The organism is Ruminococcus sp. (assembly GCF_016283395.1).
This window is the reverse complement of record NZ_JAEEMU010000035.1, coordinates 57672-173014: the sequence shown is the minus strand read 5'-3', so window position 1 is coordinate 173014 and position 115343 is coordinate 57672. Positions and strand designations below refer to the sequence as shown.

Genomic DNA, 115343 nt, shown 5'->3' with positions numbered 1-115343 from the left:
GCACTTATTTTGATGCAGTAAAAGCCATGCTCCCGCCTGCAATGAGCGTGAGCGCGAAAGAAACGTTCAGGCTTGTTAAGAATTTCACGGATATATCTTCTCTCAGTAATGAGGCAGCCGAGCTTCTGGAAATACTTTCGGGTACGGCAGGGAGCAAAGAGCTGAATGAGCTGATAGAGAAGCATATAATAGATAAGGGCAGACATCTTCCCGACGAGCTGTGCGATGCAGGTGCTCTGGACTCGGACAACGTTTTCAGGCAGGCTGTGGGCGATGCAGCAGTGAGAATGGTGCGCCTTACAGAAAAGTATATGAGTGCTCCCGAGGGCTTCGAGCTTACTACAAAGCAGAAGAAAGTCGCTGATTTCCTTGAGGAATTCGGCTCTGCTGCCGTAAGGGAAGCTGCGTATATGTGCGGAGTTACCGAAGCGGTAGTGAAGCGTCTTTGCGCAAACGGAGCAGCTGAGGAATACGAAGCTGAGGTGCTGAGAAGGGTAGAGGGCGATACTGACGAGAAAAGAAGTCCGCAGGATATAGTCCTTTCAGATGAACAGCAGAAGGCTCACGATACCGTACTGGCTCAGCTTTTTGAGAGAAAGCCTGCGGTATTCCTGCTTCACGGTGTAACGGGAAGCGGCAAGACCTCGGTATTTGAGAAGCTCATAGACGATACTGTAAAAATGGGAAGGCAGGCAATGCTGCTCATTCCCGAAATAGGTCTCACTCCGCAGATATTGAAGCGGTTTCGTTCGCTTTTCGGTGAGAGGGTAGCTGTTATACACAGCGGACTGTCACTGGGGCAGAGACTTGACGAATACAAAAGAATAAAACGGGGCGATGCGGATATCGTAATTGGTACGAGAAGTGCTGTATTTGCTCCGCTCAGTGATATCGGACTCATTATTATAGATGAGGAGGGCGAGCGTTCCTATAAGTCGGACAGTTCGCCAAGATATTCCACACATGATATCGCCAAGCAGCGATGTGCTTACCATAAGTCCGCACTTCTGCTTGCTTCGGCAACACCTTCAATTGAGAGCTATTACCTTGCCGAAAGGGGCGTATACAAGCTTCTCGAAATGAAGGAGCGATACCAGAATTCGCCGCTTCCTGAGGTGAGTATCATTGATATGAACCTTGAGCGTGAGGCTGGCAACCGCACGGAGTTCAGCCGCAGACTTGCGGAGGAGATAAGCCTTAATCTGAAAAACGGCGAGCAGTCCATACTGCTTCTCAACAGACGAGGCTATCACACTATCATAAGCTGCTGCGACTGCTATCAGCCGCTGTACTGCCCGAATTGCTCGGTACCGCTGACATACCACAAGAAAAACAACAAGCTGATGTGCCACTACTGCGGCTACGTCAGTGACCCTGTGGAGGAGTGCCCCTCATGCGGCTCGAAGCACCTTAAAAATATGGGCTTCGGTACGCAGAAGCTTGAAGAGGAGCTTTCCACATTCTTCCCGACTGCGCGTATACTGCGCATGGACGCGGATACAACATTCTCACGGTATTCCTACGAGAAAAGCTTCAAGGAATTCCGCGAGGGGAAATATGACATAATGATAGGTACTCAGATGATAGGCAAGGGACTGGATTTCCCCGATGTTACGCTTGTAGGTGTACTGTCGGTGGATAAGGCTCTTTATGCAGGGGATTTCAGAAGCTATGAGCGCACCTTCTCGCTTATCACTCAGGTGGTTGGACGAGGCGGACGCGGGCAGCGTAAAGGCAGAGCCATATTGCAGACCTTCATTCCCGAGCACTATATCATGAATCTTGCTGCCGCGCAGGACTACAAAGGCTTTTACAATGAGGAGATAGCCATACGCCGCGCAATGATATTTCCGCCGCTGTGCGATATGTGCATTTTCTGCTTTGCAGGCGGTGAGGACTTTTCAGTCAAGGTGGGCGCGGACGCTGTTCTGGGACTTATGAATCATAAGCTCAGGGAGCTTCAGCCGAAAACTCCCGTGCGTGTTCTCGGTCCTGTCAGATGTTCTTACGGCAGGATAAACGGCAAGTACCGCTACAGGATAATAATGAAATGCAAGAACAACGCCGAAATGAGGGGCTATATAAGAGGAGTCCTTACAGAGTCGGCAAAGCTGAAAGAGATGAAAGGAATCACCCTGTATGCCGATATGAACGGCGATGTGGGCGTATGAGAAAAGGATAGGATAAAATGGCACTTAGAAGAATTTTAACCGATAAGGACGAGGTGCTCCACAAGGTTTGCAAGCCTGTGGAGAAGTTTGACGAAAAGCTTGCGCAGCTTCTTGACGATATGCACGAGACTCTCGACAAAGCTGAGGGCGTTGGTCTGGCTGCTCCGCAGATAGGCTTATGCCGCAGGATATTCATTATGCACCTTGACGAAAATGATATAGTTGAGGCTATAAACCCCGAAGTTACCAAAAAAGAGGGTAAACAGCGTGTGCAGGAGGGCTGCCTTTCATGCCCTAATGTATGGGGCTATGTTACAAGACCTCTGAGCTGTCACCTCAAAGCACAGGACAGGAACGGAAACTGGTTCGAGCGTGATTTCACAGATCTCGGCGCACAGTGTACCTGCCATGAGAACGACCACCTTGACGGTCATATATTCACAGAAATAGTCGAAGAATTCTTTGTACCAGAGGAGCCTAAAAAATGAAAATAGTATTTATGGGAACACCTGATTTTGCTGTACCTTGTCTGCGTACTCTTGCAGAGAGCGGACATGAGATCGCAGCAGTGTTCACTCAGCCCGATAAACCAAAGGGAAGAGGATATAAGCTCATACCTACGCCTGTAAAGGCTGCTGCCGAGGAGTACGGCATACCTGTATATCAGCCGCTTTCGCTGAGAAAGGGCGATGACGCAGAGGAAGCTATGAAAACTCTCCGCGATATATCACCAGAGCTTATAGTCGTTACAGCTTACGGACAGATACTTCCTAAGGAAGTCCTTGAGCTGCCGAAGCATGGCTGTGTGAATATACACGCTTCACTTCTGCCGAAATACAGGGGCGCAGCTCCTATAAACTGGGTAATACTCAATGGCGAGAAGGAGACAGGTGTTACTTCCATGCAGATGAGCGAGGGACTTGATACAGGTGATATGCTCATCAAGAAAAGCACCGAAATAGGCGCAAATGAGACCTATGAGGAGCTTTATGCGAGACTTTCCGACATGGGCGGTGAAGTCCTTGCAGAAACTTTAAAAGCTATCGAAAGCGGCGATCTTCATCCCGAAGTACAGGACGACAGTCTTAGCTGTTACTCTCCAATGATACGCAAGGAAATGAGTGCGCTGGACTTTTCAAAGTCTGCTGCGGATATACACAATACTATCCGCGGAGTTACGGGTTTTGCAATGCTTGAGGGCAAACGCCTGAAGGTATTCAGATCGGAGCTTTCAGATAAAAAGTATCCGAATGCTGAAAACGGAGCTGTTGTCGATACAAAGAGCTTTGCAGTAAAGTGCGGCGACGGCGGTGCGGTAATATTCCGCGAAGTTCAGCCTGAGGGCAAAAAACGCATGAACACAGAGGACTTCCTCATGGGCAAGAAGCTGACTGAGGGAGAGATACTCGGATAAGGAGGAAAATATGGCTATATTTTTGGTTTTAGTAATGCTTCTTCTGCCTCTTATTGCGCAGATAAACGTAAAGTGTACTTTCAGTAAGTACAGCAGTGTAAGTAATTCAAGAGGACTTACTGCTGATGAAGTTGCAAGAAGGATACTCGATGCAAACGGTCTTTCTTATGTTGGTATCGAGCATATCAAGGGCAATCTCAGCGACCACTATGATCCTAAGGCAAATGTTGTAAGACTTTCAGACTCATGTTACGGCAATACATCTGTTGCTGCTATCGGCGTAGCTGCTCATGAATGCGGTCATGCCTGCCAGCACGCTGAGAACTATACTCCTATAGTAATAAGAAGCAAGATAGTTCCTGCTGTAAGTATCTGTTCAAATTTATGGTATTTTTTATTCATCATCGGTCTTTTATTCAGCCAGATGACTATCGGAACGAACCTGATCTATATTTCCATCGCAATGTTTGCAGCAGTAGTTCTTTTCCAGCTTGTTACTCTTCCTTGCGAGTTTAATGCAAGTGACAGAGCTTTAAAGACTCTTGAGAGAGATGGTATCCTTGAGATGGATGAGGTACCGAAGGCAAAGAAGGTTCTCACAGCAGCTGCTCTGACTTACGTTGCAGCTCTTATCTCATCAATTATCCAGCTTCTCAGACTTCTTGCTGCTGCAAGAAGAAGATAATGACAGACCCGCGATATCTTGCTGTAAAGCTTCTCGATAAGACTTTCAGCGGAGGAAGCTACTCAAATCTGCAGCTGGACAGCGGTCTCAAAGCCTCTGACCTTGATGACAGAGGAAAGAAGCTGTGCTCTGCTGTTTACTACGGAGTAATAGAGCGTAAGCTGACTCTCGACCATATAATCGGCGGACTCAGCTCCCGTCCCATTGCGAAGCTTGACAGTATTATCCTTAATATACTGCGCTGCGGCATCTATCAGATAATGTATATGGACAGTGTTCCCGATAACGCAGCCGTAAACGAAAGCGTTGCACTTGCGAAGAAATTCCGCAAGACAAGTGCTTCGGGTATGGTAAATGCAGTATTGCGTAATTTTATTCGCAGCGGCAAGGAGATAAAGCTGCCTAAAAACGCCGCGGAAGCAATGTCCGTGAAGTATTCCGCACCTGCCGAACTGGTGAAAAGTCTTACCGATGATTACGGTTCAGAAAAGGCAGAGGGATTTCTTGAAAATTCTCTTGAAAAAAGTGTCACATATATACGCAGAAATGCGTTAATATGTAATGAAAAAGAATTTAATGAGGCACTTGGCGATATCAAGGCTGAAAAGCTGAGAGAGTGCTGCTACACCGTTGAAAGCGGTGACTTAACAGCAACGGAAGCTTTCAGAAAAGGGTATTTTCATGTTCAGGGACTTGCCTCACAGTTCTGCTGCGAAGCCCTTGCTCCTACTGAGCAGGACAGAGTCCTTGATATATGTGCAGCTCCCGGCGGCAAGACCTTTACTATGGCGGAGCTTATGAACAGTAAAGGCGAGATATACGCCTTTGACCTGCACGAAAAACGTGCCGAGCTCATACGCAAGGGTGCGGAAAGGCTTGGCCTCACCAATATAAAAGCAGCGGCAGGGGACGCGACAGTATTTAACCCCGACCTGCCGAAATTTACTAAGATACTCTGCGATGTCCCGTGTTCGGGACTGGGAGTCATTGGCAGCAAGCCCGAGATAAAGTACAAGAATATCTCAGACTTTGCAGGGCTCCCCGATATACAATATAAAATAGTGTGCAACGCGCTGAACTATCTGGAAGCAGGAGGTACTCTCGTTTATTCTACCTGTACAGTGCGCAGAGCCGAGAATGAAGAGGTCTGTGAACGACTTCTCCGCGAACACCCTGAGCTGGAGGCAGTTGAGCTTCCCGAGATGCTTGGAGAAAAATTCGGCACTATGGCTACACTTATGCCGCCAAAATTCGGCAGCGGTTTCTTTATTGCAAAATTCAGGAAAAAGTAAGGTGATAAATTGGAAAAGATCGATATTCTCAGTCTTGATCTTGACGAGCTCACAGAGATACTGACGAGCATCGGCGAGAAGAAATTCCGTGCAAAGCAGATATTTCAGTGGCTGCACGTGAAAAGAGTCCTTGATTTCGACAAAATGACTGATATATCTGTCCAATTACGCCGCAGCCTGAACGAAATTTTTTGTATAAATGGACTATTTGTGCAGAAAAGGCTTGAATCTGCTATAGATAATACGGTAAAATATCTTTATAGGCTTTCTGACGGCAATTTCGTCGAGACTGTTCTCATGGAATACAGCTATGGTTACAGCATCTGCGTGTCGACTCAGGTGGGCTGTAAAATGGGGTGCAACTTCTGTGCTTCAACTATAGCAGGCTATGTCAGAAGTCTTACTGCCTCGGAGATTTTATTGCAGATCTACGAGGCTGAACGTGATTCAGGCAAACGTGTCTCGGGAGTGGTGCTCATGGGCATCGGTGAACCCCTTGACAATTTTGACAACGTTATGAAGTTCCTGCATCTGCTGTCCCATAAGGACGGCAATGATATGAGCCTTCGTCACGTATCGCTTTCTACCTGCGGTATCGTACCGCGTATATATGAGCTGGCGGACAAGAAATTGCAGCTTACTCTTTCGGTATCCCTCCACTGTGCGGATAACGAGGGACGAAGCGAGATAATGCCCGTCAATAAAAAGTATGATCTTCCGAGCCTCATCGAGGCTTGCAGATATTATATCGATAAGACGGGACGGCGTGTCACATTTGAATATGCCGTTATCGATGATGTTAATTCCTCGCCCGCAGATGCTGATAAGCTGGCAAAGCTGCTGAGGGGAATGAATTGCCATGTTAACCTTATACCCGTTAATAAGGTAAGGGAACGAAATTATCATACAGCCCGTTCAGGCGTTGCGGAATTCGCAAAACTGCTTGGCAGGCGGGGAATAAACGCTACCGTAAGAAGAACTCTCGGCAGCGATATCGAAGCAGCGTGCGGTCAGCTTAGACGCGATGCTGCACAGCAGAATGAAAAGAATGGGGGTGCGGATACTTGAGATTTCGCTTTGGCACGGATATCGGTCTCATGCGCGAAGAAAACCAGGACGCAGTGAGATGCGAATATTTCGGCCATAATGTTCTCGCCGTGGTATGTGACGGTATGGGAGGCGAGCGCGCAGGCAAGGAAGCCAGCGAGCTTGCAATAGAAGAATTCTTCCAGCGTTTTTCGGCGGATTACAAAGAGAGTCTGAGCGATGAAGAGATCCGTAAACTCCTTATCTCCTCGATCTCGGCAGCTAATTCCGTGATATATACACGGGCAAGGTTCGATTTCAAGAATTTTGGCATGGGAACGACCTGTGTTGCTGCCTTTGTCAACAAGAAAACAGCTTTCATAGCCAATGTCGGTGACAGCAGAGCGTATCTTATAACGGATACGGGGCTCGTAAGGATCACTACCGATCATAACGTAGCCGCTCTCCTCTTTGAACAGGGCAAGATCACCGAGGAGGAAATGGAAGTTCACCCTCAGAAGCATATGCTCGTCCGAGCGGTAGGCGTAGAAAAAACAGTGCTTACAGATACATTTATGCTTGATTATGAGGATAATAAAATAAGCCTGCTGCTTTGCTCTGACGGACTTTCAGGTTATTGCAGCGACGATGAGATATACAGCGTCATACTAAACTCAGATTTTGATGATGTTGCAGACGAACTTATTAAATTAGCTCTCGCAAAGGGCGGCCGTGACAATGTAACTGTTGCGGTAATTTCTGACTAACGCAGGAGGAAAGGAAATGGATAAAAACATTGGCAAAAAGCTCGACGGAAGATATGAGATAACCGAGCTTATCGGCGTCGGAGGTATGGCGGAAGTATACAAGGGCGTTGATGTTATCGACAACAAAACGGTAGCAATAAAAATACTGAAAAAGGAATTTGCAGAAAATGAAGAGTTCCTGCGTCGTTTCAGAAACGAGTCAAAAGCGATAGCAGTACTTTCTCACCCGAACATCGTAAAGATATACGATGTTGGCTTCTCTGAAAAGATACAGTATATCGTTATGGAGTATATCGACGGTATCACACTTAAAGAGTATATCGAAGAGGAAAAGGTACTTTCATGGAAGGACACAGTTCATTTCGTTATACAGATACTCCGTGCTCTTCAGCACGCTCATGACAAGGGTATAGTCCACCGCGATATAAAGCCGCAGAACATTATGATGTTCACTGACGGCACTATAAAGGTCATGGACTTCGGTATTGCCAAGTTTGCCCGTGAAGAGGGCAAGACTGCTACAGATCAGGCAATAGGAAGCGTTCATTATATCAGCCCCGAGCAGGCAAGCGGCAACGTAACAGATGCTAAGAGCGATATCTACTCGGTAGGCGCAATGATGTACGAGATGCTCACAGGCAGAAAGCCGTTCGACAGCGATAACCCCGTTGCTATCGCAGTAATGCATATGCATGATATCCCAGAGCGTCCAAAGCAGATAAATCCCGATATCCCTGACGGTCTCGAAGAGATCGTACTCAGAGCTATGGAAAAAGCTCCTGAGGACAGATATCAGACAACTGCCGAAATGATAAGCGATATCGAAGCTTTCAAGGCAGATCCCCATATCTCCTTCGGTTACTATGCTGAGGAGGACGACGAGAGCGAGCAGGAGATGCTCGATCCTTCAGTTGAAAACAATGTACAGTCAGAGAGCAGACAGGAGGTAGCAAGTGCCTACGCTGCAAAGGCTGCAGCTTCATCAGTCGGAGCACCTGCTTATGCAGGAGCAGCAGCTGCAATGTCAGCAGGCGGCAGAAACGCAGGCGCAAACGGCGGTGGTACTTCTGTTTCTCAGAGATACAATGACGCATACACAAATAACTATAACAATAACGGCGGTTACGACGATGACGAGGACGATGAGGAGGAAGAGCGTTCTTCACTGGTAGTCCCAGTTCTTACAGCAGTAGTTGTCGTTGTTATCATCGTTGCAGTGTTCTTCGTTGTAACAATGCTCAGAAACCTTATCACAAACAACTCCATGAAGGGTGGCAATAAGATGCCTGAGCTTTATGGTATGGACTACTATGAGGCAGAACAGAAATGGGGCAACAGCATCAAGTTCCAGATCGAAGGCTCTGAGTATAACGAAAAAGATGAAAACTGCATTATCAAGCAGAGTATCGAAGCAGGCTCAGTATTCAAGAAGGGTGATGTCTGCAAGGTAACTATCAGTAAGGGTATGGAGACTGTTGATGTTCCTCATGTTGCAGGAATAAACGCAGACCTTGCAAAGCTCCAGCTCAAGGACAGAGGTCTTGAATGTAAGATAATCAAACGTTCGGACGCTAATGTAAATCCAAACTATGTAATCAAATCCGAGCCTGAAGAGGGTACGGAAGTATATAAGGGCTCTACAGTCGTTCTCTACGTAAGCATGGGCGCAAATGCAGAGCAGTTCGAGCTTGAGGACTATACACACATGAGCATTGATGACGCTGTTATCAAGGCAGGATATAAGAACCTCAAGGTAGAGACAGTTTCAGAGCCTTCATACGAAAAGAAGGATACAGTATTCAAGCAGGATCCTGAAAAGGGCACAAAGGTAGAGGGCGGTTCTACAATTACTCTCTATGTCAGCGATGGTACTATCCCTGACGGTAAGGTAAGCATTGATATACCGCTTCCTGGTGATGCAGACGGACGTTTCAGCATCGACTTTATCCTTACAGACGAAAAGGGACACTCAAAGGCTGAGACAACAGGTCTTATCGTTTGCCCTGGTATGTCAACAGCATCAGTATCTATCGACGGTTCAGGCAAGGGCGTTGAAGTTAAGGCTTACCTTTACAATATGACAACTTCACAGAGAGCTCTTCTCGGAACATACAGCTTCGACTTCTCAACAAATTCTTACTCAACTATATCTGAGGATATCGGAGGAGCATTCAGCGCAGTAGGCGGATACAAGCAGCCTGAGACAGAGGCTCCAACGGAAGCTCCTAAGCCGACTGAACAGCAGCCGACACAGGCACCTCAGAACGATCATCAGGAAGGCATAAACGGATTTACTCTCCCTGACGGAACATGGTGGTACTATGACGCTGCCGATCATGTACTCGGTGAGTGGATAAACGGCGTATGGACATTATACGCTCCCGGAGTAAACGGATATTGGGAGTCAAATGACAGCGGCCCGAATATCTGGCACTGGAACAGCTGATGAAGAATAGTACCAGCGGAATTATTATAAAATGCTTAGGGGGACTCTACAGTGTAGAGTCCCCTGACGGTATATATGAGTGTAAGGCGAGAGGAGTTTTCCGCAACAGGGGTATCAGTCCCTGTGTCGGCGACAGAGTTAACGTCGAGGACGATGTTATAACCGAGATAGCCGACCGAAAAAACTGTATCATAAGACCTCCCCTTGCAAACCTTGACCAGCTTATATTCATAGTCTCCACCTGTGAGCCTGCACCTAATTATCTCATACTGGACAAGTTCATCGCTATAGCAGAGTATAAGGGCATAACTCCCGTTGTGGTCATCACAAAGACCGATCTGGGCGACAGCAGTCCCATACATGAGATATACGGCGGCATCGGCATTGATGTAGTCGAAGTCAAGTATGATGACGAAGCATCAGTAGAAGCTGTAAGGAAGCTTCTTGCAGGAAAGATAAGCGCATTTACGGGCAATTCGGGTGCAGGTAAGTCAACACTGCTCAATGCAGTCGACCCTACGCTGAATATAGCAACAGGCGAGATAAGCAAAAAGCTGGGCAGAGGCAGACATACTACACGCCATGCGGAGCTTTATAAGCTCAGCGGCGGCGGATATATAGCTGATACTCCGGGATTTTCAACTTTTGAGACAAACAGATACGATATAATCCGCAAGGAAGAGCTTGCAGGCTGTTTCCGTGAATTTGAGGGGCTTACCGATAAGTGCCGTTTCAGAGACTGCGCACACGTATGTGAAAAGGGCTGTGCGGTAGTAGAAGCGGTGGAGCGCGGCGAGATATCGAAAAGCCGCCATGAAAGCTATAAAACTATGTATGAAGAGGCTAAACAGCTGAAGGAGTGGGAATTGAAATGAAAAAATGCGCTATATTCGCAGGCGGAGATGTGCCTGAAAAGAGTACTGAAAGGCTTCTTAAAAGGCTGAAGGAAACAGACCTTGTGATATGTGCTGACTGCGGCTATAATCATGCCAAAAGGCTTGGTGTAGTACCAAATATAATCGTAGGCGATTTCGATTCCTATACGGAAGAGCTGCCGTCAGGTATCGAGATATTGCAGAGCGTCCCCGACAAGGACGACACGGATACTCTTATGGCTGTCAAACACGCAATAGAGCTTGGCTACTCAAATATCGACCTGTACGGCGGTCTTGGCGGCAGCAGATTCGAGCACAGCTTTGCAAATATCCAGACTATGATATATGCCTATCAGCAGGGCTGTACACTTAATATGTACGGTGACAGCGACCTTACGATACAGGGAGCAGATGACGGCGAGGTCGTTTACCGCAACAGAGATAACGGCATTTATTTATCTGTATTTGCACTTTCGGAAAGTCTTGGCATAGACTATTTCCGCGGAGTCAAGTATCCTCTTGAGGATTACTGCATGGTGCAGTCCTTCCCCATAGGAGTAAGCAACGAGATAACCGAAGGCAAGGCAAGACTTCGTATCAATAACGGACTTGCACTTATTATAATCACAGACAAGTAACAAAAACGCCTTTGATGAATATAATAGAGTATATCATCAAAGGAGGGATAACATCTTGAAGATAGTTGTCATAAAAAGCCCGAAATTCGTATCAGGTTTTCTGCGTATGATATTCGGTATCAAAAAAGAAGAGCAATAAAAAAGGCTGACTCATGCGAGTCAGCCTTTTTCCTGATATTGCGTAATTTTATATCACTGCAATATATTTTTATTTTTTAATTATTGAATAATCAATGCTTTTTCGTTGAAAAACACTGGTTTTATGCCCCTTTACAGGAGACGTTTTTTATGACTTATCCTTGTGGAAATACTGTCCTACAGCTTCGCTTCCGCAGAGTATGAAGAAAACAACGACTGTGAGTATGAGCGATACCGCATAGAGCAGGATAGCAAGACCTGAGCTGCCCTTATGCTGGTTTATCATAAACAGTCCGGGGAACAGCTGTATAACTCCGAAGATCAGGAATACAAAGGAAGTCAATGACTTGATACCGCCAATTCCTGTCATGAGAAGAAGTGAGAGCAGACCTGCTGCGCCTGCAATATATACTGCTGAATTCTCGATTGTTTTGCTTATGCCGCTGAGACCGTCCTTGTATTCAAGTCCGAGCTGACCTGAGTAGAGCAGGAAAAATACAACAGCTGCAATAACGCCTAAAATAGCGATTACGATCGTAATTTTGAAGCCTTTCTGTGCTTCTCTCTGGCGGGCTTCTTCCTTGAGGGCAAGCATCATCTGGAGACTTGCCTTTGAGTCTTTCTGCTCATATGAGAGATTAGTGGAAGTCCTTGCCTGCGACTTAGCGCGCTGAAGATCCTCGTCAACATACTTAGGCTGATACTTTGGCGGCTCAGGCTCGTCATCAAGTATAGGAGCAGATACGGGAGCCTGCGGCTGTGGCTGTTTAGGCTCTTCCTGTTTCGGAGGAGGAGTGTAATTGTCCTCATCGAGTACAGGTGCGCTGACCTGTACGGGAGGAGCAACTGCGCCCAGCTGAGTTCTTCTCATGTCGATTATCTGCTGCTGTTTATCAGCAGGAAGAGCATCAAAACGAGCTTTCAGGTCAGGTGTAAGACCTGCGATTATGTCATCGTCTGAAAGTACGAGCTTTTCATGAGTATAGGGTGCGCTGTTATCGTCAAGTACAGGAGCAGAAACTCCTGTAGGAGCACCTTTCTTCTCATACGTCTGACCGTACGCTGTATTATCATCGAGCACAGGAGCGGATACGCCTGTAGGAGCACCCTTTTTCTCGTATGACTGACCGTATCCCATATTATCATCGAGTACGGGGGCTGATATTCCCGAAGGAGCACCTCTTCTGTCGTCTGCCTGACCGTAACCCATACTGTCATCAAGCACAGGAGCTGATATGCCTGTTGGTGCGCCTTTTTTCGCGCTGTCTGAAACAAAGTTGTCCATATCATCGAGCACAGGAGCGGATACTCCTGTAGGACCGTCTTTCTTTGGTACGGGAGCTGCATATCCGAAATCATCGAGGACAGGGGCAGTAACGCCTGTAGGTCCTTCTTTTCTGGAAGCCTCGGGAGTATAGGTTATCTCCTCGGGGAGTCCTCCAATAGGATTGTTTTCATCGTACATAATCAACACCTCGTTTAATGAGAATTAATAAAATCCGTAATGCTTATCTCTTTGCCGTTAGATACTGTGGAATAGTAAGACAGGACAAGAGAAGCGTCAACAGAGTCTATAAGATCATCGCCGTTTACGTCGGCATACTTTGTCTGTTCAGAGTTGAATGAGCGTGTACCGTTTCCTGATGAGATACGCGCATATTCAGCAAGTATCATGGAAGCATCGACAGAGTCCACGAACTTGTCGCCGTTAAGGTCGCCGAGCGAATATGTTGGCGGTTTATATTCGTACTGAGAAATGGGATAAGACTTTTTGAACTCCTCTGAATTGTAGTCGGGGAACGAGAGTCCGTTGTCATTGCGGGGGATATGGGTTATATTAGGGCTTACAGAGTCGAAATCGTCCGAGCCTTTCAGAAAATACAGGAAATAATGTCCGTTGTATCTCAGATCCCATGTAGGATCGAGGAGATAGTACTTTTCGCCAAGCTTAACTATGAGCCATACATGGTTGCCGTCGGGGTTCGCACCGCTGATATCGTGGGATATACCTGCGATAACACGGCAGGGTATGCCCGAATCGTTATACATCTTATAAAGAAGCTGCGCAACACCTTGACAAACGGCATTTCCGTTTATTACAGCATTGTAGGCTGAGTATATGTATTGATCCTCTAAATCAGTGGAGTAAGAGACTTTTTCCGTGACGTATTTATATATGGCACGTATTTTTTCGTAGTCGGATTTCTGATTGAGAGAAAGAGCACCGAGTATACGGTCGACTTTATCATCGAGCATGGCTTCTTCCTCGGGAGTTGTATAATACAGGACTCTATAGGTGAGTTTTCCCGGATTTTTAAAGTTTACCAGACATTCGTATTTTTTTACAGCAAAGCGGAGATAATCACCTTCATCACCGTTGCCTGTTTCTTCAAAAGCTTTGAAAATAAGCGACTGAGATAAGGTTTCTGCTTCTTCTTTTGCCTTGCTTTCATCGCCTGAGAATTTTACATTATCCACGAATATGGTGAATTCGGCAGAACGTGCTTTGAGATATTCGCGTATCTGTGCAGCTGCGTCATTTGTCGGCAAAGAAACATTCTCTGATGCTATATCAGGAACAGAAGATCGTGCAGCAAAAGCTGATGTTGGCATTATACTGCCTGTAAGAACGATAAGTGAAGAAAGCGCAGCCAGTATTTTTAACGAGTATTTCATTTTATGCCTCCTTTGCAAAGGAAGTTCACTTCTTGCTTATGAATTCGCTCAGAGTCGTATTGTCCGAAGAAGTTGATTTATATGCGTAATAAGAAAGGATAGTGGAAGTATCCACAGAGTCGATATGACCGTTTTTATCAATGTCAGCGGCAGTTTTCTGACCTGCCGAGAAAATGCCAAACTTATCCGATGATGAAAGTCTTGCGTATTCCGCGAGTATAGCGGAAGCGTCAACGGAGTCTATAAGACCGTCGCCGCTGACATCGCCGAATTCAAACTTCTTGTCGTATGAATAGAGGGAAAAGCCGTTAGTTTCGGCTATTTGCTGTGCAGTGATACCAAGTATATCAGCGTGTATATGCTTATATTCCGCAGAAGAACCGATATCGCTGTCAATATCGTTCATGCCTTTCAGCAGGAACTTATACTTTCCCGAATCCGAGCCCGATAAATAGTCCCAGACAGGGTCGCAGAGATAATATGTATCATCAAGGGGGACAGCTGCAAGGTAATGAGCGTTGGTGAGAGTTGAGTCAAGATTTGTACAATAAGGCTCTGCGTAGATGCCCATCTCAGCAAGTGCGCGGACAAACAGCTGTAAAAAGCCTATTTCATTTGCCTCACCTTTAATAAGAGCTGAATAAGCGGAAGAGAGCTCATTATCATCTTTATTTTCAGAATATGAAAAGCTTTTCATAAGCTTTAAGAAATATTCATAAACAGTTGATATCTTTTCCGAATCGGGCAGCTCCATATAATCTGCGCCCATAACTAAAGGCACCCCTTTTGCCAGCTTTTGGACTTGTGATTCAAATTTTTCATCCTGCTCTGCCGTGGTCATATACTTAGCGGAGATCTCTATCATCAGTCCGCCGTCTGTACTGTGTACCCATGAGGACAGACCGTATACACCGAGACGCAGGAAGCAGCCTTCTGTAGGATCGCCTGTAGGCTTGAAAACACCGCTCAGTGTCATACTCGAGTAATCGCTCATTTCGTCGTCCGAAGCACCGCTTCTGATGACTTTGATGTTCTCGTTTTTCTTCTTCATCTGAGTGCGGATGTATTTCAGCATTTCCTCATCGGAATTGAATGAAAGTGCAAAAGGTGTATCTTCAATTGGTATAAGAATGTCGTAATTTACATCAGTATCTGCTGCATTGACGGGTGCGGTTGAACATACAGCAAGAGAAGCTGTCAGAACAGCAGCCACCAATTTTGTGAAAGTCTTCATAAACTATCTCCCCCTATATCTTATTATGAGAACAGCCGCCGAAGCGGCTGAACTGTGTATTTTCTTATCTTTCCAGTATCTGTGATCTGTCAGGACCGATACCTACCATGCTTACGTGGCAGCCTACCAGCTCTTCGAGACGAGCGATGTAGCTCTTGCAGTTTGCAGGAAGCTCATCAAAGCTTGCACACTTTGAGATATCCTCGTTAAATCCAGGGAATTCCTCATATATAGGCTGGCAGCCTTCAAGCTCTTCAAGTGTTGGCGGGAACTCCTTGATAATGCTTCCGTCGGGCTTCTTGTAAGCTACGCACATTTTGAGTGTGTCGATATTTGCAAGAGTATCGAGCTTGTTGATAGCAAGGCTGTCAAGACCGTTAACTCTTACAGAGTGGCGAACGATAACTGCATCGAACCAGCCTGTTCTTCTTGGTCTGCCTGTGGTTGTACCGAACTCGCCACCTACGTTTCTAATCTGATCGCCTGTAGCGTCGTCAAGCTCTGTGGGGAATGGTCCTTTACCTACACGGGTTGTATAAGCCTTTGCAACACCGATGATGTTTGTGATGACCTTAGGACCTACACCTGTACCTACGCACACACCTGCTGAAAGTGGGTGTGATGAAGTAACGTAAGGATATGTACCGAAGTCGATGTCGAGGAGAGTAGCCTGTGCGCCCTCGAACATGATTGTCTTTCCTGCCTTGTGAGCCTCGAATGTGAGAACAGAAACATCGTCCATGTAGGGGAGAAGTCTCTTTCCGTATTCTGTATATTCCTTTGTAACAGCGTCAAGGTCGAAAGCCTCACCGCCGTATACTTTAGTGATTATCTCATTTTTGAGCTTGCCTGTTGACTGTATTTTTTCAGCAAGTACTTCAGGGTGAACGAGATCGTACATACGGATACCGCATCTCTCGTATTTATCCATATATGTAGGGCCGATACCTCTCTTTGTAGTACCGATGTCCTTGCCGCCGCGGAATGCTTCGGAAAGACCGTCAAGAGCGATATGCCAAGGCATAACGATCTGAGCACGAGGGTCAACTTTGAGGTGACCTACAGTTTTTATACCTCTCGACTCAAGGTTGTCGAGTTCACCGATGAAGTCCTTAGGATCAAGAACTACACCTGCACCGATAAGGTTGAGGGCATTTGGGTAAAGGATACCCGATGGTACAAGGTGAAGCTTATATACTTCGCCGTTATTTACAACAGTGTGTCCTGCGTTGTTTCCGCCCTGTGAGCGAACTACAACATCTGCGCGGGAAGCAAGGATATCTATGATCTTGCCCTTTCCTTCGTCTCCCCATTGTGTTCCGACTACGATATTTGCAGGCATTTGTTTTCCTCTTTTCATAATATTTATTTGTGCAGACAGTTCTGCTTCTGTCTAAATGCACGCTTACAATTAATTATATCACATTCTTTTGCAAAAAGCAACAGTGCAAGTGAAAGATTTGTCAATACCGCAAAAAATGACAGCTGTGCATAAAAAGGCGCATTTATCGTGGTAATGATATAGAGGCTTTATACGGACATATCGGGGGAAACCTTTCTGAGGAAAGGTTCTCCCCCGTACCCCCTTCCAAAGACTTTTATCTGGTTTTTCCCTTTATAGGGCGCGTACATAATAAAAAAGACCTGCAAATATACAGGTCGCGCCCTATAGAGGGAAAAACAAAAACGAAAGTTTTAGGAAAGGAGTTTGAGGAAGAACCCTTTTTCAAAAGGGTTTTCCTCAATAACTCATGTAAAGTTTCTGTATTAGTACCGAAACTAAGTGCGCCTTTTATTACAGACTGTTTTTTCTCTGGTAATAGAGTTCTTTGTCTTTTTTCATATTTTTTCTTGCTTCGATGAATACATGACGGTAATTCTCGTGCTCGTCTGGAGTATAGGAAGAAGTGCCCTTTGCGATACCGAGGATATGCTCCGACTTCTTTGAATTATTGAATGTATTCAGTTCCTCCTCGAACTGCTCAAAAAGCATGACCATCTGGATATGGTTCTTTTCTTCCATTATAGCGATGAATTCATCACCTGCAACACGGAATACATTTTCTTTTCCGAATACATTTTTGAGTATCCTTGCAGAATGGAACATGAGCACATCGCCTGCTTCAAAGCCGTAATGCGCATTTATGCTTTCAAGACCGTTTAAATCGAAGAAAGCAACGGAAAAAGATATCTCTTCTGTCTTGATCCTTTCATCAAGAGCCCTGATAGTATTTTTGTATGCGGCTTTGTTGTATGTATTGGTAAGCTCGTCCTTATACATATTTGCATCTACATAGCTTACGTATTTATCCAGCTTTTTGTATACTGATCGGAGATTTGTGGTCACTTCATCATAATCGTCACGCAGCAACTTATCGCCGCTTTCACCGTGTGCCAGAGTCTTTATCGCTTCGCTCTCGCTGTCAGGCAGGAAATCCAGCTTTTTTATGCAGGTATTCATAAGCTGCTCATTTATTCTGTGAGTAGCCAGATCAAGCTGATCGACCTCTTTGAGCATTGCTGTGAAACGCTTTCTGTTCTGCGACATGATTATGAATGAGAGTATTATACCTACTGTAAGGGCGCACATAGTGATAATAATGGAGATCACCCTGTTATTGCTGAGCTTTCCGTCATACCACTCGGCATCGAAATCAACTCCGACGATGCCTGCTACCTTGCCCTCAGAATTGAAAACAGGGCTGTATGCCGAATAGAATGTGCCCCATACATCGGTATGAGCTTCCTTATCAACAGAAGAATTACCTTTTGCAGCACTTATCATGCCGTCTGTTGCTACAAGATTTTCGCCGAATTCGCCCGGATCTTCTGTGTCAGGGTCGATAATAAAAGTAAAGGAACCATTGTCTTCGGCACGTAAGCTGTATATATAGTCAAGCTCTATGTTTTCCTGAAAGGCTCTGAGGATATCAAGTGCTTTATTGTAGCTTTCAGTGCCTTTATCGGCGGCTTTCAGTTCTTCAAGCTCATCGCCGTTGAGCATATATGCCGCAGTATTGGAGATATCCAGCATTCTTTGCTTTATCTGTTCGCGCAGATTTTTCTTGGCAAGCATGGAAAGTATCATAGCCATAAGGATATTTGTGGTCAGAAGCAAGGCAAGTGCCAGAATGAAATTACGTTTACTTGATCTGAATCTTTTTTCTTTCATAAAACTCTCCCCCTAAACAAATTATATAAAAAATATTATCTGTCTATATAATTATTATATCATCTAAATAGTATACTGTCAACAAATGATAAATATATAACTTGCACAAAAAAATCGTTGATTATTCTACGTTTGCGCAATCGCTGTATAAAAAGAAAAGGCAGCTGATGCTGCCTTTATATTTCGTACCTAAACGATATTATTAAGTTGACTGCAATTAGCAGCAGGCGGATATTTAACTTCGCTTTTTGATGCAGTATTCTGCATCTTTTGATTTCCAGCTGATATCATTATTGTCGAGCTTGGTTTTAAGCTTTTTGATATTTTTTGAGCATACCGTATAGTAGCGTTCGTCTTTATCGTGCCCCGTGTATGTATACTCTACGAACTCATCCTTTATGATGAGCACGTCCTTGACAGTGCCGTTGTCAAGACATTTTTCAAATGATTCGTATGTAGTTTTGGGATACTCAAGGTAATAGGTGTTTTTATTGATGTCGTAGATCTTTAATATTGAACTGCCTATGTAAAATATAGCTACACAGTAGAGCAGAATGCAAATTATCAGCATTATTGAGGACTTTTTCCTGTATTTTTTCTGCTTTTCTTCGGGAACTATATTCCTTATAAAATTCAACTGCTCCTCAGTACACAGGCTTTTTTCAACGGATATATGTCTGTTCAGCGCAAAGATAAGTGCCAGACGTCTGGAGTCTTCCATATAACGTTCAGCCTTGCTGTAATCGTAGGTCGTGTTAAGTGTGGGAGATTTTATATTTACACTGTCGGAATAAAACGTATACGTAACAAGGTCTTCGTTTTCAGCGTGAATCTTCTTGTAGCCTTTTTTCACAAGAAGCGGTGTGATAATGCGGTCTTTCACAGTGTATGCAAGTAAAAGGACCGGAATGACGAGTGCTGAATAAAAAGTAGAAACAGGATTGAATATCAGCATCAATATGAATACGATAACCACTATAACGCAGATGATACTCAGTATTTTATAGATCAGAAAATGTATTTTCAAATGGTCGCTGTACAGCGGCTTTGTGTAAAAATATTCGGGTTTGCGAAAATCAAACTGGCAGATTATCTCTTTTTCGTTGTTATCTGGCATTTTTATTTCCCCTTCTGAATTTTTCTGTGTTTGATATATTTATCTTTCGGTCTCAAAGGTTATTTCCGCACCGTTGCTTGTGGCGGTGATATCGCCGTTATAGCAGGTCGCATAGGACTTTATCTTCATATTATCAAGTGCATTCTGAGTCTTGTTTGAAAACTCTGAAGTTGAAGTGCAGGTAACGGCGCATTTAGGCTTTACTTTTTTCAGAAAAGCTTCGAGATTGTCAAGCTTTCTGCCGTGATAAGGTACTTTCAGCAGCGTACACTGACCTATATCCATTATCTCGTCAAGTCTCTCCTCCATAGCATCGCCTGTGAAGAGCAGGGTGTTCTTGTGGTGGACTGCCTTTGTGACGAGAGAGAAGTTGTTCTCGGCACTTTCGTCTTCACCATAGAAGTCTTTTTCGGGAGCATAAATAGTGTATTTTACATCGTCAAGAGTAAATGACATATTATCGGTGATCTTCTGCGGCTGAACGTTAAGCTCGTTCAAGGTCTTGACGAATTTCTTGTATTCATCGTTGTTGCCCTCATAGTTGGGGGTTATGAGGTTCTTGACCTCCAAGTTGTTGAGTACTTTCGGTGCTCCGCCTATATGATCCTGATCGAAATGAGTGATTATCAGGTAATCAATAGATGTCCTGCCGTTTTCTTCAAGAAGATTTACTATTTTCTTGCCGTCGCCCTTTTCACCGCAGTCTATGACAACAGTGCCTGTTTCCGACTGTAAGACCATAGCATCAGCCTTGCCTGCTTCGAGGAAAGTTACCTTGAATTCCTTTGCATCGGCAGGAGGTCCGTCATCTGAACATGAAAACAGCGATACGGCTGTGATTATTGAGGCAGCAAATGCGGCTGCGAGTTTTTTTATCCTGAACATATTTCAATTTCCCCTTTCTTTGGGAGAATATACTCCTACAGCTTATATTATATTTCCCGAAACTTAAAATAATCTTAAAATGAGCAGTAAGTATAATGAGCTTTTTGATTTATTATGGCAAATCACTACTTGAAATATACTATATTATATGGTATAATTATTTATTACAGGATTTTTACAGAAGGCGAGGTACTGCAATTGAACGACAATACCGCAGCGATAAAAGAGATAAATGAACTCCTCGGAGACAGGGAGCGAAAGGCTTATGTCAGGAGCTTTGGCTGTCAGCTCAATGTTTCCGACGGTGAAAAAATAAAGGGACTCCTTAAAAAAATGGGCTATGTCTTTACTGAGGACGAGCATGAAGCCGACCTTATCATACTCAACACCTGTGCGGTGCGCGAGAGTGCTGAGGACAGAGTTTTCGGCATAGTCGGCAGCATGAAGAAGCTCAAGGAGCTCAAACCGTCACTTATTATCGGTATAGCAGGCTGTATGACTGCACAGAGCCATATTGCGGAGAAGATAAAAAAGTCATATCCGCAGGTGGATATAGTTCTGGGAACTTCCGCCATAAACGCTCTGCCGAAGCTTCTTAAAGATGCTCTTCACGGAGCTCGCTTTTCGGCTGATATCAGTGAATATGACGATTTTTCGGAAGCTGCGGAGCAGGTGCGCGACAGCAGTTTCAAGGCTTCTGTGCCTATAATGTTCGGCTGCAACAATTTCTGTACCTACTGCATAGTGCCATATGTCCGCGGACGGGAGCGCAGCCGCCGTGCCGAGGATATAATCGAAGAGGTGCGCGGACTTGCAGCAAGCGGCTACAAGGAGATAATGCTTCTGGGACAGAATGTAAATTCCTACGGCAAAGATCTTGAAAACGGCATGAGCTTCCCGCAGCTCCTCCGTGAGCTCGACAGCATAGAGGGGGATTTCATAATAAGATTTATGTCATCTCACCCCAAGGACGCTTCAAAGGAGCTTATCGACACTATCTTTGAGTGTGAAAAAGTCGCAAAGCATCTGCACCTTCCAGTTCAGAGCGGAAGCAGCGATGTGCTCCGCAGAATGAACAGGCATTACGATATAGAAAAGTATCTGGGCGTAGTGGACTATATCTACAGCCGCGATCCTGATTTTTCGCTGACTACCGATCTTATCGTGGGATTTCCCGACGAGAGCGATGAGGAATTCAGAGAGACTCTGGAACTGATAAAAAAGGTGAGATATGACAATATCTACTCCTTTATCTATTCAAAGCGTTCGGGAACTAAGGCTGCGGACATGCCTGACGGTATATCCGATGAGGAAAAGGGACAGCGCATGAGAGAGCTTCTCAGCGTTCAGCGTGATGTGTCATCAGAGCATTACAAGCGTTTTATCGGAAAGACTATGAGAGTACTTGTTGACGATGTGTCAAAGAAAAAGCAGGGATATCTCACAGGCAAGAGCAATGAATTCATAATAGTGGAATTTGAAGGAGACAGCTCACTTATCGGTCAGTTCGTTGACGTTGAGATAACGGACGCTATGAACTGGGCTGTTTCGGGAAGAATAAAGAAAGGACAGTAATAAATGAAAAAAGCGATAGCAGTATCATGCCTGGCAGCATTGCTTCTTGCAGGCTGTACGCCCGGTAATAACAACAATGACAATAATAACAGCACTACAGAAAATACGACAGCGGCAGTGACCACAGAGGCAGCTGAAACAACTACCGAAGCCGAGACGACTACAACGGTCAGAAAAACAGAGCCCCCTACTACAGCAGCTCACCCCGAGACTGAAACTACAACTTTTGAAGAGTCAGAGGAGAGCTTCAGGATGAGGTATGACGGTTTCTTTGCTGATGTAAGTCCTATGCTGAGATCATATTTCGATCACCTGCTTGAGAAAAACGGCGGTCATGCATATATGGAGTATGCTATCTATGATGTTGACAAGTGCGGTGTTCCCGAGGTCATCATCAAGAGTGGAAACAGCGAAGCTGATTTCACCACATATGTATACAAAGAGGACGGCTTTGACGGAATGTATCAGATTGGTGAACTCGGCGGTAGCCACACAGCTTACTACCATGATGAAACTGACGGATTTGTTATCGTATGGGCTCAGATGAGCACAATGAGTATCAATTATACGGGAATTGAGGACTATAAGCTGAAAGAAACAGAAATAGTTCAGGAGATAATCTCAGACGATCACGGTTACGATGATATCGTAAAGGAGAATGGTCTGACAAAGCTCCCGTATGTGTCGGTATACAAGGCTGATGAGGAATCAGCAGGCTATTCCTATATTTATTCTGCCGACGGTACAGAGGAAAGAAAAGAAGAATTGTATTTTGAATACAAGGACTTGATCGAAAGGAAGAATTGAATATGAAAAGAATTATTGCATTGTCATGCTTTGCGGCAGTCGTTCTTACAGGCTGCGGCTTGACAGGACAGAAGGACGGCAAAGCAGATAATGAAGCTGCCACAGCGGCTACAGAAGCTTCAACGACAGCCGCTGAGGAAACAACTGCAGAGGCTGAGACAACTGCTGAGGCAACTACAAAAGAAGCAGTTACAGACCCTGCTGCAACGACTACAGAGCCTGACGGCAATGTGTCCGCAGGCGGATTGATGGATATGTATCCTGCTATCTATCAGAGCGTTATAAAGACTGTTTTCGAGGAAACAGCTGCCGAGCACGACGGTATGGCAAGTATCGAATTCGGATTCCGTGATCTCGATGCAGACGGTATCCCTGAGCTTCTGCTGAAATACGGCAGCTGCGAGGCTGATTTCCAGATACATTTATACAAAATAAATCCCGAGGACGGTGCAGATGATCTTGGTCTCATCGGCGGAGGTCATACGTCTTTCGCATATGACGAGAATACAGGTGATTTCGTTATCGTATGGGGACACATGGGTGCTGCAAGTATAAATTACTTTAAATGGGAGAATGATAATTTAAAGTCAACAGGCAGCTATGATTTCAATATTGATGAAAATACACCGTCTTACGATGTGGTGCTTGAAGAAAAGGGCATCAGGAACATGGATGTTGTATATGCTACAGGATACCCTGACGGAAGCGTGAAATCATATTTCTATCACGCCAACGGCGAAACTGAGGAATTTGACGAGCTTTATCTCGATTATATGGGTTAATTCTGAAATAAAATATATTTAAGGAGAATGTTTAAAATGGATATTATGGAAATGACAAGAGAGCTTGGAAAGGCTATTCAGCAGGACGACAGATACACAGCTTATATGCTTGCAAAGCAGGCTAACGATGAGGACAAGGAGCTTCAGGAGGACATCGCTCACTTTGAGGAGCTCCGTATGAATTTAGGTACTGCTATGAGTGCGGAAGAGCCTGATTCTGACAATATCAAGGCACTTGACACAGAGCTCAAGACAGTATACAACAAGATCATGAAGAACCCGAAGATGATAGTTTTCTCAGGCGCACAGCAGGCACTTGAAAAGCTCGTTTCAAACGTACAGCAGATAATCAGCCTCTGCGCAAACGGTGAGGACCCTGAGACTTGCCAGATACCTGAGACAGGCTGCACAGGAAGCTGTGCATCATGCGCAGGCTGCCACTGATAAAAAAGCTATGGCTGACAGTAACAATATCAATAACAGGCTGCTCGAAAAGATCTCAGCCGTAAATGAGATCATAAACTCTTCGAGCGCAGGTGAACCGCCTTACAGCTTTAAGCTGAGGTACTGCGATGAGACTGTAAAGCAGACGAGACAGATAGGCTATTGTACAATAGCTGGTAGTGCTCTTATACTTACCCGTTCTATGATCCGTTCAGCAAGCTATCAGACAGCAGGACTTATATTTGCGTTTGTTGCCATATTTTTTGCCATATACTGCATGGTATATGCTTCAAAGATAGAAAAGACCGAAATAGCTGAAGTAAGCGGCGACAGTATCATCGTCAAGGGCAGGACCTACAGCTACAGCGAGATATCGGAGATTAGCGGTGTTGCTTTCAATGGTCTTAAAATAATGTCGAACGGCACTAAGGTAGCAAGTCTCAACAAGGCTTGTGACGGCTGCGGCGATCTTGTAAGGTGGGCTAAGCTGCACAATATCCCTGTAAACGATAGCAATACGAGGGATTTGCAGTCGATACAGAAAAGAAATTCGGTAATTGTAGCAGTTATGGTAATATTAGCTTTGGTCATAGGTTTTTTGATGGCATTTCTGAAAAGAATGTGACGGTGCGCGAGGTAACAGTAATTAAATTAGGGAAGTATTATCTATGACTCAGCCTTTATAAGTTAGCTATCAGCCAATGTGCCGCTTTCGGCGAACGCTTTTGGCTAAGGGTTAAAGGCTAATATCATTCTTTCCTATTTCAATTTACAGTAATAGTATTTTTAATAAAGGAGCAGAACCAATGGAAATCGACAGAAGTAAAATATCTCCCATGATGCAGCAGTACTTCGAGGTCAAGGACAAGTACACGGATTGTATACTTTTCTTTCGTCTCGGCGACTTCTACGAGATGTTCTTTGATGATGCCGTAACGGTCTCAAAGGCTCTGGAGCTTACGCTCACAGGCAGGGACTGCGGTCTTGAAGAACGTGCGCCTATGTGCGGAGTACCTTATCATGCGGCGGATATGTACATAAAGAAGCTCATAGATCTGGGCTTCAAGGTGGCTGTCTGCGAGCAGCTCACAGACCCTGCCGAGACCAAGGGCATAGTAGTGCGTGATGTTATCCGCGTGGTAACTCCCGGTACGCTCACAGAGAGCAGTATGCTGGACGACGGCAGCAACAACTACATATGCAGTATCTTCTACGATAAGGATACGGATTCCTGCGGTGTTGCTTCTGCGGATATTTCCACAGGTGATGCGGCTCTCAGCTTCTTTGAGGGCAAGGACCTGGAAGCAGGTGTTATCAACGAGCTTTCACGTTGCAGACCTGCGGAGATAATATTCCCCGAGAATTTCCTTTCGCTGAAAAACGCAGCGGATTTCGTAAAGGTTCGCCTTTCGTGCGCGGTGACGCTGAGAGATACAATATGCTTTACTCCGTCAGCCAGACGAGATACGGTAACAGCCGTTTTCGGCGTAAAGTCCGTGACAGAGCTGGGCATAAGCGAGGACGGGGCAGACTGCGCGGCAGTGTGCGGACTTTTCGATTACATAAACGATACACAGAAAACTTCGGTATCCCGTTTTACTGCCATAGATATACTCAGCGGAGATCAGTTCATGGGACTTGACCTCAATGCAAGGCGAAATCTTGAGCTTACGGAGACTCTCCGCAGCAAGGAGAAAAAAGGCTCGCTGCTGTGGGTGCTGGACTCCACAAAGACTTCAATGGGACGCAGACTTCTCAAAAACTGGATAGAGCAGCCATTGAAAAGCCCTGCAAGGATAATCGAGCGTCTTGACGCTGTTGAAGCTCTTTACCGCAAGAGCATAGTGCTTGCAGACCTTACAGACCTGCTTGACAGAGTTTACGACCTTGAACGTCTTATGACTAAGGTCATGTACAAGAGCGCAAATCCGCGCGACCTGAAATCACTTTCTGCTACGGCTATGCAGCTGCCCCTCATAAAGCAGGAGCTTGCAAAGCTGTCGGACTCAAAGCTCCTTGTGCGATATAACGATGAGATATCCACACTTGACGAGCTTGTTAACCTTGTGGAGAATGCTATCATGGACGAGCCGCCTATATCCGTAAAGGACGGCGGTGTCATCAAGGAGGGCTTCAACAAGGAGCTTGACAGCCTTCGTCATATTATGAACAACGGACGCAGCATCATAGACGAGATAGAACAGCGCGAAAAGGAAGCAACAGGCATCAAGAACCTGAAAATAGGCTTCAACCGCGTGTTCGGATACTATCTTGAGGTTACACGTTCCTACTACGACCTTATCCCCGAGGGGTGGATACGCAAGCAGACTCTTGCAAATGCGGAGCGTTTCATCACCGAGGAGCTGAAAAATGCGGAGAATGCTATACTGGGCGCAAAGGACAAGGCTCTTGCTCTCGAAGCTGATATATTCTCGGAGGTGCGCGATTTCCTTGCTACAAAGCTTGAAGCTGTACAGAAAACAGCCTCTGCTGTAGCTTCTGTCGATGTACTCTGTTCATTTGCAGATGTGGCTCTGCGAAATCAGTACGTAAAGCCTGATATCGTTCTTGACGGAGCAATAGACATCAAGGCAGGCAGACACCCTGTTGTTGAGCTCATGCTCACAGATGAGGTGTTCGTGCCGAACGATCTTCATATCGACAACAAGTCCGACAGAATGTCCATAATCACAGGACCTAATATGTCGGGTAAATCAACATATATGCGTCAGAACGCGCTTATCGTCCTCATGGCGCAGATAGGAAGCTTTGTTCCTGCCGACTCCGCAAGAATATCAGTAGTTGACAAGATCTTCACCCGTGTTGGAGCTTCCGACGACCTAACAGCAGGACAGTCCACATTCATGGTGGAAATGAGCGAGGTATCGGACATACTCAAAAATGCCACAAAGGACAGCCTTGTCATACTTGACGAGGTGGGAAGAGGTACTTCCACATTTGACGGCGTGAGCATTGCCCGTGCAGTTGCCGAGCATATATGCACATCAAAAAAGCTGGGCTGCAAGACCCTTTTTGCTACCCACTATCATGAGCTTATCGGGCTTGAAAACGAGCTTGAAGGGGTTAAGAACTACAGTATCGCCGTAAACAAGCACGGCGGCACTATACGATTCCTGCGAAAGATAGTCCGCGGCGGAGTTGACGAGAGCTACGGTGTTGACGTTGCTAAGCTTGCAGGACTTCCTGCAAAGGTAGTGAGCCGAGCGAGAGAGCTTCTTGAAGAAATGGAAAAGGCTCACGAGAATGAGCGTCCCGTAGTAAAGAATGACGACTTTGGACAGATAAGCTTCGGAAGTCTGGGCAGGGAAGCTGCGCTGGATATGCTTGAAAAGACCAATGTTGACGAGCTTTCTGACAGCGAATGCCGTGAGCTTCTGAAAGATATGCTCAAGGCTTTGCAGTAGCCCTTAGCCTTTAGCCGTTAGCCATTAGCGCGGAACGCCTGCGGCGTTCCGCGTATAACATTAAAAATGCAGGGGCGGATATTATCCGCCCGTGTATGACTTTCAACTCTCAACTCTCAACTCTCAACTCTAAATGCAGGGAGTGGCTCTGCATTTCATAAATAAATAAACGGAGGTAAAAATATGCCTGCATATTTTTCTGTGATAATGGAATTCAGCCGTGCAGAGCTGGATTTTGACAATATGAAGGAGCTCAATGCTTACATCAAGCACGCCGGGCTCGAATTCAAGGGCGGCGCATGGCACGCCGAGGGTATGTCTCTTGAAGAGATAACCGACTGGAACCAGAAGAAGCTGGAAGAGGACTTCGTTCTCGGCTATGAGGAGAACTGCGAGAACGACTACAAGCAGATGGATCTCAGCTACGGCGGCTTCTCGGAGGTTCGCGGCTTCATTATGAACGAGGAGCCTGTCCGCGGCGAGTATATCTTTTCTATCATCATTCCCGAGGACGAGGTTGTCATTGACGCTCACACCTACAAAAAGGAAGCTGTTGACAAGTTAAAGGCTATGGCTTCAAAGCTTTGGATACTGCCCAAAACGAGAACTATCCAGACACAGCTGGAGCTCAGCGAGGGCATAGTAAACGAAATGGATATAAAGGAGGGCGCAGAGCCTGCTGCCTGTCCATTTGCCATAGTATCCGAAAAGCAGTTCGGACGCATGGACACAGCAAATTATACTGCCGAGCATATCGAATACGGCGGAGTTATCCTCATACCAAAGGATATAAAGCTGGTCTGAACCGCGTTCCATATCAGAAAGGAAGTAAGCAATGCCTCCAATAAACGTCCTAAGCAAGGAAATATCCGAACTCATCGCCGCAGGTGAGGTCATCGAGCGTCCCTCATCGGTCATAAAGGAGCTTGTTGAGAACTCCATAGACTCAGGGGCGACTCATATAACCGTGGAGATAAAAAACGGCGGAACTACATATATGCGCGTCACAGATGACGGCTGCGGAATGTCCTTTGACGATGTACCAAAGGCTTTTCTTCGTCATGCCACAAGCAAGATAAGTGCCAAGGAGGATCTGGAAAATATCCTTACTCTTGGCTTCCGCGGTGAAGCTCTTGCATCTGTAGCGGCAGTTGCCCGTGTGGAGATAATGACAAAGCAGAAAGATGAGCTTTACGGCACTCTCTACACTATCGAGGGAAGTGTTGAGACTTCTCACGAGCAGAGCGGCTGTCCTGACGGCACTACCATAATTATCCGCGATCTTTTCTACAATGTGCCTGCAAGACGAAAGTTCATGAAAAAGGACGTTACCGAGGCAAATGCGGTGAGCAGTATACTCCAGAAGATAACTATGTCACACCCTGACATAGCTTTTCGCTTTATACGCGACAACCGCACAGAGTTCAATTCAAGCGGTGACGGAGAACTTTTTTCTGCTGTATACGCAGTTTACGGCAGGGATTTCGCCCGTGACCTCATGCCTGTGGACTATGAATATGAGGGAGTCCATGTTGGCGGATACGTTATAAAGCCCCTGTATTCCAAGAACAACCGCGCTTTCCAGAACTTCTTCGTAAACGGAAGATATGTCCGTTCAAGGCTTTGCTCGGCGGCTCTGGAAAATGCCTACACAAACATGATAATGACGGGCAAATTCCCTGCCTGCGTACTTCTCATAGACCTGCCGCCAAGTACTATGGACGTAAATATCCACCCCACAAAGGCGGAGGTGCGCTTCACCAACGAAAAATCCGTATCGGACGCGGTCTATTTCGCTGTGAAGAACGCCATGATGAAGGACGGTCTTATATATGAGTTTGAGCTGAAACCTCATGCTGACTGGACAAAGCCTGTTCCCGAGCAGGAGGAGATGATACAGCAGGAATTCCTGTTCACTCCCGTTGACAAGATCGAGGAGACAGAGAAAAAGCTTGCGGAAGCTCCTGCGGCTGTATCTGCTCCTGTTCAGCCTGTGCGCAGAGAGGTCGAGGAAAAGCCTTATACTGCGGATATAAAGCCAAGTACAGCATATGACGAGCCAAAGTCCGTGCAGGCAGCAGCTCCCGTATATACAAAGCCCGAGCCTGTACGCGAAGCCGAAGAAGCTCCGAAAGCGGAGCAGGTGACCGAGAGCGTAGAAGCTCCCGAGCCTGTAGCAGTCAGCGAACCCGAGCCTGCACCTGTTGAGGGATTCAGCTATATCACTCAGCAGGCATTTACCGCCGCACAGCCTGTAAGTCAGCAGCCTGCCGAGGAGAAGAAAGAGGAGTCTGTATGGACTGAAAAGCCTAAGATACGTGTTATCGGTGAAGCTTTCGGACTTTACGTCATTGCTGAGGTTGGTGACGATACAATGATAATGATAGACAAACACGCTGCCCATGAGCGAATAATATTTGAGCGTCTGAAAAGCCGCAACTGCAGGCAGTACAGCCAGCAGCTCCTTACGGGAGTCCGTGTACTGCTCACAGGTGACGAGATAAGCGCACTTGAATCAAATCAGGAGCTTCTTGCGGACCTGGGCTTCACATTCGATTTTTCGGAGAAGCCCTGTGTGATAGCAACGGCTGTCCCTACATTTATAATGGAGCTTGACATGGAGGATATCATCTCAGAGATAGCAAATAATCTCCGTATGTACAGTCACGATCCACAGTCTCATATGCTGGACGATATGCTTCACACAGTTGCCTGCAAATCGGCGATAAAGGGCAATGACAAGAACGATATCACCGAGCTCCAATCTCTTGCGGAGCAGGTGTACTTCGATGAGAGGATACGACACTGTCCTCACGGCAGACCTGTTATGTTCACCATGACCAAGAGCAATATCTCACATCAGTTCAAAAGGACGTAAGGAGTAACTATGAAACGAGCAGTTAAAGCATTCATCGCAGTATATTTCACAGTAATAATGTGCTTTATGGGCGGTATGACCGCCTTTGCATGGAACGTTGATACACTTCGTCAGAGCATTACATTGAAAAACGCTCCCGATGGCACAGCCTTTGCGGATATTCTCGTAAAGGACAAGAAAAATGACAAGTACGCTGTTGACTTCAATGAGGAGAACGGAAAGCTTCTCGGAGTTGACAAAGACTGCGGACTTGCAAAATATGAAGAGGGCGGTTATACAAGTATGCTGCTGCGCCATAACTGTGCCGTCTTTGAAAAGTCGGATATGGAAAATATGTATGTGGTGTTCGGGCTGAAAGAAGAAAACGATGAGATCTTCAATCATTTCAGTCAGGTGAAAGTTGCTTACTGCGATAAGGACGGCAATATCCTCGGAGTTACCAATGCGTCTGCGTTTGAAACAGTGCATTTTTTCAATACTCCTGCCGCATATACCATTGAGACTAACGGCGAGGGGATATACTGCCGTGTAAGTACAGGACCTCCGTATTTTATGATGATAGTAGTGCCCGTGCTTGTTTTAGTGCCTTCTTTGGGAATAGCAGCAGGCATAATAGCAAGAAGAGTGTTTAAAAAAAGGCAGACAGCAAAAATGATAAAGCGTATACAGTCGGGAGAAGTTGATAATGAACGAAAAGAACAATAAGCCCTTCGTGCTTGCTGTGGTCGGTCCTACGGCATCGGGCAAGACATGGCTGGGCGTTGAGCTTGCAAAGATTTACGGCGGAGAGGTCATCTCCGCCGATTCCATGCAGATATACAAGGGTATGGACATTGCTTCGGCAAAGCCCACGGAAGAGGAAAAACAGGGGATACCTCATCATCTTATGGATTTCCTTGACAGAGATATCAGTTTCAGTGCTGCGGACTATGTTCAGCTGGCAAATGAGAAGATACAGGAGATACTCTCACGGGGAAAGCTTCCTATTATAGTAGGCGGTACGGGACTTTACATAGACTCGCTGCTTGAAAATGTGAAGTTCTCTGAGGGCGGCAGCGATGAGGCTTACCGTCAGGAGCTTTACGACTTTGCAAAGGAACACGGCAATGAGGCTCTCCATGCAAGGCTTGCGGAGCTTGACTCAGAAGCCGCAGAGGGTATACACCCGAATAATCTGGTGAGAGTAGTCCGCGCATTAGAGGTCTGCCATGTTACGGGCAGGAAGTTCAGCGAGCTGAAACGTGAGAGCAAAATGGTGGAAAGTCCGTATGATTCCCTTATTATAGGGCTGAACTATGAGGACAGGCAGACTCTATACGAACGCATAGACCTGCGTGTTGACGAAATGGTAAAGACCGGGCTTGTCGAAGAAGCACGGCAGCTCTGGCTTGAAAGCGGCATGAAAACTGCTGCGAATGCCATAGGCTATAAGGAGCTTATCCCCTATTTCAAGGGCGAAAGAGGGCTTGAGGAATGCATTGCAGATATCAAGCAGGAGACAAGACATTACGCCAAGCGTCAGCTCACATGGTTCAGAAGGAACCCTCGCATAGAGTGGATAATGCCCGATACATTTAATAAAAAAATTGAAATATTAGAAAAATGCAAAAAAACTATAGCCAAACACTTTGAAGTGTGATATAATGTAGTGTGTGTATTTCTACGCGAGTTATTTGGAAAATAATTTTACCCGTTCAGATGTACACGTAAACAAATAAATCAGATAGGAGAATGTGTATGAACAAAACTATCAATCTGCAGGATGTTTTCCTTAATCAGTGCAGAAAAGACAAGATCATGGTAACTATTATCCTTACTAACGGATTCCAGTTCAAGGGTATGGTAAGAGGCTTTGACAGCTATGTAGCTATCTTCGACTGCGAAGGCAAGCAGCAGCTGGTTTACAAGCACGCTATATCAACGATCATCCCGGCAAGAGCAGTTTCTATTCTTGACGCTTCGGAAAAGAACGACTAAGGGTGATCTGAATGCGATTTGCCAGATCGGAAGGCAGCTTCATGGTCAAGCTCCTGAGGAACATTGTCCTTGTGCTGCTTCTGATAATTTTTATCAGCATAGTCTATAACTTCCGCAACAGGGAGAGCAATACTGTCTCGGCTCTGATGGCTTCTGCTGTATCCTCAAAGGAATACAAGGGAGTATTCATCAGGGACGAGGAGATAATCCTCTACAGCGGAAACGGTGTTCTCAGCTATAATGTGTCTGACGGCGGAAGAGTCGGCAACGGCACTGTCATCGCAGAGGCTTACCCCTCTGATGAACAGCTGAGCATAAAGCATGAAAAGGCTAAGCTGGAAAAGGAACTCGCTGTCCTTCAGAAGATACAGAACCCCGGTACTCTTGAATCCGCACAGCCTGCAAATCTGTCGGAAAGTATCGCAGAGAATTACCGCAGGCTCATATGCAGCAGGGATACGGGTGATTTTGAGACTCTTGACGAGGTCAGTGAGGAGCTTCTCGTAAAGCTCAGTACCTATCAGATAATAACTGAAGAGGTACAGGGCTTCAGCCAGAAGATCTCAGACATAAAGGCTGAGATAGCAAGGCTCGATGCAAAGGCTGTAGCATCGCAGGAAACTATATCCGCGAAACGCTCTGCTTACTTTGCAAGCTATATCGACGGCTATGAGGACAAGCTCACTACAAAGAACCTTGACAGTCTTACAGTCTCTATGCTTGACGGGATAACCGACAGGAAATCCACAGCACCCAACGTGGTCGGAAAGCTTATAGACGGTTACGGCTGGTATCTTGCACTGGTTGCCGATAACTCAAAGAAAGAGTACGCTATCGGCGATGAAGTAAAGCTGAGATTTGATTCGTCAGCAGAATCTTATCCTGCTCAGATCACGGATATCCGTGACGAAAGCAAAAATAAAAGTATCATCATAATATCATGTGATAAGTTCAATTACGAGCTCGTACAGCACAGAGCCGAGATCGTGGAGCTTATCAAGGGTGAGCACAATGGTCTTAAAGTTCCACGTGAGGCTATACGTTTTGCCGATGTAAAGACAACGTATACCGATGAAAACGGAAACGAAGCCGAAAAGACGCTCACAAGCAAGGGTGTATATATCCGTAAGGGCGAGCAGATACTGTTCAAAAAGATAAAGGTAGTCTATGAGGGAAGCGATTATATCCTCTCAGAGGTAAATGACGATCCCGAGTATCTTGCGCTTTACGATGATATTATGATCGAGGAGGTCGAGAAAGAGAATGAAAAGTAACGATCTCGCTTATATCGACGAGAATTTGCACATAATAAGAGAGAGATGCGCAGAAGCTAAGGCAAAATACCGAAAGCCTGAGGACACTGTCCGCATCATGGCTGTAACGAAAACTGTTGCTCCCGAAGCCATTAACCACGCAATAGAGCTTGGTATTGACCTTCTCGGTGAAAACAGGGTACAGGAGTATCTCTCAAAGGCTGACTTTTATGACAAGTCGGCTGAGGTGCAGATCATTGGTCATTTACAGACAAACAAGGTAAAATATATCATAAATTCGGTAAGTATGATACAGTCTGTTGACAGTCTTAAACTGGGACAGGAGATAAGCCGTCTTGCTGTGAAGAACGGCAGGACAATGGATATCCTGTGCGAAGTCAATATCGGCGGTGAGGACTCCAAGAGCGGAGTCGCTCCCAATGAGCTGAATGAGCTGATCGAAGGACTGAAAGAGCTTGACGGAATAAGGATAAGGGGGCTTATGACTATCCCGCCGCCGGGCGAAAGCGATATCTTCCTCGGACGTATGAAGGAGCTTTACGACAGCGTAAAGGCTCAGTACCCCGATATGGATACGCTCTCTATGGGTATGACTCATGATTATGCCGAAGCCATAAAGTACGGCTCTACGCTGGTGCGTATAGGTACGGGACTTTTCGGCGCAAGAGACTACTCAAAGTAACTCACAGCGGAATGCTGGATATCAACACGGGATGCTCCGCATTGATCCTGTGAAGAGAAATATATATAAACAAATAATGCGGAGAAGGAGTATTAAGATGAAACTTTTTGACGGTATTAAAGATTTTTTCTTTGCTGCAGATGATGATGATTTTGAAGCTGATGTACCAGTACGTCATGAGCGTGAAAGAGGCGGTTTCCAGCCTTCCGATCAGGACGATGCTCCTGTAAACGAGACAAGTGCTCCGGGAACAGGCAGAAGAAACAAGGTGGTTAATATCCAGACTACTGCACAGCTCCAGGTGGTTCTCGTAAAGCCTTCTGCTTTCACAGACGCTAAGCAGATCGCAGATCACCTTATCGCAAAGAAGACAGTAGTTCTTAATCTTGAAACAGCTTCTCCTGAAAATAAGAGAAGAATAATCGACTTCCTTGTAGGTGTTGCTTATGCAAACGGCGGAAGCCTCAAGCCTGTTGCTAATCTGACATATATCATTACTCCATATAATGTCGGCTTTATCGGCGAAGACCTTGTTGGCGAGCTGGAGAATAACGGCGTATTCATCTGATGAACGATCAGTCGGATAAGCTATTTGCTGCAAGGCTGGGGGATATGGTCTCGCTCTGTGAAAGAGACGGGACAGCTCAGTTCTCATCATTTCTCGACGAGCGTCAGTGTGCCGTGGCTGAGATGTGGTGCAGGAAAAACACTGGTGGGCTAAGGTATATGCTGTGGGGCGGATATGAGAATGCCAAAAGAAAGATACTTGCTGTATACCCCGATTACTGTGAGGAGTATATCAAAGATGACTTCCCTATGAAATGCCTTACCTTCAGCTATCGCAAGGAGGACAAGCTTACGCACAGAGACTTCCTCGGCTCTTTTATGGCTCAGCAATTGAAGCGCGAAGCCATTGGCGATATCGCCGCAGAGGAGGGAACTGCACAGACCTTTGTCACTGATGTGGCGGCAAAGCTTATCATGTCTGCGGTCTCTAAGATAGGCAGGGTCGGAGTTAAAATATCCGATGACAAGCCCTTTGAGCTGAAAAACGCTCAGAAATTTCAGGATATCAGCGGAACTGTCGCATCGCTGCGCCTTGACTGCGTAGTAGGGGCTGCGGCAAATGTCAGCCGTGAAAAGGCTGCTGCTCTTATCCGTTCGGACAAGGTGGATGTAAACCACTTTCCCGTTTCTTCCGTATCCCATGAAGTCAGGGAGGGAGATATCCTCTCGGTTAGAGGCTGCGGAAGGTTTATTCTTTCGGGTATTAACGGCTCGACCAGAAAGGGCCGCATACACATAAATCTGAGAAAATATATTTAGAGGTGAATTGAAATGATAACTTCAAAGGACGTTAGAAATAAGAGATTTGAAAAAGCTGCTTTTGGTTATAAGCAGGAGGAAATAGACGAATTTCTCACACAGCTCGAGGCTGAACTTGATGAAATGGAGCGCGAGCGCGCTGAGGCTAACAGCAAGATTCAGGTGCTTGCTGACAAGGTAAGAGAATACATGAGAGACGAGGACGCTCTCAAGGACGCACTTCTCGGTGCTCAGAAGCAGGGCCATCAGGTGCTCAACGAAGCTAACGAAAAGGCTGAGCAGATACTTGCTGAGGCTAAGGAAAAGGCTGCTGCTCTCGAGGACGAGGCTGTACGTCAGCACGCAGAGGCTATGGAGAAGAACCGCGCTGAGATCGCTAAGGAGAAGGAAGCTCTCATCGAAGCTCAGCAGCAGGTAGCTGACTTCAAGAAGAGCCTCTTTGATATGTATAAGAGCCACCTTGAGCTCATCTCTTCTATGCCTGAGACATTCGATGATGCCGAGGCAGAAGAGGAAGAGCCGCAGACAGCTGAAGAGATAGCTGCTGCTGTAGCTGCTGAGACAGAAGAATAATAATATCAAAAAAGATCGAAAGGAGGATCTCTCAGAGCTTTTAAATGAGAGATCAGATAGTATGGCACAGGATTATAACAGTACCCTTAATTTACCGCAGACAGAATTCCCTATGCGCGGAAATCTGCCTAAGAGAGAACCCGAAACTCTCAAAAAATGGGAAGATGAAAGACTCTATTACAAGATGATAGACAAGAACAAGGGCAAGCCTTCATATGTTCTCCATGACGGACCTCCATATGCAAACGGCGAGATCCACCTGGGACACGCTCTTAACAAGTCTCTCAAGGATTTCATCGTAAAGTATAAGAATATGAGCGGATTCTGTGCTCCTTACGTTCCGGGCTGGGATACTCACGGACTTCCTATCGAGCTGAAAGCTATGAAAGCTATCGGCGTAGAGAACGGTGCTATCCCTGCGGTAGACCTGAGAAAGCACTGCCGTGAATACGCTATGACACAGGTCGCTAACCAGATGAAGGGCTTTAAGAGAATAGGTTCACTGGGCGACTATGACTATCCTTACCTTACACTTCGCCCCGAGTACGAGGCAAAGCAGGTGGAAGTATTCGGCTCAATGGTAAAGAAGGGCTATATGTACAAGGGCTTAAAGCCTGTTTACTGGTGCCCTGACTGTAATACCGCTCTTGCTGAGGCTGAGATAGAGTATTCAAACGATCCTTGCTATTCGATCTATGTCAAGTTCAACGTAACTGATGATAAGGGTATCTTCAAGGGACTTGGACTCGACCTTTCAAAGATATATTTCGTTATCTGGACAACTACTACATGGACTATCCCTGGCAACCTGGCTATATGCCTTGGTCCAGAGTATAACTATACCCTCGTTCACGTAGGCGATGAGTACTACGTAATGGCTGAGGAGCTTGTAAAGACAACTATGGAGACTGCTGGTATCACAGAGTATACCACAGAGCATATCTTTACAGGTGCCGAGCTTGAGGGGATGAAAACAAAGCATCCGCTCTACGACCGTCTTTCACCTATCATCGTAGGTGACCACGTTACTCTTGAAAGCGGTACAGGATGCGTACATACAGCTCCCGGCTACGGTGTAGAGGACTTTGAGGTTTGCAAGAAGTACGACGATATCGGTATCATCGTATGCGTTGACTCAAAGGGTAAGCAGACTGCCGAAGCAGGCGAATTCGAGGGCATGGACACAGATCAGGCTAACAAGGCTATCGCTGCAAAGCTCACAGAGCTGGGCGCAATGCTGGCTACACAGAAGATCGTCCACCAGTACCCACACTGCTGGAGATGTAACAGCCCTATCATATACAGAGCAACAGAGCAGTGGTTCTGCTCAGTAAACGGCTTCAAGGACGATGCTATCAAGGCTATCGAGTCTGTTCAGTGGATCCCTGAGTGGGGCGAGGACAGAATAAAGGGCATGGTACGCGACAGAAGTGACTGGTGTATCTCACGTCAGAGAACATGGGGCGTTCCGATACCTGTTGTTTACTGTAAGGACTGCGGCAAGCCTATATGCAATGACGAGACTATCAATGCTATCTCTGAACTTTTCCGCAAGGAAGGCAGCGATGCATGGTGGACTAAGGATACAAGCGAGTTTATCCCTGCAAGCGTTAAGTGCGAGTGCGGCTGCGGTGAATTCACTAAGGAATACGATATCATGGACGTATGGTTCGACAGCGGTGTATCTCATACCTCTGTTATGGAAGGAAAGGACTTCCCGAGCCTTACATGGCCTGCTGACCTTTATCTCGAAGGTGCAGACCAGTACAGAGGCTGGTTCCAGTCATCGCTCCTTACATCTGTAGTATACAAGGGACAGTCTCCTTACAAGGCTGTTTGCACCCACGGCTGGGTCGTTGACGGCGAAGGCAAGGCAATGCACAAGTCACTGGGCAACGGTATCGATCCAAGTGAGATAACAGACCAGTACGGTGCTGATATCCTCAGACTCTGGGCAGCTTCTTCGGATTATCACAGCGATATCCGTATCTCGAAGCCTATCCTCGGTCAGCTTTCAGATGCTTACAAGAAAATAAGAAATACTGCTCGTTTCATTTTGGGTAACCTGGGTAACGGTGCAGGATTTGATCCCGATAAGGACAGCGTGTCCGACGATCAGCTCACAGAGCTTGATAAATGGGCACTTATGAAGCTTGACAATCTTATCGACACTATGAAGAAGGGCTACGATGCATTCGATTTCCATATCGCACTGCACGCTCTTCACAACTTCTGTGTAATAGATATGTCCAACTTCTATCTTGACATCATCAAGGACAGACTATACTGTGAGAAGGAAGATTCTGTTCTCAGAAGAGCAGCTCAGACAGCTATGTATCGCATAATCAGTGCTATGACAAGACTGGCTGCACCTATCATTTCATACACAGCCGAGGAGATATGGCAGTTCATGCCTCATTCGGCAGCAGACGACAAGGAAAGCGTATTCCTCAATCAGATGCCTGAAAAGAGCGGCATCGAGTTTACAGCTGAGTTTACCGAGAAGTGGGATTTCATCTACAATACCCGTCTTGCAGTAAACAAGGCCCTTGAGGACGCTCGTAACGAAAAGACTATCGGTAAGTCACTTGAAGCTAAGATCATCATCAAGAGCAGCGATGCTGACTATGACAGATATGCTTCACTGGCTGACCAGCTCAAGGATATCCTCATCGTATCAGGCGTTGAGGTTGAAAAGAGCGGTGCTGAGACTTCATTCGTTGTTGCTAAGGCAGAGGGCGAAAAGTGCGAACGCTGCTGGTGCTTCAGCAAGTACGTAGGCACAAACCACAACCACCCGACACTCTGCGAGAGATGTGCAGTGGCTGTAGAAGCTTAACTAATTAGTATTATATTGCCTGTCGGCTGAAAAAGTCGGCAGGCTGTCTTATTGAAAGGATAAAACAACGTGGCTATACTTCTTGTACTGATGGCAGCGGCTCTTGTAGGAGCTGACCAGCTTGTGAAATACTGGGCAATACATGATCTGAAACCTGTGGGCACTAAGGAATTCATACACTTCGGTGACTTTAAGATAATAGACCTTACCTATCTGGAGAATGACGGTGCTATCTTCGGAAGTATGTCGGGACAGAGGTGGTTCCTCGTAGGTTTTACGAGCCTTGTGGTAATAGGCGGAATTATCCTGCTTTTTAAGGTGTACAAACGCTCAAAGTTACTGAATATCGCGCTCACACTGTTCATAGCAGGCGGTATCGGCAACCTTATAGACCGTTTCCGCTTCTCATATGTTGTGGATATGTTCGAGGTAAAGCTCTTCCACTTTGCAATATTCAACGTGGCTGATATCTGCGTAACAGTGGCTTTTGTGCTGCTTCTCATCTACGGTATCTTCATTGATCCCAAGATAGAAAAGGCAAAGAAGGCTGAGACAGAAAAGGCGGCTGAAAATGAATGAGCAGGTAGTCCTTACAGCTTCTGCCGAGGACGCAGGAAGCCGTATCGACAAGTATATTTCGGACAATATTGCTGAGCTGACACGTTCAGCAGTACAGGGACTTATCGAAAAAGGCATGGTCACATCGGGCGGCAAAGCCGTAAGCAAGAACATGAAGCTCAAAGGCGGCGAGGAGATAGTCGTTGAGATACCCGAGCCCGAGCCGATGGACGCTGTACCTGAAGATATACCGCTGGATATCGTCTATGAGGACGATGACCTGCTGGTAGTAAACAAGCCAAAGGGCATGGTGGTACACCCTGCTCACGGCAATTACACGGGCACACTTGTCAACGCTCTCCTGTATCACTGCGGAGACAGCCTTTCGGGCATAAACGGCGTGATACGTCCCGGTATCGTACATCGTATCGACAAGAACACAAGCGGACTGCTTATCGTTGCAAAGAATGACGCTTCTCACTTAAAGCTGGCGGAGCAGATAAAGGTCCACAGCTTTACAAGAGAATATGAGGCGGTTGCCTGCGGATACTTCAAGGAGACTGAAGGCACCGTAGATGCTCCTATCGGACGGCATAAGACCGACAGGAAGAAAATGTGCGTGACTACTGAAAATTCACGCAATGCCGTTACACATTATAGTGTGATAAAGCAGTACGGCGGCTATGCACACGTAAGGCTAAGACTTGAAACGGGCAGGACTCACCAGATAAGAGTCCACCTCAGCTATATCGGACACCCCGTACTGGGCGATGATGTTTACGGAAAGCCCTACAAGGGACTGGAAGGACAGTGCCTTCATGCACGTAAAATAGGCTTTATCCACCCGTCAACAGGTGAGTATATGGAGTTTCAGAGCGAGCTTCCCGAATACTTCAATGCTGTCCTGAGAAAGCTTGAGAAAATGTAGGAGTGATACCTTTGTTTGAAGATATATCGAAAGTCGTACTGCTCAGCGATATGGACGGAACTCTCCTCAACTCGCAGAAGGAGATAACCGCTGCTGACAGAGCTGCAATTGAGTATTTCACGCAGCTGGGCGGACGCTTTACTGTGGCTACGGGACGTACAATACAGTCTTTCACGCAGTTCCGCAGCACACTCGGACTTAAATACCCTATCATAATGTATAACGGAGCGGCTATCTATGATTATGTCAGCGGAGAAACGCTCTATACCAAGCCTCTTACCCTTGCGGCTAAGGACTATACCCGCAAGCTCCTTGAGCTTATGCCGCAGGCTGGCGGAGAGGTGCTGAAAACAGACGGCACTTACGTTTTCAGTAATACGGATTATCAGCAGCTTCATACAAAGCTGTGCAATATCGTGCCGAATTATGCCGAGCTTGATGAAATATCCGACGGCGGCTGGCTGAAAGTGCTTTTCTCCCTTGCTCCCGAAGATGTTGACTATATGCAGATACTTACAGGGAAGCTTGACTTTGAGGACGTTGATTTCGTAAAGTCATCGGATATATTCCTTGAAATGCTCCCAAGCGGAGTAAGCAAGGGCTCGGCACTTAAAGAATACAGAAAGCTCAGGGGAATGGAGGGCTGCACCTTCGTTTCTGTCGGAGATTTCGACAACGATATAGAGATGATAGTCGAAGCCGATGTGGGAGCTTGCCCTGCAAATGCACAGGACAGCGTAAAGGAGAAGGCAGACCTCGTTTTAAAATGCACCAATGAAAACGGTGCGGTAGCTGAGCTTATAGACTACATAATCGAAAGGTGCAGCAAGTAGAACAATGAAAAAAAAGGCGGCAATAACAACATACATAATAATGATACTATTCATGGTCGGACTTCTGGCTATGCTGGTATACGGCACGCTCTACGGAAGAAGCTCGTCATCAACGGCTGACTTCACTATGAGCGATGTGGCAACTCTGGGACTGGCGATATGGGCGATACCTATGTGGATATCATCGCTCCTGCTTATGAAAGCATTAAGGCTCAGAGGTACTTTACATGAGAAGCAGAACAAGATGCTGATTGCATTTCCTGCCATAGCCTGTACGGGATTTCTCATATTTTATCTCATCGTACTTGTGATGATGATATTCTGATGAATATAAACCGCAAGAAAAGTCTTGCAATGATACAATTTTTGCGGTATAATAAATACATAGCTTTTATTGCAGGGGCGGGCGGCTGTCTGAATAATTAATAATTATTGCTATTGCTTTTTGTACCTGCGACAATAATATGAGCCAATGAAAAGTTAGGTACATGAGCAATATTAGGGGGCGACCGAGTCACCCGCCTTCTGCTGTCAAACAAATCACGGCGTATGCCGTTAAATAAAGATCATGGAGGTCAATATGGACGCAAATATCAAAAAAGAATTGCAGAAAACAGCCTGCAAGGTTAGAATGGGCGTTATCGAAGGCACATATAACGCTAAATCAGGTCATCCGGGCGGCTCGCTCTCGATAAGCGATACCCTGACTTACCTCTACTTCAACAAGATGAACAACGATCCTAAAAATCCTGACGCTCCCGACAGAGACCGTCTCGTACTCTCAAAGGGTCATACAGCTCCTGCTCTTTACTCTGTACTTGCACAGAAGGGCTATTTTTCTGTAGAAGAGCTCAAGTCTCTCCGCCACATCGGTGCGCTCTTACAGGGACATCCATGTATCCATATCCCAGGTGTTGATATGTCAAGCGGCTCACTCGGACAGGGAATCTCCGCTGCTTGCGGTATGGCTCTTGCCGGCAAGATCGATGGCAAGTCATATAAGGTATACACTATCCTCGGCGACGGCGAGATCGAAGAGGGTCAGGTATGGGAAGCAGCTATGTTTGCAGCTCACAAGAAGCTCACAAACCTCGTTGCTATAGTAGACAACAACGGACTTCAGATCGACGGTCCTATAACTGAGGTATGCTCACCTGAGCCTATCACAGATAAATTTGCAGCTTTCGGCTGGCACGTTATCACTATGGACGCTCACGACTTTGACGATATCGACAGAGCTTTCACAGAAGCTGAGTCAGTAAAGGACAAGCCTGTTGCTATCATTCAGAAGTCTGTAAAGGGCAAGGGCGTTTCATTCATGGAAAATCAGGTAGGCTGGCACGGTACAGCTCCTAACAAGGAACAGTACGATCAGGCAATGTCAGAGCTGAATGCGCAGTTAAAGGAATTGGAGGACTAATTATCATGGCAGATGTAATCAAAAAGGCTACCAGAGAAAGCTACGGCGAGGCTCTCAAGGAGTATGCCGAGGAATATAAGGATTTAGTAGTTCTCGATGCAGACCTTGCTGCTGCAACAAAGACAGGTATCTTCAAGAAGGCTTATCCCGATCGTTTCTTCGACTGCGGTATCGCAGAGGCTAACATGATGGGCGTTGCAGCAGGTCTTGCAGCATGCGGTAAAATACCTTTCGCAAGCACATTCGCAATGTTCGCAGCAGGAAGAGCTTTTGAAATAGTAAGAAACTCTATCGGTTATCCACACCTCAACGTAAAGATCGGCGCTACACACGCAGGTATATCTGTTGGTGAGGACGGTGCTACACATCAGTGCAACGAGGATATCGCTCTTATGAGAACTATCCCCGGCATGACTATCATCAATCCTTGTGATGATGTTGAAGCTAAGGCTGCTGTAAAGGCTGCTCTCGACTTCAACGGTCCTGTATATATGCGTTTCGGCAGACTTGCTGTTCCTGTTATAAATGACGCTGCAACTTACAAGTTTGAGCTTGGCAAGGGCGTTGTTATGAAGGACGGTAAGGACGTTACTATCGTTGCTACAGGTCTTATGGTAAATGAGGCTGTTGAAGCTGCAAAGACTCTCGAAGCTGAGGGTATCTCTGCAAGAGTAGTAAATATCCACACTATCAAGCCTCTTGATAAGGAGCTTATCTGCAAGTGCGCTAAGGAAACAGGTCTTATCGTAACTGCTGAAGAGCACAGCATCATCGGCGGTCTTGGTTCAGCAGTAGCTGAGGCAGTAACTTGCTGCTGTCCTGTTCCTGTTGTTAAGATCGGTGTAAACGACGAGTTCGGACATTCAGGTCCTGCTGTTGATCTTCTCAAGGAGTTCGGTCTTTCAGCTGAGAACATCGTTAAGACAGTAAAGGCTGCTCTTAAAAAGTAATATAACATTCATGATATGAAGAGCTCGCAAAGGCAATTACCTTTGCGGGCTTTTTTTGTATAAAAACGCCGTTTACTCCTGCTTTGTATTTCTTCACTCCTTTTTTATTGAGAAAAAGCTGATGTTGGATATAATAATAACTGTAAGATGAATACGGCAAAAGCCGCAGAGAATTAAAAACATATAATGAAAGGAAAAATTTAAAATGGACACAAAGTATAACGCAGCAGCACTTGCATTCGCACTTTTAGCAACTTCATCAGTTGCAATGAACGCAAGCACCACATCATCCACAGTTTTTACAGCTAAGGCAGTCGCAGCAGAAGAAAACGTCAATGCAGTAAATCCTGTTAAGAATGAATTTTACAGATTATTCCGTGTAAGAAAGACCTTTATAGCAACAAAGAACGGTATTGTATTAAAGCAGAATGCAGCAGCTCTTCCCAACCTCCCTAATAAGGTGTTCAAGGTATACAAGGTAGGCGAGACTGTAGCACTTAATAGTAAGGGCTATGACAAGTACGGATTTTACATCAAGCCACACCTCGATTGCCTTATTGCACTGAAAGCAGCAAAGTGATCTTAGTATTGAAAGGAGTATATAAAATGAAAAAGAATGTTATCGGTGCAGTTGCAGCACTTTCACTTTTAGCATCATCATATGCAGCAATGGTAAACACCCCATCAGATACAGCATTTACTGCCAAGGCAGCAAATGAAAACGTCATGCATGCAAATCTTCAGCTTTACGAGAAAGAAAAAGAAAAAGACTTCGTTGTATGGAACGGACAGTTTAAATTGAAGTTTTTTGGCGAAGGCAGAAGATTTGTCGGAAACGGAAAAACATTAGTCAAGGGCGATAAATTAAAAGTATACTATGCAAATCTTGACGGACTTGCACACGCTAACCCTAATTATATAGATAGAGAGAACATCTTCCTTGTTGTAAATGAAAAGACAAACCAGAAGAAAATATTCTTTAATGTGAAAGATCCAAAAGTTTACCAAGTATGATCTGAACTGATGTTACAGGATACCCCCCTTTTTGAATAAAATAGTAATAAGAAAAAGAGCATTGCAAGGTGCTCTTTTTTCTTTGATTTTTTTGAAGAAAATGCTTGACAAACGGAGAAATATATGATATAATAATCAAGCTGTGAAATAACAGTATCGTATTCTAAAGACAGCTGGCAGAGCGAAAGCTCAGTAAGTCCCGCCGAGGAATAGCAATTGATAGAATTATCATTGTCCATTCTGCGCTGTCGGAATGGGCTTTTTTATTGCTCTCTGAATACGATGAATTTCATTCGGAGGTGAATACAAACTATGCCAAGCAATGCTGTACTCGAAGCAAAGAAGGCTAAGGTCGAGAAACTCACCGAGGTCATCAAGAATTCCGTATCAGGCGTTCTCGTTGACTATAAGGGTATCACTGTTGAAGAGGATACTAAGCTCAGAAAAGAGCTCCGTGAGGCTGGCGTTAACTACTTTGTAGAAAAGAACACAATGCTTCTCCGTGCTTTCAAGGAATGCGGTATCGAGGGATTTGAAGAAGCTCTCAACGGTACAACTGCTCTTGCCGTTTCTAACGACGACCAGACAGCTCCTGCAAGAATCCTTGGTAAGTTCGCTGAGAAGGCCGGCGATGAGAAGTTCAATCTCAAGGCTGGCTACGTTGAAGGTGAGGTCTACGATCAGGCTGGAGTTGTTGCTCTTTCCAAGATCCCTTCAAAGGACACTCTTCTCGCACAGCTCGTTGGCTCTCTGCAGGGTCCCCTTCAGAAGCTGGCAGCTACACTCAACGCTGTTGCAGACAAGAAGAAGGAAGAAGAGGCTGCATAATAGCAGTAACATTCTTCATCACACATTTGCGGAGATATGCTCCGCAGCTTAACTCAGCCCAATAAGGGCAAATATAATTAAAGGAGATTATTATCATGGCTTCTGAGAAGATCACAAAATTTGTTGAAGATATCAAGACTCTTTCAGTTCTCGAGCTTTCTGAGCTTGTAGACGCAATCCAGGAAGAATTCGGCGTAACAGCTGCTATCGCTGCTGCTCCTGCTGCTGGCGGTGCTGCAGGCGGCGCTGCTGCTGCAAAGACAGAGTTCGACGTAATTCTTGCTTCATTCGGTGACGCTAAGATGGCTGTTATCAAGGTTGCTAAGGAAGTTCTCGGTCTTGGCCTTAAGGAGGCTAAGGAAGTAGTTGAGGCTGCTCCTAAGGCTCTCAAGGAAGGCGTTTCTGAGGCTGAGGCTAACGAGCTCAAGGCTAAGTTTGAAGAGGCTGGCGCTACAATCGAGATCAAGTAATTTATATTACTATCGAGCATCAAGGCTGTACCAATTGGTACAGCCTTTTGTTTATTGTGATGTTTTAAAAACTTCCAAATTATGCATAATGTATATTTTAAAACCAATTTGTTGACTTACACAGTAAAATATGCTATAATTACCTTGGGATATGTTTTCGCTTTCGTTTTGATAACGTTCGGCAATTGTGTTATTATGGAGGTATCATTATGAAAAAAACAGCTGCGATCCTGACTTCTTTAGTAATTGCAGGTCTATCATGTAATTCAACTGCTGCATCGGCAGCTACTTCTGAATTTATCGTGTCACCTGTATCGGACGAAACAGTAACCGCCTCGAATATGAGTACTTTTCCTTACGAGGTATTGAAAATTGTAAACAAAGAACGTGCAAGCAGAGGACTGCCTGCTTATAGAGTTATACCTGAGCTTATGAGGGCGGCAGATATACGCGCCAAGGAGACTGTAAAGTTATGGGATCATACTCGTCCTGACGGCAGAAACGGCCTTTCCGTAGTCGATGATCTTGGAATTGACTGGAACTATCTGGGCGAGAATATAGCTCAGGGTCAGACGACTCCTGAATCGGTAATGAACGGCTGGATGAATTCCAACGACCACAGAGCAAGTATACTGAGCACGAATTTCCAGTATATAGGCGTTGGCGTTGCTTATTCGGGCGGCAGATACTACTGGACACAGGTTTTCCTCGGCAGCTCGGCTAATTTCCCTGTGGCTTATTATCCAGAGCGCTTCGGCGATACAAATAATGACGGAAGAATCGACTCCGTTGACGCATCACTTGTGTTAAAGGAGTACGCTGCAACATCAGTAGGTAAGCCGTATACACTGAAATCCAGCGAAAGAGCACGTTCTATGGTGAACGGTGATAATATCGTTGACTCGGTAGATGCGTCCATAATACTTCGTATCTACGCTAAAAACTCAACATGATAAAAAGGCTGTACCATTATGGTACAGCCTTTTGTAATATCAAAGTGAAGAATGGAAAGTTCTTGAAATAACATCGTCCTGCTGCTCCTTTGTGAGCTTGACGAAGTTAACTGCGTAGCCCGAAACTCTTACGGTGAGCTGTGGGTACTTCTCAGGGTGAGCCTGAGCGTCAAGGAGTGTTTCCCGTGTGAAAACGTTTACATTGAGGTGATGTCCGCCCTTTTCAACGTAGCCGTCAAGTAATTCAATGAGGTTATCGACCTGTTTCTGGTTATCCATATATATCCTCCTTTTTTTAATTCGTAATTCTTAATTCATAATGCATAATTGTGGAGTTCGCTTTCACTCAAATATTCAAATATTATTCCGATCTGTCCCCGATAGGGGACACAATAATTATGAATTATGCATTCTGCATTATGAGTTGATCAATATTCGTCGTCTTCGTCAATGGCGTTCTCGGTGGGCTGACAGCAAGCACCCTTTGTGCCGCATATGTCGGTACTCTTTACGGTGTTGACTTTCAGTTCCGAGCCGTTTTCCGAGACTATATTCACATGACCGCTGCCCTGTTCCATGAGCTGATCAATAAGGTCTGCAAGCTCTGACGGATCATCGGTCTTGCCAAGCATATCGGGAGTTATCATTTTTCCTCTCCTCTGAGCTTATCAAGGTCAAGTTCTCCTGCGAATACCTCCATATCCTTGCCGAGGGCATTTGGCACTATGGAGAAGGTATTGGAGATACCGTCCTGTGCGTGTCTGAACGGAAGCTTTGCAACAGATGAAAGTGAAGCTACTGCACCGTGAGTATCTCTTCCGTGCATCGGGTTAGCTCCCGGAGCAAGCGGCACTCCCTGTTTACGTCCGTCAGGAGTATTACCGGTCTTTTTGCCGTATACAACGTTTGATGTGATTGTGAGGATAGACATTGTAGGTACGCCGTCACGGTAGGTGTGGTGCTTTCTTACACAGTCCATAAATCTGCGGACTACTTCAACAGCAAGCTTGTCTACACGGTCGTCATTATTGCCGTATTTCGGGAAGTCTCCCTCGATCTCGTAGTCAACGACAACGTTCTTTGCAACGCTTGTGACATTGCCTGCCTTGTCTTTTATTTCGATATCCTTGCGAATTGGCTTTACTTTAGCGTACTTAATAGCCGAAAGCGAGTCTGCAACGACTGAAAGTCCTGCGATACCTGTTGCGAAGTAACGCTTAACGTCTCTGTCGTGGAGAGCCATTTGCAGTCTCTCATAGCTGTACTTGTCGTGCATATAGTGGATAACGTTGAGGGTGTTGACGTAAAGTCCTGCCAGCCACTCCATCATATCCATGTACTTTTCCCATACGTCATCGAAGTTGAGGTACTCAGTGTCAACAGGTCTGAACTTAGGACCTACCTGGAGTCCGAGACGCTCGTCCACGCCGCCGTTTATTGCGTAGAGCAGACACTTTGCAAGGTTTGCTCTTGCGCCGAAGAACTGCATTTCCTTGCCCACTACCATTGATGATACGCAGCAGGCGATAGCGTAGTCGTCGCCGTGAATTACACGCATCATGTCGTCGTTCTCGTACTGTATAGATGATGTCTTGATTGACATTTTTGCGCAGTATTCCTTGAACTTTCTCGGCAGCTTTGTTGACCAGAGAATAGTCATGTTCGGCTCAGGAGCTGTTCCAAGGTTTTCAAGAGTGTGGAGATAACGGAAGCTGTTCTTTGTTACCATGTGGTTACCATCAACGCTTACGCCGCCGATAGACTCCGTTATCCATGTAGGATCGCCTGAGAAAAGTGAATTATACTCAGGAGTACGTGCGAACTTGACGATACGGAGCTTCATGATGAAGTGGTCGATGAGCTCCTGTGCCTGTTCCTCTGTGAGTATGCCTTTTTCAAGGTCACGCTGTATATAGATGTCAAGGAATGTGGAAGTACGTCCGAGAGACATTGCTGCACCGTTCTGCTCCTTGACTGCTGCAAGGTAGCCGAAGTAAAGCCACTGTACAGCCTCCTGCGCATTTGATGCAGGTCTTGAGATATCGAAGCCGTATATCTTGCCAAGCTCCTTGAGTTCGCCGAGAGCACGTACCTGTTCGGAAAGCTCCTCGCGGAGACGGATATTCTTGGAAGTCATTCTCACTAACGATGTCTCTATCTGGTGCTTCTTGTCCTCGATAAGGAGGTCGATACCGTAGAGTGCGACTCTTCTGTAATCGCCGATGATACGACCTCTGCCGTAAGCATCGGGAAGTCCTGTGAGGATAGCGGAATGACGTGCCAGTCTCATCTCGGGAGTATATGCATCAAATACCCCCTGATTGTGAGTCTTTCTGTACTTTGTGAAGATCTCAACTACCTCGGGATCTACTTCGTATCCGTATTCCTTGCAAGCCTGCTGAGCCATACGGATACCGCCGAAAGGCTGCAACGAACGCTTGAAAGGCTTGTCAGTCTGGATACCGACTATCTTTTCAAGATCCTTGTTGAGATATCCTGCTTTATGTGATGTAATTGTGGAAACGATCTTGGTGTCCATATCCAGAACACCTCCGGCTTCTCTTTCCTGTCGGGAAAGATCCATGACCTGCTCCCAGAGCTTTTTTGTTGCCTCTGTAGGTGGTGCGAGGAAGCTCTCGTCGCCATCGTAAGGAGTGTAGTTCTTCTTGATGAAGTCTCTAACGTTTACGGAAGTGGTGCTCCAGCGGCCTTCTTTGAAGCCGTCCCATTCCTTTGGCCATGTATTGATCATAACACATTACTCCTTTTAACATAAATATTATCCACTGATATATTATCACATTGATTAATTTTTGTCAATCTCTGTATATGTCCGTATGGGCTAAAAAACGGCGTTTTTGGTTTTATCAGATTACAAAACATCTTTCCGATGTGAAAACCGCCTTTTGACTTCATCGGTTTATTGAAGTGTTTGGGCGGTCGGGGCTTTTGGAATATAAAAATGTTGTGAACTTGTTAGGGCAATTTGTGCATTTGACAGATTTTGCAGTAAGAAACAGAGTTCCTTACGATATTACTTTTTCTTTTTAGCTTTTACAGCTTTTTGAGGCTTATTTTTCGGCTTCTTCACGGGCTTTTCATCAACGGGAGCTATACCGCGCTCGGCTTCTGCGCTTTCAAGCTTTTCAAAGGAGAGCTTATAAAGCGTTCCTGCAAGGGGAACACCTAAAAGCATTCCAAGGATACCGAAAAGTCCTCCGCCGATAGTAACTGCGGCAAGAGTCCAGATGCTGGGAAGTCCGACTGTTCCACCGACAACTTTTGGGTAGATGATGTTTCCCTCAAACTGCTGTAAGATCAGCAGGAAGATGATGAATATAAGTGCCTGCATGGGATTTTCCGTAAGGATAATGAACGCGCTCAGTCCTGCGCCTATGAATGCACCAACGATAGGGATAAATGCGGTAACTCCAACAAGAGTTCCCGACATAGCGGCGTATGGCAGCTTCAGGATCTTCATGCCGATGAAGCAGAGCGTTCCGAGGATTATAGCTTCTATGAACTGTCCCACAAAGAAGCTCTGGAAAGTCTCGTTTGCTGTCTGCATGAAGTGAGATGTTTTACGGTTTACACTCTCGCTGAACCATAAGCGTCTAAGACGGTTTATGTCGCGTATGAGCTTATCCTTGCGGAGAAGCATATATATTGCAAAGATTATACCAAGTACAAGGTTCGTCAAAGTTGAGGTCACTCCGCCTATTATTCCCCATGCTGAGGATAATATGCCTGCAACTCCCGAAGTAAGGACTTTCGACAGCTTACCTGCTATACTTGCCCAGTCGAATTCGAGATTTTCTATTTTTTTCTGTATTTCGGGGTATTCATTCAGCTTATCTGTAACATAGTCCTTTGCTTTGGTAAAAGCTGGCGGTATCTCATCGTAAAGTACGCCGAATGCCTTGACTATCTCGGGGACTATTATATAGCTTATGAGTATTATTGCCGCCACAGCTATCGTGAACGAAAGCACAAGGCAGATCGGACGGCGCGTTTTGACGACGAAAGGCGAATTGCTCTTGGGGAGATAATGCTTTTCAAAGGCTTTCATTACGATATTGAAGATATATGCTATGAAGAAGCCTATGAGCAATGGTTTGAGTGCTCCTAAAAGTATGGAAAGGAGCTTTGTAAATACGTAAAAATTCTGTACGATGACGCATACCATTACAGCAAGAAAAGCTATGAAGATATAGCGTCTGATCTCTTGTTTATTCATATCCGGCTGTAAAAAAGCCATATCCCTCCGATCTTATCTCTATAATCTCATTATACATTATATGCAGGCATATGTCACGGGGATAAATGTTAAATTTGTGTGAACATTTGCAGTACTTGACCGCAGGCATATTTCATGGTATAATATAATGTATAGATGTAAAACTGTTAATTATTTTATGTTATTATAATGAACGGAGGTATATATCATGCCAGGTTTAGACGACTACGCTCCTGCTGTCAGAAAGGTCATGACACTTTTCTATGTCATCGACACTTCGGGAAGTATGCAGGGCAGCAAGATAGGACAGGTAGAATCTGCTCTCGAAGAGGTAATGCAGACTTTACAGGAGATAAGCGATGAAAGCGATGACGCTGAGATAAAGATTGCGATCCTTGAATTTTCAACAGGTGCTTCATGGGTGACTCCCGAGCCTGTATCACCCGAGGGATACCGCTTCAAGACATTTGAAGCCTGCGGTGTTACAGACTTTGGTGCTGCCTGCAAGGAGCTTGATAAAAAGCTTTCAAGAAATGAGTTCCTGCAGACTGCCGCAGGTGCATATCCGCCTGTAATACTCCTTTTCAGTGACGGCGGTCCTACTGATAACTGGGAGAGCGGACTTGACGCACTCAAGAAGAACAACTGGTATAAGCGTTCAATAAAGATAGCATTTGCTATCGGCGATGATGCAGATAAGGACGTTCTTGCACGTTTTTCGGGAAGCTCTGAGACAGTCCTCGATGTAAAGAACAAGGATCAGCTCAGACTTATGATAGAAAAGGCAAGCGTTATCACAAGTGTTTTCGCAAGCCATTCAAGTACTGTTGACAGCGATACAGACCCTGTTGAGATATCAAAGAAACTGGCTGAGGACGTTCAGACTCAGACAAATGATGCTCTCAGCGATGCTAATACTGCCGACTGGGACGAATCCGACTGGTAAGGTGAGATTATGGAGAGATTTTCTTCCTTTGCTCAGACAAGTATCGGTGCATCGCACCTGAGCCGTGAGCTTATATGTCAGGACAGCTCTCTCTGCGGTGACTTTGAGAAATATTCATTTGCAGCAGCTGCTGACGGTCACGGAAGTCTCTGCTATCTGCGTACAGACAGGGGTTCGCGCTTTGCTGTTGACTGCGCTGCGGAATGTGTAAAGGAGTTCCTTGAAGGGATCGAAGATGCTGATGAGATACTGAAAGATGAACGTCAGCGCGAGCAGCTGTTCAATCAGCTCTGGCGCAGTATAATTGCACGCTGGCATGACCTTACGGAAAAGGATTTTCTTGATAATCCTTTCACCGAGGAGGAGCTTGACCGTATACCCGAAAAGTTCGCAGGTTATCGTACAAGATACGAGGCTGGCGACTACATAGGTGCTTACGGTACTACTCTTGTGTTTGCGGCAGTTACCGAGAATTATGCTTTCGGTGCGCAGATAGGCGACGGAAAGTGCGTGATAATCGACGGCGACAGCAATGTTTATGCTCCTATCCCCGAGGATCCGCGCTGTTATGATAACGTTACAACTTCTATGTGTCAGGACGATGCTGCACTTTCGGCAAGATTTTTCTATCTTCCAAAGGGGCTTATGCCTGCGGCTGTATTCCTCTGCACAGACGGAGTTGAGAATTCATACTGGAACGAGGAACAGCTTTTCGGCTTCTTCCGCGGACTTGCTCTTACTCTGGTGGAGAACGGCATGGAAGAGGGCATACGTCAGCTTGGCGAATTCCTGCCTGCTATGACACGCAAGGGCAGCGGTGACGATGTCAGCTGTTCTGGCATAATTGATATGAGAAGGCTTTGTGCCTGCTCGGACGGTATACGCGAGGACCTTGCGGCGGCAGTTCCTGTTGTTGATGAGAATGTCAACGATGAGGATATCGTCTATGTTGACGAGTCTCAGCCGCAGGTAGTTACAGATGCGGCGGCTGGTGATAATGCAGAAGCTGTTGAAGAACCGACAGATGAGCCTGCTAATGAGCAGTAAAATAGTTAGGATACAGGGACGACCTATGGTCGTCCTTTTTTATTTGTTAAAGTTAATGCGAAATGAATTAAATGCCTTTCTGTAATAGGGATGAAAAACACGATTTTTCAACGAAAAACCATTGATTATTGAAAAAGATACACTTTGAGAGGATAAAACGCAGAGGCTTATAAAGAAAAAAATAGTGACAAATGTCACTATGTTAGTGACAATTATCATCTTGTTATATTTAAATAATAATGTTAATATAAATACAGATTATTGGTGCGGTTTAATTTTGGGGTGGAAAAACGTTCAGCGCGCGGAATGTTTTATTTGATCTTATATTTTTTTAGGAGGTTTTTTGATATGAGAGAATTTATGAAAAAAGCAGCGTGTTTTCTTTCTGCCGCAGTTATCATGTGTGGAACAACAGCTATCTCTGCAAGTGCGGCAAGAAACTATGAATTTGGTCAGAGCATAACTCTGGATCACAGTTTTGAGTTGTCTAATCCTTCAACCATCACGCCTATATATGTATACAAAGACTTTGAGGTGAATAAAACATACGATGAGATAACTACAAAAGAAAAAGTTGTTCTTGAAGTTGTTCAATACAAGACCTTGACCGGCTATGATCTTAGCTATCAGTGGTTCAAGGACGGTGTAGCTCTCAACGCTCAGACAAAAAGCACCTATGAAGTAGTAGGTACTGCGGGCGAATTCTTCTGCAAGATAACGGCAACACCAAGGTTTGTTCAAAAGGCAAAAAATGTCGGCACTATTGCTACAGCTTCCAGTGGAGGGGCAAAAGCTGTTACAGTTGGGGGAAAAACTATTGTAGGCGGGGTAAAAGCAAAAACTACAACAGCTGCTCAGATATCCCAGGTGCTGACTTATGAGACAAACAAGGCTACAATAAAGACAGTTCCTGAGCTTACTATATGGTCTCAGCCAAAGAGCGGAACTATCAATAAATCAGGCGGTTATTATAACCTTTCTATAGGTGTGAGCGGCGGTTCGTCTTCATACAGCTATGAGTGGAAGAAAAGGGGCTCATCGACTGTATTGTCCACCGATAAGACTTACAAAGCATACAATACAGGTGATTACTACTGCGTTGTTACCGACAGCAAGGGCAGAACAAAGACAAGTAACTATGCAACTGTAAAGACAGGTTATCTCAATATCACTCAGCAGCCCAAGGACGGTATCTTCTGCGGCTATCAGGATGACCATTGCTACCTTACTTTCGGAGTAAACGGCGGAAACGGCAACTACACATACAAGTGGACCTGCGACGGCGTTGAGGTCGGTGACAATACAGCTACTTTAGATGCCAAGAAGGCTGGTACATATGTATGTACAGCTACAGACTCCGAGGGCAGAAAGGCTGTAAGCCGCGGTGCTGTAGTTACCTTGAAGTCATTCGCTGCAAACGGCTGTTACATAGATTATATGGGATATCACATAAAAGGGGAGCACCTCTATCTGGATATGAATGACAGGTCATACAATGTATATGCAAGTGCCGCTGGCGGTACAGGAAGGTATTCATACAGCTGGGAGTGGGAATACAGCTTTAATAATGATGGTACTTATTATTACGACTGGCTCGGTATGAATAAGTTTGGTTCAACAGGTTCATTTACATGGGACGATATAATCCATAGACAGTATTATTATTATGTTTACGGCGGCAGCGGTTCTTACAAGAGATATGAGAAGAGGGTACGCTGTGCAGTTCAGTGCCTTGACGATAACGGCAGAGTAGTAGCTGTAAGATATACTTCACCTATAGTCGTTCATGCACATGCTGACTGCGTAAATCCGTACGATCCTGACCTGGCATGGGCTTTTGGGGACTGATAAATATATGAAAAAAGGAACTGCAATTGCAGTTCCTTTTTTTGTCGTATACTGTCGAAAAATACTTTTTTGAAAAAAGCTCTTGACAAATAAGAACAGATGTTCTATAATATGATTGCAAGGAATAGAACGTTAGTTCGCAAGCTATCTTATCAAGGGTGCAGCAATATGCTGCTCGTGCGCTCTTTTATTTACTATTAGGGGGCGAATACTATGACTAAGCTTATCAACGATTACACCAAGAGCTGTTTTATGGTAAAACAGCGTATCTCCGAGCTTACCAAAATGCGAAATACTCTCATTGAAAGCGGTGACGAACTGAAAGTCAGGGAGCTTGACCTTGACCGCCGCATACATCTGCTCTATATCGAGCACGGAGAGATGCAGGAGGTGATCTCTCATCTTACCGCGTATAAGAGGAGGCGTGAAGGCTTTGTCGAAACGTAACTCTTATACCGATACTTTCACGGGCGAGGCTGATAAGGGCATAAGAATGATACTGGGCAGCAATAATGATGAGGAGGGAAATGCACAGAGACTGCGGCGAGTACTGTTAAAAGTTATTAATAATGAGCTTACCCCGAGACAAAAAGAGATAATTATGCTATACTATTTTAAGGACACTGATATCGTTTCTATCAGCAAAAGGCTGGGAGTGTCGCCGCAGGCTGTTTCCGCGGTGATGTCAAGAGCCAGAATGAGAATGTTCAGGATACTGCAATACTACATCTGAGGAGGGGACTATGGATACACCTTTGTATGACTTTCTTGTGAGGTATGCTTCGTCGGGGACTCTTCGCGCTCATATGCCGGGGCATAAGGGAAAAGCTCCGGTAAAGGAGCTTGAGGAACTGTATTCACTTGATATAACCGAGATAAAAGGAGCTGACAGCCTTTTTGAGGCTGAGGGCATAATTGCCGAGAGCGAGAGAAATACCGCTAAACTGTACGGAAGTGAGGCGACTGCTTTTTCGGCTGGCGGTTCGACTCTTTGTATACAGGCTATGCTTGCTATAATGAAAATCGAGGGGCGGAGAGTTATCGCCGCAAGGAACGTTCATCGCGCTTTTCTCAATGCGGCTGCCCTTCTTGGACTTAATGTAACGTGGATTATGCCGCAGTACAGCGGCGGTATACTTTCGGGGGAGCTTGCTATTTCTGATGTTGAAAGGGCGCTTTCTGCGAGCCGTGAGCCTGCCTGTCTTTACGTAACATCTCCCGATTATACAGGCAAAACTGCCGATATAGCTGCACTTGCGGGGCTTTGTCACCGTTACGGAGCGCGGCTTCTTGCTGACAATGCTCACGGTGCGCATCTTGCGTTTTTTAAGAAAAATCTACACCCCATAGCTCTGGGAGCTGACCTGTGCTGTGACTCTGCCCATAAGATGCTGCCTGCGCTGACTGGAGCGGCTTTTCTGCACACCTCATGCAGGGAATATGTTCCTGTTTTGAAGCAGGCTATGAGCTTTTTCGGTTCGACCAGTCCGTCATATCTTATAATGGCTTCTCTTGACCTGTGCAACCGTTACATTGCAGACAGCATACGTGATGATATCGCTGCGGCTTTGCCGCAGATAATCTCGCTGAGGGAGAGCTTCGGCGGAAGGCTGGTATTTGCCGAGGGAGAGCCCTTTCACATAACTGTTAAAGCCGCTGAAAGCGGCTTCTGCGGCACAGAGCTTGCGGAGCTTCTTCGCGGTGAGGGAGTGGAGTGCGAATATGCCGACAGTGAGCTTGTGGTGCTTCTTATGTCGCCTTTATCTTCTGACCTTGACTTTGTGCGGCTTCGCGCCGCGCTTGAGAGCGCGGTGGCGGGAGCTTCACTGAAAGACTGCGTGAGATCGATAATTGAGCCGAAGCTCCCGCAGATGGCTCTCGCCATCCGCGAAGCCGCATTCGCACCGTCTGAGGAGATACCCGTTGAAGAGGCTGAGGGACGTATTTGCGCGTCGGTGAAAGTACCCTGTCCGCCTGCGATACCAATAGCTGCAAGCGGAGAGATAATAGACAGGGATTGTATAGAGCTTTTTAAAGCCTACGGTATTAATACGGTGCTTGTAGTGAAAAAATAGGCAGAGCTATTGCAATTTTGAATGATATATGTTAAAATGAGGTATATTATTTATGCGGAGGTGTCTGTATGAGCGACATGAACGAAAAAGAACTCGATGAGCTTGAAGAAGAGGAATCAGCAGAAAACTATATCACGCTCACTGATGATGACGGTAACGAGGTATCATTTGAGATAATCGGCACTGTTGAATATAAAGAGCATCTTTATGCTGTACTTCTTCCTTTCGATGATGAGGACGATGAAGTAGTAATTCTTGAGGTTATCCCAGGAGAGACTCCCGAAGAGGACGACTTTGTATCAGTTGATGATGACAAGCTTCTCGGAGAGGTATTTGAGGAATTCAAGAAAAACTACGACGGCGAATACGAATTTGAATAAGCTCGGCGCGGAGCCCGCTCTGCCTGACCACGTTGACGCTCGGCGCGGATTCCGCGCTGCCTAACCACGTTGACGCTTGTAAACTCGCTCACTCTTAATAGTGCTGTTAATTGTACATCGCTTACGGGAGTTTTTTGCCATTATTCTTTTATAGGAAAATAAGAAAGGACGGATATACTCCGTCCTTTTTGTTTCGGGCGGATAATATCCGCCCCTACAGTTTATTTTATAGTACCTGCTTTATATGCTTCAAGGAGCTGACGCAGGTCGTTTATTTTGTCAACTATCTCCTCGCCCTTGTCGGTATCGGAGATGTTAGCGCGTCTGTCCAGTTTCTCAACAAGGTGTATCGTAGGAGTATTGCCGCTTTCGCCTGCTACAAAGGGCTTATGCTCGGCAAGATTGAGACTGTGAGAGTCGTATATCAGCGTATATCCTGCAATACCCGTGGTTGACTGGTATGCCTTTGATATGCCGCCGTCTATGACAAAGAGCTTTCCGTCAGCCTTTACGGGACTTTCTCCGTTCTTTATCTTTACGGGGACATGACCGTTGATGATATGACCTTTCTCGGGATCAAGTCCGAATAATTCCAGAAGAGTCATGCATACCTCTGCATTTTCCGAGAAAGTATAGTAAGCGTTGTAATTCTCGGTGTGAAGCGACTTGTCCGCAAGGAGTCCGCGCTCAAAGAATGCCATTTTGTCCTTTCCGTAGAGAGGGGACTTTGCTCCGCACCAGAGATACCACATATAATCACTGGCGAAATCCTTATCTGCGCCGCTGCCGAAATATGCCTGATTTACAAGTTCTCCAAGCTTGTCAAGGAGAGACTTGCCCGAATACTTCTGACCGCTTATATTTACGCTTTGAAGCTCGCCGTTTTCGTCCATTGGTATACAGCCATGGAAGAGAAGATTATTGTTGCAGGTCTTGTACATTGCGCCCTTTGCGTAAATGAAGCGGATATGCCGCTGGAGCTTTTCACTGTGTCGGAATGAAGCTCCGAGGACTTTCATAAGCTCGGCTTCACCATCGGAAAGCTCAAGAGGTGACTCAGGATCAACAGTAGGGAAGCTCTTGTCAAGAAGCTCATGCACCTTTCCGTTTATGGTAACAGTGCCGTTTCTGAAATCCGTTCTGCCGAAGATATCACGATCCTGCATTTCCCATTCGGGGTGCTTGGCAATGAGCTGACCTTCAAGCTTCATCTGTATAACAGTTATAGCCTTGTGCATTTTTGCAGCAAGGTCAAGGTCAACGGGGTCGTAGATATTGTCATCGAGAGTGCTTGGAGTATAGCGTTTGCAGTCGTCATGTGCGTAGGTCTCGCCTGCAAATACGGCAAGTGCTCGGAGATTGAGTCCGTAGCCGTCCTCAAGCACATCGAAGTTATTATATCGCATGGCTATGCGGATAACATTTGCGATAAGGGCAGGATTTCCTGCGGCTGCACCCATCCATGAGATATCATGGTTGCCCCACTGTATGTCAACATCGTGCATCTTCATAAGCTCATCGAGGATAATATCCGCACGGGGACCTCTGTCGAAGATATCGCCTATGATATGGAGTCTGTCTATACTTACGGACTGTATGAGCCTGCAAAGGGAGATTATGAAAGTCTCGGCAATGCCTGTGCTTATGATAGCACTGATTATCTCATCGTAATAGTAGTCCTTGTTTACATCGTCGGTAACGTTGAGAAGCTCGTCAAGTATGTACACCATATCGCTTGGTATGCGCTTTCTGATACGTGATCGTGTATACTTTGCGGAAACAGCTTCGCATACAAGTATGAGTCTGTATATGCTGAGTCTTTTCCATTCGTCGGACATCTCGCCGCTGTTGGTAAGACGTGATATCTCCTTTTCAGGGTAGTATATAAGCTCCGCAAGCTGTTCGCGGTCACGGGCAGAAACGGTCTTGCCGAGTACAAGGTCTATTTTTATCTTTATCATTCCCGAAGCACTTCTGAGCATATGCAGGAAGGCTTCGTATTCGCCGTGCATATCGCTGAAAAAGTACTCAGTCCCCTTCGGGAGACTTCGTATAGCCGACAGGTTTATTATCTCACTGGCAGCACTTTCGATAGTGGGGTATTCCTTGGCAAGAAGTCTGAGATATTTTATATCCATAGATGCCCTCCCTTCAGAGCTGTTCCATAAGCTTGTCTATGAGTTCTTTCTTTGCAAGTCCGTCGGAGAAAGCTGTTGCACCTCCGCAGGCTGTGCCGAGTTTAAGTGCATAGTCGTAATTTTCACCGTCAAAGCCTGCGATAAAGCCTGCAAGCATTGAGTCGCCTGCACCTACGGAGTTCTTTACTGTACCTGTGCAGGCACCGCATTTATAGAGCTTTCCTCTCTCGTCAAGAAGTACAGCTCCTTTTTCAGCCATTGATACGAGCACATTTCCTGCACCCATAGCCTGAAGCTTTACTGCGTGTTCGACTATCTCATCGTATGTTGTGATATTTACACCGAATATCTCGCTGAGCTCGAAATTGTTGGGTTTTATGAGAAAAGGACGGTATTTGAGTATGCTTGTAAGGAGTCCTTTTGCTGTGTCGGCAACTACTCTGATATCACGGTCAGAAAGCTTTGAAAGTATCCTTTCGTATATATCGTCGGGGAGACTGTTGGGGATACTTCCTGCAAGTACAAGAGTATCGCCGTCTTTTATTTCGTCAAGCTTGTCCATGAGCTGGTCTATGTATTCGCTGTCGATATGAGGACCTTGTCCGTTTATCTCAGTCTCTTCATCAGCTTTCAGCTTTACATTTATACGGGAATTGCCGCTTTTCAGCTTTACGAAATCAGCATCTATGCCCATTCCCTTTACGCCCTGCTCTATAGCTTCGCCTGTAAAGCCTGCTATAAATCCAAGTGCCTTGCTCTTTACACCAAGCTCGGCAAGTACGGCAGAAACGTTTATGCCTTTTCCGCCGAAGAATATCTCCTCAGACTCGGAACGGTTGACACAGCCCGTCTGTATTCGGTCGGTGTGCAATACGTAGTCTATTGCGGGATTGAATGTGACCGTGTATATCATTTATAAGACTCCTTTTTAATTTCAGATCAGTGTTCAGATTAAAAAGAAAGAAGCGTTTACCATTGGTAAACGCTTCTTTGGTGCGAGTAATGGGACTTGAACCCATACGTCTCTCGACACACGCCCCTCAAACGTGCCTGTCTGCCTATTCCAGCACACTCGCATTGCCCGTCTCTCGACTGCTTTAATATTATACCAGATAAAAAACGGTTTGTCAATACCTTTTTTCAAAAAAATCGAAAAAATTTTTTGAGGTAAAAAATAGTGGGCTTTAGTTAATATAAAAAATAAAATATCCGCCTATTGACTTTTGTCTGCTGTTGCTGTATAATATTATCTGTTGATGCTGATGTGGCACAGTCGGTAGCGCAACGCCTTGGTAAGGCGTAGGTCGTCGGTTCAAGTCCGATCATCAGCTCCACGCTAAACGGCGTGAAACAGGCGTTTCTTCTTTTTGAGGAAACGCTTTTTTATTTTACTAAAAGCAAAAGTGTCATAAATCTGTCATAGTGCTGGTTGTGATATTATGTTTGTAAATCAGAACACTCTATTTACACTGTAACGAACTAAAGAAACTTCTTACGATGAATACACCAAATAGAAAACAGCTTGTAAACACCTATAAATAGCTGAATTGGAGCAGGCGACTATTTGCCCATGTTTCGCTGTTTGTAGATTGTTCACCTGTTTGGCGGCTATATTTAGCTGTTTATTTGATGCTTGTGTTAAAGTGAAACCCAAAACAGCCATCATATTGTTATTTCGTTTTTTTGATGACTCAACGTTTTTTATACAAAACTAAAAGAGCCTGCCATTATAGCAAGCTCTTTTTTGCATAGAAGAACAAATTGATGTTGTGTTTTATATATTTATAGACCATGATAAAACTTTCTGTTTCAATGGTGTGATATATCAAGTGTAATGGATTTATTACATATGGCATCATACACAATTACTCTTTTTATATTCATTAAAAAGAATATTTGATCATGTAAGGAAAAATATTTTCTAGTTTTCCGCTTAATCTATAATAAATATATATTATGCAACCTACAATTAAGGTTGTCAAACCTCCATAAACTACTCTGTTTTCATACATTCTCGCCAAATAGCCTTCTTCTTTATAATAAAAAAACCTTTTTCTCTTAATTTGCGATTTTTTATAATCATTTATTATACGCTTAACCAAAAAATAGACTGAAATAATTATTAATAATACAGCTATTATTATATCATAGTCCATAGATAATCTCCTGTTTTTTAGCTTTTAAAATATTATATCATAAATCAAGTCAATAGTCAAGAAATATAATTATAGATGTGTTGATAAATTCATCAATTACCTTTTTATACATATGACATTTGCTCAATATTAGGGAGTGCTTATTTATTTAATCAAATACGCTCAGGGCACTATTGTGTAAAATAATCAGGGACTCTCCGAAAACGGGAAGTCCCTTTTGTTTGTATAATTATTACGAAGCACCGTTGCCTTTGAATACAACAATGATAGTTTTGAGTATGATCTTTATATCGAGCATCAGGTTCCAGTTTTCGATATACTCGCGGTCAAGGCGTACGACCTCCTCAAAATCGGTGATGCCGCTTCTGCCGCTTACCTGCCAAAGACCTGTAAGTCCTGGCTTTATGCTCATTCTTATCCTGTGACCTAAGTCGTACTTTTCCCACTCGTCTATTGTAGGGGGGCGAGTGCCCACGAGGCTCATATTGCCTTTCAGTATGTTATAGAACTGGGGCAGCTCGTCAATGGAGTATTTGCGTATAAAGTTTCCGATACCCTTTGGTCTGCCGTGCTTGTCTTTTTTCTCACTGCCGATTATACGGGGATCATCGTCCATTTTGAACATCATATCGCTGTCTATCTTGTTTTTAGCCATAAGCTCCTGCTTGCGCTTTTCTGCGTCCATATACATACTTCTGAATTTGTACATTCGGAAGGTCTTTCCGTTCTGACCGACTCTGTTCTGCGAGAAGAAAATAGGTCCGGGAGACTTTATGTATATTATGGGGGCAAGGAATATAAAGACTATCATTGTTATGATACAGCCTATGAGTCCGCCTATGATATCGGCAAGACGTTTCAGAGCCATTTCACCTGCGGAAGCAGGAGATACACTGCTTGACAGTACTCTGTACGGTCCTAAGTTTTTCATCTCTGTAATAGGCCACCTGCCGTCAGAGATAGAAGTTATGGAGTAATTGACTGTGATACCCATACGGAATAGGCTTTCCATAAGCTTTGAGGGGAGCTCCATATTTTCTGCCTGAAGCAGGAAAACTTCGTCTACCCAGCCGTGAGTCAGCTTTGCGATAGTATCATCGTTGAGAGAATAAAAGGGGACTTCGCCTTCCTTTTCGCCCTCGCTGCACTGCCTGTCAGTGACCACAACGCCAGAAATGAAGTAATTGCGGTGTTCCTGTTCACTTATGAGAGCGGACAGAGTCTTTTTTGCAATACTTCCCGATGTTATAAGGACTATCGACCTGCGGTTCTCTTTGTATTTGCTCGAATTGAATACCCTTACTTTGTTGAGTTGTCTGACCAGGTAATCAACAAGAGTGAACGTTACCGAGGTAAGACCGAACTGCAGTCGTGAAGCAGTGGTAGAATGTTTTACAGAAAACAGGTAAACCAGTGAGATAACGATGATACACGAAATGTATTTGACAATGGAAATTATCTCTTCCAGTCGCCCTCGTCTGAGGATATCTCTGTAATTATTTGAAAAAACTATAACAAGGAGCTGGCACGTTGTAAGGATAACTGCCTGATACTGGTAGTCATCAGTGCGGTACGGATTAGAAAAGCTGATATGCATCCAGTAGCTTATAGTAAAGCAGAATTGCAGGCATATCATGTCGAGTATGATGAAATCTCCGTGCTTCAACCCTTCCTTTAGACCTTTATTACCCACGAAGCACCTCCGTGATTTTTTGTCCTGCTATTTTCGGGACATTTTATATTATAATTATAAACCATAACGGCAAATGTGTCAAGGCTGATATCTGTTGCAGCTGCAAGGAAAATCCGCAAGTTATGTGTTGACATATTGGCTGATATGGGCTAAAATGAAACTATAAAACGAATATGCCAGAACTACTGTAAATTGAAATAGGGAAGACAAACTGTGTAATACAGCCGTTAGCCGTTAGGCATTAGCCATTAGCCGAAAGAGTTCGCTGACGCTCACATCATTTAAATAATTCGCCGAAGGCGACACATTGGCTGATAGCTAAAGGCAAAAGGCTAAGGGCTGAGTTACATGATAAGTAAGAATGAAGATAATACTTCCCTGATTCAATCATTATTATCAGAAAGGAATGAGTTTATGAAAATATTGAAAAGAGTATCTGCTCTTGCTTTTGCGGCTGTTATGGCACTGACGGCTTCTGCGGCAGGCAGTACTGCTGTGGCGGCAACTACTCCAGATGTTGTGGACTATGCAGAGACCGAGAACAACTGGGCAAAGCTTTTGCAGTACACACTTTATTTCTATGACGCGAATATGTGCGGTACGGGAGTATCTGATAACAACCGCCTTTCATGGCGCGGAAACTGTCATGTATATGATTCAAAGGTACCTATGCACCCTATTGATGATGACCATACGGGAACGAATTTGTCAGAGAGCTTCATGGAAAAGTACAAGGATATCCTTGACCCCGACGGTGACGGATTTATTGATGTATCGGGCGGTTTCCACGATGCAGGCGACCACGTAAAATTCGGACTTCCCGAGGCTTATGCGGCTTCTGTTGTATCATGGGGCTATTACGAGTTCCGCGAGGCTTATGAGGAAACAGGACAGGCAGCTCACGCTGAGACTATCTGCCGCTATTTCTGTGATTACTTCATGCGCAGTACTTTCCGTGACAAGAACGGCGACGTTATCGCTTTCTGCTATCAGGTAGGCGATGGAGCAGTTGACCACAGCTACTGGCAGTCACCTGAGATAGACGCTATGGGCAGACCTGCTTTTTTCGCTACTTCTGAAATTCCTACAACTGACGATGTTTCTGAAAGTGCAGCAGCTCTTGCAATAAACTATTACAATTTCAAGGAAACAGATCCGGAGTATGCGGAAAAGTGTCTTGACTACTCAAAGGCACTGTTCGACTTCGCCAATAAGAACGAGAAAAAAGTGGGACAAGGCAAGGACGGTCCTGCAAGCTTCTATACATCGAGCAAATGGGAGGACGATTTCTGCTTCGCGGCAGGCTGGCTCTATCTCATAACTCGTGACCATGATTACCTTGAAGCCTGCGAGAAGTACATCGACTATTATGCGCCTCCGGGATATGTTCTCTGCTGGAACGATATGTGGAACGGAGTTGGACTTATCTTCGGACGCATACAGGATATCTATCCTGAGGTATGCGAGGAGACTCGTGTGGCTATCGGCAGAGGTCAGTATGAAGTTCTGGATTTCTGGGAAATGGAAGCAAAGGCTTTGAATACTGTCATGACAAAGAAGCTTACTCCTGCAGGCTACTTCCACCTTGATACATGGGGAAGTGCAAGATACAATACGGCGGTGCAGTTCACGGCTCTGGTGTACGATAAGTACAACAAGGGCAAGGATAAGTATAACGAGAAAAATCCCGATTACACCTTTACAGAGTGGGCTCTGGGACAAATGGAATACATAATCGGCGACAACCCTCTCGGCAGAAGCTATGTAGTCGGCTACGGTGAGAATTCTGTAAAATTCCCTCATCACCGTGCGGCTTCGGGACTTACAATGGCTGAGGATCCTGCCGAGCATAAGCACGTACTTTACGGTGCTCTTGCAGGTGGTCCTGATGAAAACGATGAGCACAACGATATAACCAAAGACTGGGTATACAACGAGGTAACTATCGACTACAATGCGGCTATCGTAGGTGCAGCGGCAGGACTTTACCTTTACAAAGGCGATAAGACCATGAAGCCAGAGGAGAACTTCCCACCTGCTGAAAAGACTGACGATACACAGCTTTTCTCGGGGGATGATTTCTGGGCAGCTGGCTATTGCTCGGATGCTCCCGAAAAGACAGGCTCAGGCGTTACAAAGCTCACATTCTTTGTCAACACAGACTCTCTCGAACCCCATGACGATATATCAATACGTTACTATTTCAGCATAGAGGAATTCGAGAACAAGACTATCCCAGGAAGCTTTGTACTGCAAAAGACCTACGATCAGGTAGAGACTGAGGTCACTGGCAAGGCTGCTGTGCTTTCTCAGCCAAAGCAGTACAAGGACGATATCTATTACATCGAGATATCCTGGCCTGATTATGCTATTGCTAATTCCAATAAGAAGTATCAGCTCATTATCGGCAACTACTACGGCGAGAAGTGGGACTCCTCCAACGACTGGAGCAAAAAAGGCATGATAGACCTTACAGAAGAGGGCGAGGACTACGATAACATCGTAAGCGGAGTTGAGTTCGCAAAACGCTGCGAAAACGTGTGCGTATACGCTGACGGAAAGCTTATCGGCGGCACTGAGCCTGACGGCACAAAGCCTGCAAAGGTGTATAAAGTAGCTCAGCTTGTAAGACTTCGCAGAATGCTGCTTGGTCTTGAAGCTTTCAGCTCGGAAGATGCAGCTAAGCAGTTTGACTTCAACGGCGACGGAGAAGTTGATATCCATGATGAGGTAGAGCTGAGAAAGCTCCTTATCGCACAGAACGCATAAAAATGAAGATCCCCGAGGCACTGCTTCGGGGATCTTTTGATATGAGCCTTTAGTTTTTAGCTCTTAGCCATTAGGAAGCGGCTTCGCCGCTTTATTATCGGGCGGCGGAACGCTGCCCCTACACGGAACGCCGAGGGCGGCGTTCCCTATAAATATAAATTATGATTTAGTCGCTTACATCTGTATCAAGGGTTATACTTACATGGTAATCGGGGTACAGTTCCTGAGTTTCGTTAAGGATATGCTGATATATCTCGTCAATATCGGGAGCTGAAAAGTCGATGATGATATCGAAGTGTATGGTCTTATGCTCCTCGTCAAGGTAAAATCCGTGTATCTGGAGAAGATGTTCGTGTGACATTACGTTCCTGCGTATCTCCGAATACATCTGTGCAGCCTTGTCGTTTTGGGTATTAGCGGCGTATACGCTTATACCTGCAAGTATTACCCTGTGCTCTTTCAGCACTTTTTCGGTGATGCGGTGTTCAAGCTTGTCAAGCATCGCAACTGTGAGCGTATCGGGGACTTCTATATGCACAGAGCCTATAAGTGAATCAGGTCCGTAGTTGTGGAGTACAAGGTCATATGCGCCCTGTACTTCGGGGAATGAGCAGACTGTCTTTTTTATATCCTTTGAAAGCTCGCTGCTTATGCGTTTGCCAATGATATTTGACAGACTGTCGCCAAGCATGCCAAGTCCTGATTTTATGATGACAAGGGCGATAACTGCACCCAGCCATGCTTCTGTGCGTATATCAAAAAGAATATAGATAAATGCGGCAAGGAGCGTAGATGCTGAGATAACAGAGTCCAGCAGAGCATCGCTTCCCGAAGCTATAAGCGAGTCGGAATTTACTTTGATACCTGTCTTTTTTACGTATGTGCCAAGGAGAATCTTTATCACTACTGCCGATGCAACTATGATAAGTGCGGCAGTCGAATAATCAGGTACAACGGGGTGTATTATCTTTTTTATGGACTCTACAAGGGCAGTCACACCTGCATAGAGTACGATTACCGCGATAAGGGTAGTACTCAGATTTTCTATGCGTCCGTAGCCGTAGGGGTGGTTCTTGTCGGGACGCTTTTTTGCAAGCTTAGTGCCTATGATAGTTATGACTGAGGACATTACGTCACTCAGGTTGTTTACTGCATCAAGGACGATAGCGATAGACGAACTAAGAACTCCTACTATCGCCTTGAATGATGCAAGGAAAATATTGGCAAGTATGCCGATGATACTTGTTTTAATGATGACTTTATCTCTGTTCACGGAAAAGTTCACCTCGATTTTTTAATTGTGCATGGAAAGGGTGCAGCGTCACGCGGAGAAAGATCAATAGCCGCCGCCCTTGACGTTTATCTGTTCCTCTGTAGCGGTAACATTTCCCGAACGTCCGCACCAGCCGCAGGTGACGCGCTCCTCATTGTTCCAGCAGCTGAGCTTGCCGCATCTGTCGCACTGCACGAATTTTATAGTCTTGCAGTAAGGACAGCCGTTGAATTCGTCTGCGGGGTAGAGATTGCCCTTTATTTTAACTTTGTCGAAGCCCTCGTGTGAAGCTCTTTTTTCGTCGATAGGGAATGCCCATGTTCTGAACCAGTCGCCTTCCCATTCCTCAACTCTTACGCCGTAGATGCGGCGAGCTTCGGGGCATTTCATAAGTATGACTTCAGCTTTCATTTTCCTCAGCCTTTCTTTTTTGTTTTTCGCGGTATTCAGATGGTGAGTATCCCTCGCACATTCTGAACTGGCGCACGAAATAATTATACGATGAATAGCCGCACTCACGGGATATTTCCGTAACAGTCATATCCGTCTGAGTCAGCAGAGTTTTTGCACTGTCTATGCGGAACTGTATCATTTCTTCGATGATGCTCTTGCCAAAGTAGGATTTGTATATCTTTTGCAGGTAGCTCTTGCTGAGATAGAGACTTTCCGCTATCTCACTGATATTCCACGGCAGTTCGGGATTTTTCATTATCCTGTTGCGGAGCAGGCACAGCTTTTCAAACTGCGGATTTGATGTGGGCTCTGATATAGTATATGAGAATACCCTGTTCATTGTAGCCTTGTACATCGCATCGGAAAGGTCGGATGCTTCCGTAAGCTCAAAGCTGCACACACCGACTGAAAAGTCGATATTGCAGTTTTCCTCGCCGCTGCTGAACTGCGTTTCCTTGATCTTGCTGCAAAGCTCGTTGTATATAGGCTCGGCGCGGGCACTGTCGGGACTTATGACACACAGAGTCTGTGAAGCCCATGCACCGCATATCTCCTTATTGTGTATACATGAGCGGAGCTTCTTTGCAAAAGCTGCCATGATGCTGTTGGATTTCTCCTCGCCGCTCTGATAGTAGGCTTTTTTCAGTCCGTGAAGCTCGAATATGATACATTCCACGGAGCTGCCGCCGTTGTCGGGTGAGAATTTCTTTGCAAATTCCTGTTCAATGCCGCTTCTGTTGAGCAGTCCCGTAAGGTGGTCGTAAAGCAGGGCTTTGCTGGTATTGAGGATAGTGCGGTTCATTATTGCCTTGATACGTACCTGTTCAAGTGCAACATTGACGTAGTTTATCCACTTCATATACAGCGAACTGAACGAACGGGGCTCTTTTCCGAAAGAGACTGCGCAGTAACCGAAGAAGTTATTATTATAATGTAAGGGTGAGATGAAAAACGCGGACGGGTAACTGCGGTCCTCATTGTAATCGGGGAGTATCTCCGATGAACTGAAAACGAGATTAGTCTCGGCTTCGCGCCATATGGCGGATTTTGCAAGGACGACCTTCATTTTGTCGCCGATATTGAAGCCGAGCTCCTCGGCATTCTTGTCAACGGTAGCATCGACATAGCTTTTTGTAAGACAGATGCGCACTCTTCTCATTTTATGCAGGAAGTAGGTGTAATTATCCAGCCTGTCGGCAAAAGTTGCAATATTGTCTGCATTTGTGATATCGAAAAGCATATCGCCGTAGAGCAGCTCGGACTCAAATCTGGCGTTTATGCTGATATTTCGGAGTATATTGTGTCTGAGACTTGGATTTTCGGCACAGCCGCAGCTCTCTCCGAGACGGAGCTCGCCGTTTTCGTTGGGAACTTTGCCGCATATCTTTCCTGTGATTATGCGGTAAAGCCTACGTATAGCCTCAGCTCCCAGCTGAAAGTTAGGGCGGCTGTAGCTGGTAATGGACGGGCTTGACTGATAGCCCTCGATAGACGCATCATAGCCTGTTATAGCTATGTCCTCGGGAACTCTTACTCCTGCGTCGATGAACAGCTTTGAAAGCGTTATAGCCATTACATCGTTACCGCAGACTATAGCCTCGGGGCGTTCAAGCTCGCCGCTTAGTATGCGCTTTGCGTACTTTTTCGGAGCTTCTGTCCAGAAGTCACCGTATTCGTACCAGTCCTTTTCGATATGTATTCCATGCCTTTTCATTGAAGTCCTGTAGCCTGCAAGGCGTTCCTCGCCGCTGAAAGTGTTCTTCGGACCTGTAAGGCAGTATATTTTCCTGTAGCCGTGAACGTTTATAAGGTGGTCGGTTATAGTCTCAAAAGCGTCACGGTCGTCAACGGAGGTGGTCTCAAAGCTTTTGTGACCGTTGTAATCAAGGAGCATAACGGGCTTTTCGGTGCGCTTGCACAGCTCGTCTATCTGACGGCAGATATCTTCGTTTTGCAGGGAATTTCTGTCGTAGATTATGCCGTCGATGTTTTCGGACATTATAAGATCAAAAATACTTTTTTCAGCGTCCTTGTGTAGGGAAGACAGAGAGAAATTATGGAGAGGTGAGATAACTGCCACGTCGCAGTTGCTCTTGAAAGCCTGAGTTATGATGCCGCGGAGTATCTCGCTCTGGAATGCTATATGACAATCGGCTATGATAACGCCGATAAGTATTCGCTTACTCATTATATCCCTCCGTTCATTTCAGCTGTTGACCAGCGTTTTCTATAACCACTTCTATATGTACTATTGTATCATATAAAAGTGATGATTGCAAGATGATTTTATATATTTAATGTTGTAATTTCAAAAAATCTCCTTAAAAAGATAGTATTTTTCATTGCAAATGATAATAAAAAGTGTATAATATACTTACAGGCATAATTCAGAGCTAAAGAGGATAAGGGATCATCCTCCGCATTGTGCCTGTCAGGGGATCAGCGCAGAACTGACATCGGGCAGTAGGCAGCCTTTTGTACAGTGCGCACCGACAGCTATCAGAGCTTTTTGTACAGGACGGTTTTTCAGAGTACCCTCTCTGATCAATAATTCTAATATTCCCTCAGAAGAAAGTCTCCATAAGGAGACTTTTTTCACTGTAATGAGGAAAAGTGCGGAAAATAGGCGTTTTTTAATATAGAATGTATAAAATCGCACAAAAATCGTCCCTTATTTATATTTACCGTGCCCATTGACTTTTTGCCTTTAAATGTGTTATGATGTAGGTATTAGTTGCAGTCTGCACAAAAATGGTCAATTTCATTTGTGCACACTGGCAGAAAACAAAGGAAATTCGATATGCTTGCAAGCCTAACAAATATAAATAAGTTTTATAACGGCAATCAGGTGCTGTGCAATGTTTCCCTTACTATCGACGAAAGTGACAAGATAGGGCTCGTGGGAAACAACGGCTGCGGAAAGTCAACACTGCTGAAGATACTCACAGGTTCTGTTGAGCCTGACCGCTTCACCGAAAAGGACGGCATCATATCTATGGCTGCCAAGACTACCGTGGGATACCTCGAACAGATGGGTGGTCTCAATACCGAAAATACCGTCATCGAGGAGATGCGAAGCGTCTTTGAGCCAATACATCGCGCTATCGACAGACTCCGCGAGATAGAGCTTGAGATAGAAATGGGCGATAATTCCGCCGCAGACGAGTATCAGCAGCTTTCATCGTGGATAGAAGCAAATGACGGCTACAACACCGATGTGAAGATACGCATGGTGCTCAACGGTATGGGCTTTTCGGGTGAAGAGCTGGAACGTACTGTTTCGGGATTCAGCGGCGGCGAAAAGACACGTCTGTGCATTGCAAGGCTTCTCCTTGAAGAGCCTAATCTGCTCATTCTCGATGAGCCTACAAACCACCTTGACTTCAAGACTATCATGTGGCTTGAGGACTATCTCCGTACTTACAAGGGCGCGGTTCTGATAGTTTCACATGACAGATACTTCCTTGACAGGCTCTGTACATCTATCTGCGAGATAGAAAGGGGAGTCCTTACACGATACAGAGGCAATTATACTGCCTTTGTCCGTCAGCGTGAGGAAAACGATGCAAGGCGCGAAAAGGAATACGAGATGCAGCAGAAACAGATAGCTCAGCTTGAGGACTATGTTGCGAAAAATCTCGTCCGCGCTTCTACTACAAAAATGGCGCAGAGCCGCAGAAAACAGCTTGAAAAAATGGAACGCGTTGAGCGTCCCGTACATGATACAAAACACGCGAAGATACGCTTTACCTACGCTGTCGAGCCGCCTATAGACGTACTCAAAGTCAAGGGCATCGACATTTCGGTAGGTGAGGGAATCAGAAGAAAAACTCTCGTTGATACCATTGATTTTGAAGTTCGCAGAGGCGAAAAAGTCGGTATCATCGGTGATAACGGCATCGGAAAATCAACTCTTCTGCGTATAATACAGGATCAGCTCCCTCATAAGGGCGTTGTCCGCTGGAACAGCAATATAAAGATATCCTACTTCGAGCAGGAAAGTACCAATCTTAACAAGGAGCTAACCGTAATGGAAGAGCTCCACAGCCGCTATCCGCTTCTTTCAGACCTTGAAGTCCGCAGTCTCCTTGCACAGGTACGGCTTGTGGGAGAGAATGTATTCAAGGAAACGGGAGTTATCAGCGGCGGTGAGCGTGCAAAGCTGTGCTTCGCTATAATGATGCAGGAGCACGGAAACGTTCTTATACTTGACGAGCCTACCAACCACCTCGACCTCAGTTCAAAAGAGGCTATTGAGGAGGCGTTGGCTGAATATACAGGAACGGTCATATTTGTCAGCCATGACCGATATCTCCTGAGCAAGATCGCTGACAGGCTTATTGAGCTTACTGACGGACAGTACAGACTTCATAACTATGGCTTCGAGAAATACCTCGATGTACTGAGAGATGAGCAGGCTGCCGAAAGAAGAGCCATTGAAGTTGAAAAACAGCAGAAAGCTGCGGAAGCAGCCAAGGAAAAGTCTGCTAAGAATTATCGCAGCAAGCAGCAGAGAAGTGCCGACGCTGCGAGAAAAAACGAAATGAGACGCCTTGAAAAGGAAATCGACGACCTACAGGCACAGATAGACGCTCTTACCGAGGAGATCGGCAATGAGGAGGTCTACAGTGATTACGAGCTTATGAACCGTAAATGTGCCGAGATCGAAGAGCTCAAACAGAAGATAGACGAGGATTTCGAGCTTCTGATCGAGCTTGACCAGTAAAAAGGAGTATTATTATGAAGATCAAAACGCTTATGAGCATAGCCGCTACGGCTGCGCTTGCTGCTTCATCTGTTGGCATTACTGCACACGGCGAAGCAGGTCTGTATCTTATCGGCGATATCAACGGCGATGGTATAGTAGACTCAGCAGACGCTTGTTCTGCACTTGCTGCATATGCGTATACTTCTTCGGGCAAGGAAAGCCCGTTATTTACCTATCAGGAGTCAGCTGCTGACCTTAACGGCGACAGTCAGGTGGACGCAGTTGATGCTTCGCTCATACTTTCTTACTATGCATGGGCTTCTGTAAGTGATGAAAATCCAATAATGACCGACTTCCTCGAAAAGAACGGCTTCAAACAGAAAGCCGATGAAGAGGAAAAGCCTGCTGAGCAGACTGATAACGGCGGAGCACCTGCAAATGAAGCTGCTCCTGCTGCACCGGCTCCTGTTGCGGAATATGTTCCGCAGAGGATAGACAGCGAGTATGAGGAATGGTTCTGGATAGGCGATTCACGTACAGTGGGAATGGCAAGAAGCATAGCTATCGACTATATCGCTAAGGTCGGCGCAGGCATAAAGCTGTTCAGGGACAATGCACAGAGCATATATCAGATACGCAATAAGACGGTCATCATCAACCTCGGCGTAAACGACCTTGACAGCGGAGCTTATCTCAGACTTTACAACAGTATGCCTGACGAATTCCTGGATAATAATACTGTTATATTTATGTCCGTAAATCCTTGTGATGGTAATCGCTCTGACCTCAACGGCAGGATTGATGCTTTCAATAATGCCATGAGAGATGGTCTCGACAGCAGGATACAGTTCCTTGACAGTAATGCGTACCTGAGATATTACGGCTTCGGAACGACTGATGGACTGCATTATACAGATGCTACCTACGCTGATATCTACAACTTTGTATTCGACAGCCTTATAGGTGAAGAATAAATAAAAAATATGAAATTATTAAAATAACACTTGCAATAGTAATTGATTTATGCTATAATATTATAAAGTATTTTGCGGCTAAAACCGCATGATCTTATGGAGGTTTAAAAATGAAACACATTAAGACTATCAATAAGGCTAATCTCAAAGAGTCTGCTCAGAAGGGCGGCTGCGGCAAGTGCCAGGCTTCATGTCAGTCTGCTTGCAAGACCTCATGCACAGTTGCAAACCAGAAGTGCGAGAGATAAGCTAACGCTATGATCGGTCGAGGCAGTATGAAAATGCTGCCTCATATTTTTTGAATAGAGGGTAAATAAATGATACATAAGTATAAGCTTAACGGCTTGAATATTGTTCTCGATGTAAACAGCGGCGGAGTTCACCTCGTTGACGAGCTCACATATGATCTCCTTGACAATGTTGAGCCGCCTTTTGAAGCAGAATGTCCTCAGAAGGTCGTGGACAAGCTTTCAAAGTCATATGCCGAGCAGGATATCCGCGACTGCTATGACGAGATAGTGGAGCTTTACAACGACAAGATACTCTTCTCAGAGGACGATTATGAGAAGTACGCTCAGTATTCCGTAGCTTCTCCTGTAAAGGCTATGTGCCTTAATATCGCACATGACTGCCAGCTCAGATGCAAGTACTGCTTTGCGTCCACAGGCGATTTCGGCAAGGGCAGAAAGCTCATGTCATTTGAGACAGGCAAACACGCTATCGACTTCCTTCTTGAGAATTCGGGCGACCGTCCTAACCTTGAACTGGACTTCTTCGGCGGTGAGCCGCTTATGAACTTCAATGTAGTAAAGCAGGTAGTTGAATACGCAAGAAGCCGCGAAAAGGAATACAACAAGAAGTTCCGCTTCACTATTACTACAAACGGACTTCTTCTTGATGATGAGAAGATAGACTTCATCAACCGCGAGATGTCAAACGTTGTTCTTTCTATTGACGGACGTAAGGAAGTAAATGACTTTTTCCGCGTACTGCCAAACGGTCAGGGCTGCTATGACATGATACTGCCAAAGTATCAGAAGCTTGTTGCAGGCAGAGGCGATAAGGAGTACTACGTAAGAGGTACTTTCACAAACAAGAACCTTGACTTCTCCAACGACGTTTTTGCTCTTAACGAAGCAGGCTTCGACCAGATATCCGTAGAGCCTGTTGTGGGCGATGACGATATCTATGCACTTACAGAAAAGGATCTCCCTGCTGTATTTGCAGAGTATGAAAAGCTCGCACTGAAGCTCCTCGAAAACGAGAAGAACGGCAAGAAGTTCAATTTCTTCCACTTCATGCTCGATTTAGACCAGGGACCGTGCGCTATCAAGCGTCTGAGAGGCTGCGGCTGCGGAAACGACTATGTGGCTATCACTCCAGACGGAGATATCTTCCCATGTCATCAGTTCGTAGGTATTGACGAGTACAAAATGGGAAATATCGACGAGGGTACTTTCAATCAGGAAATGAAGGCTGATTTCGCAAAGGCTCACGTTTATTCAAAGCCCGACTGCCGCGAGTGCTGGGCAAAGTTCTATTGCAGCGGCGGCTGTAATGCCAATAATTACCAGTATATGGGCGATATCAGAACTGCTCATAAGATATCATGTCAGCTTGAAAAGAAGCGTCTTGAGTGCGCTATAATGATGAAAGCTGTCAAAATGGCGGATACAGCTGAGTGATCGAAGAGTTATTAGTTGTTAGTGCATAGTGATCAGTAGGGGCGGATATTATCCGCCCTTTGTATTTACTGTACCGGTGCAACTTGCTTTTGTATGACTTATATGTTATAATCATAATATAATAACAACAGGGGGGAGAGCTATGAAAATAAACCGTATACAGCTGAATTGCCGCCGTGAAACAGCGTTCAGCGGCGAGTTGGGTGCAGACCCTGTTCTGCTTTTTTTCAGGACGCCTGTCATGTATATGGACGGTGGAAAGGCTCTTCACACCTCGGGCAGCTGCGCAGCTTTGCTGACAAGCGGCTATAAGTCCACGTTCCGACCTATAAAGGGCAAGAATATGCGATATGATCTCGTTAGCTTCAAGACTTCGGCTGCCGACAGACAGTACATCGCGTCAATGAACCTTCCGCAGGATACGCCTATCGAGCTTGCGGACAATTACGCAGTAGCAGGTATACTGAGAGCTATGCAGTCGCAGTCCATGCACAGAGGAAGACATTTCAGCGAGTTTATGGAGCTTTCCATGCGTATGATTTTTATAGCACTCAGTGATGCAGCCGATTGCCCCGAGCCTACAGAGGAGGAAAAGATTCCGCGGTACAACGAACTTAAAAAGTACCGCGAACTCATATACGACGACCCTATGAATATGTGGTCTGTTGAGGATATATGCGACGAGATGCAGATAAGCCGCTCATATTTTCACCGCCTGTACTTCATGGCGTTCGGAGTCACATTCCGTCAGGACGTTATCGAGAGCAGGCTCGTCAGAGCAGCGGAGCTTCTTAAAAATACGGCTATGTCCGTTACGGCTATCTCCGAGACCTGCGGCTATGACAGTGAGTCGTACTTCATGAGACAGTTCAAAAAGCACAAAGGCTGTACCCCGTCAGAGTACAGAAGAAGGAAGGAAAATTCAGAAAAATAGCCGACCTTTGTGTATTTTGTATATCGGTCAATGAATTATGTGGGAATTTATATGGCCCTTTAGTGCAAAAAATCAAAAAAACACTTTACAAGTACAAAGATTTGTGATATAATACTGAGTATGAGCAATTTTTGCGTGAAAATCAATCGGGGAAGCAATTTTTGGAGAATACCGCATTTGTATGCGGTCAATGGACAGGCAGCAAGCATATCACCCTCAAAAAGCATTGCAGCTGTCTGATAATAACCGAATATTCTTTAAGGAGCGATTTCGTTTTATGACTAACGGAGATAAGCGAAGAAACCGCAAAAGAGATAAAGTATCAAAACGCTATAAGGTTAGATACGACAGACTCGTTGCGGTAGTCCTTGTTCTTGTGGTTCTCATCGTGGTGCTTGCATCATGCTGTAAGAGCTGTTCAAATAAGGAAAAGAAACCCAACTCCGCAGCATCGACCCAGGCATCGAATACTGATAATACACAGCAGTCGTCAATTATTGACGGTCTTATTACAAGTAATGAGACAAGTTCACTTATAACAGGTACTCCCGACGGACAGAAGCCGTCAGAGTCAATGTATACAACAGAAGTACATAATGCAGCTGATATCAACAGAGGTAACCTTATCCTTGTAAATTCAGACCATGAGTATAAGTTCTCTGAGGACGATATCGAGCTCGTATCAATTTACGACAGTATAGACGGCGTAGCCTTCCACGTAAGCGATATGGTCACAAAGCTTGACACAGAGGCTCTCGATCAGGTTAAGGCACTTATGCAGGCTTTCTATGAGGCTGAAGATAATTCCGATATTTATGTTATCGGCGGCTACCGTACACTTGAGGAACAGAATGACAAGTACTACAACGGTAATTCTCAGTTCCAGGGCGGTTTTTCGGACTACCATACGGGCAGAAGCTTTGATATGGCTATAGTTCCGAAGGATTCCACATCGGGATACTATTCGCCTACAGGTGTTTACAGCTGGATATACGAAAATGCCGCAGATTACGGCTTTGTAGTACGTTTCCCAGAGGGCAAGGAAGGCTCAACAGGAGAGCGTGCAAGAGATTATACATACAGATATGTAGGAGCTCCTCATGCTGTATATATGAAGCAGAACAATTTATCCTTAGAGGAGTATATAAACGGGCTTAAATCACATACTAAGGACGAACCTGTCGAGGTAACTGTGGGAAATAAGCTTTACCAGATATACTATGCTCCTGCTAACGCAACAGGAAATACAGATGTTCCTGTACCCGCAAACAAGACCTATACTGTTTCGGGAAATAATGTTGACGGATTTATCGTTACTGTAAGCATGAATTAAAGCAAAAATGTCCCCCGATCAAGGGGGACTATTTTGGTTGTTGGAGTATTTGAAAAAGAATGGAGACAAATGTGAAAGAAAAAGAGAGAAAGATAATAAGTCTTGCAGCCTGCGCGGTCATGTGCCTTACTGGTATGACAGGCTGCGGTCACGGAGATAAAAAAGGCAGCGGAGCAGGTCATATGTACAGTGCGGCTCTTGCATACAATCCAAAAAGCCTTGATCCGCAGTATGCTACAGATCCAGCTTCCGCTACTGTAATAAAAAACCTTTACAGCGGACTTGTGATGAAGGACGAAAAAGGCGGCATAACCTGCTGCAACGCAAAGGACTACAGCGTTTCCGCGGACGGCTGCGTTTATACTTTCCACCTGCGTGAGGAAAATTACTGGTTCTTTGATGAGAATAATGACGATGTTATAGACGATGACGAGTATTTCCCCGTTACGGCAGATGATTACGTATTCGCGCTCAGGAGAATACTTGACCCGAATATGCATTCGCCCTATGCCAGTGAATTCATGTGTCTGAGCGGCAGCAGACTTGCAAGAGACAACGCTCATTCTATGGAAGCTCTTGAGGTCGTGGCAAAGGACGACTATACACTTGAGATAACTCTTGACTATCCCTGTGCTGAGTTCCTCAGCCTGCTGGCAACACCTGCGGCTTATCCCTGCAATGAGGAGTTCTTCCTGTCAACAAAGGGACGCTACGGACTTGATGACAGGTCGGTGATGTCAAACGGTCCGTTCTATGTCAGACAGTGGTATTATGATCCCTACGGAAACGCAAATATACTCTATATGCGCAAGAATTCAGTCAACGAGAATGAAAACTATGAGATACTGCCGACATTTGTAAGCTTTTCCATTGAGAAAAGCGAGGCTGATGTGAAGCAGTGCTTCAAGGACGATACTGCCGAGTGCTTCTCATCGACGAAGGTTGGCGGCTACAACCCGAAAAAGTACCATATATCAGGCTATAAGGCAATGACGCTGGGACTTGTTTTCAATCCTGCGGATAAGTATTACTCTAACGAGAACCTTCGCAGAGCCGTTGCACTTGCCGCTGACAGGGAAGCTCTGAAAGGCGAGACAAGCAGCGATATACAGCCTGCTTATGGTATAATACCGCCTGCTGTTGACATTGTTGGAAGAAGCTATCGTGAGCTCTCGTCTGAGAAGCAGTTTGATATCTATGATACAAAAGCTGCTGCTGACGCACTTGCAAAGGCAAAGAGCGAGCTGAAAATAAGCTCGGTGGAGAGCGTAAAGATAATCGTTGATTCGAGTACTGTTGACTCACGCTATCTCCATGTGCTGTCACAGCACTGGCAGGACAGTCTCGGCATTTATATAGGTATCGAGGACCTTACTACAGAGGAGTTCAACGAGAGGATAGAAAGCGGCAATTACAGTATCGCGCTTTATCCTGTTAAGGGCGACTTCAACAGCGGACTTGCCGTGCTTGATAAGTTCAGAACTACAGACTGCCTGAAAAAGGCGGCAGGTGACGATTTCAATACCGAAAACGTGATGAAGAGCTCATCTGTTACGGAGCTTGTAAACAGCTATACAGCTGCCGAAAAGAGCATACTTGACAAGCTGTGGTTCGTGCCGCTTTTCTATAAGAGCACATATCTCGTTGCAAAAGAGGATAACGAGGATATCATCTATGACCCGTTCACAGGCTCTATAGATTACAGAATAGCAAAGAATTACAGTTAAATTACAGTAAAAAGTCCGTGAAGGGGGAGCCCCCTCTGGCGAGATCGTGGCATAAAAATATCGAGTCCATAATTTCAGGCTCGGTAACCCACTTTCCCGTTAAGAGAAGCTTCCTGACGATCACGGACTTTTTTGCTCGGCATACTGTTTGCAAAAAAATTAAATTAAGTAAAAGCCTTGATTTTACCGCGAACATACAGTATAATTAAAGTGGAAAGTAGTACGTGAAAAGGCGCGATGCATCAGCATATTATTACGTCTTATCAGCAAAGAATATAGCAACGCCTGTTTATTAGTTGAAAAGGAGTTGATATTATGAAAAAGATTATAAGTATATTGCTTACTACATCAATGTTGGCAGGCAGTGCTGCAATGCCATTTACAGCTATTGCTGCCGAAACGGCAACCACGGCATCGCAGGCAAGTGAAGCCGCAAAAACTGGTACACTCACTGTAACCGCCTATCATGAGACTTCTGGCGGCGAAAATGATACAGGCGAGACAAATGAAAACACAAATCTGAGAACATTCACGGTTCAGTATATATACGACACTTATGTAATAGTAAGTGTTGATGGTTCGCGTTTTATTAGAGAGCTGATGTTCCTGTATAAAAAAGATATAGACAGTAATATTGATCCTGTTCTGGGAATGAAGCTTACATTTGGTTATACCGAAACTCTTGACACATATCCAGGACAATTCGGCGGAGTGCATGATGTTAAAGTAGTTTCGGAAGATGGCGGATTGATAAAAGGCGATTCAAACTGCGATGGACAGGTGGATATGGCAGATGTTGTATTCATTATGCAGGCTCTTGCGAATCCTGATAGGTACGGCGAAAAAGCAGAGGAATACCAAGGTATCACTGCATTGGGCAAGCTCAACGGCGATATGAACGGCGACGGTCTGACTGTCAATGATGCATTGGCTATACAGAAGAAGCTCCTCGGCTTGGACGAAGCTGAGACAGAACTCGACATCACAAGAAAGAAGATATCGGACTTTGTTGACGAAAACAAGATAAACTGCATGGTCATTCCCAAAGACAGAATACCTGAGAATTACGCCGATAAGTACATATTCATAAACAATAACTACAGCACCAGCGATGAAAAAGAAGCTCTCAATAAGTTCATACTGCAAAACGATATCGACAGAAACCTTTTGAAGTATATCCCCTATGATCTCGATGATGACCATGAGGTCAATAAGATAGTGGAAAAGCTGTACTGGTACATTCTCGATAATGATATCAAGGCATCTGTGAGTAGGTTCGCAGGCAGCAATGATCCTAAATTCGAGGATAAAGTCGTTATTTCTTACAGGTGGCAGGATGAAGGCGTTGAGGAAAAGATAAATGCTTTTCTTGAAGAAAACAATGTTGCCCCTGAGCTTGTGATAGCTCCTGTGCTTGAATAATGCAACACAAAAGCTCCGCATTTGCGGAGCTTTCTTTTATCTTTACATTTCAGAGTTTATTCTTCGCGCGGAGTTCGTTGAGATTTTTCTCTTTTTCAAAGAATGCCCTGTTAATTACTGCGTATTCATCATCGGTACAGATCTGACGGCATTTCGGCTCAAATGAGCTTGTTACCGTAAAGCATTCTCTCATATTGTCGCAGGGGTATTCTGCGCACTGTGAGCAGTTTTCGATGTTTTTCTCATTGCAGCAGCCGATAACACGATATCTGCACCAGTTTTCGGGACTACAGCTCATGCAGGCTATCTCGTCATTTGATACCACATGGTCGCGGTAGCCTATTTTGTACCAGAGCTCGGCGGTGTGATGCAGCTCGGCTTCTGTCTTTTCATATGGCGGCGCATTATACCGCGGACAGGCTGAACAATCATTTCCGCAGGCAGCTATTATCCTGTTCATTATCATCACCTGTTTTCGTTGAGGTACTGGCTTGCAAGGTAAAGAGAACCGCATATAACGGCGATACCGTTGTTTTCAAGTGCAAGGGCTTTTGCCTTTTCTGCACATTCCTCAAGGGTACCTGCTTCGGCTTCCGTTCGGAAGCTTGCTATGTCAGCGATAGTTTCCGAGGGGACTGCATTGGGTGCAAAGCCGTCAACTGCAAAAAGCTTGTCCGAAAGGGAAGATATCTTCTTGACACATTCAACGTAGTCCTTAGAGTCCACCATGCCCATTACAGTGTATATCTTCTTGCCGCGTGTGCTGAGATACATGAGCATAAGCGACAGCATTGCAACTCCTGCGGGGTTATGACCGCCGTCCACGATAACAGGGGGCTCACCGTCTATATACTGCACACGGGCGCGTACCTGCGTAGTCTCCACCGATCTTATGATAGCACTTTCACTTATCTCGAAGCCCTTGCTTCTGAGGTAAATGCAGACAGTTATAGCAGTCTGTGCGTTGTACTTCTGGTGTATGCCTGCCATTGCAGGTGTGAGCTTGATGCCGCGGTACATGAAAGGGGAGAAGAGTCCGCCGTCAGCGTTTGGCGGACATGGTTCACATGGGATAAGCTCCGCACCGACTTTTTCTGCTGTATTACGTACTATCTCACGTACACTGTCGGGATTGTCCTCAGAGAGGACTACCGCAGAGCCGCTTTTGATGATACCTGCTTTGTGGGCAGCTATCTCCTCTACGGTCTCGCCGAGAAGTGCGGTGTGGTCGAGAGAAATTGAAGTAATAACGGAGATGAGCGGCGGCGGTATAACGTTTGTGCAGTCAAGGAGTCCGCCTATGCCTGTTTCAAGGACAACGATATCGCATTTTTCACGCTCATACCACAGCAGAGCTATTGCCATAGTTATCTCGAACTGCGAGTAAGCCATATCGCCAACACGCTCCTTGACGAATTCGGCGATACTGCAAAGGGACTCCTCGTCTATCTCGTCATCGTTTATGCGTATCCTGTCGTTGTATCTGAGGATAAAAGGCGAGGTGAATTTGCCTGTCTTGTAGCCTGAAAGCTGCAAGGCATTTGCGATGTATTCAAGGGTAGAGCCCTTGCCGTTAGTACCTGCAATATGTACGAATTTGAGCCTTTTCTGCGGATCTCCTATACGTTCCATAAGATCGGCTGCACGGGAAAGATCGGTTATCCTGCCGCCTGATTTTGTGTAGGAATTTATGAAGCTCATACATTCTTCAATGTTCATGGTTTCTCCTTAAAATTTATAGACGACTGACTTTAACGCTCTTATGAAAATATACGTTTGACTGTCGGGGAAAACCTTTCTGAGGAAAGGTTCTTCCCCGAACCCCTTTCCAAAGACTTTTTAGCTGATTTTTTCTCAGATAGGGCACACACCATATTATTACAAGACTTGCATATTTACGGTGTGCCCTATCTGAGAAAAAATAAAACCAGAAGTTTTAGGGAGGGAGTTTGAGGGAGGACCCTTTTTCAAAAGGGTCTCCCTCAATAATCAACATATATATTCCATGTGAGTATTATAGTCAGCCGCCATTGAGATTTTTAGTATACTCCAGCCTGCTTTTCTGCTTTAGCAACAGCGTCCTCAAGAGTCATGCCCGTGAACTCCTGTGCCGAGAATATACGTCCGTTTTTCTTATCGTCGATGAAAGCCCCCACCAGTATGCCGGGAAGTGCGCTTTCGGGCGAATTAGGTGCTTTAGGACCGCCCAGGTCTGTTCTGCACCAGCCGGGATCTGTAAGGCTGAGAGTAACATCTGTACCCTCGTAGTTCTTGCCGAGGTCGCGTGTTACCTTGTTGAGGGCAGCTTTAGCTGCGGAGTAGCCTGCCTGCTCGGGTTCAAGGTCGATACCGCTTGTAGTGTTGACGATACGTCCGAAGCCGCGCTCCTTCATCTGAGGAAGGAAGTGGTAGCATATCATCATTGGTGCTGTGGTATTGATCTTAAAGCTTATGTCATAGTCTGAAGCGGGGGTTGTGAGGTATTCAATTCTGTATGCGATCTGAAGACCTGCATTGTTGAGAATTATGTCCAGCTTTGTGCCGTTTTCGTCTATTTTTCTGCACATAGCTTCTACCTGATCCATGTCTGATAACTCTGCTGTCACAATGTAAGCGTCAACGCCAAGAGCTTTTACTTCATCGAGGACTTTTTTACAGTGCTCTTCTGTCCTGCTGTGAAGTACGAGGTTGCAGCCGAGCTTAGCCATATATATAGCTGCAAGATAGCCGAGACCTCTGCTGGCACCTGTTATAAGTGCCCATCTGCCTTTCACGTTTACCATGTTTTCTACCTCCGTTTACGTATATATACAATTCTCACGCCTTTCGGACGTGAGAAAAGTTATCAGTATTCGTAGTCGATGCAGGCTCTGTCGGTTTTCACGCTGCCGATGAATTTACCGAATTCAAGGTGAGCAGGGTGTACCTGATATGCGTTCAGGTCGTCAATGCTGTCAAAATCGCAGAGAAGAGAGATAGTGTAGTTGCTCTCGGGAGCGTCCTTTGAGTTGATAACTACCTCGCCTTTTTTCAGTTCCTTGACATTAGCGATAACGTTGTCGAAACGCTTCTGTGCTTCGAGAGCGTTTTCGTATTCGCTTCTGCCGTCTGCTTCCTTTAATTTAAACATAACGATATGCTTTATCATAAAATTACCTGCTTTCCTGTAAGTTGTTAGTATCAAAGCTTAAAAATCTTTGCTTTGAAAGTTTTTAAGCCGTCATAGCTTTGGTATTCACCAAAGCCTGAAAAGTGCAGTCCGCACTTTTCTATTACATGAGCGGAGGCTGCATTCTCAGCCGCACACTCAGCCTTTAGCTTTACATCGCCGTATCTGCTGCGTACAAGCTCTATCATAGCCTTTGAAGCTTCTGTAGCGTAGCCCATGCCCCAGCAGTCGTAGCGGAAATTATATCCGAACTCCCAGAAGCCGTCGTCATGGAGTTTTATTCCGCCCGAGCCGATAAGCTTATTATCGCTTTTGCGGACAAATCCGAATTCAAATGCGGTATCCGAGGTCTTGATGCTTCTGAGCCATTCCTTAGTGACCTCTACGCTTTCGTGAGTGGAGTATATCATATACTTTGCCACACGTTCATCGCCTGTCCATTCAAAGGCGGCTTCCGCATCGTCAAGTGTAAGGGGGCGAAGGATAAGTCGCTCAGTCGTTATCGTCATCGTTTTCCTCCGCGTCTGAGTATTCTTCAGCTTCTTCGTCATCGTTCCTGAATAATACAGCGTCAAGCTTTTTTATCACGCTGACACTTTCGGAAGGTTCTTCCTTGAATTCTCCAACCTGTCTTTCAAACAGGAGAAGAGGCATGAGGAGAGCTATTATTCTTGCAGTCCACTGTAAGAGGGATTGAACACTAAAGTGGCGAAGATCGATGGCAGGATTTGTGCCAAAGAAGAAATTATAGAACGCCTCGTTTTCGGGGTCATAGATCGTATTGATAAGCCAGCGAATGATGTAATACGACAGCGTACTGAATATCACTGCTATCTCACCTATGATGCCTTTGATGCTGCGTTTGCTTGCATATGGCTGAACGAAGCAAGGTATCAGGAAAATGAGCATAGAAACTGAAGCATTATATGTTATGGCTGATATGATAATACTTGCAGTTATTCCTGCTAAAGTGTATAGTAGAAGCTTTTTTCTTGATTTCCAGACTATTTTCTTTTTTATAGTCAGAAATGCCATAACAATGCCTATAATTTCGATCAATGGTGCAATGATTAAGCATATAAATCGTTTGTCGGCAATGTATTGTGAATAGTCACTGAATTTGATGTCGCCGGTTATTTGTCCGATGATCAGCCATACGATATACGAAGAGAGTATACGTGCCGCAGCTGTTATGACAAATGGTATCCGAAGCCATGATTTACTGTATTTTCTTGTTATCAGCATTAAACCTATCACTATCTGAAACAGCATAGCAATAAGTTCAAACGTTTTCATCAGTGAATATTTTCCTGAGCTGAAAAAATCTTTGATACGCTCCCATGTGATATGATCTGCATACCCGAAATATATCCAAATGAATGTTTTTATTGATTGTATTGAAAGTGCAATTAAGATTATACCTACGATTATTTCAAATATTCTTATTCGCTTTTGCGTAGTCATTATTATTTACCGCCTGTTTTTATTCTTCATCATCATTTATCCTGATATGAAAATCGTCGGGATCCTTGTCAAGCTCATAAGCAGCTTCTTTTTCCATCGCGCACTGTCGGTCAAATGCCATTAAAGGTGAAAGCATAAGTGCAATCGTACATACAACTCTGAGCATAGATGAAAGCGAACTATGATCGTAGATGTTGGTAAGAGAGTTAATTGAAAAAGGATCAAATATAATGCGCAGTGTGTTGCTAAAGTCTATATTTTTAAAAGAACACAGAAGTGGTATAATAAGAGCAAGTGAAAATGATATCTCTCCTGTAAGGCCAAGCATGCTGTTATACTTTACTTCTGTTTTAACTAAGCATGGTATTATCAGATAAACGAATAATAAAAGACTGATATCGCAAAAGCTGTTGAACGAGAAAAGTAATTGCAATCCTGCCATGATATATGTGTATTTCAGCAGATTTCCACGACACTCCCAAGTAATGGAATTGTTCATAGTCATAAGTGCAACAATAGCAGCTATTACCAATAATACAGAAGAGCCTATAGCGGAAAGATAATCTGTGGTTTTATACCAGCCAGAAAAATTTTCATTAAAGAAAAATTTTATCATTGTCCAACCGTTTGAAGTATATACAGCAAAAGCAGTTGTAATGACAAAAGCTGTTTTAAGAATTATAGAATCGTATTTTCTGAGTAATATGATAATGCCTGTAACAAGTCCTGTTGCACATGCCAAGACACATGAGAACAGATCAGTTATGTAACTTAAAAGTGAACAAAGATCTAGTGTGCTGAGTAATATAAGTGCTATTGCGAAGATGTATTCAAAATATCTTATCCTGATTTGTGTGCTCATAATTATTTACCGCCTATTTTCTCAACTTTCATAAGGTTTGTGGTACCCGAAACGCCGAGAGGTACGCCTGCGGTAATAGCTACAAGGTCGCCGTCCTCAACAAGTCTGTGGGACTCAGCGGCTTCGACAGCTGCAGCGAACAGGTCGTCGGTATTTGTCTTTTCGTCAATAATGAACGGGATAACGCCCCAGCTCATATTCATCTGTCGGCATACAACCTCGCTCATGGTACAGCTTATGATAGGACAGCTCGGACGGTATTTTGATATGAGTCTTGCGGTCTGTCCACCGAGAGATACTGTGATTATAGCTCTTGCATTAAGGTCATGTGCAGTAGTAACAGTAGCGTGAGCGATAGCCTCAGCAACTGTACCGTTCTGATCTGCACGGCGCGACGAGAAGCGAGCTTTGTAGTTGATATTGTTTTCGGTGGTCTCAGCAATAAGAGCCATAGTCTTTACGGCTTCAACAGGGTAAGCACCTGCGGCTGTCTCACCTGAGAGCATGATAGCACTTGTGCCGTCATAGAGAGCGTTTGCAACGTCGGTTATCTCAGCACGGGTAGGACGCGGATTTGTTATCATAGACTCCAGCATCTGTGTGGCTGTGATGACCTGCTTGCCTGCATTATAGCCCTTCTTGATAAGGGATTTCTGTATTGCGGGTATCTGCTCGAAAGGTATCTCAACGCCCATGTCTCCGCGGGCTACCATGATACCGTCAGCGGCTTCGAGTATCTCGTCGATATTCTCAACACCGTCTGTATTCTCTATCTTTGCGATTATTCTTACATCAAACCAGCCGAGACTTTGTGTGAATTTTCTCAGGTAATTGATATCTGCGGCTGTGCGCACGAAGCTTGCGGCGATGAAATCAAAGCCCATTTTTGAACCGAATTCAAGGTCGTCCATATCTCTTTCGCTGAGGTATGGCATAGACAGCTTTACTCCGGGGACGTTGATACCCTTGTTGTTGGAAAGAGTACCGCCGTGGATAACCTTGCATATTATCTCGGTGGTAGTTACCTTTTCTGCAAGAAGCTCGATAACACCGTCATTGATGAGTATCCTTGTACCCATGCTCACATCACGGGGCAGCTTCTTGAAGCTTATGCTTCCCACCTTATCCGTACAGAGGACATCGTCTGTAGTAAGTGTGTAGGTGTCGCCGTCGTGTATCTCTACAGGCTTGTCGTCAACGAATTTGCCGAGACGTATCTCAGGACCTTTTGTGTCAAGGAGAGTAGCGATAGGCAGGTCAAGCTCCTTACGGAGTTTTTCTATAACGCGGAAACGCTTTTCGTGTGTTTCGTAATCTCCGTGAGAGAAGTTGAAACGTGCAACGTTCATGCCTGCCAGCATAAGCTCACGCATGATGTTTTCGTCATCAGTTGCAGGACCAATGGTGCATACTATCTTTGTTTTTCTCATATTTCATCACCTTATATCATTGTAAATTAAAGTAGGATCAGAGCTTTTTCAGCTTTGCGTAGTTTGCCATTATTTTCTTAGTGCCAACCTTATCGAAGGCAATTTCCAGCATAGAATCACTTGCCATAGGCTTTACGGAAACTATAACTCCTTCACCGAATATACTGTGAGATACCTTTTCGCCTGCGGTATATGTAACAGCTTCCTTTGGCGCACTGCCTGCGGCTTTTTTATTTCTTGCAAGCTGCTGCTGCAAGGTTGCCGAGCGAACTTCCGTAACGGCGTTGCTCTCGGACTCAAGCTGCTGCTTCATAGCTGCTGCATTGTCGTGCTTTTCAACAAGCTCGCTGCCTATCTCTTTCATAAAGCGTGAAGTTATATTGTGCTGAGTCTGACCGAAGAGCATACGCTGTCTTGCGTTTGCAAGGTAAAGACGCTTCTTTGCACGGGTTATGGCAACATATGCAAGTCGTCTTTCCTCTTCCATATCGTCCTCACTGTCGAATGAACGTGCGCTTGGGAAGATACCGTCATCAAGACCTACAACGAAAACGTTTTCGTATTCCAGTCCCTTTGCGGAATGTACAGTCATAAGAGTTACCTTGTCATCGCTTCCGTCATCGCGGTCAGCTTCCGTATAGAGAGCTACTTCCTCAAGGAAACCGCTGAGAGTAGGCTCTTCAGCCTGTTCCATGTACTGAACCATAGATGTGCGGAGCTCCTGTACGTTTTCTATTTTTACATCTGCATTTTCAAGAGTTTTAAGGCTGTCGAGATAGCCTGTCTTGTCAAGGAGAACATCAAGGAATTCATCAAGAGGGAGCTCCTCGGACTTTTCTGTAAGGAACTCGAAAAGGGTATACGCATTTTTCAGAGCTGATGTTTTCTTTGAAAGGGGAGCGTACTCCTCGCAATTTTTCATTACCTCGAAAGGAGATATTTTAAGGTCGCGGCTGATATCCTCGATGATAGCAAGTGTTGAATCGCCGATACCGCGCTTGGGTTCATTTATGATACGTCTGAAACGAAGTACATCGTTGTGGTTGTTGATGAATGCAAGGTATGAAGTAACGTCCTTTATTTCCTTGCGGTCATAGAATCGCATACCGCCGTAAACACGGTAGGGGATACCGCATTTAACAAGCATACGCTCGATAGAGTTGGACTGCGCGTTCATACGGTAGAGAACGGCATTGTCGGAATACTTTCCTGTTTCCTTGTATCTTTCAAGGATAGTATCTGCAACGAACTGAGCCTCGTCTGTTTCGTCAACAGCCTTGTACCAGTAGACCTTATCGCCCTTTTCACCTGATGTCCAGAGAGTCTTTGGCTTACGGCTGGTGTTGTTGCTTATGACGGAGTTGGCTGCGTCAAGGATAGTCTGTGTGGAACGGTAATTCTGTTCAAGGCGAACTACCTTTGCACCTGCGAACTGCTCCTCAAAGCCCAGGATATTTTCTATATTGGCACCGCGGAACTTGTATATGCTCTGGTCGTCATCACCTACGACGCAGAGGTTTTTGTGACCTTCCGAGAGGAGGGATACAAGTCTGAACTGTACATGGTTTGTATCCTGATACTCGTCCACCATTATGTACTTATAACGGTTTCTGTATTTTTCGAGGACTTCGGGGAACTGCTCGAAAAGCTCGACAGTACGCACAAGTATGTCATCAAAGTCAAGAGCATTTGCAGTTCTCATGCGTTCCTGATATATAGCATAGAGCTTAGATATCATCTTCTTGCGGTAGTCCTGACCTGCATCGGCAAGCATATCCGCAGGAGATATCATCTTGTCCTTGGCAAAGCTTATCTCGCTGAGTACAGCCTTGGGAGCAAGCTGCTTCTCGGAAACATCAAGCTCTGTCATAACGTTCTTTATCATTCTCTGACTGTCGTCGGAGTCGTATATAGTGAAGTCTCTGCCATAGCCGAGAGCTTCGATCTCGCTTCTGAGTATCCTTACGCAGGCAGAGTGGAAGGTAGAGGCATTTATGTTTAGAGCCTCTTCGCCCATCATTGCAGAAAGACGTTCTTTGAGCTCGCCTGCTGCCTTGTTTGTAAAGGTAATGGCAAGGATATTCCACGGACGCACAGGATCAACTGCGACGATATCTCTGAGAGTGTCGAAATCATCGGTCTTTCCGTCTGCGTAGTCCTTGAGAAAAGCAATGTCGTCGTCACTGCCTTCACGAGAGGTATCAAAATAGGCGTTTCCGAAATTTATCATATTAGCAATACGGTTAACGATAACAGTGGTCTTGCCGCTGCCTGCGCCTGCAAGCACAAGAACAGGACCGTTGACAGTGAATACTGCCTCCTGCTGCATATCGTTCATACGACTGAAGTACTTTTTCAGTGCATTCTGTTTTGCTGAAATGTAAGAATTAATGTCCATAAAAAAGATCTCCATTATACGCTGATTTATCTTTTTAATAGTATATCCCGATGTACTATTAAAGTGAGGGGGATATAGTTTCCCCGCGATCTCAAAAATTGATACTCTAATTATAGCACATTTGTAAATATTTGAAAAGACCTGCAAGGGAATTTTTTTGAATTTTAGAAAAAAATGCAAGAAAGCTGTAATATTTTCAATAAATTGTAAGGAAATGAAACCTGATATTAAGGAAATATACTTCAAATCGTCTTTGGATTGGCATTTTTCTGTTGTTGTAAACGGCTTGCTGACGGGGTATAATTAAAGCATAGAAAAGGTACGGCGGCAGTCGTATTACGAATTCAAATTTGTCCGCAAGGACAATAAAGGAGGAAATTTTATGAGTACCAAGCTATCAAGAACTACAGCATTAGCCGCTGCGTGTGCAGTGATGATGTCAGCAATGTGCAGCTGCGCAGACGGAAAATACGACGGACAGGCAGATTATTCACCCAACAGCGGACACAGCAATAATAATGTTATAGTAACTCCTGATACGGAAGATTATTGTGAAGCCCCTGCAAGTGCAGATGAATGTGAAACATGGAAGCCTGCGGAGAGTGTTTCACCAAATGAGGAATATAAAGGTTTTATTGAATCGGGCTTCAAGGATCCAAAAGCCGAGCCTCTCTCAACTTTCTCGGTAGATGTGGATACTGCTTCATACTCAAATGTCAGAAGAATGCTGGAGAACGGAAATATAGTTCCCGAGGACGCTGTACGTGCAGAGGAATTTATCAACTACTTCGACTATGAGTACCCCGATCCCGAAGCAGGACGAGTTTTCGGTGACTATGTTGAAATTGCGGACTGCCCTTGGAATTCGGCAAATAAGCTTATGATGATAGGAATACAGGGCAAGCGTCTTGAACAGAAGGAGACTCCGCCTTCAAATCTGGTATTTCTTATCGACTCATCAGGCTCCATGTCTGATTATGACAAGCTCCCACTGGTCCAGAACGCGTTTTCAATGCTTGCTGAAAAGCTTGGCGAGAATGACAGAATCTCCATCGTTACATATGCAGGTGATGCTTCAACACGCTTGAAAGGCGCAAGCGGAAAGGATAAGGGCAAGATCGTTAAAGCCCTTTATGATATAACTGCATCGGGCGGAACAAACGGTGAGGGCGGTATAAACAAGGCTTACGAGCTTGCTGAGGAATACTTCATCGAAGGCGGCAACAACCGTGTTATCCTCGCTACAGACGGCGATCTGAACATAGGTGCAAGCTCTGAGGACGAGCTTGTGAAGCTTATAAAAACAAAGCGCGATAAGGGTATATATCTTTCAGTTTTAGGCTTCGGCACAGGCAATTATAAGGACGACAGACTTGAAGCAGTTGCTGATAACGGAAACGGCAACTACAGCTACATCGACTCTGTAGATGAGGCGTACAGGGTTCTCGTTCAGGAAATGGCAGGCACATTATATACAATAGCTAAGGACGTAAAGATACAGGTAGAGTTCAATCCTTCAAGGATAAAGAGCTACAGACTTATCGGCTACGATAACAGACTCATGAATGCTGAGGAATTCTACGACAATACAAAGGATGCAGGCGAAGTCGGAGCAGGTCACAGCGTAACTGCACTTTACGAAGTAGAGCTTGCTGAAACAGGGGATACTTACCGCGGAGTTCAGCTCGAATTTGCTTCCGAGCACGAAACACAGCCTGTTGAGGATAACGGAAGAAGCGAGCTGTGCAAGCTTTCAGTTACATATAAGCCTGTGGATACCGATAAGGACGTATACGAAAGTCAGCTTTTCGGTATGGAGAAATATAACAAAGAACCGTCAGCGTCTATAAAACTCGCTTCAGCGGCAGCAGAATTTGCAATGCTTCTTAAAGATTCCGAGTATAAGGGCAATTCGAGCTTTGATCATGTTATTGATACAGTTGGAGAGTTGGAGGAAAGCGATAAAACATCAGAGCTTTTGGGAATTGCAATGTCTGCTAAAGGATTATATCGCTGAAATAAGAGTTTATATAGAGTAGTTCAAAAGAAAGAAGAATGTATTTATATGCGAAGCACAGCTCCCGGGTTCGGTCATTTCAGCCCGGGAGCTGCTGCTTTATACTGAATAAAAGTTAAAACATAAAAATATATAATTTCCTATTGACAAATGCTTGCATGGGTGGTATAATAATAAAGCTGAATAAATCAGTACATACACTGGGGTGTCGCCAAGTGGTAAGGCAGCGGACTCTGACTCCGTTATTTCGAGGGTTCAAATCCTTCCACCCCAACCAATATATCAGTGAGAACGGTTCACTGTTCAGTGAACCGTTTTTTCTTACTGAACTATAGTTTGATTTGACAGCTGTTGTTTGTTCTCGAATAAGTGTCACCGAGCTGGTATGGTACTGTCCGCCTATTCGCTTTCTACACTTTATATGGCTCGTGATACTTTTTACGTTGTTACTTGTAACAACGGCAATACAGAATACTGCCTTGTCTTGACAAACCCAAGAGTTGATTTAGTTCTACTAAACAGGCTCACGTCGTGGCTCATTAATGTAAAGTGTGAAAAAGCATATTAAACCGCTATTTACTATATGCTTATCTTCGCTTCAAATCTATATATTTAATTGTCAAGTTACCATTGTTCACGGTAATATATAAAAACAAACCTTTCAGTCTGATGCCGCAAAACATACACTGAAAGGCTTGACAATACTATATTCAACGTGATATAATTATACACGCAAAATAGCCATCTTGCTAAGTCATTCAGATGTTTGCCGCATCTGTCTGATTATCGGGAGTGTCAGAGTTACCAGCTCTGATGCTCCTTGCGAGGTGCTTTTTATATTACAGAATTTATTATATCACATCACAATGGGAATGTCAATAGGTTCATATAAAAAATTTATCTCCCGATTTTCTGAGGAAAGTCGGGAGATTTTTGTTATTATTCCAGAAGACTTGATAATTTTATACCAAGAATTTTACATATTTTTTCGTAAGTTTCAAGGTGTGTTGATACCCTATTAGACTCTAAGTTATATACTGTATTATGGCTTAATCCGGCTTTATCAGCTAACTGTTTCTGTGATAAGCCTAATTCAGTTCGCTTCTCTTTAATGATTTCATGAGCATCTGCTTTCATTTGTTTCTCCTTTCATAAGTCATATTTAATCTATACTAGATTTAATATGGGTGGTTATAGAACACTTTATTAAAAAAAGTTTCTCCTTTTAACAGCAGAGAAAAATTGTCTGATCTAATCAAACTTAATGTTCTATCTGTACACGCTTTATACTTTTTAAACTCATCTGAATTACTATTTTTTAATACTGCTACATTCTTTACAATTGGTTTTAATTCGCTATTAATTTCGTTTAATTTGGAAATTATATAGGTGTAGTTTTGTGTGCTTTTTTGATCTTTAAACAGTATGGAGATATAATAAATGAGCTCATCTATTATATCGGCCTTATCTGGTCTGCCGCCTAATTCTAAAATTATTCTTTCAGGTTCATAATATTTTAAATTATTACAATCATATTCCTTATCACCCAATATATGAATATAATAGATTATCGCACAAAAGCTGTCTCTTTTTTTAGTGTCCCCATTAAAATCAAAGACTTTATCTACAGTGTTTTCGAGAATTGGCTTTCTTATTATCCATTTTGCAAGCTCTTCTGTATTGTATTCGACTTCTCTTTTATCTGGATCCCAACCTCTATGTGTAAATCTTCTATGATCTTCACCATAGGCTTGTATCCTATAATCGCTATCATAAATTGATGTAGGCAGTCCTTTTACCCCAAAGTCTTTCAGTTTTTTTAATTTTTCATCATCACCAGAATTTGTATTATGTTGATCAATCGAAAGGTATGAGGCGTTACTTAATACTTCTCTTATTTCTTTGATTTTAGTTCCACTCTTTAAATCATGTTCTTCAAGAGGAAAAAAAGCTTTAAACAATATTTCATCATGTTTTTCACGACCATGAGCCATCGCACTTGACGAGGGTAAAAGCAAGAATGATATTGAAAGTAATATAGCTAAAGAAATTTTCAAGTATTTCATATCAAACCACCTGTTCAAATCTGATAGAACCAAACCCAACTTCTTTCTCTACAACTCTGAAATCAATTTCTACTGGAGTATTATTTGAATAATCACCATTAAATATCTCCACTTTAACAAAATCGCCTATTTGCCATTTACACTCATTAGCACTTTTGCTCTTATAAACAGCTTTGAATAAAGTAATATTTTTACCAGTTCTTTTTACTTTATCAATCTTCCAGTCATCATAAATAGCGTATTGATTTTCGCCTGTAACAGTAACTTTTATTTTCGCTCCTTGTGATACGCAAGAAACAGGAAGAGTAATCTCATCTTTATTATATTCTGAAGCAAAGAACATTTTAGTCGGCTTAAACGTAAAAATATTTCTGATTGGTTTAACCAAGAATATAGACTTATTACCATCAGATAATATACCATCTATACGATCTTTATCAGCTTGAGAAATATTCAATTTATTAGCAACAGCAAAGAGCAAATCACAATTTATAGCAAGAGGTTCATATGTTTCAGGCAATTCAGTTTCTCGTTTGTCCTCTAAAGCTTCATTATAAGCCTTGATTTTTTTCTTTTCACTTTTAGTAGCCGTTTTAGGTGTAGAAACTTTCTTAACAGCTGCGATATAAGTATTATTTATCTCTTTCTGCTTTGCTGTGAGATGATTTACATTATTTAATGTTAAATCATATGCAGATTGTAAATAATCCTTGTTCTGCGTCTTGGAATATAGGTCTACATACATTTCGGCAGCAAAATACCTTAAATCCCATTGATCAGCTTCTGTATTATCAGTAATCATTTCCAGATATTTTTCAGCTGTAACAACATATTTATCTTTTGATTGAACCTGTGATGCGGCTGCAACTGCCAATGGTAGTGTTTTAGCCAGTTCATAGTCTTTTCTGAAAATATCTGAATGTAAATCTTCATATTCAGAAATACAATCTAAACACTTTTGGTATTGCTGGTTATTATAATAGCATTCGGCTAATAAGAGCCAATAGCTTCCAAAGGCGTGATATGTATTTTCATTAGTCTCAAGAAACTGTATTTGTTGATTTACATTAGGATTATTCTTGCATTCTACAAACTTTTCGATAGCACTTTCGTTCAAAGCAAGATCACCGGGAAGGTTATCCTGACGAACAATATCGATCATATACGTAAATGCTCTTTTTCGGCTATCGTGCAAATTTTCCGCAGCTTCATCATCGAGTGCCCAACCATCTTTTAAGTATTCCTGATTGATTTCATTCTTATATGCGGAATAACTGCTAAAAGAGTCTACTGCCATATATATACCTGAAGCAATCAGCTTTATAGGATCTATCGACTCAGTTGCACTTAATAATCCAACAGGGTTAGGTATGGCAGCCTTTAATGCCTTGGCTTTATTTTGCTCATATATGTACTTTAATCTATCACGTTTTATTGCTATCATTCTATATTTTTCAATAATATCCAATAAACTAACAAGATGACTTTCGGTAAGCTCATTTACATTAGCTGGATTTGTATTGTTAATTAAGGCAGCGTAAGCTTCCTCTAAGTACATTTTACTGTTTTGAGAAGAATTTATCTCTTGTGATAGCATAGCAAGATAATTAAGCCAAGCTATGGAATTCTCCTGTACATTAGTCAACTTTTCAGGTTTCGTAGTAGTAGTAACAATATTTGAAGTTGAATGAATAGTAGTTGTTTTAGAAGCTGTCGTTGTTTGCGTTACTTTCGCACTTGTTTGAGTTGAATCAGTAGTTGTTAATTCCTCTATACCTGTAGTTTGTGTTATAGATGTTTGTGTAGTAATACTTGTTGTTTTATCATCAATATCAGATTTATCATTACAAGACACAAAAGATGAAGAAAGAATTATAAACGCCAAAATGGCCGCAAAATGCTTTTTCATTCATTCGCCCTCCCTGATTACTGTCAATCATTAACGCGGGTATAATGCATAATATATTTCACAATTTGTATAAATATTTATATTTCAATTTAATTATATCACACCATAATGGGATTGTCAATGGATGATTTTGTTAACAAACTTGTATCATATATGTTGCTTATAGTCCGTTGACTCTGTGCTAACATGATTGATAAAATTATATTAACAAAGCATCTCTATTAAAAAGAAGGAGAACATTATGATTACAGAAAAATTAGGAGAAAGGATTAGGGAATTGCGATTAAAAACAGGATTAAGCCAAGAGAAATTCGCACTAAAAATCGGTTTGGATCGCACCTATTATTCATCTGTTGAAAATGGGAAAAGAAATGTTGCAATTGTTAACATTGAAAAAATAGCAAATGGATTTGGTATCACCTTGTCGGAATTATTTAAAGGAATGTAAAGGGGGAATAACTATGACACAATTAGAAGAAAGAATAAAAGAAATCGTATATGAGGAATTTTCAAAATTAATAAATAACATAGAGGGCGATTTTAAAACAAATTACATAAAGAAACGATATAATTTTTTGCTGAGTCAGTTGGATAAAACAATAACCGCCAATATGGTGTTTGTAAGCAGTTTTGAATCGAAGAGTGGATTTGCAATTGAAAGTTGTGCTAAAAGAATAGCACGTTTGAAATACGGGGATAAGAATGTACCAACACTTGTTAATCCAAGAGGCATTAAGCATAACATTAATGAAAACTCTATAAATGGACAATATATAGTTACTGATATTGATACAGATAACGGTGATCTGAGAGGTAACATCTCTACTTTCCGTGCAACAAATGTTGCTTCAGGAAAGGGGGGCGGTAGAACTGAAAGTGGCGTTACTCAAGAAAGCATCAAATCACTCATACCCATGGCACAAAAATTTAAAACAAGCGGATACCATACAAAACCAGTAGATTTGGCTTTTTTTGATGGTAAAGACTGGATTATAATGGAATTAAAAGCTGGTGGTGATTTGGATAGCTCAAATGCTCCTGCAAACGTAGAAAAACTACTAACGATTTATGCAGGGCTTAACGTTTCAAATTCCAAAGCATATTTTGCAACATTATACAATAAAAACGGTGAGGGAAACACATGGACAGGAGCAGTAAAAAAACATATGGCTTTTCCTGAGATGTTTCTTATTGGAAAAAATTTTTGGAATACAATATTACCAGATGGTATTAAATATGAGAGGTTTACAGAAATATATAAAGAAGCTCTTGAAGAGCTTGACTTGAATTTAAGAATAAACGAGATGATAAAGAAAACTATAACATAATTGAGAGAAAAAATATGTATGATAACAAAAGTATACTAATAAGCTGTGATGATGCTTCATTCTTTATTAGTAAAGAAGATATTCAATATTATGATAATAACCATGAACTGTTATTAAAAGAGTACATAAAACAGCAACTGGAAGAAATGGCTGAAAATATAAAAAATAAAAAAGATGATAATTTTCAAAAAAGGAAAAACAATCCATTTAATTGTTTTAATAGTGAATTCAGTGATAATATGGGAATTGGAAGAAGTGTTGATTCTCAATTAGGAAACAGATTGCAAAGAATAGCACTCTTTTTATCAAGATTACGCTTCGGAGTAATTAATGTTCCAAATAATATTTATTTGAATATTAATCGCTATTCTGGGCAAATTCATGTAAAGACATTTTCGATATTTAAAGACTATAAACCTGTACAAAATATTTATTATTGTTTTGATATTGGTTTATTAGATCAAAGTAATTTTATTGGACCAAGGACCACACAAAAGATAAAGGACTCTGGAGTAGCAGTTAGAGATTGTGTTTTTTTATGCGATGAGGATGTATTAAATAATGTGTATAAAGTATTTATAGAAAGAGATGAAAATCGAAGAGGTATTCCAGTTGATTTAACGTTTTTTTTGAGAACATATGATAATATCGACAATTATTCTTTTGAATTAAAAGCAGGAGGAAATCTTGATACAAAGAATGCACAAGCTAATGTACGAGAAGTTAATTCACTAAAGGATCTATTTTCTTTCACGAACTATAACGAGGCATATTTTGCAACTTGTTATGATAGTATTGGAAATGGTGAACCAGATGGCTCAATATTGGGAGAATTGGAGCGTGAAAAAATCCTTATAGGTCGTAAATTTTGGGAAAGGATTCTTCCTCAAGATATCACTTATGAAAGATTTGTAGATATATATCGGACTGCATTTTATGACGTTGGTGTCGAGGAGAAGATACTTGGAAAGTAGTATTTATAATATTGATTGTTTAAGACAGATAAAAGAAATGCCAGATAATTCAGTGGACTTGATACTTACTGACCCACCATATAATATTGCACAGTATTCAACTGGAAATATACCGCTTCCGGGTAGAAGCGAAGTAAATAATGACCTAGGTCAATGGGATTTAAAAGAAATCAATCCATTTGATTTTGTGCAAGACTTTAAAAGAATTATAAAACCAGATGGTAATATCTTTATATTTACAAGCTATAACCTTATCGGAAAATGGCATGAAGCATTCGACTCTGAATTTGATACGTTTCAGTATTTTATATGGCATAAAACAAATCCTATGCCAAAGATATTTAAAAATGGCTTTTTAAATAGTTGTGAGATGATCGTGTGTTTATGGAATAAAGGGCATAAATGGAATTTCTCGTCTCAAAATGAAATGCATAATTTCTTTGAATGTCCTATTTGTATGGGGAATGAACGCCTAAAAAATCCGAAACACCCTTCACAAAAGCCATTGAAACTACTTAAACATTTAATAGAAACAGCAAGCAATGAAGGAGATCTTATTTATGATCCGTTTATGGGGGTCGGCTCAACTGGCGTTGCAGCCAAAGAGCTCGGACGAAATTTTATCGGATGTGAAATAGATAAGGTGTTTTTTGAAGCAGCTAAAAAAAGAATCGAGGAATTATTATGAGTAACAGAATTGAAGAAAAAGAACTTGTTTTACCAGCATTGTATTTAATACAGGAGAAGGGAAAGCTTAATACGTCAAGTTTAATAAAAATGTTGACGGCGAAGCTTTGTCCCACCGGAGAAGACGCCGAAATACTCTCTGGAAGAAACGATACAAAGTTTTCTCAGAAAGTTAGAAATCTCATGGGATCACATTATTCAAGTAATGGTATGGACGCATATACTAATAAGGATAGTAATGGATTTTTTTCACTTACTGTAGCTGGGCAAGAGTATTTGAAAGATAATCAACAAAACGTTAGTGATTTGATAAATAGTGGATTTAGCTATGAGAAGAAGGCAAAGGCTATTAGTTCGGTTCATGCAACAAGCAAAAATAAAGAAAAAGTTTGTATTTATGATGAAAATGTAGTAATTGAAGAGGGAAAAACAGCAACTGCTACAAGTGTCGTAAGAAAGCGTTCCGCTGAATTAAGAAAAGCCGCTATTGAAGAATATACTTCGAATACTGGAGAGATTTGTTGTTGCGTTTGTGGTTTTAATTTTAAAGAAATGTATGGCGAACTTGGAAATGGATATATTGAGATACACCATGAAGAACCTATTTGTCAATTGCCGTCTAAAGGTGTATCAGAATTTATTAAGGAAGCTGTAAGTCATGTGAAACCAGTGTGCTCTAATTGCCATAGGATGATTCATAGGGATAAAGCAAATATTCTATCTATTCAGCAGCTTAAAGATATTATTAATAAAAATGAATAAAAACATTAAAAGCTCCATATTCATAATGAATATGGAGCTTTTGTATGTAAGGGAAAATCAATAATTTGTTATGACAAGATGTTTTACATCCTTATCATTTCTATTCATAAAGCTAACTAAGTATGTTTTATCAAAGCTTGAGATTTTAAAGTCATTTTTATATAAGTTGTAAATATAATCGGTATTCTTAATTACGAGCATTATTTTTGCTTTTGTTTTTTTTAGGCATTCACATAATCGTGATTGATCGTTTGCATTAAATTCATTTTGAGCATAAGTCGAAAAATCACTATCATATGGAGGATCAAGAAAAACAAAATCATTATTTGTTAAAGAAAGGCTATTTATAAAACTTTCAAAATCATCATTACTTATTTGGACATTTGATAGCTTTTTGGCCATTTCATCAGATAATATATAATCTATTTTTTTTTGGAAATCTTTCCTGTTGTAAGATATACCACCATATGGGACATTGAATTCACCTCTATTATTATATCTGAACATTGATGAATAACAATATTCTCTGATAAACAGAAAAACTGCTGCTTTTCTTCCTGATGATAATGTGTCAGAATTATTCAGCAAATGTCTAATATACATATAATATGAAGATTTTAATGCAGCTTCGATATTATCGAGTCTATCACTATCAGGAATACTTCCTTTTTCGTTTTCTAATTTTTGAGAGCGTTTAATTTTGCTTGAAAGATTTCTGTTAAGTTCTTTTATAAATATATCATTATAATCGGTTGCTATAGATGAGAAGAAGTCTATGTATTTTGAGATAAAATCTTTGATTGAGATTTTTGACAGATATAACATCATTATATCTTTCTGATTGTCATTAATAAGAGTTTCAATACTTCTAAATTCGTCATATTCTAATTGAATGTATTTTATAAAATCCTTATCTTTAAATTTGACACAGTTATATAAATTCATAAGATCAACGGATTTATCATTTATGCAAGCGTTAGGATTGTCTATATCAAAAAAAACAGCTCCGCCACCGATGAAAGGTTCAATATATCTACCTGTATAATCAGGCATATTATTCCTTATTATTGGCAATTCTTTTTCTTTTCCACCTGGCCATTTTAAAATTGAATTCATTTTTTATCCCTCTATTCTAAGTTATAATATCATTGTATCATATTATCACATAAACTTCAATAATCAAATACGGTTTTATGAAGTTTTTGGCGTATTTGAATATCATCTTGCTATTTAACGTTATATAATATGTATTATATGTAATCAAAGCTTTCTAATCTAATAATCAATTGAACTTATTATTATTCAATATCTTTTCTTTGATTTCACGCTTATACTTATAATAAGTATTTCTGCTTATTTTAGCCAATTGAATGCACTCGTCATCATTAAGTGTTCCACCGAAGGTTTTGCAGTGTTTCTTTATCAGTTCCTTTGCAGGAGCTTCTTTTTTTATCGTCATTTTTCTGCCTTTAATATTACCGATCTGCTTACCGTTAAGTCGAGCTGTTTCAATACCTTCTTTTGTTCGTTGCCGAATATCCATTACTTCTTTTTCAGATTGCTCAAAGGCAAGTTCAATCTGCTTTGCAGCAAGAAGCTTCAAAACCTTGTTAGTTGCTTCAATATACACATCAGCTATATCGTTACCCACAAGTTCTACGCCGCCGTTCAGAGCTTGCTTGTAATTCTCGGTATTAACATAAGGCTCTTTCAGAAAAACAAGCTCGATACCTTTGTCAAATAATTCCATATACTGGTCTACGCCCTCTTTGGCATTACGACTCATTCTGGAAACACTATCGAATACAATAACGTCTCCCTTTCGTACCGCTTTGCGGAGTTTCAACCAAGAAGCACGATTTATAACCACTCCAGTATATATTTCATTATAAATTATAGCTGTCGGAAAGTGGGATAGAATGTTTCTCTCTTGTCGTTTAATATTTTGAGTAGGCTTTGATATACGACAATATCCATAAACCATATAAAAACATCTCCAATCATACCAAATCAAACGAGCGTTTATTTTACTACTAAATTATACTTCTTTTTTAGAGCTAAGTCAATATGATTTTGGTACATTTTTTATATACATCTAATTTGGTACACTAATTTGCTTGTCAAATATAAAAACGCCCAAATAAGAGGTGCATGAAATTAAACCCTCTATTGGACGTTTGTAATGTATCATTTTGTTCGTTGTTAATCATATCTGTTATATAGGTAATTAACTGCTCAGGAGTTGGCTTTTTACCGTTGGGGCAAATCTGCCGCCAGCTGTCATGGATTTCCTTCTCGTTACTGTTGTAGCATTCGTCAATTATATCTTGTATTTCAGTTTGTACCTCGGATAAGGGCACATCGAACTCATACGCTGTTCTTTTTAATGCTTTTTTGATTGTGTTCATTGAAGATACCTCCATAATTAAGATGATAACATCATTATAACACACGATCTGATAAAAAGCATCAGCATAAAAAGAGGTAAAAATACGAATAAAGTCGAATTTGTTCGATTACGTTGATATTTATATCCACTTTCTTGAAAAAAGAAAACGCTAAAGATAATAACTAATGTAAATCAGAATTTATTATACCCAGAATTCATTTGAACTATCTCCCAGCTTCTTCCAGTAATTAATATGTTGACAAGCTCTTTCCAAATCGTCCATATCGTCATCGCCGAGAGTAAGGTCAAAGCCTTCGGTGAGCTTGCTGCGTATATGTGCAAGTCGCTCGCATATATGGGAATTATCGATAAAATCAGTGGTTTCTTTTTCATACTCACGCCGTTTTTCATCAATGCAGTTTGCGTAGCAGCTACCAATATCGTGAAGTGAACATAGGATAAAACTTATCTCTTTAAGTATATTTACAATATCTTCGCCATTATAAGTAATCTTTTCATTATTAATGTTAAGCTGCATTTTTTCTCTCTCCTATAAATCCCAATTTTTACTATTTACACATCTAAAAACTTCTCAATAACAGTCATGATTTCCTCAAGTCGCTTTCCACCGATGCCTTTAATCTTACTCAGTTCAGCTTCCAAAGCTGGAAGATCGATCGTCTTGCCCTGTTCACCAAGCAGTTCATCTCCGTACTGGAGAATAAACTTAGTCAAAGTCTCACGATCCATCTTCTTTATCTTTTTATAAGTATCTCTGTCTATTATTTCTCTATTTGCCATAGTTGACTCCTTTTACTATATTGAAAAAGAAAATTACTTTGCGTTCTTCTGCATATCTGCATCTATCAGGCTCATTATCAGCTCTGTCAGACTCAGACCTTTGGACTGAGCATATTCCTTGTATTCATCTTTCTTGCCCTTTGGCAGGTTCAGAGTGAGCTTATCACGGCTCTCTTTCATATACTTCATAGTCCTGTTCTTAGCATTTTCGTTATACATAGTTATCTCCGATCTCGTTGCTACTTGTAACAACGCAGTTAATTCAAGGCTGCAACGTTGCAATGTTACTTTGAATATTTGACAACTACATTCTACCATATAGCCGTGTTATAGTCAAGTGAGAGTAAAAAAACTGTATATCCACACAAAATAATAAGCGTATAGCCGTGTATATGTGTGCAGCCATACGAAATTTGGAGTTTTGGCTATAAATTGCTGAAAACTCGTTGACGTATAGCCGTGTATATGGTATAATTTATACAGAGGTTAAGGAAAACCAAAGAAACTTGAAAATTAAATAGAAAGAAGGAGTTCAAATGGCAAAGACATCAAAGGACTACAAATGGGGATTGTTCTCAGACTACGGTATGAGAATACTCAACGAAACATTCACGACAAAGCGTGAAGCACAGAAAGCTTTCAGAGAATGCGGCTACACCAAAGACTCGGAAGCTTGGATTGAGAAAGTCCCACTCGATGCAAAAGGCAGATTTGACTAAAGGAATATGCTGTCCTACCGGCAAGACGGGGAGAAATGGAGTTCACTATGGAAACAATGAAACTTGGAACAAGAATTAGCACACCTCGTTTCTGTACAGTAACAATCAGTGCAATCTTTGAAAATCCAGAGGACGCAGTTAAATGCGGCTACACAGAGCCGACTCACACAAATATTCCTGATTGGGATATAAAAGGGAAGTCAATAGATATGTACCACATGGAATTCGCAGCAATCAGAAAGTAATAACGCAGCTGACCTATCAGGCTATACGGGGAGAACGGAGTGTACCATGAACTACAAAGAAGCAGCCAAGAAACTGGACGAAATGAGAAGAAGCAACGAAATGATATTCAGAATGGCTATAAGTCACCTCATGGACGTAGGCATAAGGCATCTTACCGATGAAAATGTTGAGTCCACTTGTGCTGATATAATGAAACAGGATGTCAGCCATTCCTTTATGACAAATGAATTCCAGTGTGAGATCGTAAGAACTGCTGCTGAAATTGCAAAGATAGAACACACACTTGTACTATCTTACGTTGCAAAGAATGTCAAATATGACGTAGCATAAACGTAACTGCTGTCCTACCGGCAAGACGGGGAGAACGGAGAATACAATGAGAAAGACCATGTTTGAAAATCTTATAAGAAACTTGAAAAACTTACCTCCATGCGATTTTCCTAATACAAACAAGCTACAAGAACTTTCAGAAGAAATGACATTAGAACAGCTGCACATATACGCAGATCTGCTTGTACAGAAGGGAAAAGCCAATTACTACTACGGCAGAATAAGCCTGAGAAACGGTCATTTACTTACTTGAAAAGGAGGAATAAAACATGGATAATCACGAGTTTGCCAAAAGGCTGAGCGTATGGCTCTCAGCGTATACCAATGAGGTAATAGAAAAAGTCATGAAGAATATCGGCACTATAAGAAGCGATGCTACCACATCACAGCTCCTTGAGAACCTCTATCAGGCAACCATATCAAAAGAAATCGACAATGAACGATCATTCGGTATGATGCTCGACAGTATTGACTATGATAGATATGAATATATCACCATTCAGGATAGAACGTCAAGGATTAACTCATACCGTGATGTACTTTACGACTTATATATCAAATAACTGATGTGTGCTGTCCTATCGGCAAGACGGGGAGAAATGGAGTACTCCATGAAAGAAACATATAAAACATTAGTCAAGAGCTACAACTATAAGGGCAGCGAATATGCAATAGTCAAAGGCATTCATGATGGTATTCTCAGAGCAATCAATTATAATTACCTTGATGCAGAAGGGAAGCTTACGCAGCCATTGAACGGAATAGAAATGTTCTGCTCCAGAGAAGCCAATACCGTTGAAGATATAATCAAACGTATCAATGATAAGATTGACTTCGATGAGTATATCAAGAAGTATAACATCAATACAGATGATATAGCGGTACTCGCCAGAGCCTATAAGAAATTCTATGATAGGAATGAAAGTAAGGAAGAAGCTACTGTGCAAGAAAGCAGAGTACTATAAAAAGGTTCACATTTAGCGGCTATCCTTAACGGAACTTTAATAAATGTAAACCGAGTGGTTATGAGCCGCTCGGTTTTTCTTTTAGCAAGCTGACTGTGCGAATGTCTTGTTTTTGGAGACATTTTTGAGGATGGATAATGTACATAGATACAATCGTTTTTTATTCTACAATAGATTTATTTAAAAAGGATTGACTTAATTCCCCAAAACGTTATATAATATAGTCGGTAATTATGCTCACACTCGTTTAGAATCTATAAATTATTAGCTGAAGGTGGAATGATGTAATGTTTAAGATTACTAACGAACAAAGAAGGATACATATTGATTATATATCAAGTGAGAAAATAATTTAATAATAACAAATGATTATTTAATTACCTTATTTTTATATTAAAGGTGGTATGTTTATGGAAATAAAAGTTGATTGGACTCAAGCCTCTGTAATAATGACAAATGCTTATGGAAAAGAATTTGACATAGGTAAAGCTTGCGTTATGGTAGAAGAACAAACTCGACAATACCCTTGTTTTGCATATACAACTGATATTGATACATTTGACTTAATTATTAAAAATATGACTTTTAGAAGTTCTTGTTTAACAAATGAATCTTTAAATGATCCTTTTGAAAAAGAGAGGAAAGGAGTAGAAGAATTTGCTGGAAGTAGATTTATTACTTGCTTCTGTCATACTGATATAGAACAAGTTCCATTCTGGGCATATTATGGCAAAAAAAACAAGCCAAAAAAATTGTTACTTCAGTTCAAAAACTTTGCCAACAATATTGATGATAACATATTTACAGACTATGCTTTAATAGATAAGCAACGGATTTTATTTAATTCAAAAGAGTATGCAGCACATTTAAACTATAGATGTATAAATAAGACGACTTTAGATGAAAAAATATATCTTGATGCTTTTATTGATACATTGCAATTTGTTGATGTCAAATACGTTCCTCCAGATTCAGAGTTCCTAAAAAAAGATTATCGTGCGCCTATAAAACTTAATATTGAAAAATTGACAGGTAAAGCGAATGATAATGTTATAATTGATGGGTATGATCCAACAGTTTTAGGTGTTTATAAATCAGAAGCTTGGAAAAATGAAGAGGAGACACGCTTGTTATTGACAGTTAATCAACCAGACTTTAAAAAACTATCCTATATTGATTTGAGATTAAAACCAGCAATATTTGAGAATTTAAAGATTGTTCTTAGTCCTTGGGATGATGGAATGTTGAAGCAGGAAGTATTAAAAATTATTAATAATAGCTCTTTGCCTGAATCAATAAAGGAAACCATTGAAATACAAGACAGTTGTTTGAAAAATGGTATAAATATTTAGTATTATTTAATATGTAGAAAGGCAATACCAAGTTATTGCTTTTTTACTACTATTCAGTTTGGTTTGCCAATTGTTCCGTTAAACCTGTGCAACTATAGAATAGTATCGAAATGTTCTCTTCCCCAAAAACAAAACGATGAGGATGATATAAAAAATAGGGGGACGGTTATAACACCGTCCCCCTTTGTTAGGCTCTGCGAAAAAAACTCTGTAAATTCAAAAACTGTGATAAAAACGATGTATGGGAGCGGCTTAAAAAATCAGCCGCTCCGATTTTTTACAGTATACAATGAATACTGTAATTTGTCAAGGTTCTTTGGATATCAGCCTGATGGAATGGAGCGCAGCGGAATGGAATCAGGCTGATATCCGGCGTCTCAGCCGATCCTGTCGGGATACATGATCTCGAGTTCGCCCAGGACTTTGCCCCAGTTTCGCAGCGGTACTGTCCATTTCTTAGCTATCTCATGCGTTGCAAGATACAGAGCCTTCAAGAGCGCTGTATCGCTTGGAAATACGCTTCTCTGCTTGTTCAGACGGCGATAGCCGCTGTTAAGGCTCTCGATGGCGTTGGTGGTGTAAATGACCTTCCTGACGTCGGATGAAAACTTAAAAATCGGTGATATTACGTCCCAGTTCTTGTACCAGCTCTTCATAGCGTTGGGATAATCGTCCTCCCATTTTTCAGTAACACGATCAAGAGATTCAAGAGCAGCATCCTCGGAAGGCGCATGATAGATCGTTTTAAGGTCATTTGCCAACTCCTTCTTGTTCTTCTCTCCGACGTATTTCAGTGTATTTCTTACCTGATGAACGATGCAGCGCTGAAGCTCAGTCTGCGGAAATGCAGCTGATACGGCTTCTTTCATTCCTGTAAGTCCGTCTGCGCAGATGACGAGAATATCCTTAACTCCGCGATTTTTCAGCTCATTCAGAACGCCGAGCCAGTACTTGGCGCTCTCGTTTTCACCGATATGTATTGAAAGAACTTCCTTGTGACCTGTCATGCTGACAGCAAGGATCACATATGCGGCAAGCTTCCTGATCTGTCCGTTATCACGCACTGAGAAGTGTACAGCATCGATGAATACTATCGGATATACTTCGTCCAATGGACGTTTCTGCCAGTCCTCTATCTGCGGTAGAAGGCGGTCTGTGATATCTGATACCATACCGTCGCTGACTTCAAATCCGTAGATATCTTCGATAGTTTCGCTTATCTGGCGTGTGGTCATTCCTTTAGCATACAGAGCAATTATCTTCTGCTCAATGCCTGAGATGTCCTTCTGACGTTTCTTTACGACCTTTGGCTCAAAACTGCCGTCACGATCCTGCGGCACTTCTATTTCGGTTTCTCCGAAGTTTCCGCGGATCTTCTTGGTTTTCTTGCCGTTGCGGGAGTCAGGATTGTCGGAACGCTCATATTCCTGATATCCCAGATGTTCTTCCATTTCAGACTCAAGCATTTCCTGAATTGTTCCTCCGAGAAGGTCTTTCAGGGCATCCTCAATATCCTTAGCCGACTTGATGTCGTATTCCTCAAGCAGCATTCCTATGATGTTCTTCTTTCCTTCGCTCATCGGTTCTCTTTTTCTTCTTGTCATAAAAAATCAGCCTCCTGTGATATTAATTCTATTTTATCACAGTTTGCTGACTTTTTACAGACTTTTTTTCAGAGGCTCCTTTGTTATAATGGGTTAATCCTCATCGTCCTCATCAGACCATGATGAAATAAAATGAATATCTCCTGTATCCATATCCATAGCCATATTATCGCCCATTCGCATCATAAAATCTCCGTCCGAGTCGATAGCCAAGTTGTCTGAAATAGAATGGATAAAGTCACCATCATCATAATCAAAGATATTCTTGCACATAATAATCCTCCTGTTCATTTCACTCTTTTGATTTCATGGTTGCCTGTTCCAGAAATGCGACGCACCTGATAAATATTACTATCGATATGAAAAGTAATCTTATCTTCTGCAAGAGAGTTTGTTATCATATTAGTACAAAGAAGATTAGCAGCATCATTCTTTCCTCCAATTGCAATTGGAAGAATATGATGTAAGTTCCAGCCACAAAAGATTTTCTTTCCTTTCCTTATAACGTAGAACTTATTATCGCCATAAGCTGATCTACACATAAGATTTCCGTGAAAGTCTTTCGCAAACTGTTTGTTTCCGAAATGCTGAGTCCATAAGCGCAGCGCATTTGTTTTTGTGATTTTCATAAATCCACCTCCACCCTGATCTAATAATAAAAGTCCATACATTAATTGAGTGTAAGGACTTAATAGGATCAGTATTGAAGGAGCTTTACACACAACCTTAAAAAGACAGTTGTTTAAAACAATTGCCTTAATAATATATGGATGGGTGTAAAGCTTCGAGATGCACAATTCTACCAGAATCTTTTAGATAGCACAACGAGGATAGATAGCTAAATTTGCTCTCGCCAGGTTTACGGTACACAATGCATAGACATCGCAATTAATCTTGCTTCACTCCAAGGATACCTCGTCTATCCCGATAGAAACTCAATAAATCACAGTATGTGTCTATGGTTTACGCTTGACTGAGTTCCCACACTCAATCGAAGCATGATATACCAGTTTATGCATATATCACGATTACATTATATCACTGAACAATAAGTTTGTCAAGTTCCGATTAAATAAAGCACCATCATATGCACTGGATAGTAAACATAGAAGAACCAGCGATTGATTTTCTTTTTCAATGGGGTGCTGCTGCGTTCACGCTTGCCACTGTAAAAGTGTATCGGTATCAGAGCGAGAAGCGCACCGTAATTGAAAGTGAAGGCGGCATAGCTGTCATAGTATTTTAAGAATGTTACCGGCAGAATTATTATCGTTGCTACTATAAATGTAGCCAGCTTCTTATATTTATCTTTATTGAAAAAGAAAAATATTACCGTCCAGACCGGAATAATATACCCCCAGTCCGCAAACTGTGCAAACGAAACTGTAATTACAGTTAATATACCTTTAGCTGTAATGTTAAGCTTTTCGTTTGTCAGGATCAACAAGCAGATGAATGAAAGCATCAGACTAACTATCATACTCATGTTGCGCATGAAGTGAAGAATACTTGTAGGTGCTGTCCTATATACATATACATAATATATAGGCTGACTTATGACAGCGAACAATAATAATCTGAGAAAGTACTTCTTTTTATCATGCGTATACCTGAAACCTTCAGCGAGAAAGAAGCACATAATGGGAGCCGTTGTCTTACCGACAAGGTGCATGATATAATGGGGAGCCGTACCGGCTGGAAGAAAAGTATATGCAATATGGTCTAAGGTCATAGCGATAATAGCTATGACCTTTATTTGTGTTGCGGTCAATTTTTTCATAACTGAAATACTCCATTTGGAAGAACATCTGCATTCCTGTGAATGTTTTCTTTGCTTACAAGCTCCTGAACGTAAGTACCGGCACGAACCTGTTCAGCAATGGAGATAGCTCCGATGAGTTCACGAATTTCTTTCTCAAGCTCCTTGACTTTACCATTTATGTTGTCATATTCACGGCGAGCTTCATCAACGATCTCTATTGCCTGACGGTAAGTATTGGCGTTGATGTTAGGGTAACGCTTCTGATAAATCTGAGCTTCCTCTAATGTAATCTTATCTGATTTCTTCCCCTCAAACAATACTTCAAACGCTTCCTGACCTTTGGCAAGTCGCTGAACTTTCTTCCGAGCTTCCTCAGCTGCATTACTCTTTTCTTTCAAGTCCTTTTCAAGTTTGGCAAAGTCCAATCTCATGGACTCAATAGTTGCACCCTGATTAATTTTCTTGTTGAGAAGAAGTAGTTTGTCGAGTTCTTCATCATTAGTCCATGAGAACGGCTGCTGCTTAAACTTCTTTCGGCAGGGGAGCAGACCTTTCTTGAATGTAACTGTATAGAAACGTATCGTACTCAGAGTCTTGTAAGTTGGACTGTTATCAGCCTTTGCTTTCTCAATATTCTCACTGAGCTTGTTCTCAAATTTTACACTGTTCTGTATTCTATTCTGTAAAGCACGTTCGTTATATTCCTCACCAAGAGACTTCAATCGTATAAACCTTTCAGCCTTTGGCGGTCTGACCGAGACATACTTTCCAAACTTAACTGTGTATCCTTCAGCTTGAAGTTTCTTGTATAATTCTTCAACGTCCTTGCATTGCATAAGCAATCTGTCAATATCATTCATGAGCTTGTCACGGTAAGACTTCGATGAAGATTTGAATTCTTTTTCCCACTGCCTGATTTGTTCAACGTAACATTCCTGTGCATCAAAACCGTTTTCTGTTTCAACGTAAGGAATGTGTGCAGCATCCATTCTTGACTGAATGAATGCTTGCTTGTCAGGATCGGAGTAGAAGAAAGATTTATGCGGTGATGATTTTTCTTTTTCAAGCTCAGCAATTCTTTCCTTTGAACTCTCCACCGACATTCTCAGTTTACGAATATTTTCTTCTGTTATTTTTTCTGAGGAGACAAAGTGCTGCTTTCTAAGAGCTTCACGCATAGGAGCTTCTGCCATTTTTAATTTGTAATCTTCAACGCTCATGTGCTTATGATAATCTTGTTTTTCTGCACGGACGAACTTATGGTCATGAAGAATTTTTTCCATTGCTTTTCTCTCCGAAGCTTCCCAAGCAACCAAGCGATTTAATTTTTGTCCGTGAGCTTTAAAACCTTGTTCATCAAGAGCAGCCTTCATTGAAACTCCTTTTTGCAATCCATTGGTTCTTCCTTTTGTATAGTATGGAACGAAGTCAAGGTGTATGTGAGGACTTGCTTCGTCCATGTGAAGAACTGCATTGAAAACAAAAAGATTTGGATTTCGTTTCTGAAAATCTTTCATATATTCATCCAACATTTGCTTAGCGATCTCGCCACGTTCACTTCCACAAGGAGTATCTTCTGTGTTACCAAACTGAATGATTGCTTCGTAGAAAGGAGACTCTCTCTTACTATTTTTTAAGTGAGAATAGTAATCTTCAATGACACGATCCTTTCTGGTCTGCTTGTCGTTATATTCTTTCAATGCTTCATCAAACAACTCATGAAAGGCATCTTCAATATCCTGTCTCTTGTATTCTACATTCAAAGCTGTGTTATTTTTCTGAACATTTTCGGCATAATAGTCTCTGTTGTTATGACGAATATTTCCACCATGAGGGGAGCTTCCTTTGCCAAGAGTGAAGCTGATGCTGAAACTTTCCATACCTCAAATTCCTTTCTTTTTTTTCAGCGAAGCCGCTAAAATGTACCCTTTTGTCAAAAAGGGTACTGTCACGCAATACCTGTTTTGTCATACCCTAAAAGGTACGACAAAACAGGGTGTTGCGCTTTGCTCCACTTTTGCGTAAGGAATGCTTCCTTAACCTTACATAACTGCGTTTCGTGTCAAGCTGAGAACTGACATATTTTTTCCCAAAAAATAATGAAACTTGTTCTGTGCGTTCCACTTCTTTTGGGAATTCCCAAACCCTTTTCTCATCACTCATTTTCATCATTTCTATTCATAATCACTTCAACGATCTTATCAAAATACTGTTCTGGCATCTCCTGAACAGCTGCAATGTAAATTGAAAACAGTTTTATAATTGTTGCAGCTTCTTTATTGAAAAGATGAAAAACTATCATCTCTTCACCGTCACTGACAAACATACGACTGTAATTTGTTACAGCTTTTTTTAATGCAGCTGCATATTTCCCATACTTATTTGTTTTGTCCGCTTTGACAAAACAATCTAAGACATACATCAGTCCATTTATCTGGTTGCGGTTGAAATATAATTCAACCGCAGCAGACTTTTTACTCTCTTTTTTCTCAGCCATTATCTACTCCTTGTCATTTCCTGAGTGCGCTCTTGTTTCATTTCTTTTGTGTGTTCTTCTGAAATTTTTTTGTGATAGTCATTTATTATACTCTGTTCCTCTGTCAAAAAATTCGGATGCTTGTTCTGATATTCAAGACGTTCGTTCCAATCTTTGAAGTTGTGAATGTCGAGCTTCTCGGTTACAAAACTTGAACGAGATATATTATTTTCTTTCTCAAATTTTCTTCCAGCTTCATCATTGTCAACGGCTGAGATCACATTGATTTCTTTCTCTCTGAGCATTCTTACAACGTGAGGTTTTAGTCCAGCCATTGACACAAGCATTGTACCTTTGAGCTTCGACTTGTCATTGCACATACTATAGAAGCTCATGAGGTCTATCGCACTTTCAAACACAAAAGCTCTTACAACTTTTGCTTCCTTCACAGGTACAAATTTGAAAAAAGACTCTCCTGTACCTGCGACCATGCCCTTGTATCTTTTACGAATATCGAGTCCTTGTATCTCACCGCCGACAGCATTTCCATTATCATCTGTGTGAACAAAAACTGCATTTGCTTTCTTGAAAATCTGTTCTTTTCCTTGCAGTGTCCCTTTAATATCAAGCTCAGTCTGATACAATAATTTTGCATCAACAAGCTCTCTGATAACTTCATTTGGTATGTGTCTGCCTGAGTGAAGATAGCCAAATACTCTGCGCTGAGTTGGTGCGTGTTCGGGCATTATCATTTCTTTTTTCTCTTTTGTTCCTTCATTTGTCTTAACAGTTGGAGAAACTTTCGGCTTATTTTTTCTATCATATGAACCACTGGAATGAGTACGAGAAACGTCTTGACCTGTTAACTCATACACGGCATCCTTGAATGATTTATCAAGAATAATTGTAAGGCAGTCGATTGAATTATTGACACGTCCCACCTGATTGTAGTGTGAAAACCAGCTGTTAGTTTCAGGATTAATTGTAAGTCCTTTGACTTCATTAATATATACTTCGCCGCTTATTTTCTTTAATGTGTAACCACTTGTCCTGAAATAATCTACAAGGTCGGCGGTACGTGCTTTTTCAACTAACTCATCAAATTCTTGTTCTTTCATTGCATATCCTCCTTACTGATTTTGTTATCAAGCACCATGTTTTGGCATGGTGCTTGATAACTTTTTTCTTATAATGTACTGTTGTATTCGTCCTGTATCAGATCGTCATCATCGTAACCTGAGTTGCTATCAAGACGTTCTGTCTCACAAGTACCATAATCTTCTGCGCCGCAGATTTCTTCACCGTTATCGAGATAACCACCTGTTGTGAGTTCAATTTCAAGTTCTTCAAATTCTTTCAAAGTTTCCTGATATTCTTCCTCACTTGGGAATTTTGTAGCTGCTCTCTCTATTGCCTGTGCGAGATCTGTTTCATCTTTCTCTACTGACTGTGTATCAATTTCTATTATTTTTTCAATACCTTTGTCAAAGAAATTCATGAGTCGCTGGCAGTTATCTGTATTCTCTCCAACGCCTACTCCTATTCTGTATGCAGCACTGCGTCCGCCTTTTATTGCAAAGTCTGGATTTGCTCTGTCCGAACTCATAGCCACAGTTATTTTAAAATCTCCTACCTTGAATGAAGGAATATCATCATACGGCTTTTCAATTCTGAGCTGTATCTGCTTTGCAAGATAGCTATTGATATGCTTACGTTCTGTAAGCGTTCTGTTATCGTGAGTGATGAGTTTTAATTCTTCAATCTTACCATCGATCTGCATTTTTTTAGCAGTTATCAAGTCATTTTTCGCAGATGTTATCAATGATTTCTTAGCGTCTATTGTCTCAGGAAGCTCTTTAATTCTGCGTTCAACTCTTGTAGTTTCCTTGTTATACTCAGCACGAACGACTTGTAATTCGTCTATCTTATTCTTTAATTCTGAGAACTGTCTCAGTTTCGGATTACCTTCCGCAGCTGCTTCAAGCTCTCCGAATGTAAGAACCTTTTCATCAATATCCTCAGATGTTCTGCTGATACAAGTATCATTCCAGAGCTGTGCAATTCCTCTTGCCTTATCTGTAACGCCTTGATATAAGTAGCTATCGAGAGTGCCTTTTGTTACGTAATTGAATATCTCAACTTCATCATTCAGGTTACCCTGACGGACAATTCTTCCCTCACGCTGCTCGAAGTCGCTTGGTCTCCAAGGTATATCAAGATGATGTAATGCATAAAGATTTTTCTGAATGTTAGCTCCTGTTCCGAGTGTTCCTGTGCTTGCAATAACAATACGATACTTAGCATCGTTGATGTCTCTGAATATTTCTGCTCTGTTCTTTGCATCGGACTTCGGAGCAAAAATAATTTCATCTTCCTTTACGCCGTTGGCTATAAGCTCATCTCTGATGTATTCATAAGCTGAGAATTTTCCATCATCGCTGTTGACCGCAATGTCTGAAAAGATGATCTGAACAGCATTTTTATCGTATCTGTTCTTGTAGATTTCCGCAACATTTTCGATGCACTTATCTATCTTTCCTGACTTATCATCTGCAACAAATCCGATAGGCGGCTCCCAGTTATTCTTTTCGTATACTGAAAGAACTGCTCTGTTTCCAAGTCCTACTAAACGAGCTTCTCCTGTTATCTTTAACAGGTTATCTTCATCTGGTCTGACGTTACCGAGTTGAATAGCTCTACCACGTCTTGCAAAGTCCTTGACAATCTCACGCTGCTCTGGTGTAGCTTCTACTTCAATTATCT

At 43.3% G+C, this 115343-nt stretch carries 112 protein-coding genes and 3 tRNA genes (2 of these 115 cut by a window edge); 70 read left to right on the top strand and 45 right to left on the bottom strand.

Annotated features, from left to right (window positions below; all coding sequences use genetic code 11):
- The 11 genes in view from priA to spoVM are tightly spaced (at most 55 nt apart) and all read left to right on the top strand, a layout consistent with a single transcriptional unit that may run on beyond the window.
- Positions 1 to 2171: the 3' portion of a primosomal protein N' gene (gene priA / locus QZZ41_RS04965; RefSeq protein WP_295069003.1), read on the top strand. Its footprint begins 280 nt before the window's first position; the window shows 2171 of its 2451 coding nt (coding positions 281-2451); its start codon lies beyond the left edge, outside the window; its stop codon occupies positions 2169 to 2171.
- Positions 2172 to 2188: 17 nt separating this feature from the next.
- Entirely contained in the window at positions 2189 to 2659 is a 471-nt protein-coding gene (gene def / locus QZZ41_RS04960) for a peptide deformylase (protein ID WP_074714555.1), read from the top strand.
- A complete protein-coding gene (fmt, locus tag QZZ41_RS04955) occupies positions 2656 to 3585 on the top strand; it encodes a methionyl-tRNA formyltransferase (protein WP_295068999.1) in 930 nt (309 codons plus the stop codon). Before def ends, fmt begins: the two co-directional genes overlap by 4 nt.
- Positions 3586 to 3595: 10 nt before the next feature.
- Positions 3596 to 4270: a zinc metallopeptidase gene (locus QZZ41_RS04950; protein ID WP_295068996.1), complete on the top strand. Its 675-nt coding sequence runs from the start codon at positions 3596 to 3598 to the stop codon at positions 4268 to 4270.
- Positions 4270 to 5562 (top strand): 16S rRNA (cytosine(967)-C(5))-methyltransferase RsmB, encoded by a 1293-nt coding sequence (gene rsmB, locus QZZ41_RS04945; protein ID WP_295068993.1) that lies wholly within the window; start codon positions 4270 to 4272, stop codon positions 5560 to 5562. The genes QZZ41_RS04950 and rsmB overlap by 1 nt, the downstream gene beginning before the upstream one ends.
- A 9-nt stretch (positions 5563 to 5571) precedes the next feature.
- The gene (rlmN, locus tag QZZ41_RS04940) at positions 5572 to 6630 is read left to right on the top strand and encodes a 23S rRNA (adenine(2503)-C(2))-methyltransferase RlmN (RefSeq protein ID WP_295068990.1); all 1059 of its coding nucleotides are present in this window, start codon (positions 5572 to 5574) and stop codon (positions 6628 to 6630) included.
- A complete protein-coding gene (locus QZZ41_RS04935; RefSeq protein WP_074714560.1) occupies positions 6627 to 7355 on the top strand; it encodes a Stp1/IreP family PP2C-type Ser/Thr phosphatase in 729 nt (242 codons plus the stop codon). The genes rlmN and QZZ41_RS04935 overlap by 4 nt, the downstream gene beginning before the upstream one ends.
- 16 nt (positions 7356 to 7371) lie before the next feature.
- Positions 7372 to 9801, top strand: coding sequence for a Stk1 family PASTA domain-containing Ser/Thr kinase (gene pknB / locus QZZ41_RS04930; protein ID WP_295068985.1), 2430 nt, complete (start codon positions 7372 to 7374; stop codon positions 9799 to 9801).
- Complete coding sequence (gene rsgA, locus QZZ41_RS04925; RefSeq protein WP_295068982.1) at positions 9801 to 10676, top strand: ribosome small subunit-dependent GTPase A; 876 nt, start codon at positions 9801 to 9803, stop codon at positions 10674 to 10676. Before pknB ends, rsgA begins: the two co-directional genes overlap by 1 nt.
- A complete protein-coding gene (locus tag QZZ41_RS04920) occupies positions 10673 to 11314 on the top strand; it encodes a thiamine diphosphokinase (RefSeq protein ID WP_295068980.1) in 642 nt (213 codons plus the stop codon). Before rsgA ends, QZZ41_RS04920 begins: the two co-directional genes overlap by 4 nt.
- 55 nt (positions 11315 to 11369) lie before the next feature.
- A complete protein-coding gene (gene spoVM / locus QZZ41_RS15420) occupies positions 11370 to 11453 on the top strand; it encodes a stage V sporulation protein SpoVM (RefSeq protein ID WP_367267445.1) in 84 nt (27 codons plus the stop codon).
- A 147-nt stretch (positions 11454 to 11600) separates the two neighbouring features.
- On the opposite strand, the gene QZZ41_RS04915 is transcribed toward spoVM, so the two are convergent.
- The 7 genes from QZZ41_RS04915 to QZZ41_RS04885 form a co-directional block, all read right to left on the bottom strand.
- A complete protein-coding gene (locus tag QZZ41_RS04915; protein ID WP_295068977.1) occupies positions 11601 to 12917 on the bottom strand; it encodes an ABC transporter permease in 1317 nt (438 codons plus the stop codon).
- A 14-nt stretch (positions 12918 to 12931) separates the two neighbouring features.
- Positions 12932 to 14128, bottom strand: a complete 1197-nt coding sequence (locus tag QZZ41_RS04910; protein ID WP_295068974.1) for a transglutaminase domain-containing protein — start codon at positions 14126 to 14128, stop codon at positions 12932 to 12934.
- A gap of 25 nt (positions 14129 to 14153) precedes the next feature.
- Positions 14154 to 15362, bottom strand: a complete 1209-nt coding sequence (locus tag QZZ41_RS04905; protein ID WP_295068971.1) for a dockerin type I domain-containing protein — start codon at positions 15360 to 15362, stop codon at positions 14154 to 14156.
- Positions 15363 to 15426: 64 nt separating this feature from the next.
- A complete protein-coding gene (locus QZZ41_RS04900) occupies positions 15427 to 16704 on the bottom strand; it encodes an adenylosuccinate synthase (RefSeq protein ID WP_295068968.1) in 1278 nt (425 codons plus the stop codon).
- A 453-nt stretch (positions 16705 to 17157) separates the two neighbouring features.
- Positions 17158 to 18534, bottom strand: a complete 1377-nt coding sequence (locus QZZ41_RS04895) for a diguanylate cyclase (RefSeq protein WP_295068966.1) — start codon at positions 18532 to 18534, stop codon at positions 17158 to 17160.
- A gap of 235 nt (positions 18535 to 18769) precedes the next feature.
- The gene (locus QZZ41_RS04890; RefSeq protein WP_295068963.1) at positions 18770 to 19651 is read right to left on the bottom strand and encodes a hypothetical protein; all 882 of its coding nucleotides are present in this window, start codon (positions 19649 to 19651) and stop codon (positions 18770 to 18772) included.
- 39 nt (positions 19652 to 19690) lie between these two features.
- Positions 19691 to 20536, bottom strand: coding sequence for a ComEC/Rec2 family competence protein (locus tag QZZ41_RS04885; protein ID WP_295068961.1), 846 nt, complete (start codon positions 20534 to 20536; stop codon positions 19691 to 19693).
- Positions 20537 to 20734: 198 nt separating this feature from the next.
- Here QZZ41_RS04885 and miaB point away from each other — a divergent pair, with 198 nt between their 5' ends.
- From miaB to QZZ41_RS04745, 28 genes are all read left to right on the top strand, one after another.
- Positions 20735 to 22111, top strand: a complete 1377-nt coding sequence (gene miaB, locus QZZ41_RS04880; protein ID WP_295068958.1) for a tRNA (N6-isopentenyl adenosine(37)-C2)-methylthiotransferase MiaB — start codon at positions 20735 to 20737, stop codon at positions 22109 to 22111.
- A 3-nt stretch (positions 22112 to 22114) separates the two neighbouring features.
- Complete coding sequence (locus tag QZZ41_RS04875; RefSeq protein ID WP_295068955.1) at positions 22115 to 22918, top strand: hypothetical protein; 804 nt, start codon at positions 22115 to 22117, stop codon at positions 22916 to 22918.
- Positions 22919 to 22920: 2 nt separating this feature from the next.
- Positions 22921 to 23700, top strand: coding sequence for a hypothetical protein (locus QZZ41_RS04870; protein ID WP_295068952.1), 780 nt, complete (start codon positions 22921 to 22923; stop codon positions 23698 to 23700).
- A gap of 36 nt (positions 23701 to 23736) precedes the next feature.
- Positions 23737 to 24144, top strand: coding sequence for a YlbF family regulator (locus QZZ41_RS04865; protein ID WP_295068949.1), 408 nt, complete (start codon positions 23737 to 23739; stop codon positions 24142 to 24144).
- A gap of 10 nt (positions 24145 to 24154) precedes the next feature.
- Positions 24155 to 24769, top strand: coding sequence for a hypothetical protein (locus QZZ41_RS04860; protein ID WP_295068947.1), 615 nt, complete (start codon positions 24155 to 24157; stop codon positions 24767 to 24769).
- A 181-nt stretch (positions 24770 to 24950) separates the two neighbouring features.
- The gene (gene mutS / locus QZZ41_RS04855; RefSeq protein WP_295068943.1) at positions 24951 to 27569 is read left to right on the top strand and encodes a DNA mismatch repair protein MutS; all 2619 of its coding nucleotides are present in this window, start codon (positions 24951 to 24953) and stop codon (positions 27567 to 27569) included.
- 183 nt (positions 27570 to 27752) lie between these two features.
- Entirely contained in the window at positions 27753 to 28373 is a 621-nt protein-coding gene (locus QZZ41_RS04850) for a hypothetical protein (protein WP_295068939.1), read from the top strand.
- A gap of 31 nt (positions 28374 to 28404) precedes the next feature.
- The gene (gene mutL / locus QZZ41_RS04845; protein ID WP_295068934.1) at positions 28405 to 30447 is read left to right on the top strand and encodes a DNA mismatch repair endonuclease MutL; all 2043 of its coding nucleotides are present in this window, start codon (positions 28405 to 28407) and stop codon (positions 30445 to 30447) included.
- A 9-nt stretch (positions 30448 to 30456) separates the two neighbouring features.
- Positions 30457 to 31152, top strand: a complete 696-nt coding sequence (locus QZZ41_RS04840) for a hypothetical protein (RefSeq protein ID WP_295068932.1) — start codon at positions 30457 to 30459, stop codon at positions 31150 to 31152.
- On the top strand, positions 31133 to 32086 hold the full coding sequence (miaA, locus tag QZZ41_RS04835) for a tRNA (adenosine(37)-N6)-dimethylallyltransferase MiaA (RefSeq protein ID WP_295068929.1): 954 nt from the start codon (positions 31133 to 31135) through the stop codon (positions 32084 to 32086). Before QZZ41_RS04840 ends, miaA begins: the two co-directional genes overlap by 20 nt.
- Positions 32087 to 32184: 98 nt before the next feature.
- Complete coding sequence (gene hfq, locus QZZ41_RS04830) at positions 32185 to 32424, top strand: RNA chaperone Hfq (protein WP_072951924.1); 240 nt, start codon at positions 32185 to 32187, stop codon at positions 32422 to 32424.
- A gap of 11 nt (positions 32425 to 32435) precedes the next feature.
- Complete coding sequence (locus QZZ41_RS04825) at positions 32436 to 33698, top strand: HlyD family efflux transporter periplasmic adaptor subunit (RefSeq protein WP_295068923.1); 1263 nt, start codon at positions 32436 to 32438, stop codon at positions 33696 to 33698.
- Positions 33688 to 34380: a YggS family pyridoxal phosphate-dependent enzyme gene (locus QZZ41_RS04820; protein WP_074714579.1), complete on the top strand. Its 693-nt coding sequence runs from the start codon at positions 33688 to 33690 to the stop codon at positions 34378 to 34380. The genes QZZ41_RS04825 and QZZ41_RS04820 overlap by 11 nt, the downstream gene beginning before the upstream one ends.
- A gap of 97 nt (positions 34381 to 34477) precedes the next feature.
- Positions 34478 to 34948, top strand: a complete 471-nt coding sequence (locus QZZ41_RS04815; protein ID WP_028518661.1) for a cell division protein SepF — start codon at positions 34478 to 34480, stop codon at positions 34946 to 34948.
- Positions 34948 to 35706: a YlmH/Sll1252 family protein gene (locus tag QZZ41_RS04810; protein ID WP_295068916.1), complete on the top strand. Its 759-nt coding sequence runs from the start codon at positions 34948 to 34950 to the stop codon at positions 35704 to 35706. The genes QZZ41_RS04815 and QZZ41_RS04810 overlap by 1 nt, the downstream gene beginning before the upstream one ends.
- A 12-nt stretch (positions 35707 to 35718) precedes the next feature.
- Positions 35719 to 36279, top strand: a complete 561-nt coding sequence (locus tag QZZ41_RS04805) for a DivIVA domain-containing protein (RefSeq protein WP_028518663.1) — start codon at positions 35719 to 35721, stop codon at positions 36277 to 36279.
- A 61-nt stretch (positions 36280 to 36340) separates the two neighbouring features.
- Positions 36341 to 39118, top strand: a complete 2778-nt coding sequence (gene ileS / locus QZZ41_RS04800; protein ID WP_295068911.1) for an isoleucine--tRNA ligase — start codon at positions 36341 to 36343, stop codon at positions 39116 to 39118.
- 69 nt (positions 39119 to 39187) lie between these two features.
- Positions 39188 to 39697: a signal peptidase II gene (gene lspA, locus QZZ41_RS04795; protein ID WP_295068909.1), complete on the top strand. Its 510-nt coding sequence runs from the start codon at positions 39188 to 39190 to the stop codon at positions 39695 to 39697.
- Positions 39690 to 40604: an RluA family pseudouridine synthase gene (locus QZZ41_RS04790; RefSeq protein ID WP_295068906.1), complete on the top strand. Its 915-nt coding sequence runs from the start codon at positions 39690 to 39692 to the stop codon at positions 40602 to 40604. The genes lspA and QZZ41_RS04790 overlap by 8 nt, the downstream gene beginning before the upstream one ends.
- A gap of 11 nt (positions 40605 to 40615) precedes the next feature.
- On the top strand, positions 40616 to 41437 hold the full coding sequence (locus tag QZZ41_RS04785) for a Cof-type HAD-IIB family hydrolase (RefSeq protein WP_295068903.1): 822 nt from the start codon (positions 40616 to 40618) through the stop codon (positions 41435 to 41437).
- Positions 41438 to 41441: 4 nt separating this feature from the next.
- A complete protein-coding gene (locus QZZ41_RS04780) occupies positions 41442 to 41762 on the top strand; it encodes a hypothetical protein (protein ID WP_295068900.1) in 321 nt (106 codons plus the stop codon).
- 255 nt (positions 41763 to 42017) lie between these two features.
- Complete coding sequence (locus QZZ41_RS04775; RefSeq protein WP_028518669.1) at positions 42018 to 42857, top strand: transketolase; 840 nt, start codon at positions 42018 to 42020, stop codon at positions 42855 to 42857.
- Positions 42858 to 42862: 5 nt separating this feature from the next.
- Positions 42863 to 43807 carry a transketolase family protein gene (locus QZZ41_RS04770; protein ID WP_295068895.1) on the top strand — a complete coding sequence of 315 codons (945 nt, stop codon included), beginning with the start codon at positions 42863 to 42865 and terminating at the stop codon, positions 43805 to 43807.
- 205 nt (positions 43808 to 44012) lie between these two features.
- Entirely contained in the window at positions 44013 to 44387 is a 375-nt protein-coding gene (locus QZZ41_RS04765; RefSeq protein ID WP_295068892.1) for a hypothetical protein, read from the top strand.
- 26 nt (positions 44388 to 44413) lie between these two features.
- On the top strand, positions 44414 to 44821 hold the full coding sequence (locus tag QZZ41_RS04760) for a hypothetical protein (RefSeq protein WP_295068889.1): 408 nt from the start codon (positions 44414 to 44416) through the stop codon (positions 44819 to 44821).
- A gap of 312 nt (positions 44822 to 45133) precedes the next feature.
- Positions 45134 to 45649 carry a 50S ribosomal protein L10 gene (rplJ, locus tag QZZ41_RS04755; protein WP_295068886.1) on the top strand — a complete coding sequence of 172 codons (516 nt, stop codon included), beginning with the start codon at positions 45134 to 45136 and terminating at the stop codon, positions 45647 to 45649.
- 95 nt (positions 45650 to 45744) lie between these two features.
- Entirely contained in the window at positions 45745 to 46119 is a 375-nt protein-coding gene (gene rplL, locus QZZ41_RS04750; protein ID WP_295068883.1) for a 50S ribosomal protein L7/L12, read from the top strand.
- Positions 46120 to 46328: 209 nt separating this feature from the next.
- Complete coding sequence (locus QZZ41_RS04745; protein ID WP_295068880.1) at positions 46329 to 47072, top strand: CAP domain-containing protein; 744 nt, start codon at positions 46329 to 46331, stop codon at positions 47070 to 47072.
- A 39-nt stretch (positions 47073 to 47111) separates the two neighbouring features.
- Here QZZ41_RS04745 and grcA3 read toward each other — a convergent pair whose 3' ends face one another.
- From grcA3 to QZZ41_RS04725, 4 genes are all read right to left on the bottom strand, one after another.
- On the bottom strand, positions 47112 to 47351 hold the full coding sequence (gene grcA3, locus QZZ41_RS04740) for an autonomous glycyl radical cofactor GrcA3 (RefSeq protein WP_019679089.1): 240 nt from the start codon (positions 47349 to 47351) through the stop codon (positions 47112 to 47114).
- Positions 47352 to 47500: 149 nt separating this feature from the next.
- A complete protein-coding gene (locus QZZ41_RS04735; RefSeq protein WP_295068877.1) occupies positions 47501 to 47719 on the bottom strand; it encodes a hypothetical protein in 219 nt (72 codons plus the stop codon).
- Positions 47716 to 49824 (bottom strand): formate C-acetyltransferase, encoded by a 2109-nt coding sequence (gene pflB, locus QZZ41_RS04730; protein WP_295068874.1) that lies wholly within the window; start codon positions 49822 to 49824, stop codon positions 47716 to 47718. The genes QZZ41_RS04735 and pflB overlap by 4 nt, the downstream gene beginning before the upstream one ends.
- A gap of 282 nt (positions 49825 to 50106) precedes the next feature.
- Positions 50107 to 51330 carry an AI-2E family transporter gene (locus QZZ41_RS04725; protein WP_295068871.1) on the bottom strand — a complete coding sequence of 408 codons (1224 nt, stop codon included), beginning with the start codon at positions 51328 to 51330 and terminating at the stop codon, positions 50107 to 50109.
- Positions 51331 to 51517: 187 nt separating this feature from the next.
- On the opposite strand from QZZ41_RS04725, the gene QZZ41_RS04720 reads away from it, so the two are divergent.
- The 7 genes from QZZ41_RS04720 to QZZ41_RS04690 all read left to right on the top strand — a co-directional run bounded on the left by QZZ41_RS04720 (position 51518) and on the right by QZZ41_RS04690 (position 57605).
- Positions 51518 to 52255, top strand: coding sequence for a VWA domain-containing protein (locus QZZ41_RS04720; RefSeq protein ID WP_295068869.1), 738 nt, complete (start codon positions 51518 to 51520; stop codon positions 52253 to 52255).
- A 9-nt stretch (positions 52256 to 52264) separates the two neighbouring features.
- Positions 52265 to 53302 (top strand): PP2C family serine/threonine-protein phosphatase, encoded by a 1038-nt coding sequence (locus tag QZZ41_RS04715; protein ID WP_295068868.1) that lies wholly within the window; start codon positions 52265 to 52267, stop codon positions 53300 to 53302.
- Between the two features lie 348 nt (positions 53303 to 53650).
- Complete coding sequence (locus QZZ41_RS04710) at positions 53651 to 55150, top strand: hypothetical protein (protein WP_295068864.1); 1500 nt, start codon at positions 53651 to 53653, stop codon at positions 55148 to 55150.
- A 213-nt stretch (positions 55151 to 55363) separates the two neighbouring features.
- The gene (locus tag QZZ41_RS04705) at positions 55364 to 55597 is read left to right on the top strand and encodes a hypothetical protein (RefSeq protein WP_295068861.1); all 234 of its coding nucleotides are present in this window, start codon (positions 55364 to 55366) and stop codon (positions 55595 to 55597) included.
- On the top strand, positions 55575 to 55883 hold the full coding sequence (locus tag QZZ41_RS04700; RefSeq protein WP_295068858.1) for a sigma-70 family RNA polymerase sigma factor: 309 nt from the start codon (positions 55575 to 55577) through the stop codon (positions 55881 to 55883). The genes QZZ41_RS04705 and QZZ41_RS04700 overlap by 23 nt, the downstream gene beginning before the upstream one ends.
- Positions 55884 to 55893: 10 nt before the next feature.
- Complete coding sequence (locus QZZ41_RS04695) at positions 55894 to 57225, top strand: aminotransferase class I/II-fold pyridoxal phosphate-dependent enzyme (protein ID WP_295068853.1); 1332 nt, start codon at positions 55894 to 55896, stop codon at positions 57223 to 57225.
- A gap of 68 nt (positions 57226 to 57293) precedes the next feature.
- Positions 57294 to 57605 (top strand): DUF1292 domain-containing protein, encoded by a 312-nt coding sequence (locus QZZ41_RS04690; RefSeq protein WP_295068848.1) that lies wholly within the window; start codon positions 57294 to 57296, stop codon positions 57603 to 57605.
- Between the two features lie 221 nt (positions 57606 to 57826).
- Here the strand turns inward: QZZ41_RS04690 and QZZ41_RS04685 are convergent, their stop codons facing one another.
- The 3 genes from QZZ41_RS04685 to QZZ41_RS04675 form a co-directional block, all read right to left on the bottom strand.
- Positions 57827 to 59743, bottom strand: coding sequence for a fructose-1,6-bisphosphatase (locus tag QZZ41_RS04685; protein WP_295068844.1), 1917 nt, complete (start codon positions 59741 to 59743; stop codon positions 57827 to 57829).
- 13 nt (positions 59744 to 59756) lie between these two features.
- Positions 59757 to 60656 carry a 1-phosphofructokinase gene (gene pfkB / locus QZZ41_RS04680; RefSeq protein WP_295068839.1) on the bottom strand — a complete coding sequence of 300 codons (900 nt, stop codon included), beginning with the start codon at positions 60654 to 60656 and terminating at the stop codon, positions 59757 to 59759.
- 78 nt (positions 60657 to 60734) lie between these two features.
- Positions 60735 to 60819, bottom strand: a tRNA-Leu gene (locus tag QZZ41_RS04675).
- 182 nt (positions 60820 to 61001) lie between these two features.
- Between QZZ41_RS04675 and QZZ41_RS04670 the strand changes: the two genes are divergently transcribed.
- Positions 61002 to 61077 (top strand) — tRNA-Thr (locus tag QZZ41_RS04670).
- A 549-nt stretch (positions 61078 to 61626) separates the two neighbouring features.
- On the opposite strand, the gene QZZ41_RS04665 is transcribed toward QZZ41_RS04670, so the two are convergent.
- Positions 61627 to 61899: a hypothetical protein gene (locus QZZ41_RS04665; RefSeq protein ID WP_295068835.1), complete on the bottom strand. Its 273-nt coding sequence runs from the start codon at positions 61897 to 61899 to the stop codon at positions 61627 to 61629.
- Between the two features lie 232 nt (positions 61900 to 62131).
- Complete coding sequence (locus QZZ41_RS04660) at positions 62132 to 63592, bottom strand: sugar transferase (RefSeq protein ID WP_295068831.1); 1461 nt, start codon at positions 63590 to 63592, stop codon at positions 62132 to 62134.
- Between the two features lie 414 nt (positions 63593 to 64006).
- Here QZZ41_RS04660 and QZZ41_RS04655 point away from each other — a divergent pair, with 414 nt between their 5' ends.
- Complete coding sequence (locus QZZ41_RS04655; RefSeq protein ID WP_295068827.1) at positions 64007 to 66361, top strand: glycoside hydrolase family 9 protein; 2355 nt, start codon at positions 64007 to 64009, stop codon at positions 66359 to 66361.
- Between the two features lie 166 nt (positions 66362 to 66527).
- Here QZZ41_RS04655 and QZZ41_RS04650 read toward each other — a convergent pair whose 3' ends face one another.
- From QZZ41_RS04650 to QZZ41_RS04640, 3 genes are all read right to left on the bottom strand, one after another.
- Entirely contained in the window at positions 66528 to 67634 is a 1107-nt protein-coding gene (locus tag QZZ41_RS04650; protein ID WP_295068823.1) for a cation diffusion facilitator family transporter, read from the bottom strand.
- 63 nt (positions 67635 to 67697) lie between these two features.
- Complete coding sequence (locus QZZ41_RS04645) at positions 67698 to 68045, bottom strand: TerY-C metal binding domain-containing protein (protein ID WP_028517465.1); 348 nt, start codon at positions 68043 to 68045, stop codon at positions 67698 to 67700.
- Positions 68035 to 70275 carry a substrate-binding domain-containing protein gene (locus QZZ41_RS04640; RefSeq protein ID WP_295068816.1) on the bottom strand — a complete coding sequence of 747 codons (2241 nt, stop codon included), beginning with the start codon at positions 70273 to 70275 and terminating at the stop codon, positions 68035 to 68037. The genes QZZ41_RS04645 and QZZ41_RS04640 overlap by 11 nt, the downstream gene beginning before the upstream one ends.
- Before the next feature lie 612 nt (positions 70276 to 70887).
- On the opposite strand from QZZ41_RS04640, the gene QZZ41_RS04635 reads away from it, so the two are divergent.
- The 8 genes from QZZ41_RS04635 (at position 70888) to QZZ41_RS04600 (ending at position 80870) form a co-directional block, all read left to right on the top strand.
- Positions 70888 to 72813 (top strand): ABC-F family ATP-binding cassette domain-containing protein, encoded by a 1926-nt coding sequence (locus QZZ41_RS04635; RefSeq protein WP_295068811.1) that lies wholly within the window; start codon positions 70888 to 70890, stop codon positions 72811 to 72813.
- Positions 72814 to 72827: 14 nt separating this feature from the next.
- Entirely contained in the window at positions 72828 to 73769 is a 942-nt protein-coding gene (locus QZZ41_RS04630; protein WP_295068808.1) for a dockerin type I domain-containing protein, read from the top strand.
- A 110-nt stretch (positions 73770 to 73879) separates the two neighbouring features.
- The gene (gene scfA, locus QZZ41_RS04625) at positions 73880 to 74017 is read left to right on the top strand and encodes a six-cysteine ranthipeptide SCIFF (RefSeq protein ID WP_019679123.1); all 138 of its coding nucleotides are present in this window, start codon (positions 73880 to 73882) and stop codon (positions 74015 to 74017) included.
- A gap of 69 nt (positions 74018 to 74086) precedes the next feature.
- Positions 74087 to 75454: a thioether cross-link-forming SCIFF peptide maturase gene (gene scfB / locus QZZ41_RS04620; RefSeq protein WP_295068801.1), complete on the top strand. Its 1368-nt coding sequence runs from the start codon at positions 74087 to 74089 to the stop codon at positions 75452 to 75454.
- A 142-nt stretch (positions 75455 to 75596) separates the two neighbouring features.
- On the top strand, positions 75597 to 76388 hold the full coding sequence (locus tag QZZ41_RS04615) for a helix-turn-helix transcriptional regulator (RefSeq protein WP_295066500.1): 792 nt from the start codon (positions 75597 to 75599) through the stop codon (positions 76386 to 76388).
- A 277-nt stretch (positions 76389 to 76665) separates the two neighbouring features.
- On the top strand, positions 76666 to 77721 hold the full coding sequence (locus QZZ41_RS04610; protein WP_295066503.1) for a M15 family metallopeptidase: 1056 nt from the start codon (positions 76666 to 76668) through the stop codon (positions 77719 to 77721).
- Between the two features lie 71 nt (positions 77722 to 77792).
- A complete protein-coding gene (locus tag QZZ41_RS04605; protein ID WP_295066505.1) occupies positions 77793 to 79448 on the top strand; it encodes an ABC transporter substrate-binding protein in 1656 nt (551 codons plus the stop codon).
- A 315-nt stretch (positions 79449 to 79763) separates the two neighbouring features.
- The gene (locus tag QZZ41_RS04600) at positions 79764 to 80870 is read left to right on the top strand and encodes a dockerin type I repeat-containing protein (RefSeq protein ID WP_295068797.1); all 1107 of its coding nucleotides are present in this window, start codon (positions 79764 to 79766) and stop codon (positions 80868 to 80870) included.
- Between the two features lie 49 nt (positions 80871 to 80919).
- Here QZZ41_RS04600 and QZZ41_RS04595 read toward each other — a convergent pair whose 3' ends face one another.
- The 9 genes from QZZ41_RS04595 to QZZ41_RS04555 all read right to left on the bottom strand — a co-directional run bounded on the left by QZZ41_RS04595 (position 80920) and on the right by QZZ41_RS04555 (position 90193).
- On the bottom strand, positions 80920 to 81330 hold the full coding sequence (locus tag QZZ41_RS04595) for a DUF3795 domain-containing protein (protein WP_295068792.1): 411 nt from the start codon (positions 81328 to 81330) through the stop codon (positions 80920 to 80922).
- A gap of 5 nt (positions 81331 to 81335) precedes the next feature.
- Complete coding sequence (locus QZZ41_RS04590) at positions 81336 to 82589, bottom strand: Mur ligase family protein (RefSeq protein ID WP_295068787.1); 1254 nt, start codon at positions 82587 to 82589, stop codon at positions 81336 to 81338.
- Positions 82590 to 82909: 320 nt separating this feature from the next.
- Positions 82910 to 83653, bottom strand: a complete 744-nt coding sequence (locus QZZ41_RS04585; protein ID WP_295068785.1) for an SDR family oxidoreductase — start codon at positions 83651 to 83653, stop codon at positions 82910 to 82912.
- 62 nt (positions 83654 to 83715) lie between these two features.
- Positions 83716 to 84018, bottom strand: a complete 303-nt coding sequence (locus QZZ41_RS04580; protein ID WP_028517454.1) for a Dabb family protein — start codon at positions 84016 to 84018, stop codon at positions 83716 to 83718.
- 32 nt (positions 84019 to 84050) lie between these two features.
- Complete coding sequence (locus tag QZZ41_RS04575) at positions 84051 to 84548, bottom strand: GNAT family N-acetyltransferase (protein ID WP_295068782.1); 498 nt, start codon at positions 84546 to 84548, stop codon at positions 84051 to 84053.
- A complete protein-coding gene (locus QZZ41_RS04570; RefSeq protein ID WP_295068779.1) occupies positions 84532 to 85335 on the bottom strand; it encodes a hypothetical protein in 804 nt (267 codons plus the stop codon). Before QZZ41_RS04570 ends, QZZ41_RS04575 begins: the two co-directional genes overlap by 17 nt.
- A gap of 187 nt (positions 85336 to 85522) precedes the next feature.
- A complete protein-coding gene (locus tag QZZ41_RS04565; protein ID WP_295068776.1) occupies positions 85523 to 86365 on the bottom strand; it encodes a hypothetical protein in 843 nt (280 codons plus the stop codon).
- A gap of 2 nt (positions 86366 to 86367) precedes the next feature.
- Entirely contained in the window at positions 86368 to 87795 is a 1428-nt protein-coding gene (gene pyk, locus QZZ41_RS04560; protein ID WP_295068772.1) for a pyruvate kinase, read from the bottom strand.
- Positions 87796 to 87832: 37 nt separating this feature from the next.
- Complete coding sequence (locus QZZ41_RS04555; RefSeq protein ID WP_295068769.1) at positions 87833 to 90193, bottom strand: ATP-dependent helicase; 2361 nt, start codon at positions 90191 to 90193, stop codon at positions 87833 to 87835.
- Between the two features lie 382 nt (positions 90194 to 90575).
- Between QZZ41_RS04555 and QZZ41_RS04550 the strand changes: the two genes are divergently transcribed.
- Together QZZ41_RS04550 and QZZ41_RS04545 are read left to right on the top strand one after the other, a co-directional pair.
- Positions 90576 to 92210, top strand: a complete 1635-nt coding sequence (locus QZZ41_RS04550) for a VWA domain-containing protein (RefSeq protein ID WP_295068766.1) — start codon at positions 90576 to 90578, stop codon at positions 92208 to 92210.
- A 201-nt stretch (positions 92211 to 92411) separates the two neighbouring features.
- Positions 92412 to 92487, top strand: a tRNA-Gln gene (locus tag QZZ41_RS04545).
- 662 nt (positions 92488 to 93149) lie between these two features.
- Here QZZ41_RS04545 and QZZ41_RS04540 read toward each other — a convergent pair.
- The 3 genes from QZZ41_RS04540 to QZZ41_RS04530 are packed head-to-tail and all read right to left on the bottom strand — an operon-like array spanning position 93150 to position 96185.
- Positions 93150 to 93347 carry a helix-turn-helix transcriptional regulator gene (locus QZZ41_RS04540; RefSeq protein ID WP_295068764.1) on the bottom strand — a complete coding sequence of 66 codons (198 nt, stop codon included), beginning with the start codon at positions 93345 to 93347 and terminating at the stop codon, positions 93150 to 93152.
- A 41-nt stretch (positions 93348 to 93388) separates the two neighbouring features.
- A complete protein-coding gene (locus QZZ41_RS04535) occupies positions 93389 to 94276 on the bottom strand; it encodes a hypothetical protein (protein WP_295068762.1) in 888 nt (295 codons plus the stop codon).
- 1 nt (position 94277) lies between these two features.
- Positions 94278 to 96185 (bottom strand): hypothetical protein, encoded by a 1908-nt coding sequence (locus QZZ41_RS04530; protein ID WP_295068759.1) that lies wholly within the window; start codon positions 96183 to 96185, stop codon positions 94278 to 94280.
- 241 nt (positions 96186 to 96426) lie between these two features.
- On the opposite strand from QZZ41_RS04530, the gene QZZ41_RS04525 reads away from it, so the two are divergent.
- Genes QZZ41_RS04525 through QZZ41_RS04505 form a run of 5 tightly spaced genes read left to right on the top strand, consistent with a single transcriptional unit; the run spans position 96427 to position 99936 of the window.
- Positions 96427 to 96633 (top strand): helix-turn-helix transcriptional regulator, encoded by a 207-nt coding sequence (locus QZZ41_RS04525; protein WP_295068756.1) that lies wholly within the window; start codon positions 96427 to 96429, stop codon positions 96631 to 96633.
- Between the two features lie 13 nt (positions 96634 to 96646).
- A complete protein-coding gene (locus QZZ41_RS04520; protein ID WP_295068753.1) occupies positions 96647 to 97513 on the top strand; it encodes a TdeIII family type II restriction endonuclease in 867 nt (288 codons plus the stop codon).
- 14 nt (positions 97514 to 97527) lie between these two features.
- Positions 97528 to 98487: a TdeIII family type II restriction endonuclease gene (locus QZZ41_RS04515; RefSeq protein WP_295068748.1), complete on the top strand. Its 960-nt coding sequence runs from the start codon at positions 97528 to 97530 to the stop codon at positions 98485 to 98487.
- A complete protein-coding gene (locus QZZ41_RS04510; protein ID WP_295068745.1) occupies positions 98477 to 99175 on the top strand; it encodes a site-specific DNA-methyltransferase in 699 nt (232 codons plus the stop codon). The genes QZZ41_RS04515 and QZZ41_RS04510 overlap by 11 nt, the downstream gene beginning before the upstream one ends.
- On the top strand, positions 99172 to 99936 hold the full coding sequence (locus tag QZZ41_RS04505) for a hypothetical protein (protein ID WP_295068743.1): 765 nt from the start codon (positions 99172 to 99174) through the stop codon (positions 99934 to 99936). The genes QZZ41_RS04510 and QZZ41_RS04505 overlap by 4 nt, the downstream gene beginning before the upstream one ends.
- Positions 99937 to 99993: 57 nt before the next feature.
- Here QZZ41_RS04505 and QZZ41_RS04500 read toward each other — a convergent pair whose 3' ends face one another.
- The 6 genes from QZZ41_RS04500 to QZZ41_RS04475 form a co-directional block, all read right to left on the bottom strand.
- Complete coding sequence (locus QZZ41_RS04500; RefSeq protein ID WP_295068740.1) at positions 99994 to 101052, bottom strand: DNA adenine methylase; 1059 nt, start codon at positions 101050 to 101052, stop codon at positions 99994 to 99996.
- 166 nt (positions 101053 to 101218) lie between these two features.
- A complete protein-coding gene (locus tag QZZ41_RS04495) occupies positions 101219 to 101920 on the bottom strand; it encodes a recombinase family protein (protein ID WP_295068737.1) in 702 nt (233 codons plus the stop codon).
- Positions 101921 to 102056: 136 nt separating this feature from the next.
- On the bottom strand, positions 102057 to 102389 hold the full coding sequence (locus QZZ41_RS04490) for a sporulation initiation factor Spo0A C-terminal domain-containing protein (protein WP_295068735.1): 333 nt from the start codon (positions 102387 to 102389) through the stop codon (positions 102057 to 102059).
- Between the two features lie 138 nt (positions 102390 to 102527).
- The gene (locus QZZ41_RS04485; protein ID WP_295068732.1) at positions 102528 to 102863 is read right to left on the bottom strand and encodes a hypothetical protein; all 336 of its coding nucleotides are present in this window, start codon (positions 102861 to 102863) and stop codon (positions 102528 to 102530) included.
- Positions 102864 to 102898: 35 nt separating this feature from the next.
- Positions 102899 to 103126: a hypothetical protein gene (locus QZZ41_RS04480; protein ID WP_295068729.1), complete on the bottom strand. Its 228-nt coding sequence runs from the start codon at positions 103124 to 103126 to the stop codon at positions 102899 to 102901.
- A 33-nt stretch (positions 103127 to 103159) separates the two neighbouring features.
- Complete coding sequence (locus QZZ41_RS04475) at positions 103160 to 103345, bottom strand: antitoxin (RefSeq protein ID WP_295068726.1); 186 nt, start codon at positions 103343 to 103345, stop codon at positions 103160 to 103162.
- Between the two features lie 317 nt (positions 103346 to 103662).
- On the opposite strand from QZZ41_RS04475, the gene QZZ41_RS04470 reads away from it, so the two are divergent.
- The 7 genes from QZZ41_RS04470 (at position 103663) to QZZ41_RS04440 (ending at position 106738) form a co-directional block, all read left to right on the top strand.
- Positions 103663 to 103845, top strand: a complete 183-nt coding sequence (locus tag QZZ41_RS04470; protein WP_295068723.1) for a hypothetical protein — start codon at positions 103663 to 103665, stop codon at positions 103843 to 103845.
- A 47-nt stretch (positions 103846 to 103892) separates the two neighbouring features.
- Positions 103893 to 104090: a hypothetical protein gene (locus QZZ41_RS04465; protein WP_295068721.1), complete on the top strand. Its 198-nt coding sequence runs from the start codon at positions 103893 to 103895 to the stop codon at positions 104088 to 104090.
- A 46-nt stretch (positions 104091 to 104136) separates the two neighbouring features.
- The gene (locus tag QZZ41_RS04460; protein ID WP_295068719.1) at positions 104137 to 104421 is read left to right on the top strand and encodes a hypothetical protein; all 285 of its coding nucleotides are present in this window, start codon (positions 104137 to 104139) and stop codon (positions 104419 to 104421) included.
- Positions 104422 to 104467: 46 nt separating this feature from the next.
- Entirely contained in the window at positions 104468 to 104674 is a 207-nt protein-coding gene (locus QZZ41_RS04455; RefSeq protein WP_295068716.1) for a hypothetical protein, read from the top strand.
- A gap of 16 nt (positions 104675 to 104690) precedes the next feature.
- Entirely contained in the window at positions 104691 to 104984 is a 294-nt protein-coding gene (locus tag QZZ41_RS04450) for a hypothetical protein (protein WP_295068713.1), read from the top strand.
- A gap of 36 nt (positions 104985 to 105020) precedes the next feature.
- Positions 105021 to 105386 (top strand): hypothetical protein, encoded by a 366-nt coding sequence (locus QZZ41_RS04445; RefSeq protein ID WP_295068710.1) that lies wholly within the window; start codon positions 105021 to 105023, stop codon positions 105384 to 105386.
- 410 nt (positions 105387 to 105796) lie between these two features.
- Positions 105797 to 106738: a hypothetical protein gene (locus QZZ41_RS04440; protein WP_295068707.1), complete on the top strand. Its 942-nt coding sequence runs from the start codon at positions 105797 to 105799 to the stop codon at positions 106736 to 106738.
- Between the two features lie 377 nt (positions 106739 to 107115).
- Here QZZ41_RS04440 and QZZ41_RS04435 read toward each other — a convergent pair whose 3' ends face one another.
- From QZZ41_RS04435 to QZZ41_RS04400, 8 genes are all read right to left on the bottom strand, one after another.
- Complete coding sequence (locus tag QZZ41_RS04435) at positions 107116 to 108318, bottom strand: IS256 family transposase (RefSeq protein WP_295069035.1); 1203 nt, start codon at positions 108316 to 108318, stop codon at positions 107116 to 107118.
- Between the two features lie 117 nt (positions 108319 to 108435).
- Complete coding sequence (locus tag QZZ41_RS04430) at positions 108436 to 108615, bottom strand: hypothetical protein (RefSeq protein ID WP_295068705.1); 180 nt, start codon at positions 108613 to 108615, stop codon at positions 108436 to 108438.
- Positions 108616 to 108629: 14 nt separating this feature from the next.
- Positions 108630 to 108971, bottom strand: coding sequence for a hypothetical protein (locus tag QZZ41_RS04425; protein WP_295068702.1), 342 nt, complete (start codon positions 108969 to 108971; stop codon positions 108630 to 108632).
- A 428-nt stretch (positions 108972 to 109399) separates the two neighbouring features.
- Positions 109400 to 110122 carry a TraX family protein gene (locus QZZ41_RS04420; RefSeq protein ID WP_295068699.1) on the bottom strand — a complete coding sequence of 241 codons (723 nt, stop codon included), beginning with the start codon at positions 110120 to 110122 and terminating at the stop codon, positions 109400 to 109402.
- Positions 110119 to 111984, bottom strand: coding sequence for a plasmid recombination protein (locus QZZ41_RS04415; RefSeq protein WP_295068696.1), 1866 nt, complete (start codon positions 111982 to 111984; stop codon positions 110119 to 110121). The genes QZZ41_RS04420 and QZZ41_RS04415 overlap by 4 nt, the downstream gene beginning before the upstream one ends.
- Positions 111985 to 112259: 275 nt before the next feature.
- Positions 112260 to 112601 carry a hypothetical protein gene (locus QZZ41_RS04410; RefSeq protein ID WP_295068693.1) on the bottom strand — a complete coding sequence of 114 codons (342 nt, stop codon included), beginning with the start codon at positions 112599 to 112601 and terminating at the stop codon, positions 112260 to 112262.
- Positions 112601 to 113698 (bottom strand): DUF3991 and TOPRIM domain-containing protein, encoded by a 1098-nt coding sequence (locus QZZ41_RS04405; protein WP_295068690.1) that lies wholly within the window; start codon positions 113696 to 113698, stop codon positions 112601 to 112603. Before QZZ41_RS04405 ends, QZZ41_RS04410 begins: the two co-directional genes overlap by 1 nt.
- Positions 113699 to 113766: 68 nt before the next feature.
- Positions 113767 to 115343, bottom strand: partial view of a YodL domain-containing protein gene (locus QZZ41_RS04400; protein ID WP_367267444.1) — the end only. It continues 7594 nt past the right edge of the window; 1577 of the gene's 9171 nt are visible here — the last part of the coding sequence; its start codon lies beyond the right edge, outside the window — the gene reads right to left on this strand; it ends in the stop codon at positions 113767 to 113769.

Excerpts from the sequence above, each read along its gene's own strand:
- def (WP_074714555.1), top strand. The coding sequence starts at position 2,189 with ATGGCACTTAGAAGAATTTTAACCGATAAGGACGAGGTGCTCCACAAG.
- fmt (WP_295068999.1), top strand. The coding sequence starts at position 2,656 with ATGAAAATAGTATTTATGGGAACACCTGATTTTGCTGTACCTTGTCTG.
- QZZ41_RS04950 (WP_295068996.1), top strand. The coding sequence starts at position 3,596 with ATGGCTATATTTTTGGTTTTAGTAATGCTTCTTCTGCCTCTTATTGCG.
- rsmB (WP_295068993.1), top strand. The coding sequence starts at position 4,270 with ATGACAGACCCGCGATATCTTGCTGTAAAGCTTCTCGATAAGACTTTC.
- pknB (WP_295068985.1), top strand. The coding sequence starts at position 7,372 with ATGGATAAAAACATTGGCAAAAAGCTCGACGGAAGATATGAGATAACC.
- rsgA (WP_295068982.1), top strand. The coding sequence starts at position 9,801 with ATGAAGAATAGTACCAGCGGAATTATTATAAAATGCTTAGGGGGACTC.
- QZZ41_RS04920 (WP_295068980.1), top strand. The coding sequence starts at position 10,673 with ATGAAAAAATGCGCTATATTCGCAGGCGGAGATGTGCCTGAAAAGAGT.
- QZZ41_RS04915 (WP_295068977.1), bottom strand. The coding sequence starts at position 12,917 with ATGTACGATGAAAACAATCCTATTGGAGGACTCCCCGAGGAGATAACC.
- QZZ41_RS04910 (WP_295068974.1), bottom strand. The coding sequence starts at position 14,128 with ATGAAATACTCGTTAAAAATACTGGCTGCGCTTTCTTCACTTATCGTT.
- QZZ41_RS04905 (WP_295068971.1), bottom strand. The coding sequence starts at position 15,362 with ATGAAGACTTTCACAAAATTGGTGGCTGCTGTTCTGACAGCTTCTCTT.
- QZZ41_RS04900 (WP_295068968.1), bottom strand. The coding sequence starts at position 16,704 with ATGCCTGCAAATATCGTAGTCGGAACACAATGGGGAGACGAAGGAAAG.
- QZZ41_RS04895 (WP_295068966.1), bottom strand. The coding sequence starts at position 18,534 with ATGAAAGAAAAAAGATTCAGATCAAGTAAACGTAATTTCATTCTGGCA.
- QZZ41_RS04890 (WP_295068963.1), bottom strand. The coding sequence starts at position 19,651 with ATGCCAGATAACAACGAAAAAGAGATAATCTGCCAGTTTGATTTTCGC.
- QZZ41_RS04885 (WP_295068961.1), bottom strand. The coding sequence starts at position 20,536 with ATGTTCAGGATAAAAAAACTCGCAGCCGCATTTGCTGCCTCAATAATC.
- QZZ41_RS04875 (WP_295068955.1), top strand. The coding sequence starts at position 22,115 with ATGAAAAAAGCGATAGCAGTATCATGCCTGGCAGCATTGCTTCTTGCA.
- QZZ41_RS04870 (WP_295068952.1), top strand. The coding sequence starts at position 22,921 with ATGAAAAGAATTATTGCATTGTCATGCTTTGCGGCAGTCGTTCTTACA.
- QZZ41_RS04865 (WP_295068949.1), top strand. The coding sequence starts at position 23,737 with ATGGATATTATGGAAATGACAAGAGAGCTTGGAAAGGCTATTCAGCAG.
- QZZ41_RS04860 (WP_295068947.1), top strand. The coding sequence starts at position 24,155 with ATGGCTGACAGTAACAATATCAATAACAGGCTGCTCGAAAAGATCTCA.
- mutS (WP_295068943.1), top strand. The coding sequence starts at position 24,951 with ATGGAAATCGACAGAAGTAAAATATCTCCCATGATGCAGCAGTACTTC.
- QZZ41_RS04850 (WP_295068939.1), top strand. The coding sequence starts at position 27,753 with ATGCCTGCATATTTTTCTGTGATAATGGAATTCAGCCGTGCAGAGCTG.
- mutL (WP_295068934.1), top strand. The coding sequence starts at position 28,405 with ATGCCTCCAATAAACGTCCTAAGCAAGGAAATATCCGAACTCATCGCC.
- QZZ41_RS04840 (WP_295068932.1), top strand. The coding sequence starts at position 30,457 with ATGAAACGAGCAGTTAAAGCATTCATCGCAGTATATTTCACAGTAATA.
- miaA (WP_295068929.1), top strand. The coding sequence starts at position 31,133 with ATGAACGAAAAGAACAATAAGCCCTTCGTGCTTGCTGTGGTCGGTCCT.
- hfq (WP_072951924.1), top strand. The coding sequence starts at position 32,185 with ATGAACAAAACTATCAATCTGCAGGATGTTTTCCTTAATCAGTGCAGA.
- QZZ41_RS04825 (WP_295068923.1), top strand. The coding sequence starts at position 32,436 with ATGCGATTTGCCAGATCGGAAGGCAGCTTCATGGTCAAGCTCCTGAGG.
- QZZ41_RS04820 (WP_074714579.1), top strand. The coding sequence starts at position 33,688 with ATGAAAAGTAACGATCTCGCTTATATCGACGAGAATTTGCACATAATA.
- QZZ41_RS04815 (WP_028518661.1), top strand. The coding sequence starts at position 34,478 with ATGAAACTTTTTGACGGTATTAAAGATTTTTTCTTTGCTGCAGATGAT.
- QZZ41_RS04810 (WP_295068916.1), top strand. The coding sequence starts at position 34,948 with ATGAACGATCAGTCGGATAAGCTATTTGCTGCAAGGCTGGGGGATATG.
- QZZ41_RS04805 (WP_028518663.1), top strand. The coding sequence starts at position 35,719 with ATGATAACTTCAAAGGACGTTAGAAATAAGAGATTTGAAAAAGCTGCT.
- ileS (WP_295068911.1), top strand. The coding sequence starts at position 36,341 with ATGGCACAGGATTATAACAGTACCCTTAATTTACCGCAGACAGAATTC.
- QZZ41_RS04790 (WP_295068906.1), top strand. The coding sequence starts at position 39,690 with ATGAATGAGCAGGTAGTCCTTACAGCTTCTGCCGAGGACGCAGGAAGC.
- QZZ41_RS04780 (WP_295068900.1), top strand. The coding sequence starts at position 41,442 with ATGAAAAAAAAGGCGGCAATAACAACATACATAATAATGATACTATTC.
- QZZ41_RS04775 (WP_028518669.1), top strand. The coding sequence starts at position 42,018 with ATGGACGCAAATATCAAAAAAGAATTGCAGAAAACAGCCTGCAAGGTT.
- QZZ41_RS04770 (WP_295068895.1), top strand. The coding sequence starts at position 42,863 with ATGGCAGATGTAATCAAAAAGGCTACCAGAGAAAGCTACGGCGAGGCT.
- QZZ41_RS04765 (WP_295068892.1), top strand. The coding sequence starts at position 44,013 with ATGGACACAAAGTATAACGCAGCAGCACTTGCATTCGCACTTTTAGCA.
- QZZ41_RS04760 (WP_295068889.1), top strand. The coding sequence starts at position 44,414 with ATGAAAAAGAATGTTATCGGTGCAGTTGCAGCACTTTCACTTTTAGCA.
- rplJ (WP_295068886.1), top strand. The coding sequence starts at position 45,134 with ATGCCAAGCAATGCTGTACTCGAAGCAAAGAAGGCTAAGGTCGAGAAA.
- rplL (WP_295068883.1), top strand. The coding sequence starts at position 45,745 with ATGGCTTCTGAGAAGATCACAAAATTTGTTGAAGATATCAAGACTCTT.
- QZZ41_RS04745 (WP_295068880.1), top strand. The coding sequence starts at position 46,329 with ATGAAAAAAACAGCTGCGATCCTGACTTCTTTAGTAATTGCAGGTCTA.
- grcA3 (WP_019679089.1), bottom strand. The coding sequence starts at position 47,351 with ATGGATAACCAGAAACAGGTCGATAACCTCATTGAATTACTTGACGGC.
- QZZ41_RS04735 (WP_295068877.1), bottom strand. The coding sequence starts at position 47,719 with ATGATAACTCCCGATATGCTTGGCAAGACCGATGATCCGTCAGAGCTT.
- pflB (WP_295068874.1), bottom strand. The coding sequence starts at position 49,824 with ATGATCAATACATGGCCAAAGGAATGGGACGGCTTCAAAGAAGGCCGC.
- QZZ41_RS04725 (WP_295068871.1), bottom strand. The coding sequence starts at position 51,330 with ATGGCTTTTTTACAGCCGGATATGAATAAACAAGAGATCAGACGCTAT.
- QZZ41_RS04720 (WP_295068869.1), top strand. The coding sequence starts at position 51,518 with ATGCCAGGTTTAGACGACTACGCTCCTGCTGTCAGAAAGGTCATGACA.
- QZZ41_RS04715 (WP_295068868.1), top strand. The coding sequence starts at position 52,265 with ATGGAGAGATTTTCTTCCTTTGCTCAGACAAGTATCGGTGCATCGCAC.
- QZZ41_RS04710 (WP_295068864.1), top strand. The coding sequence starts at position 53,651 with ATGAGAGAATTTATGAAAAAAGCAGCGTGTTTTCTTTCTGCCGCAGTT.
- QZZ41_RS04705 (WP_295068861.1), top strand. The coding sequence starts at position 55,364 with ATGACTAAGCTTATCAACGATTACACCAAGAGCTGTTTTATGGTAAAA.
- QZZ41_RS04695 (WP_295068853.1), top strand. The coding sequence starts at position 55,894 with ATGGATACACCTTTGTATGACTTTCTTGTGAGGTATGCTTCGTCGGGG.
- QZZ41_RS04690 (WP_295068848.1), top strand. The coding sequence starts at position 57,294 with ATGAGCGACATGAACGAAAAAGAACTCGATGAGCTTGAAGAAGAGGAA.
- QZZ41_RS04685 (WP_295068844.1), bottom strand. The coding sequence starts at position 59,743 with ATGGATATAAAATATCTCAGACTTCTTGCCAAGGAATACCCCACTATC.
- pfkB (WP_295068839.1), bottom strand. The coding sequence starts at position 60,656 with ATGATATACACGGTCACATTCAATCCCGCAATAGACTACGTATTGCAC.
- QZZ41_RS04665 (WP_295068835.1), bottom strand. The coding sequence starts at position 61,899 with ATGGACTATGATATAATAATAGCTGTATTATTAATAATTATTTCAGTC.
- QZZ41_RS04655 (WP_295068827.1), top strand. The coding sequence starts at position 64,007 with ATGAAAATATTGAAAAGAGTATCTGCTCTTGCTTTTGCGGCTGTTATG.
- QZZ41_RS04645 (WP_028517465.1), bottom strand. The coding sequence starts at position 68,045 with ATGAAAGCTGAAGTCATACTTATGAAATGCCCCGAAGCTCGCCGCATC.
- QZZ41_RS04640 (WP_295068816.1), bottom strand. The coding sequence starts at position 70,275 with ATGAGTAAGCGAATACTTATCGGCGTTATCATAGCCGATTGTCATATA.
- QZZ41_RS04635 (WP_295068811.1), top strand. The coding sequence starts at position 70,888 with ATGCTTGCAAGCCTAACAAATATAAATAAGTTTTATAACGGCAATCAG.
- QZZ41_RS04630 (WP_295068808.1), top strand. The coding sequence starts at position 72,828 with ATGAAGATCAAAACGCTTATGAGCATAGCCGCTACGGCTGCGCTTGCT.
- scfA (WP_019679123.1), top strand. The coding sequence starts at position 73,880 with ATGAAACACATTAAGACTATCAATAAGGCTAATCTCAAAGAGTCTGCT.
- scfB (WP_295068801.1), top strand. The coding sequence starts at position 74,087 with ATGATACATAAGTATAAGCTTAACGGCTTGAATATTGTTCTCGATGTA.
- QZZ41_RS04615 (WP_295066500.1), top strand. The coding sequence starts at position 75,597 with ATGAAAATAAACCGTATACAGCTGAATTGCCGCCGTGAAACAGCGTTC.
- QZZ41_RS04610 (WP_295066503.1), top strand. The coding sequence starts at position 76,666 with ATGACTAACGGAGATAAGCGAAGAAACCGCAAAAGAGATAAAGTATCA.
- QZZ41_RS04600 (WP_295068797.1), top strand. The coding sequence starts at position 79,764 with ATGAAAAAGATTATAAGTATATTGCTTACTACATCAATGTTGGCAGGC.
- QZZ41_RS04595 (WP_295068792.1), bottom strand. The coding sequence starts at position 81,330 with ATGAACAGGATAATAGCTGCCTGCGGAAATGATTGTTCAGCCTGTCCG.
- QZZ41_RS04590 (WP_295068787.1), bottom strand. The coding sequence starts at position 82,589 with ATGAACATTGAAGAATGTATGAGCTTCATAAATTCCTACACAAAATCA.
- QZZ41_RS04585 (WP_295068785.1), bottom strand. The coding sequence starts at position 83,653 with ATGGTAAACGTGAAAGGCAGATGGGCACTTATAACAGGTGCCAGCAGA.
- QZZ41_RS04580 (WP_028517454.1), bottom strand. The coding sequence starts at position 84,018 with ATGATAAAGCATATCGTTATGTTTAAATTAAAGGAAGCAGACGGCAGA.
- QZZ41_RS04575 (WP_295068782.1), bottom strand. The coding sequence starts at position 84,548 with ATGACGATAACGACTGAGCGACTTATCCTTCGCCCCCTTACACTTGAC.
- QZZ41_RS04570 (WP_295068779.1), bottom strand. The coding sequence starts at position 85,335 with ATGAAAACGTTTGAACTTATTGCTATGCTGTTTCAGATAGTGATAGGT.
- QZZ41_RS04565 (WP_295068776.1), bottom strand. The coding sequence starts at position 86,365 with ATGAGCACACAAATCAGGATAAGATATTTTGAATACATCTTCGCAATA.
- pyk (WP_295068772.1), bottom strand. The coding sequence starts at position 87,795 with ATGAGAAAAACAAAGATAGTATGCACCATTGGTCCTGCAACTGATGAC.
- QZZ41_RS04555 (WP_295068769.1), bottom strand. The coding sequence starts at position 90,193 with ATGGACATTAATTCTTACATTTCAGCAAAACAGAATGCACTGAAAAAG.
- QZZ41_RS04550 (WP_295068766.1), top strand. The coding sequence starts at position 90,576 with ATGAGTACCAAGCTATCAAGAACTACAGCATTAGCCGCTGCGTGTGCA.
- QZZ41_RS04540 (WP_295068764.1), bottom strand. The coding sequence starts at position 93,347 with ATGAAAGCAGATGCTCATGAAATCATTAAAGAGAAGCGAACTGAATTA.
- QZZ41_RS04535 (WP_295068762.1), bottom strand. The coding sequence starts at position 94,276 with ATGAAATACTTGAAAATTTCTTTAGCTATATTACTTTCAATATCATTC.
- QZZ41_RS04530 (WP_295068759.1), bottom strand. The coding sequence starts at position 96,185 with ATGAAAAAGCATTTTGCGGCCATTTTGGCGTTTATAATTCTTTCTTCA.
- QZZ41_RS04525 (WP_295068756.1), top strand. The coding sequence starts at position 96,427 with ATGATTACAGAAAAATTAGGAGAAAGGATTAGGGAATTGCGATTAAAA.
- QZZ41_RS04520 (WP_295068753.1), top strand. The coding sequence starts at position 96,647 with ATGACACAATTAGAAGAAAGAATAAAAGAAATCGTATATGAGGAATTT.
- QZZ41_RS04515 (WP_295068748.1), top strand. The coding sequence starts at position 97,528 with ATGTATGATAACAAAAGTATACTAATAAGCTGTGATGATGCTTCATTC.
- QZZ41_RS04505 (WP_295068743.1), top strand. The coding sequence starts at position 99,172 with ATGAGTAACAGAATTGAAGAAAAAGAACTTGTTTTACCAGCATTGTAT.
- QZZ41_RS04500 (WP_295068740.1), bottom strand. The coding sequence starts at position 101,052 with ATGAATTCAATTTTAAAATGGCCAGGTGGAAAAGAAAAAGAATTGCCA.
- QZZ41_RS04495 (WP_295068737.1), bottom strand. The coding sequence starts at position 101,920 with ATGGTTTATGGATATTGTCGTATATCAAAGCCTACTCAAAATATTAAA.
- QZZ41_RS04485 (WP_295068732.1), bottom strand. The coding sequence starts at position 102,863 with ATGCAGCTTAACATTAATAATGAAAAGATTACTTATAATGGCGAAGAT.
- QZZ41_RS04480 (WP_295068729.1), bottom strand. The coding sequence starts at position 103,126 with ATGGCAAATAGAGAAATAATAGACAGAGATACTTATAAAAAGATAAAG.
- QZZ41_RS04475 (WP_295068726.1), bottom strand. The coding sequence starts at position 103,345 with ATGTATAACGAAAATGCTAAGAACAGGACTATGAAGTATATGAAAGAG.
- QZZ41_RS04470 (WP_295068723.1), top strand. The coding sequence starts at position 103,663 with ATGGCAAAGACATCAAAGGACTACAAATGGGGATTGTTCTCAGACTAC.
- QZZ41_RS04465 (WP_295068721.1), top strand. The coding sequence starts at position 103,893 with ATGGAAACAATGAAACTTGGAACAAGAATTAGCACACCTCGTTTCTGT.
- QZZ41_RS04460 (WP_295068719.1), top strand. The coding sequence starts at position 104,137 with ATGAACTACAAAGAAGCAGCCAAGAAACTGGACGAAATGAGAAGAAGC.
- QZZ41_RS04455 (WP_295068716.1), top strand. The coding sequence starts at position 104,468 with ATGAGAAAGACCATGTTTGAAAATCTTATAAGAAACTTGAAAAACTTA.
- QZZ41_RS04450 (WP_295068713.1), top strand. The coding sequence starts at position 104,691 with ATGGATAATCACGAGTTTGCCAAAAGGCTGAGCGTATGGCTCTCAGCG.
- QZZ41_RS04445 (WP_295068710.1), top strand. The coding sequence starts at position 105,021 with ATGGAGTACTCCATGAAAGAAACATATAAAACATTAGTCAAGAGCTAC.
- QZZ41_RS04440 (WP_295068707.1), top strand. The coding sequence starts at position 105,797 with ATGGAAATAAAAGTTGATTGGACTCAAGCCTCTGTAATAATGACAAAT.
- QZZ41_RS04435 (WP_295069035.1), bottom strand. The coding sequence starts at position 108,318 with ATGAGCGAAGGAAAGAAGAACATCATAGGAATGCTGCTTGAGGAATAC.
- QZZ41_RS04430 (WP_295068705.1), bottom strand. The coding sequence starts at position 108,615 with ATGTGCAAGAATATCTTTGATTATGATGATGGTGACTTTATCCATTCT.
- QZZ41_RS04425 (WP_295068702.1), bottom strand. The coding sequence starts at position 108,971 with ATGAAAATCACAAAAACAAATGCGCTGCGCTTATGGACTCAGCATTTC.
- QZZ41_RS04420 (WP_295068699.1), bottom strand. The coding sequence starts at position 110,122 with ATGAAAAAATTGACCGCAACACAAATAAAGGTCATAGCTATTATCGCT.
- QZZ41_RS04415 (WP_295068696.1), bottom strand. The coding sequence starts at position 111,984 with ATGGAAAGTTTCAGCATCAGCTTCACTCTTGGCAAAGGAAGCTCCCCT.
- QZZ41_RS04410 (WP_295068693.1), bottom strand. The coding sequence starts at position 112,601 with ATGGCTGAGAAAAAAGAGAGTAAAAAGTCTGCTGCGGTTGAATTATAT.
- QZZ41_RS04405 (WP_295068690.1), bottom strand. The coding sequence starts at position 113,698 with ATGAAAGAACAAGAATTTGATGAGTTAGTTGAAAAAGCACGTACCGCC.